Here is a 115,343-nt window from a genome sequence, read left to right as displayed (position 1 = left end):
CAATACCTGCAGCTTCAGAGAAACCAATTCCATAATAGCTTGGTACTGCTGATGCAGCAAACTTCATTTTGCCAGGATTAGCTTTAATAGCAGCAACTAAATCTTCTACCGTTTTATATTCTGATTTTCCAGAAACAACTAGTACAGCTGGGTCAATATTAATATTGCTAACAAATTTAAAATCTAATGTTTCGAATGGAGCTGTTCCTAATAACGGAAGAGATGTTACTTCACGAGTAACGACTGTTAATGTATAACCGTCAGGCTTGGATGAAAGCCCCTCTTGCATACCATTTGCTCCAGAGCCGCCTTCACGGTTTACAACAACAACATCTTGTCCTAGTATTTCTTTTAAAGATTCAGCAATAACACGTCCTACTGCATCCGTTCCTCCGCCGGCTGCAAATGGAACGATAATTTCAATTTGCTTTTCTGGGTAGCTTACTTTAGTTTCCTCTTCTTGGTTCCCCTCTTTTTCAGCTGGAGTTGATGTTTCCTCGTTTGCTGTGTTTTGTGAACATCCAACTAATAAACTAAACACTGCGAGTACAATACTTAACAATACAATCAGCTTTTTCTTCATACTTTCTACCTCCTCTTTTAAACGCTTTCATTTTTGGGATATTATCATTTCACAAGCATAAGCCAGTGAAGGATTGATAGTTTACAAGTTTCTTTCTATTAAATCATAAATCTTATAGCAAAGCCATGCCCCGCCATCAATATTATCTTTCGCACGTTCGCCAAGCCAGCTAGATCTGCCAATTTTAGAAACTAATCCTGCTGTCGACTCTGCCGATTCTTTAGCAACAACAGTCGCTTTAGCAAGTGCTTCCTTCAAGCTGCCACCTTCATTAATTATAGAAGCGAACGCATCGGAAGCAGGGATGAACGCATCTAAAATGGTCTTATCACCTAATTGCGCTCCACCTCTTCGTTGGATTTCATTAATCATTGTTTCTTGAACTTTAATCCAATCGTTTGGAGTAAGCTGACCTTGCTTTTCGTCAAGAGATTTACTAACAGCAATTAAAGCAGATGCAATAAGGATTCCCATTGTTGATGGCGCTTCCTTACGAACAGTTTTGCCTCCTACATTGAACCATTGCTGTAAATTCTCGGTTTCATTTGCCGCTTTTGCTAGGGCTTGGCCACAACAAACAACAGTTATCCCTAAATCTCCATCACCTTGAGCACCATCAAGCTCATTAAATTGTTCTTTATGATCTTTCGCAAACTGATCTAGAAGTAATCCAAATTCCTTAAACGTTTCCATATTTATTATCCTCCCATACTTATATAAACGGGGATTCAGCCGGGGCATCTAAATACTCTTTTAATTCATTATCTAATTTGAGAAAAGATAACGAAAATCCACCCATATCCAGAGATGTTGCATACTCACCGACATATGTTTTATAGATGTTAATATTCTTTTCTGCTAATAAGTGATGTACCTCACGATTAACAATATATAATTCCTCTAGCGGCGTTGTACCGGAACCGTTTACAAGAATGGCAATGTTGTCTCCCGCTTTAATTTGCAAATCTTCAAGCAGATACGGAACAAGCTCATTTACAATTTCATTGGCTGTTGTTAACTTGGCTCTTCTAATACCAGGCTCGCCATGAATGCCCATGCCGACTTCCATTTCATCTTCACCAATCTCAAAGGTTGGCTTACCAGATGAAGGAATTGTGCAAGATGAGATAGCTACTCCCATTGTCGCGATATTCTCTACAGCTTTTTCCGCCACCGCTTTAACCTTTTCAAGCGGCAACAACTTTTCTGCGCAAGCTCCTGCAATTTTATAAGCAAAAAAGATTCCCGCAACACCTCGGCGTTTTGTCCAATCTTCTCGCGGAGCTGATGCAACATCATCAGAAACACGTACCGTTTCAACACGAATGTCCTCATCGTCCTCAAGCATTTCAGCAGCTAAATCAAAATTCATTTTATCTCCAAAATAATTACCGTACAAAAATAATACTCCATTTCCGCTATGTATTTCCTTTGCAACATTTACCATAGCGTCCGCACTTGGCGATGTAAAAACATTACCGACAGATGCGCCGTCAGCCAACCCTTTACCTACATAACCTAAAAAAACCGGTAAATGTCCCGCACCACCGCCAGTAGCTATTGCAACTTTTCCTGCTACAGGGGCATCAGCACGAAGGATTCCATTGCGATCTTCTTTAGCAAATTTCACTTGATCTGAGTGAGCTAAGACGATTCCTTCCAGCGACTCTTTTACAAAATTCATAGGCTCATTGATGAATTTTTTCATTTATACGGAGCTCCCTTTCATTTTTAATAAGGTTAAAAAACATCTATTTTTGTTTAGAGGGGGATTCCTACAAATCCCCCTCTGTGAAAAATTAATTTAACACTTCATCCTTAATAACTTGTGCACTTACTAATGCTTGACGAATTGCTTCTCTATCAGCATCGCTAAGTACATTTAATGGTCCACGTGGTACTCCTACGTTAAATCCTCGTTGTCTTAAGCATTCTTTTGTTCTAGCAGGCATATTTGTTTTATCCATTTCAAGCCATACAGGCAGCATTTGATAGTGGATTTCTTTCGCTCTTTCATAATCTCCTCTTTCACATGCTTCCCATTGTTCCACGCACAGCTCTGGAAGTACTGTTAATAATGCTGCGATTGCTCCTTCAGCTCCAAGCGCATAAGTTGGATATAATAATGCATCAACCGCACTCCAAACTGTTTGCTCTTTAGGCAGTGTTAACACCATTTTATTTAAAGCATGAATATCGCCGCCACTTTGCTTAATACCTACTACATTCTTAATTTCAGCAAGTCTTGCCATACACTCTGGTGTAATAACAGCCGTTGCAACTACGTTATAAATGATAATTGGTAAATCCACAGCATCGCTAATTGCACTGTAGAAAGCAACATGTGCTTCATCATCAGGTCTAAAGTAATGAATTGGTGTAATCATTAAGTAATCCGCACCAGCATCTTTCGCTGCGTGTGCATATTCAATAACTTCTTTCGTAGAATCACGAATGATACCTGCGATGATCGGTACTCGGCCATCAATTACTTCTTTACCAATTTGAATTAGGCGGCGTGTTTCTTCTGCAGTTAGCGCATGACCTTCCCCCGTACTTCCGCCAATACTAATACCAGCGATATTGCTTTGCAGCAACCATTCTAAATGTTCTCTGAAAAGCTCCTCATTAATTGTCTCATCACTATTAAATGTTGTTACCGCTGGTGGAATAATTCCTCTAAGTTTATTTACCATTATAAAACCTCTCCTCTTTATGTTTATATTTTTATATCTTATATGTTATCCGTTGTCTGACATCCGTTGTATGGTTAGTATACTTTAGGTTATCGCCTATTGTCAATATTTTTTTAGAATTTTCACTCTTTTGTCACAACTTTAGGATGAACTTGATTTTGTACTAAATTACTTTTTCAAAATCAATCTTGAAACCCTAAATAATCAACATTGTTTGTTTTGATTGGCAATAGTTTAAACCTAAAAGCATCCGCAATTCCAAACATACTCTTACCGTCTCATTAGTGAAGTATGTTATCTGTTGTCCGACAACTGATAAATGGATTATACATCAGGTTAAAATTGTTTGTCAACAAATTGTTTGAATTTTTCAAAACCTTAAGTTTTGTCCTATTACTAATAATAAACATCTGTTATGTTGAGTAAAAGGCTGCTATTAGCTGATATACGAACCAATTTTATGCCTATCTTACCCATAGACTTGGCAAATAAATTTTTAATTAATAGAACGCTAGTATAAATTTCCTAAATAAAAAAGCTCCCAAATGAGAGCTTTTTCATTATGCACTTCTTTTCCATTTGTTTTTACATTGACTCTTTTTCAGCAGCGATTGCATCAGTTTTCGTTTGATGAATTGTTCCAAATGGATGTTCCGGTGGAGCATAAATGGTGTAAAGTTTAAGCGGTTTACTACCAGTATTAATTAAATTATGCCATTTACCAGCTGGTACCATTATTGCGTAATCATCCTGCACTCTTTTCTTAAAATATAAATTATCTTTAGTATCCCCCATCTGAACCATCCCTTGCCCTTCTTCAATACGCAAGAATTGGTCAACATCAGGATGGACTTCTAACCCAATATCTTCACCAACACCAATACTCATCAAGGTAACCTGTAAGTGACTTCCTGTCCATAAGGCAGTCCGAAATGTTGTGTTTTGCTTAGTAGCCTTATTAATATTCACCACATAAGGTTCTCCACCATAATCTTTTAAATTAATAGTACCTTTATCCTTCTTTAACGAAGGCATCATACCAAAACGGTTATCATGATTGATTCCATCAGGATTAGGAACAGTCCAATAAATAGGTTGTACTCCATAATGATTCGTCGGAATATTCACGTAATATGGATATAGATGTGGATAAGGTGCATAGTACATTTTACACAATCCCTTCACTAATTTATAGAAATATCCTATGCTATTTAATTAGGGAAGGTACTTTTTAATGCATCCGTATGTACAAAAATTATGTTTTTAAAATGTCTACCCTCCTATTTACACTTATCAATACACGCGACTAAGCGCTTTTCAATATCTTCGGCGATCTCTTTAAGCTTTTCATCCTTAACCATTGTGATAAGTGCTGTAGGCTTAGGCATACCAATTTTTGTCGAACCCTCATCTTCAAACACAACTATCTTACAAGGCAAAAAATATCCTACCATCTTATTTTGAGCGAGAACACGTCCCGCTTCATGTGGATTACAAACTTCTAGAATTTTAAATGGTTGGTTAAAGTCCACTCCTTTTTCCTGAAGCTTATCTTTCACATCAAATTGCCAAAGAACACCGAATTTTTCTTCTTTTAAATTTTCCTCAATACTTTGTACCGCTTCATCGATAGACTTACTTGTCATTATCGTGTAATCAAAATCAAACATTATAAATACCTCCACATTTAGAATTGAACAACAATCAAATAAACGCCTTTTTCCGAAAAACTTAATTGCCTTTCAAATCCATTATCTTCGAGAATTTTGAGCATCGTATCTGAAGAAATCCTCTCATTTAATGGGGGCCCCTGCTCCATTTCGATGGCTTCCCAATCCAATACTACTAATTTCCCACCGGGTTTGATAAGCCTTCTGAATTCACTCAGTGCCTTATCAAGATCTGGGATTTCGTGAGTCACGAAAGCTACAAGACCCTTTTCGGCACTATTATCATCAAGTTGAATTTCCTCTAAATTACTTTCAACATAAGTGATATTTTTAACCTGTAGTTGCGCTGCTCGTTCCTGCAGCAAATCCAACATTTTCCTCTCAATATCAACAGCAATTACTTTCTCTTTCGTGCTGTTAGCAAGCGGGATTGTATAGTAGCCATTTCCAGCACCTAAATCTAAAATAGTGTCTGATTCTTTTAGCTCTAGAGCTTCAATTACTTGGTTGGGATGTATACGTTCCTGTCGTTTTGGATCTAATAACTTTTCTGCTTTCTCTGGATTAAATCGATGTCCGGCCATTTTCTACCTCCAATTATCAATATACGCATTAGGGTATATTAGGTTTACCAATAGTAAGATAAATTACTAATTTATTATCATTATAATAGTCAACTTTTTAATCTAGTATCTCTTAACAAGTTTGCTCGATTAAATAAATAAACATGTATTACCTTTTCCATATATTAACCTTAGCTTACTTAAATTCAAAAGCTAGCAAGTGTAAAATATATATACATGATTAAAAGAGGTTATTTATCTTCAGAGAACAACAATGCCACATCTTTAATTCCAAATGTCGCTAACGTTTTAAGTAACAGTATTTCCATGCTTGCAACATCTACAGAACTACATGGCTTTTGCGTTTTAATCGTTATTTTTGCTAATGCCCCATCAAACCCGATCGATTCTAGTTTCGATTTAACTGGGAAAGGATTTTGATAACCTTCGATACTGGTACTTAGTAAAATGTTAAGCACCGTAATGCGCGGAGCTTTTATAGATGTTTCATTTTTATATTGAATGTCTACCGAAGTAGGTACTCCATTTCTGAACAAATAGATCGTGTAATTCTCGATCGTTGCTCGATTTCCCTCGATTTCGTCTGATGAAACAAGCCTATTTTCACTTAATTCATTAATAATATGGTTGATTTCTGCTGTCTCACGAAAGCCCTCAAGACGGTATAATTCTTTTTCATTAACATTTAAGAACAAAACTGTTGGGTTTGTTTTTATTTTATATCGGTTGGTTGTCTGTACATCAATTTCTATGTAAATAGTCTGAAGTTCAATCGATGGATGTGTTTGCGCAATTTCCCTTAGGACAGTTCCCATATTCCTTCCGGTAGGACAGGCTGTTAATGTAAATAAAAAAATTTTAGAAACCGATTGATTCATGAAATATCACTTCCTTATGCGTAGTAATTGAAATAGGTTTATTTCTATTATTGAGGAGTTTTGTTAAAGTTTGATGAAGATTTAACTATTTTTATAATTAAGTTGTGCTATGGCCAATTATTATTTTTTATCTCATGTTAATTGCAGGGGAATAAACAAGATAAGTTAAATACAGCCTTAAATTTAAGAGCTTGATATTAATGATATGAATGCAAACGTTAATAAAAAAAGAGCTGCTTAATTCTTAAACAGCCCCTTTTTTGTAAATTCAATGTTGTGATAGATTTAGATTATTTTTGATCGCTCACTGGATAGGCAGACTAAACCAAAACGTATAATAATTGCCTTCCGATTTCAAACCGATTTTACCTTGATGATGTTCAATGATTTCTTTTGAAATAGCCAGGCCTAAACCAGTACCACCCGTATCTCGAGTTCTCGAAGGATCGACACGATAAAAGCGGTCAAAGATACGATCCCGGTCTGCTGCTGGTATCATTTGTCCTGGACCACTGACTCCAAGCCAATAGTCTGAATCTGCTTTTTTTCCAACAATTCGAATAGAGTCAGATCCTTCATAGTAACGGATCGCATTATGGACTAAATTGCTAATAACTTGAGAAATCCCATCACCATTCACGTTCATATGTCCAGAATCAACTTGAAGATCTACAGAAATCCCTTTTTTCGTCATTTCCCAGCGGAACATCTCAACTGTTTGCAACACAATAAACTTTATATCTTCTTCCCCTTTTGCAGTAAAAGTTTGTGTGGTTAAATAATCCCACTCTTTTAGAAGTTCAAGTTGTTCAATCATATGGGTAAGGCGTTTAGATTCTTCATAAAGTGACTCGTATAATGATGAATCACCTACAATCACACCGTCTTTCAAAGCATTTAGATACCCATTTAAATTAGACAAAGGAGTCCTGAATTCATGTGATAAGTCTGATACAAGCTTTTGTCGATGTTGCTGATTATTTTTCAGCTGTAACACCAATTCATTGAAGTGACGAATGAACAAACCCATCTCCCCCTCCGAATTCAATTCAATTGGATCGGGGTAACGCCCTTGTTTCATATCTTTTGCTGATTCAATTAGCACCTTTAAAGGCTGAATTAGCTTTCTTGTTATATAAAAATGAATCACACTTCCGATGAGGATGGCCAGTATACTGAAGATCCATAAATACTGAAATAACGTTCCATTAAACTGTTTTTGTGTTTGTACATTCATCGCTCCCATACCATCCACTAACATACAGGCCGTGTTATAAATGGCCCAACTGCTAAGCACGATAAATAAAGCAATGACAAATATGTTAACAAACGTTAGCCGCCACAAAAACTGATTAGGCAGCCATGATTTAATAAATTTACTCATTGACAAATTTATACCCCATTCCGCGAACAGTAATAATCCGTTTTGGCGATGACGGCTGCTCCTCGATTTTTTCTCGTAGCTTTTTAATATGAGCATCAATCGTACGGTCTAAAACAAATTTATCATCATAAGGATATAACTGACGTAGTAAATCTTCTCTAGATAAAACAACATTTGGATGTTCCATAAAATGATAAAGAAGATTAAATTCATGCTTTGTCAAATGCAAGGGTTTATCATACAACAAAACTTCACCTTTTCTGGGTTTAATACATAAGCCCCTGTATGTGACTTTTTGACAAAACTGGCCGGTTCTCCGTAATACAGCTTCAACATGGGCAATTAACTCCTCAGGATCAAACGGTTTTGTTAGATAATCATCAGCACCCATTTTTAGTCCAGTAATCTTATCCTCAACCCTTGCTTTCGCAGACAACATAATAATAGATACTTCATTTCGTTCTTGCTCTCTGACCCACATACAAAACTCTTCCCCACTTAGTTTGGGGAGCATCAAATCAAGAATAATAAGACATGGATGATACGTTAAAAACACTTGCTTTGCCTCTTCTCCGTCGCTTGCCACGACAACATCGTACCCTGATTTTTCTAAATAAATACGAACAAGATTGCGAATCATTTTATCATCTTCTACCACTAAAATGGTTTGTTTCAAGTGGATCACCTCAAGCCCTAGTGTACAAAAAATGCAACCTTATTTCATTTTTTCAATTTCTTGAACCATTAAATCATGGTTCATCGCACCGATCGCTATAAATTGGATTCGCCCATTCGAATCAATCATATAGGAAGTTGGATAAGCTTGAACTCGGTACATACTCGCTACTTCTGAGTTTCGATCCATTAAGATCGGAAAGGTAAGGCCGAAGTCCGCTACGAACTCCTCCACAACCTCCTCGTTTTGTTCAGAATCCGTTAAATTTACAGCTAATATCTCTACATTATCCATCTCTTTGTATACCTTTTCCATATCCGGCATTTCTGCTCTACACGGCGGACACCATGTTGCCCAAAAATTAACGAAAACACGAGTGCCACGATAATCAGATAAACGTACCGTTTCTCCTTCTAAAGTTTTCAATTCAAAGTCAGGTGCGATCTGACCTCTTTCAAGTCCAATCGTATCGGACTCCTTTACTACCTCAGTCCCTGTGGTATCCTCTTGATTTGCAGACTCCTCATTGGAATTAACTAGATCTAAAACGGCCCAACTAAACATCCCCAAAATAATAACAATAAAAATTATTTTTTTCATTAAAAGTACCTCCTACTATCCTAATTTTGATAACCACGTATCTTGAATTAACCTTAGAAGAAATTCAGTAATTCTAGGCATTTGACCAAAAAATAAAACGAGACCCATGATTATCATAATCATGCCGCCTGTTTTTACAATTACTTGCGTATGGCGAACAATAACCCTCGTAGAACTAAGGAAAAATGTTAAAATTAAAAACGGCTGAGAAAAGCCGATCACGTACATGACTGTATATAAAATACCTTGACCTGGGTTGGTGGCTGCTACTATTAAAATCGATCCAAAGATAGGACCGATACAAGGTGTCCAGCCAGCAGCAAAGCCAAGCCCTACAAAAAAGGTACCTACATACCCCGTCGGTCTTTTTGAAAAATGAATACGCTGTTCCTTCATTAATGTTGTACTATTAATCCAACCGCCGATAAACAGCCCCATAAAAATTAAAAAAATACCTGCCATCCGCTGAATAAATAAGCCTGATTCACCAATTAATAGTGATTGAATCCACCTTCCAAAAAAGGATGCACCAGCTCCTAAACTAATAAACACAAGGGAAACACCCAGCAAAAATACAATCGAATGGCTGAGTAGCTTACCACGAATTTGCGGTGATTGACTACCCTGAAGCTCTTTTACACTGATTCCCGTAATATAAGATAAATAAGCCGGAAAGATTGGAAGCACGCAAGGTGATAGAAACGATAAAGCGCCTGCTCCTATCGCCAACAACATCCCGACTAGCAAAAAAGTATTTGCATCAATACCCGACATCACAATCCCTCTTTCTTTGATTTACTAAATGAATAGCTAATGCTGCTACAAAAAAGACTGCTAAAAACCAAGGTGCCATTATATAACCAAATACTGTCACATACGGCTGAAGGATGACTAAAATGAACATTCCCACTGTCCAACTAACTAGCATGACCATGATTCCTGGTTGAAAAAGGGATAAAACAAGTAGGATAGCCAGTAATACCATCCTTCCAACCGCTAAAGCATTGTCGTCTAAAATAAATTTTAGGAATTCATATAAAAACGAGCTTGTCAAAAAGATTGGAATAAAAGCTTGAATGAAAAGTACCATATCCAGCTGGCCCCGTTTTGACTTATAAAAAAGGAACACAACACTTATTAAAATTGCTAGATAAAAGGCACTTGAATCACTTGGATAAGCTAATATAGCCAAAGGATCACTAATAAATATTGAAATATTCAAGATTACCTTGCTTATCCAAACAAAAATAATAAAATTGATCAGCTGTGATGTTATTTCTTCTATTTGCCTCTTCTTCTGTTCTTTCGGTGAATCACTCATTATATAAAACGAAAGAACGCCTGCGATTAAACTGATGATTGTTACCGATAAAGACATTAATTTAGTCAATGTTGCCATATATACACCTCCGTCCATGTCTGTCTTTTCTAACCATACAAGCTCTGTATGAAGATTTTATGAAGAAAATAGATTGGTTTTTTAATAGAAACTCTTTACAATAGTCTCATAAAAATAAAAGAAAAAAGCGATTCCTCCATGTTTCAGAGAAATCGCTTTTTTCTATTGTTAGAAACTGTCTTATGAAAATGACAAACTTTCTGTGATTTAAATCCATTCCAATATCTTTAGTACCCATACTAGTATAAGACTCATAATAATTCCTGCTACAAAAGACATATTCGCTTTAAACCAACTATTCGTTTCTCGTTTAATTAAATAAGCATATATAACAGAAATAATCGTACCAAACATTATTCCACCTAACATATTTGTTGGCAAAATCCAATCATACCAATTCACATGATCACCTCTTCCAATACCTCACTACCATTAAAACAAAATCTCCCGACTTCAATAGCCCTTATATATTTTCCCTCAATACTCTCGAAAGAACAACTGCAAGTTGATCTCCAGTTACAGGCTTATTTTAAATGTCTTATCTATTTATCATCAACTATTAATATTGATAAAGATTTAACCTTCCAAATTGGAAAACTATGCTTTGATTTCAAAAATAATAAACCACCAATTATGTATTGGTGGTGACGATGGGATGGGACGTTACTTTATTAACTAGATCTAGTTTTAATTCTGTTCCGCGGTACCTGTCCCTCTGTCCCAGTTTTAATTCTGTTCCGCTGTACCTGTCCCTCTGGCCCAGTTTTAATTCTGTTCCATGGTGCCTGTCCCTCTGGCCCGTGTCCCTCTGGCCCGTGGCCCATTTTATACAACTTAAGAACACCAAAATGAAGCTCTCTGTTGTTCAACTATAGCCCCGTTCAAAATCTAATTATTAACATTAGAAAAGATATGGCTCATTTTTTTTTCCTATCCGAAAAAGTTATTTAAGACAGGCAGGAGAGTTGTCTACACAAGCATTTTACAGCCGGCATATTCTATAGAGTAATCAGATTTTTAGAAAGGAGCTTTTTTCATTGAACTTAGAAAAGAAATTTATCGATAAGCTAGATCAGATTAGCATCTCTAAAGCCTCCGGCAGTGTTGATGTAACTAATCCAACCGGATTTAAATTATTAGGAAAAGGTCATCAAGGAGCCGTTTTTCAAATAGATGAAAACCGCTGTGTGAAAATCTACTGTAGAAATGAAGATCTTGTACGGGAGCTACATTCATTGAATCTCGGCGGTAAAGTTGGTATTACCCCTAAAGTATATTTTTCAGGTGATAACTTTATAGTAATGGAATATATGACCTCCCCCACGCTCTTCGAATATTTAGATAAGAATCCATTAAATAAGGAATTAGTATCAAGAATTATTGAGCTATTAGACATCTTTGAACAAATAGGATACAACCGATTCGATCATTCGGCTCGGCATATTTATGTCGTACCTAATAGTAAATTGAAAATAATTGATGTCGTACACATGATTAAAAAGGAGCCTGTCTATTTGGCAGAAAAGCTAATTAGTGATATGGGTGTAAATGCAAATGAATTTATCCGACTAGTAAAAGAAACTAGTCCTAAATGGTACAAAAGATGGGAAACAGACACTGGTTTTGCAGATTTGATGATGAAAGTGAATAGGAAGGCATAAACGGTAAAAAAGGTAGTCCAAGTAAATTTGGACCACCTCTTTTTATGTCTTTTTTATTTTTTCTTTTTGGATTTATCCTTTTTCGATTTTTTCTTTTTGGTGTCTTTATTTTGTCGTTGTATTTGCAATTGGGGTAATAGTTGCTGCGCATTTACTAGATGAGCAACAAGTGCTTCTCTTTCTGAAACAGTTACATCCCAGTCATCAGGAATTGACTGGATGACGTCCCTTATGATCTCTTCAGGTATATTCATGATTTCTTTAATCGCTGACTGGATCTCGTTTTCACTTTGCAATAAACCTGCAAACCACTTATGGACGTTGAGAGTAACTTCGAGCTTCGGCATTTTTTCAAGAGTTTTAACGGTCCATTTTGCATTAGAAAAACAACGCCCATGATCAATCATATAGAGAAAATACTCCCCTTGCCCATTTGGTTCAAGGAGGACATTGTTCTCTTTTCGGTCTGTATTGCCTATCCAAAGGTCAAAAACAATTATTTTGGCAAGATGGTTTTTATTGCTAACTGTTATATTTTCATTTTGTGAATCCCGCTCAAGTTGGATACAGTTATCAATAAATAAACTAGCAAACTGGCTGCCGGATGTAAACTTCCGTTGTAATAGAATCGGATGTTCGTTTATAAAATCATCATTGATCTTTACAACTTCAAAAGGAACGATAGGCAGTGATAGTATTTGACCTAATCTCCCGGCAATATACTCGTTAACTAGTATTCTCGTTCCTGATGGATTATTTTTAAACTTTACTGCGTATTGACGACCATTGCTGAAAAGAATATTCTGTGGCTTAGAATATCCTTGTTTAATAGATTCTACTAATTGAACAGGCTGTATGTTTTGTTCATACATTTTTTTCACTCCTTTTCATTTAATCCTGCATAATAGAATGATTGATGCCCAATCACAGCCTTTTATTGTGATTGTAAGTAAGTTACCCCTACATTAAATGCAGCCGAGTTTGATGTGGTTGTAAGCCCTAAGCAAAATCCATGCCCAAAAATAGGGTTACGTGGTACCCTCCAATTTAAGTTTTTTGACACTAGAGAACAATAAGATATTACGTTTCCGTTTTGAAATCCTCTCTTATCCTCATACTGGTATGGAACAATATTGGCGCGGCCTTCATGTAATAATCGCAGGTAATCCGGTGATAATCCTATATCAAGTGAAAGAGGTAAAATAACTTGAGGAATTTGGTCATATTTAATAGCAAGTTCACTTTGTCCTTTTTTCAGTATAAAATGTTTCGTCAGCCCAAAGGCAGCACTGTTCAATTGCTTGTTCGTAAGGATGAGTTCAATTTCCTCATTTTCTTTTATCGAGAGGGAATTAATCTCATAATTATCATGTTCAAAGCCATTATCGGCTAAGGCACCGGGATGGTTCACAGGAACATCCATAAAGTCATTTAATTCCTCTAACCAATTCCAGTCATCCGTCGGGTTGCCAATCATAAGTTTCCCGCCATTTTGGTCATAAGAAAATAAGTAGATAATGCGCCCGCCAAAGCGAGGTGAAATGATTGCTGTTATTCTATTGTTTCGTAATACGACTTCCTTATAGCCGTCATGATCGATATCGTCTATAAAGGCATGCACAAAGCCGGATTTGTCATGATCATCTTCCCATTTTGCTGCTTCGATCAATAAGGATGATGCACGTGCATGACTTGCAACTGCACGGGCCCATGGGGCGGGCAGTGCTACTTTTACATCGCTGTCCTGGTCGGTGTGTATACTGTTTGGGGCATCGTGCCAGGCTGTTTCATAAGTGCAGGCAAGAAAGTGTTTGCGTGCCAGCTCGAGTAATGGGGAATATTGAGTAGCAGTAGATGAGAATTTTTTTAGTTTCTCCCATGTTTCAACCAAAGTTTGCTGAAAAGGAGCCCAAGCCGGTGAGTCAGTCCAATTCAAATAATCCTCACCTGCACCAAACACTATTGCCAGTTCCCGGTAAGTACCTGTAGCGATTGAACGGGCAGCTTGAATTGTGTGACTTTTCAACCAAGATTGAAGAAGTACCGGTGTAACATCTTGTTTCCCAATCAACCATTCCAGAAAACAGCGATAATGATGAGTGGCTAAGGGGTTCCAAGGAGGTATTCCAGCAACCTTCTCCATATCATCACCATAGATGGCTAATACATCTCGACCATTTTCAATCTCTTGCTGCAGTTGTGATAGTAATGCATTCAATCTTTGTTCATGTTTATTTGTTTCAAAAGGAATAGCAAGGCGCATTTCCTGAGCAAGCGGAAGTGCAACTAAGTCTTTGCAGCCTTCTATGTGATGGGCTTCGTATAATTCGGGAATAAAGTGAGGATTAAGATCAAACTTCTCACGTGAAGAATCATCTAGTATTAACCTGTCATCCACCATAACATACTGAAACCCACCGTTAATTAAGCTTTTGTCCGTTAAAACATCTGCTAGTTTTTTAGTATTCCAGACCCGTTCAGGAACCCAAAATCCCTTTACATTTGATGTATCAGCACCAAGCCACTTTTCAATCAAGAAAAGTTCTTCTTGCACTTGATAACGATTATGCTCGCTGTCAAACAAAGGCATAATATTCTGGGCGTAGGTGGAGCCAATGATTTCTACTAACCCGGATTTTCTTAATTCTGCAATTTCTTCAAGAAAGAGCGGATCATACCAGGCACAGGCTTCAATGAATGTTCCGCTTATATGAAGGTGAAAGGGGATGTTATATTGAGAGTGAAGTTCAAATACTGCACGTAACCCAGCAGAAGCGTCGGGAGGACCAATTATTTGCTCTATGCCTGGGCGATTTTCATAACCGTTCGTAATTAAATATTGATTGGCATGATGAACGATAGCGATGGGAACAGATTTGCCGCTCATTGCAAACCTCTCCCTTGCAAATAAAGGCCGCACTTAGTAAGAAAAGGGTCTACTATACTTAATTTCCCCGTTTTGAGTACACATAGTTCATAGTGCAAACTTTCAAATAAAGAGAGAGCGCCGTATACAGAAATTCGCTCAAGAAATGAATTCCGGTTGTAGGATAGGTGTTGATCAAGATAGGTATTTACGAATTTCTCAATCATTGGCTGAAAATAGTCAAAATCTCCTTTTTTGAAAAAGCTGCTTACTTGAATCTGACATGTTAAATAAGCTACATCCCATGCTGGGTCACCGACAAAGTGGTGATCAAAATCAATGGCAATGATTTTCTGCTCGTGCATAAACACATTTTTTGTATGAAAATCCCCATGCAGCAAAACTTCTTCTTCTGTTTTTAGTTTAGGTGATTTTTGAACAAAATCATCAAACATAGATTTTAATTTTGCCTTTTCCCCCGGCAAAAGTTCTGCCAGTTCTTTGTAAAATCGTTCTACATCAGCATTGGCTCTTGTTCTTGTTGTTTTCCGGACCTCTGTCAAAGGTATCGCATGCATACTCGTCAGCCAGTTTGATATAAGAACAGCTAATTGCATGTTATCCGCATTGGGAGCATGGATCCAATCGTCAAACGTTTTCCCTGGCGATTTAGACATAATCATCATTCTCCATTGCTGTAAATAAGCAATCGGACGAACAATTGTATATTGTAGGTCTGAACTAAACCCATTGTTCCACAAATATTGCAAAAACTGAAAACTGGCGAGTCCTTTTTCTTGATCAGAATATACTTTTCCAATCAAATATTCGTCTCTTAACTTCCCGTCTTGATTATGATAGGTTACAAGATATTCGACGATCATTTTACGAATTTTAGGTACAGTAGAAATAACCTTAACCTGTAGCACTTTCCGACTATTCCCATAACAATTTTCATAAGCTGAAATAATCGCATCTGTTGATGGAAGCTGTGTTTTTTCTCTCATGATTCTATATACTCCTTTCTTTAAAAAATTCAAAAGCATATTACTTTGTTTGTAAAAGTTCTAAATACAATTGCCGAGTCTCATCCGCTGCCTTTCTCCAAGACCATGTTTCTGCTTCTTCAGCGCCCTTTTGCCCCAGAGTTTGTCTCAGTGTTGGGTTGTCCAGAATTTTAATAATTGCCTTTGCTAATTCCCTTGGCTTACCCGGCTCAATAACTAAAACATTTTTGACAATTTCGCCCACACCTGTTGTGGTCGAGATAATAGTAGGAATTCCTGATGCCATAGCTTCCAGAACAGTTATTCCAAAAGGTTCTGATTTTGCCGGCAGAGCAAATATAACAGCATTTTTATAACATTCAAGCAAATCCTGACCAGTGACATTGCCCTTAAATTCCACACGGTCATGGATTTTTTGGCGGCGTGCTTTAAGTCGCAGTTTATTTAGTAAGTCACCATCTCCCGCAAACATAAAGCGAATATCATCCCGTTCTGAAAGAACAAGATTAGCTGCCTCCAAAAAATCATCCGGAGCTTTTTGTCCAGTTAATCTTCCTAGAAATAACACATATCCGTCGATTGTTTGATAATCTCTAGACCTCATTTGTTCAAACGCGGTGACATCTATGCCATTGTAAATTGTCGTTATTTGATCTGGATTTGCTCTATAATTATCTACCAAAATTTGTTTTGTCCTTTTCGAGACAGCTATCGTATGTTGTGCAGTACGAACAGCTTCTTGTTCAATTGAAAAAATGATTGGATTTAGCGGTTTTCCTGCAGCACGGTCAAATTCCGTAGAATGTACAGTCCAGATTAAAGGAATATTGCATTTTTGAGCAATTCCCGATGCTGCATATACACCCATCCAATCATGTGCATGGATAATATCAATACCTTCCGGGTTAAAAGTTTCTTCAAGTTGTTTTTGGAATTCCATTACAGAATCCCATATTATATTCCCTGAGTAAGAATAATGGGAGAACGCTTGCTTCATCTGCACATGCTGCAATGTCATCTTCTCAGGAATAGTAAATTTTTGTTCCAAAAACTGAGGAAGATAAAAATCTATATCAACTCCGATGCCTGTTAATTCCTTGACAATGGCTTGACAGTGGATACCCAACCCCCCTGAAAATTGTGGTGGGTATTCCCAACTAATCATCGCTACTTTCATGAAGGTTAACAACTCCCCTTAGTTAATTTTCTGCTAGTTTTGCCTTCTCTACTGTTGCAGCAAACTTAGGATTCTTCGTCCAATTATCATACAGAGAACTATCTAATTCTTTTACGTAGTTTAGAAATTCTGTAACTTGTTTGCCCATACCCCTGATCATCCGCTGTGGAAATTGTTTTTCCGGTAATTTATTATGGCGGTGGAGGTTTACCACTTTTAAACTGCCATTAGACATTAAATAAATATAGTCAGGACTTTGATCAAGACGGGTAAAACCGATTGCTTTAAAATCATCGAGTAGACTTAGCAATTTTTTCGTTAACTCTTTCGTTACTTTATTGTTTTCTAAATATTTAGCTAAAGTAGGTGCATTAATAGTACTCATCACTACATAAGTCCCTCTTCTTCCATAAACAACTGGAGTAATTCCACGTTTTGCTCCCATTTGTAGAGCTTGAAATTCCTTTTCAGCTTTTTCCTCCTTTTCAAAAAATACAGCACAACGTATATTATCAATACTAATGACAACACGCTTTTCTTCTTGACTGATAATCCGCAAGTCTGTAGGATTATGAACAATCATTCCTTCAATATCAGGCTTCGTTACTATAATTTTCTTTATCTCATCCACTATCATTTTTTCATCAGAATTTTGTGCCAACTGCATCTCTTCCTTTCAAGTTTAATTCCTGTTAAACTATTATTTTTAACTTATTGTCATGATATGTGAAAATAATCTGATCGTCTCAACACTTGTCTTACTTGCTTTAAATTTGGCGAATACACTAATGGAGTTGAAGGATGAAGATAGGAGTTGTGAATGAAGTAGATGTAATGTATTTTGTAAGTTACTAATAAAAAAACGCGCAGATCTTCTTAACCCGTTCGTAACAGGCAGAAATAACAGTAAATAACATACGTGCTACAACGAGGACAAAAGAACGAAAACAAGTAGAGGAATTAAAGCATTCTAATATATATAGCATTATTTTTTGTAGTAAGAAATAGATTGATATGTTTACTACGGAGGTCGCAAAGACTTCATAGATCAATATTATAAACGTCATTTCCTTTACTTTGTATTCTTCTAACAGAAGTGTAAGCAGCACCATTAATAAATGTGGAATTATCAGAAGACAAGAAGAATGGAAAACAACCTCTTTCTTTTATTAAAGTAAAAAGATCAGATGGAATAACCACCTAATCAAGGATAATCTTTATAAAAATTAAGCAATATCAGAACTTAAATGATAGATTAGAGCATAAGTTTGTCACATGAAATTTAAAGCACAAAGATGTAATGGTGACATTTTTATGCTTATTCACTTGTGTTTACCACATAAGGTGACGTCCTGAAATAACGGCACTTAAGCTTCTGCGAGAGTAGTCGACATATTCTCATTTCGCTGAGCCATATGCCTGCCGACAGGCGTCCGGTCAGCTAGTCTGGTTGTTCTCTTCCTCTTCCTACATCCTTAGACGGTGGTGTCCGGCATTTTTCCTATACAAAAAAAGCTCCCAAATGAGAGCTATTTCATTATAATTGATATTTACAATGACAAACTTTCTGTGATTTAAATCCATTCCAATATCTTTAAAATCCAGACTAGTATAAGACTCATAATAATTCCTGCTACAAAAGACATATTCGCTTTAAACCAACTATTCGTTTCTCGTTTAATTAAATAAGCATATATAACAGAAATAATCGTCCCAAACATCATTCCACCTAACATATTTGTTGGCAAAATCCAATCATACCAATTCACATGATCACCTCTTCCAATACCTCACTACCATTAAAACAAAATCTCCCGACTTCAATAGCCCTTATATATTTTCCCTCAATACTCTCGAAAGAACAACTGCAAGTTNTTCGCTTTAAACCAACTATTCGTTTCTCGTTTAATTAAATAAGCATATATAACAGAAATAATCGTCCCAAACATCATTCCACCTAACATATTTGTTGGCAAAATCCAATCATACCAATTCACATGATCACCTCTTCCAATACCTCACTACCATTAAAACAAAATCTCCCGACTTCAATAGCCCTTATATATTTTCCCTCAATACTCTCGAAAGAACAACTGCAAGTTCATTTCCAGTTAAAGGCTTATGCATTTTAAATGTCTTATCTATTTATCATCAACTATTAATATTGATAAAGATTTAACCATCCAAATTGGAAAACTTTCCTTTGATTTCAAAATTAAAAAACCACCAATTATGTATTGGTGGTGACGATGGGATGGGACGTTACTTTATTAACTAGATCCAGTTTTAATTCTGTTCCACGGTGCCTGTCCCTCTGTCCCAAACATACTGCTTTGACTGTTGCTTTTGCACCCTTACAAAAATATTATTAGACAATAATGAAAAAATAATTAAGACAGTGCCAAGAAGGTCAAAGATCGTTACATGATAACCTTGAAAAATCGAAACTAAGAGTGTTGTCACTGGAACAAAGTTGATAAACAACAGCCCATTTAATGGTGATAAAATACTGACACCGATGTTCCAACCAAGCAACGCAATAACGCCAGGGAACACAATCATAAACAGTAAATGTGGGCTTGTTGCTATAAGGTCTTCTGATGACGGAATAGATATGTACCCAAATAGTGTTGCCCCAATTACAATAACAAGTGCCGTAAATGTGCCAAGTAAACAACTTAACGTAGAATACCGTAGAGCTGACCAATCTCTAAACTCACTACCACCCATCGTGTAAATAACCCATCCAATTACTGCAATAAATATGAGCATAGAAGGAATTAAATGATCTGTCGCCCCAAGAAATGCTTTAATATCACCTTTAGTGATAACTAACATCGCACCGATAAATGACACAAGCACACAAATTAATGTGAAAAAATGAGTGCTTTTTTTAAAAATCATCCATCCAATCACAATAGAAATCATAGGCATTAATGATTCCATAATGGATGCGACCATCACTCCTGGTTCACCTAATAAATCCTCACCCCAAAAGATAAATAGATTATAAACTGTAAAGGCCATTGTACCGAAAAACCATAAGTGAAGGCCTCTACCTTCAAATCGAAAAGCTTGCTTTCCTTCTTTCCATAATAAAATCGCTACTAAAATGATCGTAACAGATACATATCGAATGATTGTAAAATAGAAAGGATCTATATGATTGAAAGCCGAATGTGCTACAGGAAACATCGCTCCCCATGATGCTGCAGCAATAAAACATAAAATAGCTCCTACTATTACGTTATTTCTCAAATGCACTCTACCTCCTTCACTTAATTGACATATTCATTATCTATGCTTTTGGGTATCTCGTAAAATGAATAATAATAATGGTTTACTATCATTTTTAGAGATACCAGGTAGTATGTTAATGGGAAAATAATATTATATAGAAGGATTAATCCCTTTTCAGACTGGCGCGGAAAAGGAAAAGCTTACTTAGCGCTATCATTATATATTTGGATCATTTCTTTTCGCTTAATAAGTAGAATTGTAATCATAAGCACTTCACTTATGACAAGTAAACCAAAGCCTAAAACTATCCCATTCACCAATATAAATTCGTTAGTGCTCCAAGATACGTAAGCCCAGCCTATTATTGCTATTACGTCAATGACTATGATAATGGCCACAGCAATAAATGTTTGAGAAAGAAATAATCCTGTTTTTCTGATCATGTAGGAACCATATTTATAACTGATCAAACTGCCTAAAACAATACTCATGATATATAGAATAAAAGCCATATATAGGTCGTCCATATTTCCGCCTCCTTCATACAAATATGGCAGGTTCTTTCTTAGCGAAACAGTTCTCAAGAATACATAAAACGATACTATACTGAAGATTAGTGATCATACCGGAACAACAAATTACCATCACAAATCCCGTAAGAAATTCAATAAAAACATCCATGAAACTCACTTTCTCGCCATCACAAACACATATATCAATTATCTATTCATTTCACCATCTCGTAAAATGAATAATATTAATACTTTGCTATCACTTTTTGTGATACCATGAAGGTATGAGAATATAAAAGGGGAGAATACTAGTTGGAATTTAAGGACCTAGAGATCTTTCAGATGGTGGCGGAAAAAGGAACCATCACAGAAGCGGCAAAAGAGTTGAATTATGTACAATCGAATCTTACATCTAGAATTCATAAGTTAGAAGCTGAAATGAAAACTCCTTTATTTAATCGACATCGACGTGGTATGAGTTTGACACCAGAAGGAAAAAAACTATTAACTTATAGTAATAAAATATTACAATTAACTGAAGAAATGAAAAAAGCAGTTCAAACTAATAGTGAGCCATCTGGAAAATTAGAAATTGGCACAGTAGAAACCGTCATTCATTTACCCCAAATTTTGTCTAGCTATATTAAGAAATATAAAGATGTCGATTTATCAATTTTTACTGGTGTAACAGAAACATTAGAAAAAGATGTATTAAATCATAAGCCGGATGGAGCTTTTGTTACAGAATCGGATATTCATCCCGATCTTGTAGCGCATGAAGTGTTTCAAGAGGAACTTGTTTTAATTTCCGATATGCACATTACCTCCCTAGAAGAGGTAAAAGAGGTACCCGTATTATGTTTTAGCAAAGGTTGTGGATACCGAGCACGCTTAGCACAATGGTATAAAGACCAAGACATCATACCTCAAAAGGTAATGGAATTCGGTACATTAGAAACGATCTTGCGTAGTGTTGTGATGGGGCTCGGTGTTACATTTGTTCCAAGGTCGTCAGTTGATCAATTGAAAAAAAACGGACTAATTCAATGTCATGAACTTCCAGAGCAATACAGTAAGATTAAAACAGTATTTATTAGAAGAAAAGATACATTCTTAACCTCAACAATCGAAAAATTTATTGAAACCATCGAATCAAATAAACAAGTAGATATCCGAACCCCTGAGTTAATCACAGGTTGCTGTTCATGCTGAATCATCAAATGATGGTACTCCTCTAGGGAAAGTACTGAAAAGAATATGGGAATAGCCAAAACAAAACCCTTGGCAAACGCATTTTGGCGTTACCAAGGGTTGAAAGTTTAACTGCAATATAGAAATTCTACGAATGACATAATTTAAAACCGCTGTATACGAATTTGCACATACGGTGGTATGGGGGAAGTGAAGGTAAACCCACATAATATTAAGTGCAAAAGCGATCACTTATGTATAAAGAGATCGCTAAATTATCAAATATTTAATAAAGCCAAATAAAAAACCACCAATTATGTATTGGTGGAGACGGTGGGAGTCGAACCCACGTCCAGAAATAACGGCACTTAAGCTTCTACGAGTGTAGTCGACATATTCGCATTTCGCTGAGCCATATGCCTGTCGACAGGCGTCCGGTCAGCTAGTCTGGTTGTTCTCTTCCTTCATCCTCAGACGGTGGAATCCGGCGTAGCCCACTAAGAGTGAGTCCCTTACCCTACCACATGGGCTATGGAGGGAGGAACCGCTAAGCGCTTATTAAGCAGCTAAAGCGAAGTTGTTTTGTTGTTTGCCAGTTATAGGCTTTGACGTTTTAACGAGGCCGATCCCCTCGACTCGCAACCTAAGCTCGAACTATCCCTGTCGAATCCGTAGCGTCCCCATTATTATAGGTCACGTCGAATCTTATTCTGCACGTTGACGTCCGGAAAAACTTGTTAAGCTGAGCTAAGATTGTGTCACATGTTGTGACATTTATTATTATAACATACTGTATGTTAATTTCAAATTGTAAGTTTCTGTATACTCTGTACTAATTTGAGTTTTATTTATGTGTCACTCGCGGTGACATAAGTTATTATAACATGCTAAACGCTAATTTCAATTGTAAGTTTTTGTAAGCTACATCTTTTGTCTTTCTCTGAAGGCACGCTCGATGTCACGTTTGGCTTCTTTCTTTTTGAGTGTCTCACGCTTATCGTAATTCTTTTTACCTTTTGCAAGACCAATTAATAATTTTGCATACCCATTTTTTAAATAAATCTTTAATGGTACAAGTGAATAACCAATCTCTTTTGTTTCACCAAGTAGTTTGTTAATTTCTTTCCGATGTAGCAGTAGCTTTCTTTCACGTAATGGATCATGATTATATCGATTTCCTTGTTCATAGGGGCTAATATGCATCCCAATAATGTAAACTTCCCCATTATGAACCCTTGCATATGATTCTTTTAAGTTCACACGTCCTGCACGGATGGCTTTAATCTCCGTTCCTTGGAGCACAATTCCCGCTTCGTATGTTTCTTCAATAAAATAATCATGGTATGCTTTTTTATTTTGCGCAATAACCTTGCCTGCACCTTTAGGCATCTTCCACCCCTCCTACTAACAACCGTATTCCTACTATACCAAATTTTTCACATTAACAGCAAATAATTATCCAAGCAGAGCTCTGTTTACTAGCGTTCAGCAGTTTATTTGCAGCAACTTCCTAAAATTAATATCAATCTTGCGTTTGAATCGTACTTTTGCAGCACTATACTGCGATTATAAAATGATTAATATCAATCTTGCAGTCCATTCACTTCTATCGAGAGTTTTTATCAGCCACTTCGTCGTATATATCTGCCACTTTTATTGGATATCACCCAACTTCACTACATATATCTGCCACTTTAGAATTATATCAGCAACTAATAACGATTCTCACAGCCCAGCCCATCACCCTTTTCAACAGCAGAAACGGCCTAGCACTAAAAAAACAGGCATGAAACATAAAAGTTCCATACCTGGTAATCGCTCACTATTATTTTTTCTTCTTCTTTTTCTTTTTACCTACATTCTGATAATACGGTTTATTGTTTTTCTTCTTATCATCCTTTTTAGGGCCTTTACCAGGACGTTCCTGACTGTCTCTAGTTTTGGTTGGTGATTTTCCGCGACCGCCGCTCTTAATAACCTTAGGGGCATCTTTACTTGTTGGCCTTCTTGTTCCTTTCATGCCGACAATTTCGAAATCAACAACGCGCTCTTCCTTATTAACATTGACAACCCGAACGGTAATTTCATCACCAATTCTAAAGATATTGCCTGTGCGCTCACCGATCATTGCATAATGAGCTTCGTCATAACGATAGTAATCATCCGTTAAATAGCTAACATGTACAAGCCCTTCTACCGTGTTTGGCAATTCAACAAATAGTCCAAAGTTAGTAACCGAGCTAATCATGCCGTCAAATTCCTCGCCAATTTTATCTAACATATATTCAGCTTTCTTCAGATCATCCGTTTCACGCTCTGCATCAACAGCACGACGTTCCATGTTTGAAGAATGCTCAGCAATATTTGCAAGGTCTTCCTGCCATTTTTTCTGCGTTTGTTCATCTAATTTTTTCTCAATTAAATACGTACGAATCAAGCGATGGACGATTAAGTCAGGGTAACGGCGGATTGGCGATGTAAAATGCGTGTAAAACTCAGCCGATAACCCAAAGTGTCCTAAGCTTTCCGGGTCATATTTCGCTTGTTTCATCGAGCGGAGCATAACGGTTGAAATAACGGTTTCTTCTGGTGTACCTTGAACTTCTTCTAGAATTTGCTGCAATGCTCGTGGATGAATGTCATTTGCAGTACCCTTTACTACATAGCCAAAGTTCGTGATAAACTCGAAAAAGCGGTTCAGTTTTTCAGCTTTCGGATCTTCATGGATACGATAAATAAACGGTACGTTCATCCAATGGAAATGCTCGGCAACTGTTTCGTTTGCTGCTAACATAAATTCTTCTATGAGACGTTCGGCTACAGATCGCTCACGAATCACAACATCGGTTGGGTGACCTTCCTCATCGACCAGAACTTTCGCTTCTTTAAAATCAAAATCAATCGCGCCACGTTCAAATCGTTTTTTTCGTAAAATTTCAGCAAGCTCGCCCATTAGCTTAAACATCGGCACTAGCGATTCATATCTTGACAGCACCTCTGGGTCTGCATCCACTAAAATTTTATTTACATCTGAATACGTCATGCGCTCTGTTGTTTTAATCACACTTTGGAAAATTTCATGGCTCACTACAGCTCCGTTAGGATCGATCTCCATTTCGCATGACATGGTCAGCCGGTCAACTTGCGGATTTAAACTACAAATGCCATTTGATAAGCGATGCGGAATCATCGGAATTACGCGGTCAACTAAATACACACTTGTACCACGATCAGCGGCTTCCACATCAATTGGTGAATCTTCTGTTACATAATAAGATACGTCAGCAATGTGAACACCTAGCTTATAGTTACCATTATCAAGCTTTGTCACGGTAACAGCATCATCCAAGTCCTTCGCATCTGCACCGTCGATTGTGACAATCACTTGATCACGCAAATCGCGGCGGTTTTTAATTTCATCTGGATCGATTTCATCTGGTGTAGAATTGGCTTGTTCTAGCACTTCAGGTGGAAACTCACCCGGCAAGCCATGTTTATGAATAATCGAGAGAATATCAATTCCCGGGTCATTTTTGTGTCCTAATATTGTTTTAACTTCCCCTTCAGCGCTCATGCGGCCTTCAGGATATTTCACAATCGTAGCGACAACCTTATGGCCATCGACCGCACCATTTTTCGCTTCCTTTGGGATGAATATATCATTGCCGATTCGCTTATCATCCGGGATGACGAAACCAAAATATCGGTTATCTACATATGTACCTACCACTTCTGTTATACTGCGTTGAATAATTCGTACAATCGACCCTTCAGGACGGCCATTTGCAGGATGACGGTCAATCCGGGCTAAAACTATATCACCATGCATCGCACTTCTCATTTCTGAAGGCGGCACAAAAATATCATCTAAGCTTTTATCTTCCTGCTCGACAAATGCAAACCCTTTGGAATGGGCAATGACTTTACCGCGAACCAAGTTCATTTTTTCTGGAATGCCATAGCGATTACTTCTTGTTCGAACAACTAACCCCTGCTCTTCCATAATTACTAGAGCCTTCACGAACTCTTTAAATTCCGTTGAGTCCTCAATTCCAAATGCTTCTTCTAATTCTTTAACCGTTAATGGTTTATAAGATTCTTCCTTCATAAACGATAATAAACGATCAATATGTTCTTGACTCATATTTCAACCTCCTTTTACCAATTAAGATTATGTAAAAATTCATATATATCCTCATGCAGCTGATCTCGCTCTTTATCAAAAGTTATGGCATGTCCGGACTCTTCATACCATTTTATTTTCTTTTGATCTGTTTGAACCTCTTCATAAATAACATTGGCACTGTCAGTGTTAATCATGTCATCCAGACGACCTTGTACAACAAATGTTGGTGCATAAATAAGATCTATCTGTTTTCTAACATCGACAATTAAATTTTGCAAAGCATGTATCGTTTTCATTGGTGCTTGTTGCAGTTCTTCCATTTCAGCTGCAATTTGTTCATCTGATTTGCCTTCACGGCGCTTATACTCCTTGGCATATGAAAGTACACCTTGGAGCATTATTTCTTCTTTATTCATATACATCGGGGCACACATAGGAATAATAGCCTTTATAGGTTCAGTGTATCCCAGTTTTAAAGAAAATACCCCTCCAAGCGAGATTCCACACACCGCAATCTTTTCATAGCCTTTATCTTTCAAAAACTGATAGCCATTCCGTACATCCTCCCACCAGTCATCCGGGCCATATTCCACCAATTCCTCTAGTGAAACGCCGTGCCCTTTATAAACAGGAGCATGACAGGTATATCCTTTACTTTCTAAAAACCGGCCCAGCATCCGTACATCTGCCGAATTCCCTGTAAATCCGTGAAGTAGTAGTACAGCTCGGTCACCATCGGTTTCAAAAGTAAACGGCTTTGGCGGCATTAATTTCATATTTCAATATCCCCTTTTCCCACATACTTAATTTATATTAGTTTTTACCAAAATTGATTTAAATACACAAAAAGCAGCAGGCGAATCTCACCTGCTGCTTGTATCATTGATTGATTATACTTCGAAATATGTTACAGCAATTGCTAAAACGAAAAATAAAACAGCTAAAACAATCGTGACTTTGTGTAAAACCGCATCCATACCACGCGCTTTTTGTTTACCAAAAAGCTGCTCCGCACCACCAGAAATGGCACCTGATAAACCCGCACTTTTTCCTGATTGTAGTAATACTACAACAATTAATCCAATAGAAACTATAATTAAAAGCGTTACAGCTACTGCATGCATTGCTATACCTCCTACATACCCACTTTGCAATAATCCTACTTTACCATATCTTATCAGAAATAACAAGTTTGTATTATGTACTGCCATTTATGTATTTCAACTAATGCATTTAGCCTCTATCGCGCCAACTTGATACCAAAGTATCTATTTACGCAAATTAAATAAACTAGCCTAATTCACAAATATATTGCCTTAACCTACAAATTCGCTACCCTATTGAATGAAAAGATCAACTAGTTGATATAGTGAAATGCCCGGTTTAACAGCTAGTTACATTATTATACAGCTCAACTGTTATTGCTAAACGATCCATAATCTATAGCAAGTTACCATCTAATAACCGGCATTTTATTCATTTAAAGAGCATCTTTACGATATGTTTGTATTTTGAATAAAGTAGTATGTATGTAATGGCCAATTTGAGGAATCAAGGCTTTCGCTTATAAAGTCTCAATTTCCGCTTACATTTTCTATAATCCGCTTATAAATCAAAAATTTCGCTTATAACCCATCCAATTCCGCTTATAAACTCCTCAAATCCGCTTACAAATTGTAATTCCGCTATTAACTAGCCAACTTTCTCGCTTAAATCAATTACCTTCGCTCTTTACCACCCACATCAGGCAAAATAAAAAGACCGAGCACCCAATATAGAGTGCTCGATCTTCAACTAATTCTTACTTCTTTAAATTATAAAATGCTTTTTCGCCAGCATATTGGCTCATTTCACCTAATTGATCTTCAATTCGTAGTAATTGATTGTACTTCGCAACGCGGTCTGTACGTGATGGAGCACCTGTTTTAATTTGACCAGCATTAGTAGCAACTGCAATGTCAGCAATTGTGCTGTCTTCTGTTTCACCAGAGCGATGAGAAATTACAGCCGTATAGCCTGCACGTTTTGCCATTTCAATTGCATCAAATGTTTCTGTTAATGTACCAATTTGGTTCACTTTAATAAGGATTGAGTTACCTACGCCTTGCTCAATACCTTGAGAAAGTTTTTTCGTATTTGTAACGAATAGATCGTCACCTACTAATTGTACGCGGCCGCCTAGGCGCTCTGTTAACATTTTGTGGCCTTCCCAGTCGTTTTCATCTAGGCCGTCTTCAATTGAAACGATTGGGTACTTGTTGCAAAGTTGCTCGTAGAAATCAACCATTTCTGCAGAAGTTTTAACAACACCTTCACCCTTAAGATGATACTTGCCATCTTCTTTATTGTAAAACTCAGAAGATGCAGCATCCATTGCAAGTTTAACTTGCTCACCTGGCTTGTAGCCTGCTTTTTCAATCGCTTCGATAATCGTTTGAAGCGCTTCTTCGTTTGATCCAAGGTTTGGTGCGAAACCACCTTCATCACCTACAGCTGTGTTTAAGCCTTTTGCTTTCAGAACAGCTTTTAAGTTATGGAAAATTTCTGCGCCCATGCGTAATGCCTCACGGAAGTTTTCCGCACCGACTGGCATAATCATAAATTCTTGAATATCCACGTTGTTATCGGCATGTTCTCCACCGTTAATGATGTTCATCATCGGCGTTGGTAATGTTTTCGCATTGAACCCACCAAGGTATGCATAAAGTGGAACTTCTAAGAAGTCTGCTGCAGCACGTGCTACGGCCATGGAAACACCTAGAATTGCGTTAGCACCTAATTTCCCTTTGTTTTCAGTGCCATCTAATTCCATTAAATATTGGTCAATCGCAACTTGATCTGTTACGTCAAAACCGATAATTTCTGGCGCAATTTTTTCATTTACATTTTCAACAGCTTTTAAAACACCTTTTCCTAGGTAACGATCTTTGTCACCATCGCGTAATTCAACTGCTTCATATTCACCAGTAGATGCACCACTTGGAACTAACGCACGCCCCATTGCACCTGATTCTGTATAAACTTCTACTTCCACTGTTGGATTACCACGTGAATCCAGTACTTCGCGAGCATAAACATCAACAATAATTGACATAGTTAATCTCTCCTTTTTCTTAGAAAATTCGATCCGAGTTTTTATAATCAACTTAAACTATTTAATAATTAATGAATTCCCTGTCATTTCTTTTGGCTTTTCAACGCCTAATACATCTAATAGTGTGGGCGATAAATCGCCTAAAATACCATCATTTCGCAAATTCAAGCCATTTTTTGTGATGATCACTGGCACTGGATTTGTTGTATGTGCCGTCATTGGGGTATCCTCCAATGTAATCACTTCATCTGCATTTCCATGGTCTGCCGTAATGATAGCCACACCATCTTTTGCGATAATCGCGTCCACGATTTTGCCAAGGCATTCATCAACGGTCTCAATCGCTTTAACAGTTGGCTCCAGCATTCCAGAATGTCCAACCATATCAGGATTTGCAAAGTTTAAGATAATCACATCATGATTATCATTTTCGATTTCTGCTAAAAGAGCGTCAGTCACTTCATAAGCGCTCATTTCCGGTTTCAAATCATATGTAGCAACCTTTGGTGAATTAATTAGAATTCGTTTTTCACCTGGGAATTCTTCTTCACGACCACCGCTGAAGAAAAACGTAACATGCGGATACTTCTCCGTTTCAGCAATGCGCAGCTGCTTTAAGCCATGCTGCGAAAGCACTTCGCCGCATGTATTATCTAAGTTCACACTCTTAAATGCGACGTAGCCATCAACTGTTTCACTAAAATGCGTTAAACATACAAAGTATAAGTCCTTCGGAGCACTTGGTCCGCGGTCAAATTCTCTGAAGTCTTCGTTTGTAAACGCGCGTGAAATTTGAATCGCACGATCTGGTCTAAAGTTATAAAAAATAACAGCATCATTATCAGACATTTTCGCAATCGGTTCACCATCATTTTTTAAAATGACTGATGGCAGTACGAACTCATCAAAAATACCATTATTATAAGAGTCTTCAATACATTCTTGTGCAGATTGATAGCTTGGGCCCTTGCCATACACCATCGCATCATAACATTTCTGAACACGATCCCAGCGCTTATCACGGTCCATCGCATAATAACGTCCAGAAATGGTTGCAAATTGGCCAACACCAATTTCTTTCATCTTCGCTTCGGCTTGAAGAATAAATTCCTTCGCAGTTTGTGGACCAACATCTCGTCCATCTAAAAAGCCATGGACGTATACCTTTTCAACACCGTCCTCTTTGGCCATTTTTAATAACGCATACATATGATTAATGTGACTATGTACACCGCCATCAGATAATAATCCAAAGATATGTAGAGCTGTATTATTTTGTTTTGCATGCTGAATGGCCGCCTGGAAGGTTTCATTTTGGAAAAACTCGCCTTCACGAATGGCGACATTCACACGAGTTAGACTTTGGTAGACAACACGCCCTGCGCCAATATTTAAATGTCCAACCTCTGAGTTTCCCATTTGACCCTCGGGTAACCCAACGGCTTCTCCAGACGCGGTTAACGTGGAATGCGGATACTGTTCCCAGTAGCGATCAAAGTTCGGCTTTTTTGCATGTGCAACAGCATTACCTTTGACTTCATCACGCAACCCAAATCCGTCTAAAATAATTAAAGCATGTGGTTTTCTAGCCATTATTAACTGCCTCCAAAAGCTGTAAGAACGAGCTTGGTTCAAGACTCGCACCACCGACTAACGCACCATCAATATTAGGCTGCGCCATATATTCCCCAATATTTGTTGGCTTTACACTGCCACCATATTGAATGCGAACGGTATCAGCCACTTCTTTTGAATATAATTTTCCCACCACTTGGCGAATATAGCCGCATACCTCATCAGCATCTGCTGCAGATGATGATTTACCCGTACCAATCGCCCAAATTGGCTCATACGCAATCACAACATTCTTGACTTGTGCCTCTGTTAATCCAGCTAACCCCTTTTCAACTTGAGCGCCCACAATGTCATTCGTTGTGCCCGATTCACGCTGCTCTAGAGTTTCACCAACACAAACAATTGGAATTAACCCATGAAGAAAAGCAGCATGTGCTTTCTTATTAACCGTTTCATCTGTTTCCGCAAACATTTCGCGGCGCTCTGAATGACCAATAATGACGTAATCAACATTGAGATCTTTAAGAGCAACTGGACTTACTTCACCTGTAAAAGCACCGCTATCTTCAAAATGCATATTTTGCGCACCGATTTTCAAGTTGGTGCCTTGTGATGCGTGTACGAGTCGATCTAAAAATAAAAACGGCGAACAAACAACCGAATCGACGACATCCGGTGAAGGAATATTATTCTTTACTTCTTCAACGAAGCTTGTTGCTTCAGAAAGGACCTTATGCATTTTCCAGTTTCCTGCGATGATTGGTTTTCTCATGTTTAAATGCACCTCCAATATTTTTACACATTATGTGTCATTCCGCAAACCATTATTTTAATTTTCAAAAAACATTTCTATAATAGCTAAACGCTTGTTAATCTTTACCGGACATTAGATTCCTTATCTCTGTTAAAAAGGGCCTTTTTAAAATGTTAACGGACATTTATTCCGCTATTACAAGGTAATTCGCCTATTATCTACTGATTTTATGTAAATAACGAATTATTTGTCCGGAAAAGCCTGTCAATCACCCGTTTTTATGCAAATAAGGCACTATTTGTCCGCAAAACCTTCCAAACAGCATTTTCCAAGATAATCTTAAGCTACCTATTTATCATTCAATGCCGCAACACCTGGAAGCTCTTTTCCTTCCATGAACTCAAGTGAAGCACCACCGCCAGTAGAAATATGATCCATTTGGTCTGCGTATCCAAATTTCTCAACAGCAGCTGCAGAATCTCCACCGCCAATGACTGTATATGTATTATTAGCATCTGCTAAAGCCTGCGCCACACCCTTTGTGCCGCCTGCAAATTTTTCAAACTCAAATACTCCCATCGGGCCATTCCAAATTACAAGCTTCGAGTTTTGAATCACTTCACGATACTTTTCAGTTGTTTTTGGACCAATATCAAGCGATTGCCAGTCAGCTGGAATCGAGTCAATATCTACAACTTTTGTTTCAGCATCAGCTGAAAATTCATTGGCAACGACAGCATCAATTGGCATATAGAAGTTTACGCCTTTTTCTTTTGCTTTTTCCATAAAGGATTTAGCCAAATCAATCTTGTCTTCTTCTAACAAAGATTGTCCAATTTCAAGACCTTGGGCTTTAACAAACGTGTAAGCTAAGCCACCGCCAATAATTAAGTTGTCTACTTTTTCTAGCAAGTTTTCGATAACACCAATTTTATCTTTAACCTTTGCACCACCAATAATCGCTGTAAACGGACGATCTGGATTAGACAATGCCTTACCTAAAACCTCAAGCTCTTTTTCCATTAAAAAGCCTGCAACCGCTGGTAAATGGTTTGCAATCCCTTCCGTTGATGCATGCGCACGGTGTGCAGCTCCGAATGCATCATTCACATAGATGTCTGCTAAGCTTGCAAATGCTTGCGCTAGCTCAGGATCATTCTTTTCTTCGCCAGGATAAAAGCGGACGTTTTCTAATAGAAGGACATCGCCATCATTCATCGTTGCAATCTCTTGTTCCACCTCTGGTCCATATGCTTCAGCTGTTTTCTTAACAGCTTGTCCAGACAACTCTTGTAGACGCTTTGCAACCGCATCTAAACGCATCTCTTCGACCACTTGACCTTTTGGACGACCTAGGTGGCTTGCAAGAATAACCTTTGCTCCTTGCTCACTTAGATATTGAATCGTTGGTAATGCAGCACGAATACGAGTATCATCCGTTACTGCTCCGTCTTGCATGGGAACATTAAAGTCTACGCGGCAAAATACTTTTTTACCTTTGACATCAATGTCTCGAATCGACTTCTTATTCATAGATTGCGCCTCCTTCAATTAATTTTGTTCATAAAATTGAACAGAGGTAGTATTTCCCTCTGTTTCCTATATTTGATTATAAACTGTAACAGCCAACTGTCCACTAAAGTTGTTTATTTTTTTAGAAAAACTTGTTTACAAACTTCTAGCCATTATGTCGGATCTTGTCATTAAAACTCGTTATCCATTCGAGTTTTAGAAAAACACGTTATTTGGCAAATTAGTGTCGTGCCATATTTTTTAGAGGAAACTTTTATAAAGTATGATAAAAACTTGGCTCCCACTACTATATAGCGGAAGCCTGAGAATTTTTTTATCATTGAGCTAAGACCTTCAAGTGAAGGATACTAATTAAAGTCCTTGCTTAGCAATGTAATCAATTAAGTCAACAACACGGTGTGAATATCCACTTTCGTTATCATACCAAGAAATAACTTTTACCATGTTTCCTTCTAATACCATTGTTGATAAAGCATCAATTGATGATGAAAATGGTGATCCATTATAGTCTCTTGAAACAAGTGGTTCTTCGCTATAATGTAAAATTCCTTTTAATGGACCTTCCGCTGCTGCTTTAAATGCTGCATTTATTTCATCAGCCGTTACTTCTCTATCTAATTCTGCAACAAGGTCTACTAATGATACGTTTGGTGTTGGAACACGCATTGCCATACCATTTAGTTTTCCTTTTAACTCAGGAAGAACTAATGAAACAGCCTTTGCAGCACCTGTTGTTGTAGGAATAATATTTTCAGCTGCTGCACGTGCACGACGATAATCTTTATGTGGTAAATCCAGAATTTGTTGATCATTTGTATATGAGTGTACAGTTGTCATCATACCGCGCTTTAAACCGAATTGGTCATTTAAAACCTTAGCAAATGGAGCAAGGCAGTTTGTTGTACAAGATGCATTTGAAATAACATGGTGGCTGCCAGCATCATATTTATCATCATTAACGCCCATAACGATCGTGATATCTTCATCACTTGCAGGAGCAGAGATGATCACTTTCTTCGCACCAGCTTCAAGATGTTTTGCTGCATCTGCGCGTTTCGTAAAACGTCCAGTTGATTCAACAACAACATCTACACCAAGATCGCCCCAGCCAAGTGCAGCTGGATCACGTTCAGCTTTAACAGTAATTTCTTGTCCATTCACAATAAGGTTATTTCCACTAACTTCAACCTTTGCTTCAAACGTTCCATGAACTGTGTCATATTGAAGAAGGTGCGCTAGCATATTAGCATCTGTTAAGTCGTTAATTGCTACAATATCTACATTGGGATTTTTTAATGCTGCTCTGAATACGTTACGTCCAATTCTACCAAATCCATTAATACCAACTTTAACTGCCATGTGTATTCCTCCTTAAAATGAAAACCTATCTTTTTTATATTTGTGGCTGGTTAAACTTTCCTGTTGATTTACGCTCCAATCAACACCATTCAACAATAAGTTTTAACATAGCCATATTTTAAAGGGATGAATCCCTAATTAATACTTGAGCTGCCCCCTCATCTGTTATGAGAGTTGTATTTTGTCCTTGTTTCATAAATGCTGAAATTGCATTCGCTTTTGAAGCGCCGCCTGCCACCGCTATTACAAATGGAATATTCTTAATATCTTCAAGTTGAATACCGATTGTACGAACCTTATGAATAATATCTCCCTTAGCGTTAAAATAATACCCAAACGCCTCGCCTACTGCGTCTCCATCCATAATATGCTGAAAAATATCAGCGGGTGTTTTGCGACGATTTGCCATTGTCATAGCGTCCCCAACTCCATGGACAACCATGCTTGAAGATTTGATTAAATCTAGAACTTCTTTAATTGAGGGCTCTGAAGTTAGTGTTGTGTATGCCTCTTCACTTACTTGATCAGGTACATGTAATAACCGATAGTGTCCAAGTGTTTTTTCAGCCATTTTTGCACAAATTGTATTAGCTTGATTTTCTACTTGTTCTCCTAAGCCGCCTCTAGCAGGTACAAATAAAAGTTCGCGATTTTTTGGATCTGGTTGCATCATTTCTGCTACGTTCGCCATGGTCGAGCCGCCTGTAACTGCAATTATATTGTTCGCAACATAGCTTTCCTTCATTCGAATTGCACATGCTCGACCTAATTCTTTTTTCACTAATTCATCTTGGTCGCTATCACCAGCAACGATAATTACCTCTTGCAGATTCAATTTTCTTTTTAATGTATCCTCTAAATCCTTAATCCCTGATACTTCTTTCATAATTTGTTCGAGCTGTCGTACTAATTGAGCTCCTTCAATTGTGAGACTCATTCCACTTACAGAGATATCAAGAATACCTTGATCTTTTAGAAAATTAACCTCACTTCGCAAAACTCGCTCAGTTATTCCTAAATGTGTAGCCAGAATTCGCCTGCCAATCGGCTGCATCAATCTCACATATCTAAGAATTTGATAACGTTTTTGCATGACTTCGAGTAAATCGGGTAACAATTTTTGTTGAATCTTTAAAATTGAATCCATCTGATAGCGTCCCCTTTATTGCACTTTTTACCAATACGGACGTATAACGTCCCACCTAGACATATTGTGTCCCAGTTAAGGTAAAAAAAATCGCTCCTGCTATTTACATATTGTAACAGGAATGATTTTACTGTTCAAGTAAAATAAAGTGAAACTTCCATCAATGGTTTTTCCACTGATGGTTAGTACCTAAAGGTATGACCTAAAGGCCCTTAAACTAATCGGAGTTTACGGGCAGTTCCCCCCACCATCTTCTAGGATACACAGAATCTTATGGTGGGGGGCTTACTGCCCGTTATAGGTGGGATATATTTTTTTTAGAAAGAAAATAATCTTCAACGATCTCTTTACTAATAATCCCATAATCAACTTCATCGCCATCAATTTCTACAACTGGAATCATAATTTGATATTTTTCTAGCAATACATCATCTTTATATATATCAATATCCTCAATTTTAAGGTTGTATGTTTCGCTTAATTCAAGCAACACTGCTTTTCCTTTGTCACATAATGGACAGCCTATTTTCGTATAAAAATTAACGTGAACTTCTTTGCTCATAGCTATCTCCTAACTAGAAGGTCTACAATATCATTCATAGCGCTTTCTACCTGCTGATGAAAGAATGCCTAGTTGGTCACGGTATTTCGCAATCGTACGCCTAGACACATTAAATTGATATTGCTCTTTTAGTATAGTAGCTATTTTTTGATCGGACAATGGCTTCTGTTTATTTTCCTGATCAACGATTTCTCTAATCGCCTCTTTTACTGCCGCTGATGATGTATCATCCTCGTCATTTGTTTGAATGCTCGATGTAAAAAAGTACTTCAGTTCAAACACGCCCTGTGGTGTTTGAACATACTTTCCATTCACGGTCCTGCTGACAGTTGATTCATGCATATCAATTTTAGCAGCAATATCTTTTAACGTAAGTGGTTTTAAATAGGCTCTACCTTTCGTAAAAAATTCACGCTGTACCTCAATAATTGCAGCCATTACTTTTTCCATCGTCATAAAGCGCTGCTCGATTGCTTTTTTGATAAAATTAAATTGATCCCAGTGGCCTTTTATATAAGAGTCGATTTCTGAATGACCAGAAATACGCTGTTCATAACCCTGTTCGAGCCGTATTGTTGGGATTACCTTATTATTTATAATAATCTTAAAGGTACCGTTCACTTCTTTAATCGTCATGTCAGGGATGATGTACTGTGAATGATTATTACTAAATAATGCTCCAGGTCGTGGATTTAATGTCTGAATAAAATCAAAAATTCCCTGGATCTTTGTAATAGGTACATCTAACTCCTGACTGATTTTTTTCCACTTACGATTTGCCATCTCATTCAAGTAGTCACTAACTATTTTTTCAGCCAGTTCATTTCGTTCAGGTAAATCTCTCAATTGTATCAGTAAGCATTCTTGCAAATTCCTGGCCCCAACTCCAAGCGGCTCACATTGCTGCATACGGTATAGAAGCATTTCAACTACCGGTTCAGGTGTGTGAAATTTGTCTGCTACATCCTGCAAGTTTCCTGTAAAATAGCCATTATCATCAACGGATAGCACAAGATGCTCTAACACTTCTTTTTCATGCACACTAAAGCGCATTATCGCTATTTGGTTTAATAAATGTTCATGTAGTGAGTTACTAGTTTGATCTGCAATATTTAGGATCATTTTCTGTTTCTCATCGCTGTCTGTACTTTTAAAATTAGGCGATTTACCTAGTAGGCTTACCGTTGGGTTAGAAATAGATTCCATATCAAGGAGCGGATTTTCAACGGCTTGCTGCTGTAAAAATTGATTTAGTTCAGCGGAGGAATATTGAAGTAAAGATATAGCTTGTCGCAGCTCTGTTGTCATTACAAGTTTAGTAGTCTGGTGTTGAATAAGCTCTTGTTTCATTTACTTTCTCCTTCCTGAACAGTTTCTAATAATATTTTATCATTCGTTTATAATTTTGTGAACATTCAGAATGAAAACGTTTTCCTTTTTGAGTGATATGTTTACACTTAATCTTGGAGTATCACATCCTGTATGACTTTGAATCTGGAGGACTGGGCGCTGGAGATGGATTTCTATAACTTTATAAAGTTAACCACATAATAGCTAAAAAAAGGCACTGAAAACGTTGAAGCAGCAACGTTTCAGTGCCTTTTTCTTCTAAAATTTACGCCCTCGGAGGGAATCGAACCCCCAGTACAAGAACCGGAATCTTGTGTGTTATCCATTACACCACGAGGGCAAAACAGTTTTAACCGTGCGAATTTTATTATAAGGAAGATCTTAAACTTTTGCAAGTAAAAACGAAAAAAGGATGGCAAACCACAATGAATACGCATCTTGAGATAAACCAACGTCTTTATCCAACAAAAAAGGATTTTTGTACTCAAATCTCGAAATATACAGTATATGCAAATTAGCATATGTTGCTAACATCGCCTTATTCGGGTAAAGTAATTTGGTGTACCAACTGGCTACATAAAATTTTTAGTATAAACTGTACAACCAGCACATAAGCATAGGTATAGCAAGGATTTCGCACACTGTGTTAACTGCTATAAGTGTTTATCGATGCTACTAAAAATTTAATGAAAACTGCAAGTAAAGACATAGCCATAGGTTTAAATCCCGTTAAATAAGGCTATGCTGAAAAAATGTGAAATAGTATAAAATCGGCAAAGCTTACTGTTTGACCTTTTTTGACCTTATATGTATTATAAGTACATAAGAGACTATTGGATACAAGGAGGAACTTATTATGAACATGCATTTAATTCCAACTGTTATTGAGCAAACAAACCGCGGAGAAAGAGCATACGATATTTACTCTCGACTTTTAAAAGACCGCATCATCATGCTTGGAACTGCAATCGACGACACAGTAGCAAACTCAGTTGTTGCACAATTACTATTCTTGGCTGCAGAAGATCCAGATAAAGACATTTCTCTATATATTAACAGCCCAGGTGGTTCGATTACAGCTGGTATGGCTATTTACGATACAATGCAGTTTATTAAGCCTGATGTTTCTACAATTTGTATTGGTATGGCTGCATCAATGGGTGCTTTCCTATTAACTGCTGGTGCAAAAGGCAAGCGTTTCGCTTTACCTAATAGTGAAGTTATGATTCACCAACCACTAGGCGGTACGCAAGGACAAGCAACAGACATCCAAATCCATGCAAAACGCATTATCCAAATGCGCGAAAAATTAAACGAAATCATGGCTGAACGCTCTGGTCAACCGATCGAAGTAATCAACCGCGATACAGAACGCGATAACTTCATGAGCGCTGAACAAGCAAGAGAATATGGTTTAATTGACAAAGTAATTACTACAAGCGCTGCAACTGAAACTAAAAAGTAATCAATGTAATTGGCTCCTGTTGTTAAAACAGGAGCTATTTTATTTGAGTTCTGTTTTTGGATTCGCGATGAAGAGGTTTCGTGCTACTTTTTTAGTGCTGTTTCCTCTTCATCCTCACTATGAAGAGGTTTTAAGCTACTTTTTCCATGCTATTTCCTCTTCATCAGCGCTATGAAGAGGTATTCGGCTATTTTTTCCATGCTGCTTCCTCTTCATACGCACTATGAAGAGGTTTTTGGCTACTTTTTTCTTGCCGTTTCCTCTTCATCCGCGCTATGAAGAGGTTTTCGGCTACTTTTTTAGTGCTGTTTCCTCTTCATCCACACTATGAAGAGGTTTCGTGCTACTTTTTTGATGCTATTTCCTCTTCATCCGCACTATGAAGAGGTTTTCAGCTATTTTTTCCATGCTGCTTCCCCTTCATCAGCCTTATGAAGAGGTTTCATGCTACTTTTTCGATGCTTTTTCCTCTTCATCCGCACTATGAAGAGGTTTTAAGCTACTTTTTCCATGCTATTTCCTCTTCATACGCACTATGAAGAGGTTTCATGCTACTTTTTCGTTGCTATTTCCTCTTCATACGCACTATGAAGAGGTTTCCGGCTACTTTTTTGATGCTGGTTCCTCTTCATACGCACTATGAAGAGGTTTCGTGCTACTTTTTCGATGCTTTTTCCTCTTCATCTGCACTATGAAGAGGTTTCGTGCTACTTTTTCAATGCTATTTCCTCTTCATCCGCACTATGAAGAGGTTTTCGGCTACTTTTTCAATGCTGGTTCCTCTTCATCAGCCTTATGAAGAGGTTTTAAGCTACTTTTTTGATGACTTTTCCTCTTCATCCGCACTATGAAGAGGTTTTCGGCTATTTTTTCCATGCTATTTCCTCTTCATCAGCGCTATGAAGAGGTTTTAAGCTACTTTTTCGTTGCTTTTTCCTCTTCATCCGCACTATGAAGAGGTTTCATGCTACTTTTTTAGTGCTGTTTCCTCTTCATACGCACTATGAAGAGGTTTCGTGCTATTTTTTCGATGCTATTTCCTCTTCATACGCGCTATGAAGAGGTTTCCAGCTGCTTTTTCAATGCTATTTCCTCTTCATCAGCGCTATGAAGAGGTTTCATGCTACTTTTTCGTTGCTTTTTCCTCTTCATCCGCACTATGAAGAGGTTTTCGATAACTTTTATCAATACCGTTTCCTTTCATCAGCCATAATAATAAAGTAACAGGCCTTGAACATACTTGATTGAACTCTTTGACTCATTAATTTATCAGCAAAACAAAAATAGGCCCCCGATTTTATCGAGGGCACTGAAAAAGTCCTTAAAATTTTAAAAAGGTATAATTCTCATATATTTGAGGAATTATACCTTTTTTCTTGTATAATTATAGTATCAATTTCAAGTGGGTGGATTGGATGATACAAAAACAAGAGATGATGAATTTAAGTCCATATATGCAAATTTATGATTTGGTTGTTCCAAAGGATAACCTTCTACGCAGAATAAACGATCTAATCGATTTTTCATTTGTTTATGAAGAACTTGAAGATAAATATTGTCATGATAATGGACGCAATGCGATCCACCCTATTCGTATGTTTAAATATCTATTGTTAAAATCCATTTACAATATATCCGATGTTGATATTGTTGAACGTTCAAAGTATGATATGTCGTTTAAATATTTTCTTGATATGGCACCAGAAGACCCAGTGATTGAACCAAGTTCTTTAACGAAGTTTCGGAAATTACGTTTAAAAGATATTAATCTTTTAGATTTACTGATAAATAAAACTGTTGAAATTGCAATTGCTAAAGGCATTCTAAAAAGTAAATCTCTCATTGTGGACGCCACACATACAGGAGCTCGTTATAATCAAAAATCAGCAAAAGAAGTTTTGATGGACCGATCGAAATTACTTAGAAAGACGATTTACCAAATAGATGTAAATATGAAATGTAAATTTCCAAGCAAAACCAATTCTGATGTATTAGAAGATCAGATAGAATACTGTCAAAAACTAGTTAAGGTAGTTGAAAAGGAAGAAATACTTTGTGAGTATCCAAAAGTTAAAGAAAAATTAAATCTTTTAAAAGAGACATTGGATGATGATATAGAACATTTACAACTTTCACAAGATGAAGACGCGAAGATTGGGCATAAGTCGGCGGACTCTTCCTTTTTTGGTTATAAGACACATATAGGTATGAGTGAAGAAAGAATTATTACTGCAGCAACGGTAACAACTGGTGAAAAAAATGATGGAAAACAATTAGAGACTATAGTGGAAAAAACGGTACGTGCAGGAATGAAAGTTAAGACTATAATTGGAGATGCAGCTTATTCAGAAAAAGGAAATATTGAGTATACCAAAAACAATGGAATAAAGTTAGTAGCTAAGTTGAATCCAGCAGTTACGCAGGGCTGCCGAAAAAAAGAAGATGAATTTGAATTTAACAAAGATGCAGGAATGTATGTCTGCAAGGCTGGGCATATGGCAATTAGAAAAGCACGTCAAGGGAAAAAGTGTGTATCAACTAATCAAGTTGACACTTATTATTTTGATGTGGAAAAATGTAAGATATGTCCTTTGAAGGAAAGTTGTTACAAAGAGGGCGCTAAGAGTAAGAGTTATTCTGTATCGATTAAATCCGATGTACATACAGAACAAATGAACTTTCAAGAAAGTGAATATTTTAAAGAAAAGTCGAAAGAGCGCTACAAAATAGAAGCTAAAAATAGTGAATTGAAAAACAGACACGGGTATAATGTTGCAAAATCCTCGGGTCTAATTGGCATGGAGATGCAAGGAGCAATGGCAATATTCGCAGTAAATTTAAAAAGAATACTGAAGTTAATGGATTAAGTAAAAGAATCATACAGTCAAAATATCAAAAAAAGACGACTCAATAAATTCAGTTTTTGAATTTGAGTCGTCTTTTTCTGTCTGTTATCCTTGATACTTTGAAAAACCGTCAGGTTTTTCAGTGCCCCCGATTTTATCAGCGCCTATTTTTCACTACTTTGTTCAGTTTAACACAAACACAGTTACTATTATTCTTTTTCAACAAACTGACTTAATGCATTAACTGCTTCTTTTTCATCGTTTCCATCAGCGATTAACTTAACTTCTACTCCAGATCCAACCGCTAAACTCATTAACCCCATAATGCTTTTAGCGTTTACTTTCTTTCCGTCTTTCTCTAAAAAAACATCCGCAGAAAAACGATTGGCCTCCTGTACAAATAATGCAGCTGGTCTTGCTTGTAAACCAGTTTTCAACTTTACTGTAATATTTTTCTCTATCACTGGATTCTCCTCCTACTAATAGCCCTTATTTATTTTATTCTCATCTGACAAAGCTTATATTCGTTTTGTTAGAAAATAATTATTTTGCCGCTTATTATCTAAATTACGATCAAGCTTTAGGAAATGTTTCACCTAATCGTAATTTATCTGCAATTTCATCAATTTTTCTGAGACGATGATTAATTCCAGACTTACTAATAGTGCCACCAGATACCATTTCACCTAACTCTTTAAGCGTTACATCCTGATATGTTATTCTTAACTCTGCGATTTCCCTAAGCTTGTCAGGAAGTGTTTCTAGCCCCACCGTATCTTTAATAAATCGAATATTTTCAACTTGACGAATGGCTGCACCAATCGTTTTGTTTAAATTAGCAGTTTCACAGTTCACTAACCGATTCACTGAATTTCTCATATCGCGGACAATCCGGACATCTTCAAAATGAAGTAATGCTTGATGTGCTCCAACTATATTTAAGAGCTCACTAATTTTTTCGCCTTCTTTTAAATAACAGATATACCCTTTTTTGCGTTCTAATGTTTTCGCGTTCAAGTCGAAAGAGTTCATTAAATCACAAAGTGAGTCATTATGCTCTTCATATAACGAAAAGATCTCTAGATGATAGGATGATGTCTCTGGATTGTTTACTGATCCTCCCGCAAGAAAGGCCCCTCTCAAATAAGAACGCTTGCAGCACTTCTTTTTTGTAACCGTTTTAGATATTGAATGGATAATAGAAAAAGGCTCTTCAAGGATGCCTAAATCTGTCAATATATCCTTCGCTTTCTCTATCAAGCGCACAATATATACATTATTTTTCTTCAATCTCATTTTCTTTCGGACTAACAGCTCTACTGAAACATCATATTCTCTTTTAATAAGCGTATAGATTCTCCGGGCAATAGCCGCATTCTCTGTTTGAACATCGACAACAACATTTCGATTCATAAATGACATGGACCCATTCATTCGAATAAGAGCGGAAAGCTCAGCTTTTGCACAACAATCATGAATGTCTAAGTTGGTTAGTTCTTTTTTAGTCTCTGAAGCAAAAGACAAGTCTCCACCCCCCCCTGTGTATATGTTGTTTCAAGGATCGTTTCTCTATATACCTAGTTATCCCTTTTTATATGAATAAATAAACGCCACTTACTAATTTTAAGTGTTCCTAAGGAGAAAGGCAATGCTGTTCTTCACTTCTATCTCAGCCCATTTTAAACAACTTAAAAGGAGTAAACAACTAATATGCTTACAATAAAGAGAATATTAACTTTGCTATTTTAGAAGTATCATGACGGATAACACCTTGCTCAATATGAATTAAATCTTGATTAATAATTTTTACCCCAAACTGCTTTAATCGATCTAGATCATACAGCACAGGTTGTGCATTTTCTTCTTTATAACGCTGTAAAATATGAACAGGTATTTCGGCATCATTTACAATAACCATATCTAAAAAAGCACATTTTAAATGTTCGTATAGCACTTTAATATGATCACTAGCAGAAAAACCTGTTGTTTCTCCTGCTTGTGTCATAACATTGCAAACATAAACCTTTTTTGCATTAGAATGACAAAGCTCCTGCCCAATTTTCGTTACAAGCAAATTAGGCAAAATGCTTGTATATAAGCTACCAGGTCCAATGATGATAACATCAGCGTGATGTATTTCCTCCAATGTTTCAGGTAATGGCTCTACATCTTTCGGAGATAAGTATACTCTTTTAATTTTTTTATCTGTATCCGGAATTTTCGATTCACCAGTTACAATCGACCCGTCTTCCATTTCTGCACTTAGAATGATGCCCCGATTCGCTGCCGGAAGAACTTTTCCTTTAACATTTAAAACTTTACTCATTTCGCGAATGGCCGTAACAAAATCACCGGTAATATTGGTCATGGCAGCAAGCAAGAGATTTCCTAATGCATGACCCGACAATTCATTCCCATTTTTAAAGCGATGCTGAAACAGACTTTCAATTAATGGTTCCACTTCCGAAAGTGCTGCCAACACATTGCGGATATCACCAGGAGGCGGAATTTGCAAGTCACTTCGCAGGCGACCAGAGCTGCCACCATCATCAGCTACAGTCACAATCGCTGTAATATCGATTGGATATTGCTTTAATCCGCGCAGCAGGACTGGCAAGCCGGTACCACCGCCAATCACCACAACTTTAGGTAGTCTTCTCCATTCCATTAACTTTTGCCCTTTCGCTTGTTTATATCCCGATGTCCTCGAGTTGTATAATAGTCCTTTTCAAAATGCTTGCCGATATATTCTGCTAATGTTACAGAGCGGTGTTGCCCCCCTGTACAACCAATGGCAATAATTAATTGACTTTTGCCTTCGCGTTTATATTGTGGCAACATAAATTCAAGTAAATCAATAAGTTTTTCCATAAATTTTTGTGTCTCCGGCTGCTTTAACACATAGGACGAAACTTCTTCTTCAAGACCGGTTTTTGGACGAAGTGCATCAATATAATGCGGATTCGGTAAAAACCGAACATCAAAAACTAAATCAGCATCAATTGGGATTCCATATTTAAATCCAAACGAAATCACATTTACATTAAAAATTTGCTGTTTTTCCTTCGAAAAGCCTGTAATAATTCTTTCACGGAGCTTGCGCGGGCTTAACTCAGATGTATCAATAATAAATTGAGCACGCCCCTTTAATTCATCGAGCATCTCTCTTTCAAGCTGTATTCCTTCAAGAGGCATGCCACTTGGCGCTAACGGATGTGCTCTTCTCGTTTCCTTATAACGACTAACTAAAGCTGAATCACTCGCATCTAAGAAAACAATTTGTGGAATAACCCACCTCTTATCATTCATATCGTCAATAGCGTCTAATAATGACTCAAAAAATTCGCGGCCGCGTAAATCCATTACCAAAGCCACTTTATTCATTTTAACGCCTGATTCTTTAACTAACTCTAAAAATTTAGGAAGTAACGTCGGGGGTAAATTATCTACACAAAAAAAGCCTAAATCCTCAAAGCTTTGGACAGCAACAGTTTTCCCTGCTCCACTCATCCCTGTAATAATAACCATTTGAACATCATGATTTGCTGTAACCATTGTATAGTTGCGCCCCTTTCAAATATATTAAGATGGATCTAACCGATAAGAAATGAGTTCAAAATTCGGCGTATACGTAAAAGTACCGTACATAATCCCATTTCCATTAATGCAATAATCAATTATATGATAATCACCAGGTGCCATTGGCAGCTTATTAACATCTGTAAGCGGCTGCCATTGTACTAGGCCTTCATCAGATTCATCGACATTTACACCATCAAATTGCTCTGCAAAAAATGTAAACATCATCCACTCTGCAATAACTTCATCTTCCTCTTTAATGACAATTGTAAAAATCCCTTTAATCGTTGGGTCCTTCAAATATATACCCGTTTCTTCACGGTATTCACGAATGACAGAATCTCTAATAGATTCACCTAGCTCCATTTTTCCACCAGGTGCTACCCACCAACCTCGACGGGGCTTTTTCAGAAGAAGTATTTGGTCTCCTTTTTTTAAAACGCAATTAGTCACACGCTGCAAATCGTTCACCTCAACAGTATAGCTACTTGTCCTATACAAATATTAACTTAGCCTTATTATACTATTATTGTGAGTAGGTCACAATTAACACGTGATATTGTGTTACATTGAAATAGTAAAGTATAGTAGCTAGGTATTTTTTTAAATGAAAACGACAAATATACAGCAAAAAAAGAGGCAGCAGCTACGAACTGTGCCTTTGTTTCTTATATAATTAAAGGGGGGTCATTTCTTACTTCTATCATACCCCCTAAATGTTTCAACACGGTTACAATCGGGTTAAAGATTTGTTAAAAATTTCAAATATTCGCCTTTAGCTCTTCTTCTAAGGCTTCAATATAATGTTGAGCACTTTGTGCAGCAATACTTCCATCACCTGTTGCTGTAACGATTTGTCGCAATGTTTTTTCACGAATATCACCAGCAGCAAAAATACCAGGCACTTTCGTTTCCATTTGATCATTTGTTTCGATATAACCAGCTTCGTTTGTAATACCTAAGCTTTTGAATGGTTCACTTAATGGTACTAGACCTACGTATATGAAAACACCATCTGCTTTGAAGTCCGTTTGTTCGCCACTGTTTACATCTTCAATCACAACACTAGATACTTTGTTATCTGTACCTTTAATTTCTTTAACAGTGTGATTCCAGATAAACTCAACCTTTTCATTTTCAAACGCACGTTTTTGTAAGATCTTTTGAGCACGTAATTCTTCACGGCGATGAATAACAGTTACTTTAGATGCAAAACGTGTTAAATATACGCCTTCCTCAACAGCAGAGTCACCACCGCCTACAACAACAAGCTCTTTACCTTTAAAGAATGCCCCGTCACATACCGCACAATAGGATACGCCACGTCCGCTCAATTCTTTTTCTCCAGGTACATTAAGATTTTTATGTTGTGCACCAGTCGTAATAATAACAGCTTTCGCTTTAAACTCCTTGCTGCCACACTTAACTGTTTTGTATTCTTTACCATCAACAATTTCTTTTATATCGCCATAAGCATATTCAGCGCCAAATTTCTTAGCATGCTCAAACATTTTCGTTGATAAATCTGGACCTAATATATGATCATAACCAGGATAGTTTTCTACTTCTTCAGTATTTGCCATTTGCCCACCAGGCACACCACGCTCAAGCATCAATGTACTTAGATTAGCACGAGATGTATAAACAGCAGCAGTCATCCCCGCTGGTCCTGCACCTGCTATGATAACATCATAAATTTTATCTTCACTCATCATTCCCACTCCTTGAACTTCGATCTTTATACCATCTATCGTATAGTTTAAAAGAGTATTCGTCTATAAAAATGCTCAATGAAGTATGAACTTTTTTTAACTTATCCTTAAATTAAATCCATCACAAGCTGCGTATATTTTCTTAGTGTTGAAGTTGATATTGAGTATTTTTGAGCAATCTCCTTTTGACTAATCGGATACTCTTCTGCTCTTACAAAGCAATATTCAACTGCTGCCGCCCATGCTTGGTTATTTTTAAAGTTAATTGACGGGTCATTTACACCATTCTGCAGAACCCGAAACCATAGTATATATATTTTTTGTTGAATTATTTGTGACCAACCATTTTGATCTTCTAATGTGTCGATTACATTATAGCCATCAACAAATCGCGGTGATACTTTATGGTTATCATATGTTAGTTTGTTCAACATATGGTTCGTAAATTCTTCTAAATAATGCAAGGAGTCGCTTGAAACGATGCGTTTAATTTCTTCTAATGACTCAACATTTCCCGCTTCCATTAAAAGAAACAACAGCAAGCATTTCTTTTCCTCATTATCGGTTTCCTTAAACTGCTCTAATAATGAAGACGTTAATGGCTCCTCATTGATCGCCATATTTGAGTTTAACCATGGCTCAGCATTTCTTTTTTCAGGATTCATCCGGACGACTTTATTCCACGCATCATTTGCGATCTCATTATGATCGGTATAAAATGCGGAAATTGATAACCAATAGTAGAATGAAACATCGCCCTCATAACCAAACTTTTGCAACCAGCGCAACCAACGATAAGCAAATTCATATTTCCCTAACAACGCAAAGGTTACACCTAGTTTCGAACGTTGGTCAAAGTCAATAGGATGAACAATATTAAGCTGTGCAACAATATGTTCAACAGCCTTCTCTCGTCCTAAGTAATGGAAAAAGACGGCCAAATTACACATTGCATGAAGATTGCCTTCATTTTTCTGTAGAACGTCCTCTGTAAGCTTAATTGCTTTTTTTACATTACCTAAATAAAACTGCGCTAGCGCCAAATTATTATAGGCAGACCAAAATTCAGGGTAATCAGAAATAAGCTGTTGAAGGATTTCACTTGCTTCTTCCAGCTTTCCATTTTCAAGCAGTTCACGTGCATTTTCCTGCTGTAAAATTAAATTTTCTTCATCCGTTTCTTCTAAGTGAATGTTCATTTCACTTGATTCAATTGATAATAAATCAATAAGGTCCTCAGTATCCTCATAAAATTCGCCATCTGGTGCAAACTTTAAATACTGATTCGCATATTTTTTAGCCTCTTGAAACAATCCTAAATATGCATAATTATTTGCTAAAAAGTAATAGCATTCATACATTTCAGAGTCTAGTTTATCGATAATTCTCTTTAAAATTGTATTAGACTCTTCAAACTCACTCAATTCAGCAAGCACTGCAGCTTGTTGACATAAAAATATAGGTTCATTTGGATCGTACTGAATTGCCCGTTGAAAATACTTTTTTGCTTTATACAATTCTCGACGACGGTAGTATTTAAGCCCTTTTTTGAAAAAGTATTCTCCATTTTGAGCAAATGGAACGATCTGTCCGATTAAATTTTCCGCTTTTTGTTGTTGTCTTCCCATAAAACCTCCAAATTGTAGTAGTTGAACAATTCTTTACTTTAAGAACCATTCAAGCCTTTACGAACATTTTCCGTTACTTTTTCAGTTACAGGTTGCACATATTTTCATACATGCGGGATTTATTTAAAATTTTATAATATCGAACAATAAGAAATAGATAGCCGAAAATAGTATATCATATTTTACTTTTCAACATCAAAGTCTCTTATAAAAAATTAGGTATAGCGCAATAGTTAATTTTTTTTCGTTTGACAACTACCTTACAATAGAGTTTGCTGCATTGGTTGAATCTTGCCCCTTTAGTAGCTTACGGCCATTTATTGGCGATTTTTATTTGTAACATTTAGCTATAGATTGGCAGATTGACAGCTACTGCAAATTTATTTGCAGCTTACAGCCTTAAATTTGCGACCTTCAATTTTGATAGAGTTTTCTATTATAGTACGATGCTTTAAGCAAATCTACGGTAAATAGTGCCTTATAGTAGACTAAGTTAAGTTGCATTTCATTTACCCTGTTCTTTATTAGCTAAAATCGCACTATTTCCATAACAATAATCGGAATAATGCATATAATTATCCAAAATGTCGAGTTTAAAAATCTTCTAAATCAATGATAATCACTCTCAATTATATACTAAGTAAATCATTTTTAATAGTACATTCATCCGTTTTATGTATATTTGGAAAAAATTACTCCAGGAATGGCCCTACATTAGAAATTAATCTTTCTTAAAGTACAAAAAGCCACCACCCATTAAGATGATAGCCTTTTATGAATTATTTTCCGCTATGTCTTTCCACTAAAACATTTAATACATCATCTAAAGGAAGTTTTTGCTCGCGTAATAACACTAGCAAGTGATAAAGAAGATCCGCAACTTCCCACTTCAATTCTTCCGGATCGCGATTTTTTGAAGCGATAATAACTTCTGATGCTTCTTCGCCGACTTTTTTAAGAATTTTATCGACACCTTTATCGAATAGATATGTAGTATATGCACCTTCAGGACGCTCTGCCTCACGCTCTGCAATTACGCGTTCTAGCTCATTAATAATCGCAAAACGATTGCTTTGCAGCTGTGGAACTGGCTCATTCTCAAATAGTGATGTCGAGAAACAGCTATACGTACCTTCATGGCAAGCAGGTCCAGCTGGATCAACTAGTACAACCAACGCATCTTGATCGCAGTCATAGCGAATGTCATGAATCTTTTGTGTGTTTCCAGAAGTTTCGCCTTTATGCCATAGCTCTTGGCGCGAGCGGCTCCAAAACCATGTTTCCTTTGTTTCAAGTGATTTTCTTAATGACTCTTCATTCATATAAGCTAGAGTCAAAACTTCCTTACTTGCAACATCTTGTACAATGGCTGGAATTAACCCGTTATCATCAAATTTAATATTTGAGAGGCTCATCGCACATTCACCCCTTCTTTACGAATATAGTCCTTCACTTCTTTTACAGACGTTTCTTTATAGTGAAAAATAGATGCTGCCAACGCGGCATCTGCTTTAGCATCTTTAAATGCATCCACAAAGTGCTGAGCGTTACCTGCTCCACCTGACGCAATAACAGGAACCGTGACTGCCTCACTAACCGCTTTCGTTAAAGCGATATCGAAACCAGATTTTTCACCGTCTTGATCCATGCTCGTTAATAAAATTTCACCTGCACCGCGCTCAACAACTTCCTGTGCCCACTCAATGACATCACGCTGTGTTGCATTGCGGCCGCCATGTGTGTAAACGCGCCATGAACCTAAAGACTCATCATATTTTGCATCAATCGCCACTACGATACATTGCGATCCAAAAAAGCCTGCACCTTCTGTAATTAACTCTGGATTTCTAACGGCTGCTGTATTTAATGATACCTTATCCGCACCAGCACGTAAAATCCGTTTCATATCTTCAAGCGAGTTGATGCCGCCCCCAACTGTAAACGGAATGGCCAATTTCGCAGCTACACGCTCAACGACATCAACCATCGTTTCACGGCCTTCATGTGATGCCGAAATATCTAAGAACACAAGCTCATCGGCACCCTCATGATCATAAAACTCAGCTAACTCAACCGGATCACCAGCATCGCGAAGCTCAACGAATTGAACGCCTTTTACAACGCGGCCTTCTTTTACATCTAAACAAGGTATGATACGTTTCGTAATCATGCTTGTCCCACCTCGCTTAGCGCCTCTTTCACTGTAAATTGTTTTGTATACAGCGCTTTACCTACAATCGCACCGCCTACACCTTTGGCTGCGTACTTTTTCAATTCAATTAAATCCTGAAGTGAACTCACACCACCAGATGCAATCACTTGTTTACCAGTTGCATCAGCAAGCTCTGCGTTTGCATGGATATTTGGTCCTGATAGCATTCCATCTGTTGCGATATCGGTAAAAATAAACACTTCCGCGCCTGCAGCAGCTAACTCTTTTCCAAGGTCTGTCGCTTTTACATTCGATGTATTTAACCAGCCTTCTGTTGCAACATAGCCATTTTTCGCATCGATGCCGATCGCAATTTTTTCACCGTATTTTTTAAGCATTGCTTTTACAAAATCAGGATCTGAAATCGCAGCACTTCCTAAAATCACGCGGCTCACGCCATTTTCTAAATAATATGCAACATCTTCTTCCGTACGAATACCGCCGCCAATTTGCACTTTTACATTTAAATTATTCGCCACTTGAAGCACGTATTCATCATTGACACGCTTACCAGCTTTGGCACCGTCTAAATCAACCATATGGATCCATTCTGCACCTTCATCGGCAAACACCTTTGCCATATCAAAAGGAGAATCGCCATACACTGTTTCTTTATCGTAATCACCTTGCAACAACCGTACACATTTTCCACCGCGCATATCGATCGCCGGATATATTGTAAAACTCATATTACGCTCTCCCTTCAACAACACTTGCAAAATTCTTTAAAATTGAAAGTCCGATATCGCTGCTTTTTTCCGGATGGAATTGTGTGCCAAACACATTTCCTTTTCCAACTACAGCAGGCACTTCAACATCATATGTGCTGCTTGCTAACACAACATCATGATCCTCAGGCGCCGCATAATAGGAATGCACGAAATAAACATGACCCTGCTCCACATTTTGTAGAAGCGGCGATTCTGGATGATTAAAGTTTAGCTTATTCCAGCCCATGTGCGGAACTTTGTATTTCTCACCATTTGCTGTCGTTCCGGGGAACTTGACAATTTTTCCACTTAAAAATTGGAAACCTGTCGTGATGCCATTTTCTTCACTTTCATCAAATAATAGCTGCATGCCAAGGCAAATTCCTAATAACGGCTTGCCAGCTGCCACTTCACTTTTTATAAAAGCAGTTAAGCCTGTTTCATTTAAAATCGCCATTGCATCTTTAAATGAGCCAACACCAGGCAGGATAAGACCTTTACAGCTGCTCAGTTTTTCCGTATCATCTGTAACAATGTATTCATAGTTCATTCGCTCCAGCGCCTTGCTGACGCTGTATAAATTCCCCATGCCATAATCGATAATGCCTATCATTTTTTACAACATCCCTTTCGTTGACGGAACCCCTTTAACTCGAGGATCGATCATCGTTGCTTCGTCTAATGCACGTCCTAATGCTTTAAATACAGCTTCAATCATGTGATGTGTATTGTGACCATAATGAACAATGACATGAAGATTCATGCGCGCTTCTAATGCAAGTTTCCATAAAAATTCATGAACTAACTCAACATCAAACGTACCTACGCGAGAATTTGGGAATTCACCTTTAATCTCGAAATGCGGGCGATTGCTTAAATCAATGACAACCTGCGCCAATGCCTCATCCATCGGTACAAATGCATTGCCATAACGCTTAATGCCTTTTTTATCACCTAGCGCCTCGCGCAACGCTTGTCCAAGACAAATGCCGATATCTTCAGTTGTATGATGATCATCCACTTCGATGTCACCTTTTGCATCGATCATTAAATCAAACTGGCCATGTTTTGTAAAAAGATCTAGCATATGTGTTAAAAATGGAACTCCTGTTTCTAATTCAGTTCTTCCTTCACCATCAACTGAAAAAGTAAGCTGAATAGCTGTTTCATTTGTTTTACGATCTATACTTGCATGACGTCCATCTAAAACCATTTAAGTTCCTCCTTAAGTTTGGCTTTTATTCTAGTTATCATTATAAACTAAAATTTATTATTGGAATTATTCAACATTCTGATAATCGTGTTTTACCAACTTAGTTACCTTTATTCAAACGTTGCTCTACTGCACGGGCATGCGCTTCTAGGCCTTCTAAGCGGGCTAGGGCTGCAATTTTTTGGCCATTGCTTTGAATAGCAGTTCGGCTGTACGAAATAATGCTCGATTTTTTTACAAAATCATCAACGTTTAATGGACTTGAAAAACGAGCAGTACCATTTGTAGGCAATACATGGTTCGGTCCAGCAAAATAGTCACCCACAGGCTCTGAGCTATTTTCACCAAGGAAAATCGCGCCAGCATGGCGGATTTTACCCATGATCGCCATTGGATCCTCGGTCATGATTTCAAGATGTTCTGGCGCTAATTCGTTAACAGCATCGATTGCTGCCTCTAAAGAGTCTGCTACATAAATCGCACCATAATTGTCAATGGATGCACCGGCAATTTCTCGGCGCGGCAGCGTTGCTAATTGATTTTCGACTTCAAGTGCCACCTTTTCAGCTAATTCCATTGACGACGTTACAAGCACGCTTGACGCTCTAACATCATGCTCTGCTTGCGATAAAAGATCAGCTGCTATGTAAGCAGGATTTGCATGTTCATCCGCTAGCACAACGATTTCACTAGGTCCAGCAATCATATCAATATCAACATCGCCAAACACTTCACGTTTCGCTAATGCCACAAAAATATTCCCCGGGCCCGTGATTTTATCAACTGCAGCAATGGTTTCAGTTCCATATGCAAGCGCGGCAATACCTTGTGCACCGCCAACTTTGTAAATTTCTGTTACGCCACATTCATTTGCAGCGACAATAACACCAGCTGGAAGTTTTCCATCTTTACCTGGCGGCGTCACCATTGCAATCCGCTTTACACCAGCAACTTGTGCTGGAACAACATTCATAAGCACAGATGACGGATATGCAGCCGTACCACCTGGTACATAAACGCCGACTGCATCAAGCGGTGTAATTTTTTGACCTAAAATCGTACCATCTTCTTGCGTTGTAATCCATGATTGACGAACTTGACGGCTGTGGTAGTCTCTAATATTAGCAGCTGCTTCTTTAAGGTAGCCAACAATTTCTTCATCGATTTGTTCGTAGGCCTCTTGAATTTCCTGTTCTGTTATATTTAGTGACTGCAATCTAACTCCATCAAATTTTTCAGTGTAATTAAATAGTGCGGCGTCGCCAGTTTGTTTAACGTTATCAAGGATTTCTAACACGGCGTGACGTTGCTCGTCTGTTCCAGAATCTAAATCGCGTTTTAATGTTAAAGCATCAGTCACTTTAATAATTTTCATGCTAGTTTCCTCCTTCAATAACGGTAGATAGCCTTTCAACCATATCATCGATATACTGATCTTTCATGCGGTAGCTCACTGGGTTAACGATCAAGCGCGATGTAATATCAACAATTCGTTCAAGCTCCACTAAGCCGTTTTCTTTAAGAGTTTGCCCTGTTGAAACAATATCAACAATCCGTTCTGCTAAACCAATTAACGGCGCAAGTTCAATCGAACCGTTCAATTTAATAATTTCAACTTGCTCGCCTTGTTCACGGAAGTATGAGGACGCCACCTTTGGATACTTTGTCGCAACTTTAGGAGCGACCGAGCCAAGCTTTGTATTAGGTAATCCCGCAACCGCTAAATGGCAAGCACTAATTTTTAAATCTAGCACTTCATATACATCGCGGTCTTCTTCGAGCATTGTATCTTTACCTGCGATGCCAAGATCAGCAACGCCATGTTCCACATATGTGACAACATCCATAGGTTTTGCTAGGATGAAACGCATATTTTCTTCTGGTACATCGATAATTAATTTGCGATTATCATCAAATTCAGGGGGAAGGTTATAATTTGCTTTTCGTAACAGCTCTGCTGCTTCTTCAAAAATCCGTCCCTTTGGCATTGCAATTGTTAACGTAGAACTCATACCCCATTCTCCTTTCCAGCTTTACCGATACAATATGAAACGTCTGCATATCTTTTTGTAAATAAGTCAACATCATCTACACCTGAAATATCTTGCAGCACGACTTTTTCACCTGCTTTTCGTTTTTCAGATGCAAGTTGAATGGCTTCTTGTCTTCTTTCTTGACTGAATAAAATAACTGAGAGCGGTGTTGAATCCTCCGCTGCTACCCCTAATGCCTCAACAAAGCGATCTAGGCGAATTCCAAAGCCAGTTGCAGGTGTCGGACGATTGAATTTCTCAAGCAATTGATCATAACGACCACCATTGCATAATGAAAATCCTAAGTTTGCTGCGTAGCCTTCAAACACAATGCCTGTATAGTAGCTCATATGACTGACAATGTTTAAATCAATTTTAATATGATCTGTGACACCATAGCTTTCTAATTGCGTCCATAATTGATCAAGCTCTTCAATCGCTTTTCGAGCCGTACTATTTTGTGTAACCTCACGTGCTTCAGCAATCTTCTTTTGATCACCGCGGAGCTGCAATAAGTTCAACAGCAATTGGCGGTCAATGGAAGAAAGCGGTAAGCTTTTAACATGCTCGCGATAGCCTACATAATTTTTTTCATATAAAAAGCGGCGCAGTGTATTAGCACGCTCTTCATTTCCTAATATTTCAACAAACAGTGCGTTGACGAAACCAACATGGCCAATCGCCACTGTGAAGTCTTTTAAGCCTGCATTCTTTAATACCGCTACCATTAAGGCAATTACTTCTGCATCTGCACTGCATGTCGGATCACCGATTAATTCAATCCCAACTTGTTCAAACTCAGCAGGACGTCCGCCTTCACGCTGCTGGGCGCGGAATACCTTAGTGTCGTATGCTAATCTTAATGGAAAACCTTCGTTCTTCATTCGAGATGCTGCAACCCGTGCGATCGGAGCAGTCATGTCCGGTCGTAGCACAAGCGTATGTCCTTGTTGATCTAATAATTTAAATAATTGTTGATCTTGGATAGCCGATGCTGATCCTACTGTTTCGTAATATTCTAATGTTGGTGTTTCAATCGACTGATAACCCCAAGCTTGGATTTCTTCAGCCATTTTCATTGAAACCTTTTTCTTAGTTTCATACAGCTCTGGCAACGTATCGCGCATTCCTAGTGGCTTTTCAAACATAAATAGCTTTGACATCGTAATCGGACCCACCTTTTCGTTTCTGTTATATGTTAGTTTACATTATTTAAGCCTTTTGCATTTACCTTTGTTTAGGTTAATTTTGGATTTTGTGTATTGTGTTTTGGTTTGTGTATTGCGTATTGGTTTGTGTTTTGGTTTGTGTTTTGGTTTGTGTTTTGGTTTGTGTTTTGGTTTGTGTTTTGGTTTGTGTTTTGGTTTGTGTTTTGGTTTGTGTTTTGGTTTGTGTTTTGGTTTGTGTTTTGGTTTGTGTTTTGGTTTGTGTTTTGCATTTTCGCGTTCCGTATTTTGCTTTAGTTCGCTAATATGCTAATGAAATGAAGTATACTATGTAGTCTACTCCTGATTAGCTTATCAGTCAATTAAAAAATCAAAATTTTTAGTTAAAATTAGATAATTGATAGATTAATGAGCAATTACTTGAGGTTAGTCGAAAAAATTAGGGGCAAATTTGCATGATCATAACCGGCTCTTTATTCTATAAAGAGATATCATGCAAGGTGGAGAGCTTTTATAGAGGATAGCAACTGTTGCCTTTCTAAGCTACCGTTACCACCTTGGCTTAGAATTATCAATTTTGGATTAAAAATTCGACATATTGGATTAGAAACTAGTGAATTTGGACTAGAAATTGCTCAAGTTGGATTAGAAACTTGAGGATTTGGATTGAAAAACGCAGTAGTTAAATTCGAAGTCACGGAAAGCCGTTTAACCGTAATAAAAGTGAATGAAAAGACCATCGTATTCGTTACCGTCTAGCATGAAATAGACACTTACAAGGCACAATTGGGGGCTATTCGTTACCGCTATAAACAGAACCTACCGCTAGCGGGCACGAATAGGGTAATTAACCCCAAATAGAAACCCATTTTCTCGCTATTCGTTACCGTTACGAACGAAAAATTCCTCTAGCGGGCACGATTACGCTCTATTCGTTACCGTTGCAAACAAAAAATTCCTCTAGCGGGCACGATTACGCTCTATTCGTTACCGCTGCAAACAAAAAATTCCTCTAGCGGGCACGATTACGCTCTATTCGTTACCGCTGCAAACAAAAAATTCCTCTAGCGGGCACGATTACGCTCTATTCGTTACCGTTGCAAACAAAAAATTCCTCTAGCGGGCACGATTACGCTCTATTCGTTACCGCTGCAAACAAAAAATTCCTCTAGCGGGCACGATTACTGCCTATTCGTTACCGTAATGACCAAAAACTACCGCTTACGGGCACAATTACTGCCTATTCGTTACCGCTACGAACAGAAACTTCCGCTTCCGGGCACGATTACTACCTATTCGTTACCGCTACGACCTGAAACTTCCTCTTTCGGGCACGATTACGACCTTTTCATTACCGTTACGTGCAAAAACTTCCTCTTTCGGGCACGATTACGACCTTTTCATTACCGTTACGTGCAAAAACTTCCTCTTTCGGGCACGATTACGCTCTATTCGTTACCGTTACGAACAGAAACTTCCTCTTACGGGCACGATTACTGCCTATTCGTTACCGCTACAAACAGAAACTTCCTCTTTCGGGCACGATTACGACCTTATCATTACCGTTACAAACAAAAACTAACGTTTCCAGGCACGATTACGGCCTATTCGTTACCCTACCAATCAAATTTCACCGCTTACGGGTACGAATAGGGCACTATCCCCCTAATTAATTCCAAATACAAACCCGTTTCCCCGCTATTCGTTACCACTACTAACAAAAACCCCTGCTGTCGGTAACGATTAGTTCATTACCCCACTACCACAAATATCCCAATACAAAACAAAAAAGCCCGGAGGTTTATCATGTAAAACACGTCAAAACGATGACATCTGTTTTACATTCTATCGTCATTCTGCTGAATTCCGATAGCCTAAACATCTCCGAGCTTATATAAAAAACACTTAAACCCCTACTTCAACTTCACCCTTACGCTCTTGTTGCATTTCACGTTCTTCCATCTCTTCTTTTGTGTAAATAATTCGCATTGGATTGCCCCCGACAAAGGCACCCGCTGGAACATCTTTATGTACTAATGTTCCGGCAGATACGATTGCCCCATCGCCGATTTCAACGCCAGGAAGTATCGTAGAATTGGCACCGATCATCACATCGCTGCCAATCACCACATCACCTAAACGATATTCTTTTATTAAATACTCATGTGCCAAAATCGTCGTGTTATAGCCGATTACCGTGTTGTTCCCCACTTTTATATTTTCCGGAAACATCACATCAAGCATAACCATTAACGCAAACGATGTGCTTTTGCCGACATCCATGCGCAAAAAAGTACGATAAAGCCAATTTTTCATTGGCAAAAAAGGAGTGTAACGTGCCACTTGAATGACGATGAAATTTTTAACAACCTTCCAGAACGGAACGGTTTTATACACATGCCATAATGAATTTGCTTCCGTTACACTATACCTTTTCGTCCGCCTCACTTTTGGTCTCCTCCAACAATCTCAATTAAATCTGACATTTTTTCTAGCATAAAATCAGGATTGTAGCTTTTCAGATACTCAGGTCCTTTGGCAGACCAAGCAACACCGGCCGTGTACGTACCTGCATTTTTTCCACCTTCAATATCATGATGATTATCACCAACCATGATCGTATGCTCTGGCACAGCGTTTAATTGTTTCATAGCAAGCTGAATAGGTTCTGGATCTGGTTTGGCACGTTTTACATCATCTAGCGTTACGATGACATCAAAAAACTGATCAAGTTTAGTGAGCCGCAGTCCCATCTCAACTGTTGTTCTAATTTTTGTTGTTACAATTCCAAGCTTATAGCCTTTTTCATGAAAATATTGAATCGTATCATACACCGTTTCAAATTCAGTTACTAATTCATCATGCTTTTCATGGTTAAATTTACGATAAACTTGCATCATTTCTTCTGCTTTTTCAGGATTTAAAGTTGAAAAAGTCTCATAAAGCGTTGGTCCAATAAATTGGAGAACATCTTCACGCGTATATTGACCAGGAAAATAATGCTCTAATGTGTGTACAAACGATGTAATAATTAAATTATTTGTATCAATTAATGTTCCATCTAAATCAAATAATAGTGTATCAACCTTCATATGCCGCTTCCTTTCTACTACTTTGCTCCACTCGATTCCATACAAACGCAACAGCAACGGTTAACAGCACTGCCGTAACTAAACGAATGACCAGCAATGGCAGCACTGGAATTCCAAGTGGAATAAAAATTAATGTATCTTCTATTACTGCATGACAGGATACTAAGAAAATAAACGCTAAATACAGATCCTTCTTAGACACGCCATCGTCCTTAACTGCTTGAATCATGACGCCCGCTCCAAACGCTAGACCGATCACAAAGCCCGATACTAACGTTGTCGATGTATTTTCTTTCATTCCTAAGGCTCTCGTAACAGGAGACATCTTTTTTGAAAATTTATCAATCCATTTTAAATCCTTCATCACTTGAATCAGCATCATGAGTGGAATCACAATAAGTGCAATTTGGACAATGCCCAACGTCGCTTTTTCAAGTCCTTGTAGTAATATCGATAAAAATCCTGAAACTTCCTCTGTTTGATTTGAAATGAAGCCATATTGCGCTAACTCTTTCCCACCATGCCATACCAGATTGATGACAAAAGCAGAGAGTATGGCTAAGAATAAGCGGACCACAAGGACAACCCACATTTTCACGCCTACTTTGGCAGCTACTGCCGATTCAATGATAAGAGAATGCGAAAACGATAGCATTACTGCTAGTATAAACACTTCTTTTACCGTTAAATCTAACGTTAAAAGGGCACCTATTCCTGCGTACAAGTTTAAAAGATTCCCCAAAACTAACGGAATTGCTGCATCACCTGAAAGCCCAAACCAGCTCATGAACGGCTCAATTATTTTAACGATCCAAGGTAAAACCGGTGTATATTGTAAAAACGTCACTAACAACGTGACCGGAAATATAATTTTCCCTAACGTCCACGTCGTTTGCAAGCCAACTCTCAAACCTTGTTTAACAGTGTCCAAGCTCGCTCCCCCTCTAACAACACATATGTTTTTTGTCTAGCTTTCAGATAAATGTTAGATAACGATTATTGCTCCAAATAACGGCCGCTCGCATATCCTTTTGAACGACGAACCCACCATGTAACAAGTGCAAGTACAATCAATACAATGGAAATAAACTGAGCTACCCTTAACGTTTCCGTTAACATTAAGCTATCGGTACGCATGCCTTCGATAAAAAATCGACCAATTGAGTACCAAATAACATAGCTTAAAAAGATTTCCCCACGCTTTAAATTAACTTTTCGAAGGCCTAGTAAAATAGCGACTCCGACAAAATTCCATAAAGATTCATATAAAAAAGTCGGTTGATAATACACACCATCAATATACATTTGGTTAATAATAAATGTTGGCAAATGCAAGCCTTCTAAATAAGCTCGGGTAACCTCGGCGCCATGTGCTTCTTGATTCATAAAATTTCCCCAGCGACCAATTGCTTGCCCTAAGAGAATACTAGGTGCCCCGATATCCGCCAGTTTCCAGAACGATATTCCGCGTTTTTTTGCAAACACATACCCAGTTAGAATCGCCCCAATGAGCCCACCATGGATGGCAATACCGCCTTCCCAAATCTTAATAATATCCCCTGGATTTTGAGAATAATAATCCCATTGGAAAATAACATAATATGCTCTTGCTGATAAAATGGCAATTGGTATTGCATACAGCACTAAATCAACAAAAGTTTCTTTTGGTAAACCTCTGCGTACACTTTCGCGCGTCGCTAACCATAAGCCAAGAATAGCACCAAAGGCAATAATGACACCATACCAATAGATCGTTAATGGACCTAATTCTAAAAAGACACGATCCAACTGTTGAATTTCAGTTTCCATATATTCACTTCCTTTTTTCGTAGTGATAACTATAAAACAGGGCCAAGTTTCGTATCCGATATTTTTTTCAAAATCACCGTTATGCATGAGTAGTGGTGCCTAACTTCGCTCGACAGACAACGCAATGCTTTCAAACAAGGCAACACAACACTAGTTTCTGCAAGGTAAAGCACACGAGTTCCTGCCAGGCAACACAACATTTCTTGCAATAAGTATTCTTGCCAATCTGCGTGCGCCCCCTCCCATGCCGTTACGAGACAGCGAGCTTTAAGCGGACATATAAGGCCTTATTTGATTAAAAAGAGGGTTTTGTTGATTTTACCGGACATTGAATACCTTATTTGGCCAAAATCACCAGGTAAAACCCTCAAATTGAGCAAATAGAGAATCATTTGTACTCTAAATTCAAAAAACAAGCCGTTTTGAGCGAAATAACAAATTCATTGTCCGGTATTTTTTCCTTAAAAAAAACGCCCGCCCAAAGCAAAGAACTTCAATCCCCGTAATCCTTTGAACTAACACTTTATTTTGCCAGAATACATCGAAGAGAGAACGGTGAAACAGTACGCCAATGATCAAACTCCCATCTGCCTAGAGCATGAAAACCTTTTACCAAACAATACGTTAAAACAAAAGCGCATACCTCAATCTATGTATATACCAACCCTTACAACCGCAAGCTTAAAATTCTTCATGCTCGCGATCTTCAATCACATCTGTTAAGCGATTGGAAAATTGCTCCGCTGCATTAACACCCATTCGTTTTAGTCTAAAATTCATGGCTGCCACTTCGATAATAACAGCAAGGTTACGTCCAGGTCTTACCGGAACAGTCAGCTTCGGAATATCGCAATCAATAATCCTCATTGTTTCTTCCTCAAGCCCTAGGCGGTCGTATACTTTCATTTGGTCCCATAACTCTAGGTTAACGACTAAGCCAATTCTTTTATAATTACGCACAGCTCCTGCACCAAATAAAGTCATCACATTAATGATTCCTAACCCACGGATCTCCAATAAATGTTGAATTAATTCAGGTGCATTCCCAACTAATGTATCTAAATCTTCCTGACGAATCTCCACACAATCGTCTGCTACAAGGCGATGGCCACGCCGAACAAGATCCAATGCTGTTTCACTTTTACCAACACCACTTTTACCTGTTATCAATACCCCTATACCATAGATATCAACGAGTACACCATGAATGGCGGTTGTTGGCGCGAGAATACTTTCCAAGTAGTTTGTAAGGCGGCTCGATAACCGCGTCGTTTTAAATTTAGAACGCAATATTGGTACATCATTAAGCTTTGATGCTTCAATTAACTCTGAGGGAATATCCAAGTCACGCGATATAATGACCCCAGGTGTAATATCCGTACATAACATTTCAGCACGTTCTTGGCGTTTTTCAGAACTAAGCTGATTAAAAAATGAAAGTTCTGTTTTTCCTAACAACTGAATGCGCTCTGATGGATAAAATTCAAAGTAACCTGCCATTTCGATACCAGGTCGTGAAATGTCACTCGTTGTGATCGGGCGATTGAGTCCATCTTCACCGCAAATTAGTTCTAATTTAAATTTATCAATTATGTCCTTCGTTCGAACCTTCACCATTCCATAAATTCCTCCAAACATGAGAGATACTGCCCTTTATTTTACCATTATTTTTTTGAAACACGAAATAATCCTTTCTATTATCAACTGAAGAATATTTATTTTTTAGTACGATAATGTTATTTATCCTTGAAATAACAGTTGCATTTGCCATTTAGTTTTTTAGAAAAAGCACCACTTTTAACTAAATATACTGAACTATTTTAATATTTATGGATTTAATTCTTTTTAGTTGATAATATAAAGAGTATATTGTTGTATTTGCAGTTTTACAAACTTAGAATGAATTAATGTTTAACAGAAAAGGTGAAATAATGGTTTATAAATTTATTGTGTTTACGGTGTATTGGATTACTCATTTTCGTTTTCGTCTGACGATTAAAGGTCAAGAGAATATCCCAGAGGGTGGCGTTATTATTGCGATGAATCATCAAAGCAATTGGGATTCGTTACTTGTTGGGACGCACACACCTCGGAAACTATATATTATGGCGAAAGAAAGCTTGTTTAAGAACAAGGGATTTGCTTGGCTTATTACCGAAATGGGCGCTTTTCCTGTTAGCCGTGATAAAGCTGACGTAAAATCACTAAAGCATTCGTTAAAGCTATTAAAAGATGGAAAAATTTTCTCGCTGTTTATAGAAGGAACCAGAAGTAAAACGGGCGAAATGCAACAACCTAAAAAAGGTGTGGGTTTTATAGTTTCTAAAAGCGGTGCACCTGTTGTTCCCACATACATACATGGTACAACAAGTAAAAAGTGGTTTAGCAAAGCGACTGTTATTTTTGGAAAGCCGATTACGTTTGCCGATGAAAAAGATTATGAAGTTATTAGTCAAACAATAGCAGAGCATATCAGCAAATTGAAAGAACAAGTTTAATGCAATGATAGAATCGTCAGGAATTTAATAGCAAAGCGGACAGTAAACAGCACTGTCCGCTTTTTATATATATAAAACAAATCATAAACAAAATAACGCCATCTTATCTACTGTCTTTTTTACTTAAAGGTTCGATAATTACTTTTTGAATCAACATATTTAAAAGAGAAATCACGATTGCCGCGAGTACAGCCGCACCAAAGCCTTCAATCTCGAACGCTGACCCCATAATGCCATCTGCCATCATTAACGTGATCGCATTGATCACAATTAAAAACAGCCCGAAAGATAAAATCGTTACTGGCAGTGTTAACAAAATTAAAAATGGCTTAACAAAGACATTTAACACTGAAATAAGTAAACTAGTGATAATAGCTGAGTTTAAATCCTCCAAGTAAAACGATTCAAAATAACCTGCGACAACAATGAGAACAATCGTGTTTATTAGGATATGAATGAGCCATCTCATCCATCAATCACACCATCATCATATGGAATTACAAAAGTTAGAACAAAGTATGCCAATGCCAGCGGTAAAAACGCTGTAAAAATTAACAGCAATACAAAAATAACTCGAAGTAGTGCTGCATCCACACCTAAATATTGGGCCAACCCACCAAGAATACCTGCTACCTTTTTATTGTTACGAGTTCTATACAGCTTTTTCTTCATACTCTCAAACACCACCTTTTTTCATAGTTTATATACTTCTTTACTGATTACTTTTTATTGAAATTGAACCAGCTCTTGATTCTGCTTCAACATCAAGCTTACGCAGTCGACCACGATTCGCCGCAAAGCGCATTTCCTTCTGCACGACCTCTCTTTTTTCCTCAAATACCTCTAATTGATTTAATTCACAACTAAAACCGCCGATATTCGATCTAATAATACCATTAACCTCAACTTCAGTTGGAACGAACAGCTTGATGCTGCCGGTTTTTGTTTTTAACAACACGGTTTCACAGTTTGGATCTTCCAAGTGACAAATAATACTGCTGCTAAAGCTTTGAAGATCTGTTTTTCCAAATGAGCCTTTGGCTGTAATCGTTCCATTTAAAGTTTCTGCCTCGATGGCCTGCGCATAACTATTTTCCACTTTAATATGCCCATTAGCTGTTTCAAATTCTAGATCTTCGGCGCTGACATGATTAACCGTAATATTGCCGTTTGCAGTCGTCGCCTTTAATACTTTTACATTTAACTCATCAAGAGCGATTTGACCATTAAACATTCGAATTAATATATTTTCATAACTTGATCTAGGAACGTAAAAAATCGTGTTAAGCTTGATATTCTTGGGCTCGACTTCAAATTTTAAAGAATTTTCATTTATCGCAAATTGGACTTGCTTGAGAAATTCATTTTTCGCCTCTTCATGGGATTCAGCTTTGTAAACTTTAGCTCGACATTCAATCCGAACCTCCTGTTCATCCCACGGCTTTAATTCGATTTCACCATTTGAAATGTCCACATTCAGATTGGATAAAATAATATCCCGATGTTGAAAAATATGATTTACTTCATGATGTGGTCCAAAATTAAAATCCAAATCAACTTCTTTAATCTTTTTAAATGCACTTTCAAAAAATCCTGAAAATTTTTCTTTAAATCCTGAGTTTTTATAACTTTGTTTATAGTCCTTGTAATTCGAGTCGTATTTTACAAAAGTTGAAGGATTTGTAGCTGTTTGTTTCGATTCTGTTTTTGGACTCTCTAATTTTTCTAGCAGCATAATTGCTTCTTCTGCAGTCAGCTTGCCTTCCTCTACCATTTTTAATATACGTTTACGCTCTTCAATCATTTTACATTCCCCTTTAATTATTTTTCTCGTTTATGACGGGCAGTTTGTAATTCTTTTGATATCACATATAAGTAAATTTAAACAAACGTTTGATTAATCAATTAACACTTTAACACCTTTATAAACATTCCAAATCAGAACAATTAAATTAATAGCCCCAATTAGTAAGAAAGCAGCGATCCCACTTATTGCAAACAATGTAGGCTCAACACCCGTAAACAACCATGGAATCACAATAAACGGAATTGTAATTAGCGGTATTAAATGGGATAAAAATGCTTTCTTCGCATGCTCTTTAATTTCTGAACTATCAACGATAAAATAAATCACTACCGGTAAAATAAACCCCGCAAAGAAAATACTAAAATAACATAATGAAGAAATTAACCGATCGGTATTCACACCAACCCACTCCTTATATATATGATCGAATACTAAACTACATTTATGGTAGCTTGATGATTTCTGTATATAAACAACCATCTTTAGTATCTTAACTTCTCTATATACTTATATACGAGTAAATGCACAAGACGTTTCACACAAACTTCAAAATACGTCTCAAGACGTAGAGCATGGTTAACCAAGTGCCAGGTGACAGGCACTTCCCGAATTTTGTCGAATTCGACAAGTGACAGGCACTTGGCAATACAGGCACTTGGCGCTTTGTACTTGAAACTGTACTTGGAACTTTGCTCTTGCCACTTGCCGAAAATTCCATATACACAACAAAAGCATGATAATGCATTGAAAATCATGCAATACCATGCTTTGGTTATCCGCCTTTTTGACGCTTATTAGTTTGAAATGGATTCAATTTCGCGAAGTTTAGTTTCCATTCTATTCCGATCTCGTTCAATAACAGGCTTTAAGTATTTACCTGTATAAGATTCCTCAACCTCACATATTTCCTCCGGTGTCCCAACGGCAACAATTGTACCGCCCTTGTCCCCACCTTCAGGACCTAAATCGATAATATGATCGGCAGCTTTGATCACGTCTAAGTTGTGCTCGATGACCAATACGGTGTCGCCATTTTCAACTAACCGCTGCAGCACCTTTAATAATCTTGAAATATCATCGACGTGTAAGCCGGTTGTTGGTTCATCTAAAATATAAAGCGAGCGGCCGGTTGAGCGACGATGCAGTTCAGATGCAAGCTTCACCCGCTGCGCTTCACCGCCAGATAATGTGGTTGCTGGCTGTCCAAGCTGAACATAACCTAAGCCCACATCAGCGATTGTTTGCAGCTTGCGTTTAATTTTCGGGATATTTGCGAAAAATTCAACGCCAGCTTCGACCGTCATATCTAAAATGTCCGAAATATTTTTATCTTTATACTTAACCTCTAATGTTTCACGGTTGTAACGCTTGCCATGACATACTTCACATGGCACATATACATCCGGTAGGAAATGCATTTCAATTTTTATAATGCCATCGCCACGGCAGGCCTCGCAGCGGCCGCCTTTCACATTAAAGCTAAAGCGCCCTTTTTGATAACCGCGGACCTTCGCTTCATTTGTTTGCGCAAATACATCACGAATATCATCAAATACCCCTGTATAGGTAGCAGGATTTGAACGCGGTGTTCGGCCAATCGGGGATTGATCAATATCAATCACTTTATCTAATTCCTCGATGCCTTTAATTTCTTTATGCTCACCAGGCTTCGCTTTCGCTCCATGTAGCTTTTGCGCAACTGTTTTATGTAAAACTTCATTAACGAGCGTACTTTTTCCAGAACCAGATACACCTGTAACACAAACGAACGTCCCTAACGGAATTTTTACACTCACATTTTTTAAGTTATTTTCGTTAGCTTTAATAATTTCTAGAATACGACCTTCACTTTTACGGCGTTCAGTTGGCAATGGAATGAACTTTTTACCAGACAAATATTGACCTGTCAATGAATTCGGGTCATTCATCACTTCTTCAGGCGTACCTTGGGAAGTAATCACACCTCCATGAACACCTGCACCAGGACCAATATCAATCAAATAATCTGCAGCCATCATTGTATCTTCATCATGCTCAACAACAATTAGCGTATTGCCGATATCACGCATATTTTTTAACGTATCAATCAAACGATCATTGTCACGCTGATGCAAACCAATTGAAGGTTCATCTAGAATATAAAGCACACCCGTTAATCGTGAACCAATTTGCGTAGCCAAGCGAATTCGTTGGGCCTCGCCACCTGACAATGTTCCAGCTGAACGAGCTAATGTTAAATAGTCCAAACCTACATTCACTAAAAAGCCTATGCGCTCCAGAATTTCTCTAAAAATAAGACGTCCGATCTGCATTTCTTTTTCCGTTAAACTGATCTGTGAAAAAAATTCATGCGCTTCTTGAATCGATAGCTTTGTAATTTCACCAATATGCTTACCATCAATTCGCACAGCTAATGATTCTTTTTTCAAGCGATGGCCTTTACATGTCGGACAATCTTTTTGTCCCATGTACTTCTCCATTTGTTCCCGAATATAATCTGAAGATGTTTCGCGATAACGACGCTCCACATTGCGAAGTACGCCCTCAAACTCCACTTCATTTTCACGAACCTGTCCAAAATCATTTTCATAACGGAAGTAAACTTTTTCACTGTCGCTACCATATAAAACTTTATCAAGCAGCTGTTTCGGTATGTCTTTGACCGGAGTTTCCATATCGACTCCGAAATGATCACAGACGCATTTTAACAACTGAGGATAATACTGTGAGCTTGTCGGTTCCCATGGTGCAAGCGCATGTTCATGCAACGTTTTATCCCAATCGGGAATCACTAAATCTAAATCAACTTCAAGTTTCGTTCCTAAACCGTCGCAGCTTGGACATGCACCAAACGGACTATTAAACGAAAACATCCGCGGTTCTAGTTCACCTATCGAAAATCCACATTGCGGGCAGGCATGATGCTCGCTAAAGAGCAATTCTTCTTCGCCAATGACATCGATAATAACCGTACCTTCTGCTAAACGTAATGCTGTTTCTAATGAATCCGCCAGACGAGATGCAACGCCCTCTTTAATCACAATCCGGTCAATCACAACCTCGATCGAATGTTTCTTATTTTTTTCAAGCTTAATTTCATCACTCACTTCATGCATTTCGCCGTCAACGCGGACACGCACATAACCTTGCTTTTTAATATCCTCAAAAACCTTAACATGCTCACCTTTTTTACCACGAACAATCGGCGCTAATACTTGTAGTTTCGTACGTTCCGGAAGTTCCATAATGCGGTCAATCATCTGCTCAATCGTTTGCGAGCTTATTTCAATGCCATGCACAGGACAAACAGGACGGCCAATACGCGCATAAAGCAGCCGCAAATAATCGTACACTTCCGTTACCGTGCCAACTGTCGAGCGCGGATTACGGCTCGTTGTTTTTTGATCAATCGAAATGGCAGGTGATAGCCCCTCTATTGCATCAACATCCGGCTTATCCATTTGCCCTAAAAACTGACGAGCATATGCGGACAGCGATTCGACATAACGTCGTTGGCCTTCTGCATAAATCGTATCGAATGCGAGCGATGACTTCCCGGAACCTGACAAACCTGTTAGAACAACAAGCTTGTCTCTAGGAATGACCACATCTATATTTTTTAAATTATGTGCCCGAGCACCTTTTACAACGATATTCTTAACTGACATAACTGTCTCCTTTCCACCGAAAAAAGCACAAGCGCCTTGCTGGGCGCGAAATCTATTTTAAACAAAACACGCTAATCATTTTTATCCTTCAGCCTTCAATTCTAAAATTAAATCACGCAGCTCGGCAGCACGCTCGAAGTTTAAAGCTCTTGCTGCTTCCTTCATTTCTGTTTCGAACTGAGCAATTAACTTCACACGTTCATCCTTCGTTAGCTTAGCAGCTTTTGTTGGCGTATCATACGTTTCTTCCGTTTCAGCTGCCATCGTCGCGCGAATGACATCACGAATTTCTTTTTGAATGGTTTTAGGTGTAATATGATGTTTCTCATTAAATTCTTCTTGAATTGTCCGGCGACGTTTCGTTTCATCCATTGCAATTCGCATTGAATTTGTAATTTTATCTGCGTACATAATAACATGGCCATTCGCATTACGCGCTGCCCGGCCAATCGTTTGAATTAATGAACGCTCCGAACGTAAGAAACCTTCTTTATCTGCATCCAAAATGGCGACAAGCGACACTTCCGGAATATCTAAGCCTTCACGCAATAAGTTAATCCCTATGAGCACATCATACTTTCCTAAACGTAAATCGCGGATAATTTCAATCCGCTCTAATGTTTTAATTTCTGAGTGTAAGTACGAAACCTTAATGCCAAGCTCTTTTAAATAATCGGTTAAATCCTCTGACATTTTTTTCGTTAGAGTCGTTACGAGGACCCGCTCATTTCGTTCAACTCTAGCATTGATTTCGCCAATTAAGTCATCAATTTGGCCTTGAATTGGACGAACATCAATATTAGGATCAAGCAACCCTGTTGGACGAATAATTTGCTCAATTACTTCTGGAGCATGCTCCATTTCGTAAGGTCCGGGTGTAGCTGAAACAAAAATCGCTTGCTTTACAACTTTTTCAAATTCATCAAACATTAATGGACGGTTATCTAATGCGGACGGTAACCGAAAGCCATGATCCACAAGCACTTGCTTTCGAGCGCGGTCGCCGTTATACATGCCGCGAACCTGAGGGAGCGTCACATGTGACTCATCGACAATTAACAAAAAGTCTTCTGGAAAATAATCAAAAAGTGTGTAAGGCGTTGCACCCGCTGGTCGCAGCGTTAAATGACGAGAGTAGTTTTCAATTCCTGAGCAAAAACCCATTTCTCTCATCATTTCTAAGTCATAGCGAGTTCGCTGCTCAAGTCGTTGTGCCTCCAACAATTTGCCGTTTTCATGCATTTCTTTTAAACGTTCTTCTAACTCTGTTTCAATATTTTCAATCGCAATTTTCATTTTCTCTTCACGTGTAACGAAGTGGGATGCCGGAAAGATTGACACATGTTCACGATCGCCTAAAATTTCTCCAGTCAGTGCGTCAACCTCACGAATTCGATCAATTTCATCACCAAAAAATTCAACACGAATACAATGCTCATCACGTGATGCCGGAAAAATTTCCACTACATCCCCGCGAACACGGAACGTCCCACGCTGAAAATCAATGTCATTTCTATTATATTGGATATCCACTAAATCACGTAATAACTGGTTGCGTTCTATTTCCTTACCGACGCGAAGTGAAACAACCATTTCTCGATATTCCTCCGGCGAACCTAAACCGTATATGCAAGATACACTAGCCACAATAATGACATCATTCCGTTCAAATAAAGATGATGTCGCAGAGTGGCGGAGTTTATCAATTTCATCATTAATGCTTGCATCTTTTTCAATAAACGTATCTGTTTGCGGCACATATGCCTCAGGCTGATAGTAATCATAGTAACTGACAAAATATTCAACTGCATTGTTAGGAAAAAACTCTTTAAACTCACTATACAGCTGTCCTGCTAACGTTTTATTATGAGCTAATATTAGTGTAGGTTTATTAATTTGTTGAATCACATTTGAAACCGTAAATGTTTTACCTGTCCCCGTTGCACCAAGCAACGTTTGATATCGTTTACCTTCCTTAAGGCCGTTCACAAGCTTTTCAATCGCTTTAGGCTGATCCCCACCTGGCTCATACTTTGATTTAAGATCAAATTGTTGGTCCACAAAACTACCTCCGTTCATCACCAAATTCTGTAATTCATTGTATCACATCTACTTCACAAACTGCTAATATGAACGAACGGGTATTCGTTTATTTTTAAAAAAACACGCCATTTGCCTACAATGGCAATTGACGATGTCCAAGGAGATGACCTAAAGGCCTTCTCTTCTTATGCTTTAATCCTCTAAAAAATAATGCTATCTACTCTTACCGGTTGAGAAACAGAAAAAACATGCGGCTAGATCCACATGCTTGTTCATTAGTACTTTTTATTAAATTTCTTATTCATCCGATTGGATACAAAAAAGCCGACAACAAGTGATAAAACCCACGCTATGATCACTAAATTAGGCTGCTCGTAGCCTTTAAATATCGCTAAAATAATTCCTAGCGTTAAAATTGCACTAACATATTGATTAAACGTAATCCGTGTTAAAAAAATAACCATTAAAAATGGAGCCAAAACCGCAAGGATCACCTCTGACATTAATATGAATCCCCTTCCAAGTACCAAAAGCACTGTAAATAATTACAAAAAAATCCTTTATATAATTTGCTGCAATAAAGATCTTTTTAAACATTAACATGTCAATAAAGCCTATTATAAAGCAAATCTCAATAAAAGACATTATTATCGCTCTTTCTTGATTAGTTGATAAGAAAACACAACTCTCCTGCGCTTTTTTAAGGAGATAGTATATTTTTAATTAAACGTTTGTTTAATAGAATGCATTTTCTTTGCATGAAAAACCAGCTGCTTAGAGCAAACTAATATATGAAGTCTACTATAAAAGATAGCTGAACATTACCATTAACTTCAAAAGCATATGTTCAAAGCTTTTTACAAATCCTTACTATATATACTATAAATTTCTCAAGGTGGCTAAGGCACCATTTTAAAGTAGAGGAAGTGGTATGGCTTGAATGTTTATAAAGTGACTTACTCTAAAGAACCTGCTTTGCATAAATTTTATAATTATCTTGATAAACCTGGTCACCTTCGCTATTGTTTTTTTATCCTTTGGATGCTAAGTGTGATTTTAAATAGTATTTTTTTTCAAAATAACAGCAATATATTTATTTTGTATGTGATCGCCGTGATCTTTTTAGGAGCAGGGTTTTATAACAAATCGCCGCTATTTTTAATGTTTTTTACAACTCTCATTGTGCTGTGCAGATTTTTACTTGTTCAGAACCCAAACATGTTAACTGGTTCGTTTTTTATCTTGTTATTAACTTATTCAATCATAACGTTTATCTCTGCGGGGCTAATGAAAAACATCCAAAAAGTAAAAAATGATACGCTTGAATTAACAACAGCCCTCGTGAATGCTCTAGATTCAAGAGATCCGCATACATTGCATCATTCAGAAAACGTGGCAAAATATGCGTTCGAAATTGCAAAAGAAATGAATTTAAAAGAAGACATATGCAACAATATTCGGATTGGCGGGCTGCTGCATGATATCGGTAAAATCGGCATACCCGAGCCTATTCTAACAAAGCCCGGAAGATTAACAACGGAAGAATACGATTTTATAAAAGCACATCCTACCATCGGCTATAAAATGATTAAACATGTGGCTAATTTCTCTAGCAGAGGTATATTAGACATTATTCTCTATCACCACGAACGATATGATGGTAAAGGCTATCCAAAAGGATTAAAAGGGCAGCAAATTCCGCTGTTAGCACGAATTGTTGCAGTTGCGGATACCTTTGATGCGATGACTTCCAAACGCGTTTACCGTCAGCAACTTGATTATAAATGTGCACTTGAGGAAATTCGAAAAAATAAAGGAACTCAATTTGACCCCGTCGTTGCAGATGCATTTTTAAATTTATATGAGGAAAAAAGCTTGAACTCCACAAACGAAAACTATTTAATTGAAAATACATAAAAGGCTGTCCACCTTCGACGAGATGGACAGCCTTTTTATTAATTATTGTACAGCTTGAATTCTTTCGATGTATGAACCATACTTCTCAGCATGCTTTTCATATACAGGTTGAACTTTATCACGGAATGCTTGAATATCAAGGTCTTCCGCATTAATGATTTCTACTCCGTTATCTAGTAAAAGTTGCTTTTGTTCTGCCTCTAAATCTTGTGAAATTTGACGTTGCTTTTGAGCGTATTCTTTTCCAAGATCAACGATCACTTTTTGAATATCTTCAGGCATTGATTTTAAAAGATCATCATTGATAACTAATACCGCAGATGCATAGTAAAGTCCTACTTCAGAGAAGTATTTTGATTGTTCCCAAACTTTTGTACTCCAGTATACACCAGTTGAAAAGTCTGATCCATCAATTACGCCTTGTTGTAAACCGCCATATACTTCTGGGAATGCCATTGGCGTTGCATTAGTTCCTAATGCAGCATATGTGTCTAATAGTAGCTCACTTTCAATTGTACGCATCTTTAAACCATCTAAATCTTCAGGAGTTTTAATTGGATGCTTGCTATTTGATAAATGACGCTGACCATTTTCCCAGAATGCGATTGCTTTTAATCCTTGCTCAGATACTTTATCTAAAAGTTCTTGTCCAACTTCACCGTCTAATGTTTTGTAGACATGGTCTAAATCTCTAAATAAAAACGGAAATTCAATAACAGAAATTTCAGGTACAAAGTTTGTTACAACACCAGTTGTGATAACACTCATATCTAATGTTCCTAATTGTACACCTTCTAAAAGTTCTCTTTCGCCACCTAATGTTCCATTACCAAAAATTTCAAATTGAACTTGTCCATTTGTAGCTTCTTCTACCGCCGCTGCATATTCTTTAAAGCCGATCGCATATGCTTGGTCATCTGGTGAAATATGACCTACCTTTAATTTATAAACTTCTTTTGTTTCCTCTGCTTGTTCATTCGTTGCAGTTTCTGATTTCACTTCAGCATTAGAATCTTCTGCTACTTCCTCTTTTCCCCCGCATGCTGCTAGCATTAATAGACCAACAACAGCAACAAGGATCAAAATTAACTTGTTCCCCTTCATTTTAACTGCCTCCCCTATTTCTATATACTTTTGTAAAATAATATCATTTGTTACTTTAACGCTTAAAAGCGAGTAAGTGATTAAGATGTTACTTAGTATAAACTATATTTTCTAGAATTGCATCAAATATTTTGTTTTTTTTATATTTTTTAATAATTAAATAGAATTTTATAAGTAATTTTAGAAAAAGAATAATTTTTTGAAATGGACAGTTAATTTGGAAAAACTTTTGACAAATAATAATTTCAATAAAATTCCAGCTAATTATTTTTACTGGATCAATATGATTATTAAGCGGACATAGAGTATCTTATTCACATCAAAACTGCTATTTTTGGGAATTTACCTGACATATAGTACGTTATTTTCATTAAATTCAATGAAAAACGTGGTTAATAGTTGCTATAAGGGATCAAATGTCCGGCAATAGTCGCTTGGGGGGAGTAAGCGGACATATAGTCCCTTATTCACCCCAAAACTGCTGTTTCTGGCGATTTGCCGGACATATAGTACGTTATTTTTATTAAACTCAATAAAAAACGTGGTTAATTGTTGCTATAAAGGATCAAATGTCCGGTAAACGTGTGAAACGTGCTGTTTTTAGTTGAATAACGGCCGGGATGTCCGGATAATAGTCGCTACGAGTATTAAGCGGACATATAGTCCCCTATTCACACCAAAACTGCTGTTTCTGGCGATTTGCCGGACATATAGTACGTTATTTTCATTAAACTCAATAAAAAACGTGGTTAATTGTTGCTATAAAGGATCAAATGTCCGGTAACCGCGTGAAACAAGCTGCTTTTAGTTGAATAACGGCCTTTATGTCCGAAAAAAAACTCCGGAAGAATTGTGCGGACATATAGTCCCTTATTCACCCCAAAACTGCTATTCTTGGTGATTTACCGGACATATAGTACGTTATTTTCATTAATTTCAACGAAAACTGGGGCTAAAAGCTGGAATAACGGATCATATGTCCGGTAAACGCGTGAAACATGCTGTTTTTAGCTGAATAACGGTCTAAATGTCCGGAAAAAAACGCCGGAGGAATTGTGCGGACATATAGTCCCCTATTCACCCCAAAACTGCTATTCTTGGCGATTTACCGGACATATAGTGCGTTATTTTCATTAATTTCATCGAAAACTGGGGCTAATAGTTGAAATAACGGATTCAATGTCCGGCAAACTTGTGAAACATGCTGTTTTTAGATGAATAACGGCCTGGATGTCCGGATAAAGTCACCGGAAGTATTTAGCGGACATATGGTCCCTTATTCACCCCAAAACTGCTGTTTCTGGCGATTTGCCGGACATATAGTACGTTATTTTCATTAATTTCAACGAAAACTGGGGCTAAAAGCTCAAATAACGGATTCAATGTCAGGCAAACTTGTGAAACATGCTGTTTTTAGATGAATAACGGCCTATATGTCCGGCAATTGTCGCCGCGAGGGTTAAGCGGACATAGGGGCCCTTATTCACACCAAATCTGCTGTTTCTGGCGATTTACCGGACATATAGTACGTTATTTTCATTGATTTCAACGAAAACTGGGGCTAAAAGCTGGAATAACGGATCATATGTCCGGTAAACGCGTGAAACATGCTGTTTTTAGTTGAATAACGGTCTAAATGTCCGGAAAAAAACGCCGGAGGAATTGTGCGGACATATAGTCCCCTATTCACACCAAAACTGCTGTTTCTGGTGATTTGCCGGACATATAGTACGTTATTTTCATTAATTTCAATGAAAACTGAGGCTAATAGTTGAAATAACGGATTCAATGTCCGGCAAACTTGTGAATCATACTGTTTTAGATGAATAACGGCCTGGATGTCCGGGTAAAGTCACCGGAAGTATTTAGCGGACATATGGTCCCTTATTCACACCAATACTGTATTCGTTTTGACCTCTGAAATTATGTACATACATTCGCACCCTACGCAATGTCGGTACAATCTAAGCTTTATTTATTAATTTCTATTGCAGTATCCAAAGGTTCGATTATACTAGAATTAGAAGCTAAGTTATCATATATAGCCGTCTCATACACTTATTACCATGGTTATTCATTTGCACTGGGATTTGTTGTATTGGGACGTTTTTTATATCAAAAAATAACAATTTAGAAAGGAAAGAACACAATGGCGCAGCTTTTTGAGCAAAGGTTTGAAGAATGGATTCAAGAGCAAATTATTGAAGAAAAGAATCGAAGAAGACGTGAATTACTTGAAAAAGGTCTAGGTCATGGTACATATGAATTTCTCCGAACGATTTGGTACCCTTCTGTAGGAAACTTTGATCATTTATATCCGGAATGGGAGGTTCTTGATTTCAACAATGGTTTTCGCTATCTCGATCTTGCCTATAAACCTGGAGAAGCTAAAGGATGCATTGAAATTCAAGGATACGGTCCTCATGCGAGAGATCTGGATGTAAGAAGGTTTAAGGATTTATGCTGGCGCCATTCTTTATTAGCTTTAGATGGTTGGACTCTATTGCCTATAGCCTATTTATCGATTAAAGAGCAGCCTAAACAATGTCAACAGCTTATTCTTGCTTTTATAGGCAAATTCACCTCAATTGAAACACCTTCAAAATTATCTTGGACTGAAGCAGAAGTTATACGCTTTGCACGTCGTCTACTTCGTCCAATTACTCCTTCAGAGATTGCAAATCACCTAAATATTGGTGAACGTCAAGCAAGACGCATCTTACATAATCTTGTGGATTTAGAAATACTAGTCGTCTCAAGTGGAAATAAGCGCGCTCGAACATATATGCTAAGATGACTCTGGTTCAACACAAAAATCCCCATGCGTGAAGATTAACCTAGATTTAACCTAGACAGCAATTCAATTAATTATTTCAATCCAAAATTAAGAAATAACCCGGAAACGGATGTTTGCAATCTAAAATTCATAATATGAACTAAAGGTTGTACGGTGAATTTTGAAATAGACAAAACAAAGATGCCCTACTTCGCTTAGCAGGGCACCTTTTTTCAAACAGCTTACTGCTGTGGGCTAGACGGCGTAGAAATACTTGATAATGCTTGTTCGGCTTCATTATCAAATTTATTGTCCACCGCAAGATCCCCTAAAGCAACCATACCTACCACTTGGCCGTTTTCAACAACCGGTAAACGGCGAATTTGTTGTTGCGCCATTAATTGAGCTGCCTCATGAACATCCATGTCTGGTGTTGCTTGAACAATCTTTTGCGCTGTCATTACTTGTGATACTGGTGTTTGCGCGTTTTCACCTTGTGCAGTTGTACGTAACGTAATATCACGGTCAGTAATCATCCCGATAACTTCACCGCTATTATTCACAACAGGGAGCGCACCAATATTGTGCTCACTCATAATAGACGCTGCTTTTTGACAAGTATCGTTTTCAGACACAGTAAAAACTTGTGATGACATGATATTTCGTAGTTGTTGCATATTTAAAACCTCCCTTTCATTTTCATGAGTTAGTTTGGTTATATAAGCTAGTTTTTATCAGAAGTTTTTGAAGTATTTTTTTAGATATATGAGTTTAAAGTTGTGGCAATTGGAGAGATAATGTAATCCGATGGGGACAAATGTTGCACATTTAAGAAATAAAAAATGGTTCCAGTTACTTTTAAAACCAGAACCATCCGTAAATTTATTAATCTGTCTAAACAGCCTCTGTCGTCCATTGATTATCATCATGAACAAATAATAACCCTAATTCATGATGCTCGCCATCATAAAGCGATCGATTGGCAAATCGTACTTCGCCATTATAATCAAGTACCTCTAACTTACAAAAAGCTCGATTAACCTGAAGGGCCTCGTAAAATTCCTTTTCACTACGCACAACTTGTCCATTCACCTTCGTAACGACTTCCCCAATTTGCAGTGACATCCTATCCGCAGGTGAACCTGGTATTACGCCTAAAATCACCATTCCTGTATCACGATTTGCAAAGAATGAAACTTGATCTTCATCTGCACTTCGCTGCCTGATCGTAATCCATTCACGGCCAATTAATGCTACCACTGCAGCACCAACCGCCAAGATCGGGTACCAGTACGCCGCAACAGTTAAAGTTAAAACAATCATACTTAAGCCAAGTACTCTTCGACCGGTTGCTTGAATAGCCATTTTAGGAAGAGAGGATTGAATTTGTTGATAAAACCCAATTCCAAACGGTACAAGCATAACCGTATACGATTGATTCGATGTGGCTATTACCGGCCACCATTCCCAAATGGATGTAATCGCATCACCTGGAATAAGAAAGAATACTGGAGCCATCCACAGCTTTTGCGTTTCATGGATGCCGACCAATTTGCCGCGCTTACTTTTCTTCAACCTTGGTGTTGTAAGGTTTGAGCCTCTTTTTAAAATTAACAACCCTTCAGCTACTAATAAAAGAGACATGATGATTGCCATAACAAGAAATGACGTGTTCCCTATATCTTCAAGCCATTGTACAAAGATTGGTTGATTGACGTCCACCATTGGTAAAAATAAAGAAACTAAAATAGCAAAACCTAGTACATATGCAGGTGAAAGCAATCGTGGCCGCAGCAAACATAAAAATAAAACCGAAATTGCTCCAGTTAACACTGTAAATCCGTATGGCAGTAACAAACCAAGTCCGAGCGTTATAACCGATATGACCAAACCTGTTACAATACTCGGCCAAATGAGCTCACGCCAGCCAATAAATGCATGGAATATCCGAATATTAAAATCCTTGCGTTCCCGTTTTACACGCCGATAGCCAAGAATAAAGGAAAACAGGAAAACAATATAAACTAGAGGGTTTAAAAAATACCTCCCAACACCCACTAGCACATCCAAAATCCATGTATACGTCATTTCATCACCATCCTTCGTCAACCGATACTTATATCCTAAATTGTTATCCATTCAATTTCATTCAACTCTTCTATTATACTACTTCTTACATTTTTTTGAACGGCATAAGGTTGTTTTAGGTGCAAGCAAATTTCTACAAGCCCATATTCCCGACTATTTAGATGTACTTCTTACGAGCATTCTTGCCAATAATTGTCTGATTACCTTTTATGTAGAGCTTTCCGCCCTTCTTTTAAACGCCATTTACTCTGCATAAAGCTCTATCCAAAACTTCCAAATAAAATTTTAATGAAAAAAAAACTATACCCGTACTTACATACGGATATAGTTCGACATGTTTACAGAGACTCCTGCCAGTAATTTCAAATATAGTATTGGTAATTTAATGCTATCTATCCAATCTAAGGAGACTGGCAGTCATCCAACATTACTTATTGAAACAGCACCTTAACCGCTGTTTGTAACTGGAAGTCATTTTCTTCTGCTCGAACTTGCTCGATAATTTTTTCTTCAAGTTTGCCGGCAGTTGTTTTATCCACTTCACCTGTATTAGGAAGGTTATTTGCTTTTTGGAATGCTGTTACTGCAATTTCAGTTTGCTTACTAAAATAGCCATCGATACGACCTGGCTCAAAACCGAGTCCTTTAAGCATAATTTGTACATTTTTAACTTGATCATTATTTACATCATATTTCAAAGGCTCTTCGAGTTGAACTGGACTTGCATAGAAATAGTCAGGTTGTTTCACTTTAACAGTTGGTTCAATTCCCTGTTTATGAATCAAGTTTCCATCAGGAGTTAACCACTTAAATAATGTAAGCTTGATATTGCTGCCATCGCCTAATGGAATTGCTTGTTGCACAGTTCCTTTTCCGAATGATTTTTCCCCAACGATTTCATAGCCGCCCGCTTCTTTCATAGCGCCTGCCAAGATTTCAGACGCTGATGCACTGCCGTTATCAATTAACACTGTAATTGGGTAAGGCTTTTTCTCTTCTAAAGTAGAGAAGAAACGTTCTTTCTCACCATTACGATTTTCGATTTGAACATATGGCTTTTCTTTCGTTACTAACAGTTTCAATATATCTTCAACGCTTTGTAAGTAACCGCCTGGATTTCCACGAACATCAATCACTAAGCCATTAATTTTTTGATCTTCAAGTTCTTTTAACTGCTTTTTAAAATCTTGTGCAGTATCTTCAGAGAAACTTGTGATCTCGATATAGCCTACTTTTTTATCTTGATAATCCTTAATCGAGCTATACACTGTTTCTAGTGGAATTTCATCGCGAGTTACATCAATTTTTAACGTATCAGCTGTTCCTGAACGCTCAACCTCAAGCGTAGCAACTGATCCTTTTTCACCGCGAATTTTTAATACGGCTTCATAAAGGTCTAAGCCCTCTAGCGATTCACCGTCTACACTTAAAATATGATCCTTTGGCTTTAAACCTGCTTTTTCAGCTGGTGAGTCTTTAAATGGCGCAACAATAGTTACTTTTCCATCTTCCATACTCACTTCTGCACCAATACCTTCAAACGAAGAATCTAGCGACTGATTGAATTGATGGGCCGTTTCTTGATCCATATAAACAGAATATGGATCTTCTAAAACACCTACCATCCCATTAATTGCACCTTCAATCAGCTTATTACGCTCTGTTTCTTCCACATAACTAGTGGAAATCAGGTCTAACACTTGATTAATTTTTTCAACATCGCCTTCATTTTTCGAATTATTACTTAACAAAGACTCAGCCAACGGTGAAGATTCTGCAGCCTTTGTAAGAACGCCATTATTATACAAAATAAAAGATATCCCCGCGCCGGCTATAAGCGATAATGCCATTAAAACTAAAACAATATTCCCGCGAATTCTCAACCCTATCACCCCAATAATCGATCTATTATCGTACCCTATACTTCTACAAAAGACTATGATATACCTCTATAATACCATATAAGATCCTTTGCAGGAAAAGGCATCACACTCCGATTGTGCGATGCCTTCAACTTGTCTATAGTACTATATGAAATGCTTGTACGATTTATGTTGTTAAAAATTAATTAATTTGCGAGGATCAACTGCATTGGACTTGCTTGCATTCCAAGGACCTTTATGAATTTCAAAATGTAAGTGCGGACCTGTGGAGCGACCTGTATTCCCCATATAACCTACCAATTGTCCTTTTTTTACACTATCGCCCTCTGAAACTTTACGACTTTCCATGTGCGCATATAGCGTTGTATACATCGTACCACCAATGTTATGCGATACAAATACCACATTACCGTAAGATGACGAATAATAAGATCGGAACACAATTCCATCTGCTGCTGCTACGATCGGAACACTGCTGCCACGTTTACCAATATCGATTCCCGCGTGCAGCTTGCCCCATCTTTTACCGTAATTGGACGTTACCGGACCATTGGATGGTCTCATAAATGTACCATCTGTAACTGGTGGCGTCTCGCCACGTGCCTTGGCTTCAGCTATTCTGCGTTGCTCTTCCTGCCATTGCTTATAAAGTCTTTCATAAGAAGCTTGCTGTTTTGCTAAAATTTCATCCTGCTCTTGCAGATCTAATAATTCACCTTCAAGCTCTTCTTCTTTTTGCTTAAGCTGCGCCATTAGTTTTTCTTTTTCAACAGTTTGAGCCTCATACGTTGCTTTTTCTTTTTCTAATTGAACTTTAGCGGCTTCAAGTTGAACTAATTTATTTTCAACTTCTATTTTAATTTCTTCTAGTGTTTCTTGTTCGGTTACATGTGTTTGTAAAATTTCCTTGTCTTGCTGAACAATGATTGAAACGGAATTAACGCGATTTAGAAAATCGCCAAAGCTTTTAGCACCTAACAATACATCTAGATAACTAACTACTCCGCCGTTTTCTTGAACAGAGCGGACGCGCGTTTTTAACATTTCATCACGCTTATCAATACGAATTTGCAACTCTTCAATTTGCAACCGTAATTGTTCAATCTCGGCTGTTGTTTGCTCAATTTCACCCTGCTTTTGACGGACACGTTCTGCTGTTTCAGCAACAGCCATATCTAAACGTTTAATTTCAGCTCTAACTTTCTCTTCTTCTTGCTTTATTTCATTAATCTCGCTTTTCGTTTCTTGCGAGTCATCTTTTATGTCTGCACGTTTACCTTGGACTTCGTTGATTTTATTCTTAAGTTGTTGGTTGGCAGATGCGTGATTGCTATGCAAAAAAAGTCCACTGAAAGCAATCAACGATGACAAAGTTATGAGTAGTAGTCTTCGCACTTTGTTCCACCTCTTCCAAAATTAGTCTGAAATCTAGCTTTTTTTGTAAAAAAATTAAATCTATCAATCTACGCTTTTAAAAACTTGCGAATAGACATTAAACTTCCCCATGATCCGATAAAAGCACCAATTGCTAATAAAATCCCAGCTACTTGCCAAACAAAAGGATTAACTGTTAACAATGTAATAAACGTTCCTTCTAATTGCGGTTGAACCGCGTCGTATAAATAATCATAGCCAAAGTAAATTAACACGATCGGTACAATTGATCCTAGAACACCTAGGAACAGCCCCTCAAGGAAGAATGGCCAACGAATAAAACTATTCGTTGCTCCCACAAGTCTCATAATCTCTATTTCTCTTTTTCTAGCAATAATCGTAATTTTAATCGTATTCGATATTAGGAACATCGCTGTAAAAATAAGTCCAATAATTAAAGCGAGACCGATATTTCTAGAGATGTTAACTACTTTAAACAGCTTCTCAACTGTGCCTTGTCCATAGTTAATACGGTCCACATTTTCAAATTTCTCAATTTGCTTCGCCACTTTTGGCGTTTGTTGCGGATCCGTTGTTTTTACAATAAAAACATCATGAAGTGGATTTTCTTCACGCAATGATTCGAATGCCTTACCTTCTTCACCAAAACTCTCGATGACGGAATTTAGTTCCTTTTCTTTGGAGGAAAACGTAACACTTTCGACTTCACTTATACCTTTGATTTTCTCTTCTAGTATTTTTTGCTGCGATTCGTCTGCTACTAAGTCAACATGAACGCGAATTTCCACGTCTTTCTCAACTGATGTTGCAAAATTATTTAAATTCATCATAATGACTAGAAAAATTCCGACTAGTAATAGTGTTACAGTTACCGCACTAATCGATGCGAATGTCATCCAGCCATTCCGGCCAATGTTCTTTGAGCCTTCTCTAAAATGTCTAACTAACGTATTAATAGTCATAGCCGTAATCACCTCGATTTTCATCTCTAGCAATGCGGCCGTTTTCAATCGCAATAACCCGTTTTCTAACCTTGTTTACAATTTCACGATTATGTGTAGCCATAAGAACAGTTGTTCCACGATTGTTGATTTCTTCCAAAATATCCATGATAACCCATGATGAATCAGGATCTAAATTTCCAGTCGGTTCGTCGGCGATTAATATCTTCGGGTAATTCACAATTGCTCGCGCGATCGATATACGCTGCTGCTCTCCCCCAGATAGTTCCGACGGAAGAAAACGCGCTTTATGCTTTAGTTTTACAAGATCAAGAACCTCCATCACACGGCGTTTAATATTTTTCGGATGTTCTTCAATTACTTCTAATGCAAAAGCTACATTTTCAAATACAGTTAAATTCGGCAGCAACTTAAAATCCTGAAAGACTACCCCGATGTTTCGTCTCAAAAGCGGTACCTTACTATTTCTTAGCTTTGATAGATTGATACCGTTTATTAAAATTGTGCCTTTAGTAGGCTTTTCTTCACGGTACATCATCTTGATAAACGTTGATTTACCAGCTCCACTGGGACCAACAACATATACAAATTCACCTTGCTTGATTTCTACGTCAATGCCATTAACGGCTAAAATTCCATTCGGATATTGTTTATATACATCTTGCATTTCTATCATTACTATCACACCTAAGCTTTTTTTTAACTTGCGAACTAGGTTGGACTTTTTTTATTAGAAGAATTGAATTTAACCAAATCTATCAGCGTTCTAGTTACTTTTTACTATTCAAATAGGACAAAATTACAACTAGTGCTATAGAAACACTAGTTGGATGTATAGCGTTAGCTGCATTTTATATTAAATGGTAAATCGCCATAAAGCGATATGAATTGACACACTTCTCTATTATAACATCACTATCCATCAATTTCAGGCAAAATAATATTAAAATTGTGCTTCAATCCAACTATCGTTCGACAAATCCGTAAAAAAATGAACATTGAGCTGTGTTTTTAAAGTGAAGTGCTACATGAGGAAATTTAATAGGAATTAAGTACGAGGAAACGCTTTTTTATAAACACCATTAAAAAAGAGTATCCTGATTATATCCCAGAACACTCTTTTACATGTATTTACTTATGTTCAGCTAACCATGCAGCAACAGCCGCTGCATCGTCACCTTTAAGTAGACCTGGAGGCATTGCACCTTGACCATTCTCAATTACATTTTGAATGCCAGCAGCGTCTAGTTTTCCACCAACTGCTGTTAAGTTAGGACCTACGCCACCTTCAAGATTTTGACCATGACAGCTTGCACAGCTTTGCTTATATAACTCTTCGCCTGCACCTGCATCAGCAGTTGCACCGCCAGTTTCGCCGCCTTCAGCAGTTTCTCCGCCACCTTCAGCTGGCTGCTCCTCTGTAGCTTCACCTGCTGGTTGTTCTGTAGTGTCTTCTGCAGGTTCTGCTGCATCGTCGCCGCCACCACAGGCTCCAAGAACAAGTGCTGTACCCATGAATAATGCTAGTAACTGTTTTTTCACTAGTTACTCCTCCTTAAGTTGTTAAATATTACTAAGTGTGCCAAATCCTTGTACACGACCCTAGTATATACAATCTTAAATCTTTTTAAAACCCTCGCCCACAACCTCTGAAGCGTCCATAACGACCACAAATGCAGATGCATCAATGCTTCGGACCAATTGCTTCAATTTTGTGAACTCCCGTTGTTGGACTACACACATTAGTATTGGCTGTTTTCGATCAGTATATCCACCAAAACCTGAAATTTTTGTCACACCACGATCAATTATTTTAAAGATCTGCTGACGTACTTCTTCTTCTTTATTTGTAATAATCATCGCCATTTTTGACGTACCGATCCCCACTTGAACAAGGTCAATAGTTTTACTAGTCACATACAAGGAAATAAGTGCATATAAACCACGTTCAAGATCAAATACAAAAGCTGCTATAATAACGATAAGACCATCAATCAACGCAATACACTTTCCTAACGATATGCCCGTATACTTATGAAAAATTTGCGCCGCTAAATCCGTACCGCCCGTTGATGCCTTACCACGAAATACAATGCCTAAACCAAGCCCCACCACAATCCCACCAAATAAAGCACCTAGCAATGCATCATTTGTTGCAGGAGCCACATTTCGAGTTAAATAAACGATAAATGGAACAAACAACGTGCCCACTAATGTCTTAACCCCAAACTGCTTGCCTAATAAAATAACACCAGATAGAAACAGCGGAATATTCAATGACCACTGTACAATCGCCGGCTCCCATCCAAGAATAGCGTTTAATAGGATACTGATTCCGCTAACTCCACCTGATGCAATTTGATTTGGTAGTAGAAATAAATTAAATGCGATCGCAATTAGTGCGGACCCTAGTAAGGTAAAGCCATATTCAATTGCTATTCTTTTTATTGGATGGCTTTCATCATAATCAACCCTTTTTATAGCCATTCCTCATCCCCCCATGTATTTAAGAATTTGACGATTGGGGCAAAAATTAAGTACAAGTTCCATAATAGATTTTGTTGCAAAGGTATTTTTATACTAGGCGACAGGAAAAAGAGGATTTAGTAATAGGAATGTTTCGGTAGAATTTATGAAAATGTAATTTGCCAACAAATATTGATGCATTTCTGAACTATACAAAAAGGCCTTTCATCAACCCTATTAATAATATGTCCCACAGTTTCATAAAATTTATCAATGATTTTGTGAAAAGAGGTGCAACGTGTTAAAAAAGAGACGTTCCTTCGCAACAGGTAAGTTGATCCTTTTTATTCCGGTCATTATTATTATTTTGATTATATTGTATTCTCTATTTACATGGATGAGCCCAGGAAACCAAGCTAAGAAAACTGTTGCCACGTTTTATACATATGAGCAAGCAGGAGCTTTCTCTGATTCTTGGGAGATGTTTCATCCATTAATGAAACAACGCTTTTCAAGAGGTCATTATATTCAAGATCGTGCCCACGTTTTTATGAATCACTTCGGTGTAGACACTTTCTCTTATTCGCTAGGCAATGCTAGCAAAGAGGAAAATTGGGCAATAACAGAAGGTGACGAAGCAGCAATTTTAGAAACGGTATATAAAATTAAAGTCACCCAAACGTATCGAGGCAAATATGGTCATTTTGATATTCACCAAAATGTGTTCGTGGCAAAAGACGATGAAGGGGATAGGAGTATTTTGTGGGATTATAAAAAATAATGATCACCACAATATATAAGTCGATTACAAGAAACAAGCCTAAGAATAAACTCTTAGGCTTAGTATAGCTTCCCAATGCCTTAAAGATCTAAGCAAAAAATTTTATAGAAAGCTTATCTTGCTTGTACAAATTGGAATCCATTCATATTTAATTCTTTATTTACATCTATATTTACGAAAATCTTTTGATAATATTCAACCAGATTTTCGAATAACTCCTTCGAACTGATCGAGCTGTTGGTATAATTATCTCTTTCTAAACACCAAAAGGCCTTACTGTCCATGATATCGGCTTTTAAAGCAGCGGAATAGTATTGTTGATTATTAATTTGAATAGTAGGAGCATTTTGTATAAGCGGGTTAACACTATATATGTATAAATCTTCGATTCTTGTTCTGTTATAAGAATTTGTCACGTTATTTAGCATGTATTCATACGGAGCATTCATATCATTCACTGATCTTGTTCTAAACTTTAAGTGTAATATGCCTGATAACCCATTTATGTAAGCATTAACTTCATAATGACCTCCCATCGGAACATCATCTTCATAGTATGGTGGGATAAACGCAAGATGTAATAAACTTCTTTTTAATTTACTTTGCGTAACTGGATGAACGGTAAACTTCGTCAAACATTTATCACATTGATAATTAATATGATCCTTTGAAATGACTTCATCTAAGTATGCTGATTCACTTTTGCATTTAGGACAAACAACTTCCATTTGAACTCTCCCTTTCCGGTAAACTCCGGTTTCTCTATTTTATTTACTCTTTTAATACTATCTTACTCTTACATATTCAACAAAGACAAAAACCCAAGACTTTTATAATAACAACAAAAAAACTCGAGTACTATTTTCACACTCGAGTTTTTATAAAATTTAATTTCTGGCATACATGCTCAATAAAATTGAAAATCTATCTAAAACTTAATTAATCTTCGAACGCAGATACGCATCGATAAACGGATCTAATTCGCCATCCATCACAGCTTGAGTATTCCCAATTTCAACATTTGTACGATGGTCTTTAACCAATGAATAAGGGTGGAAAACATAGGAGCGAATTTGACTGCCCCATGCGATTTCATTTTTCTCCCCACGAATTTCATCAAGCTCAGCTTGTTGCGCTTCGATTCGTTGTTGGTAAAGTTTAGCTTTTAACATTTTCATCGCTTGTTCACGGTTTTTAATTTGCGAACGTTCTGATTGACATGTAACAACAACACCCGTTGGAATATGAGTAATCCGCACTGCAGAGTCAGTTGTATTAATATGCTGACCACCAGCACCACTTGCACGGTACGTATCAATTTTTAAATCCACTTCGCGCACTTCAATTTCAATCTCATCATTAAACTCTGGCATAACGTCACAAGAAACGAACGACGTATGACGACGACCTGACGCATCAAACGGTGAAATTCGAACTAGGCGATGTACACCTTTTTCCGCTTTTAAATAGCCGTACGCATTATGTCCTTTGATTAACAGCGTGACGCTTTTAATCCCGGCTTCATCACCAGCTAAATAATCTAATGTTTCAACCTTAAAGCCCTTGCGTTCAGCCCAACGAGTATACATGCGTAAAAGCATCGAACCCCAATCTTGTGATTCCGTTCCACCCGCACCAGGGTGCAGCTCTAAGATTGCATTGTTTTTATCATATGGTTCACTCAACAATAGCTGAAGTTCAAAATCGGCTCCCTCTTTTGAAAGTGATTTAAGCTCTGTCTCCAACTCTTTTTGAAGTTCATCATCTGGTTCTTCTTTTAACAATTCCAATGTAAGCTCCAAATTTTCATGGCTTTCATTTAAAGCATTGAATTGATTAACGATATCCTTTAGCGCATTTGCCTCGTTAATGACTTGCTGTGCGCCCTGCTGATCATCCCAAAAGCTAGGATCGACCATTTGCTCATCAAGTTCAGTGATCCGTGCTTGTTTCGCTTCTAAGTCAAAGAGACCCCCTAAAGCCTGCTAATTTCTTAGCCATTTTATCTAGTTCTTGTCTTATTTCAACTAAATCCATTTCTTCTTCCACCTCAAGTTGTAATTTTTCTTTTCTTAGTTAAATTTAACTGTATTTATTTACAGTGTGATGATAAAAAGCCCTCTCTATCATGTCAATAGAGAGAGCAAGAAACAATCGGTCATTTTAATCAAAAATGGTGTGCAGCTATTGCAGTACCATTGTTCTAACTCATTTGACCATGACATTGCTTAAACTTTTTACCACTTCCGCATGGACAAGGATCATTACGGCCAATTTCTTGACGTTTAACATATGGCTTTTTCTTCTGCTGTTCACCTTCACCTTGTTTCGGATTTACAGCCTGGCCTTCTGCAACCTTTTGACGCTCAAGATTGTTGCGAATTTGTGCTTTCATCACATATTTTGCAACATCTTCCTCAATGGACGCAATCATTGCTTCAAACATTGCAAAGCCTTCCATTTGGTATTCACGCAATGGATCTGTTTGACCATATGCACGTAAATGGATACCTTGACGTAATTGATCCATCGCATCAATATGATCCATCCATTTAGAGTCAACAGCTCGTAGAACAATAACCTTTTCAAATTCGCGCATTTGTTCAGGAGTTAATTCTGCTTCTTTTTCATCGTATTTTACTTTTACAGCATCAACAATGATATCGACAACTTCTTCAGGCTCTTTACCTTTAATAGCCGATTCTGTTACTTCGCCTTCATCTAGTAAATTCCCTTCCACATACGAAACAATACCTTTGTAATCCCACTCTTCAGGCAATGCCTCTTTTGGCATATGGGCGTTTACATTGCGCTCGATAGATGAACGAATCATGCGCTCAACTACTTCACGAAGGTTTTCAGCATCCAGTACTTCAAAACGTTGCTTATAAATAACATCACGCTGTTGACGTAATACATCATCATATTGCAGCAATGTTTTACGAGCATCAAAGTTATTACCTTCTACACGTTTTTGCGCTGATTCAACCGCTCTTGTAACAAGCTTACTTTCAAGTGGTTGATCATCATCCATGCCGAGACGATCCATCATCGATTTCATATTATCTGAACCGAAACGACGCATTAATTCATCTTCCATTGATAAGTAAAATTGCGTAATCCCCGGATCACCTTGACGACCTGAACGTCCACGGAGCTGATTATCAATCCGGCGACTTTCATGACGCTCAGTACCAATAACAGATAACCCGCCAAGTTCGATAACACCTTCGCCCAGTTTAATATCTGTACCACGACCGGCCATGTTGGTCGCGATCGTTACAGCACCCGGCTGGCCAGCTTGTTCAATAATTTCCGCTTCTTTTTCATGGTTTTTCGCATTTAAAACATGATGGCGGATGCCTTTTTTCTTTAACATTTGTGACACTAGTTCTGATGTATCCACATTAACGGTACCAACCAGAACAGGTTGTCCTTTTTCATGGCGTACAGCGATATCCTCAACTACAGCCTTGAATTTACCTTCCATCGTTTTATAAATTAAATCCGGACGGTCTTCACGAGCAATCGGACGATTTGTTGGAATAGCGATTACCTGCATATTATATATGTTGCGGAATTCCTCTTCCTCAGTTTTCGCTGTACCTGTCATACCAGACAATTTTTCATACATACGGAAATAGTTTTGGAACGTTGTTGTAGCAAGTGTCATGCTTTCATTTTGAATCTTTAAACCTTCTTTTGCTTCAATCGCTTGATGTAAGCCATCGCTATAGCGACGTCCCTTCATCAAACGCCCTGTGAATGAGTCGACAATGACAACTTCTTCATCTTGAACAACATAATCAGCATCGCGATGCATGCTTGCATGTGCTCTTAAAGCCTGATTTATATGATGCACAAGTGTAACGTTTCCAATATCAAAAAGGTTTTCAATACGGAACGCTTTTTCAGCTTTTTCAATACCTTCTTCTGTTAACTGAACACCTTTTGTTTTTTCGTCATACGTATAATCTTGATCTTTTGTTAAAGTACGTACAAATGTATCAGCTGTTTGATAAAGTGATGCTGATTTTTTCGCTGTACCCGAAATAATAAGTGGTGTACGGGCCTCATCAATTAAAATCGAGTCAACCTCGTCAATGATTGCATAATGAAGCGGACGTTGTACCATTTGCTCTTTATAAAGAACCATGTTGTCTCGCAAATAATCGAAACCGAATTCGTTATTTGTACCATATGTAATATCAGCGCTATACGCTTCCTGCTTTTCCTCTTGTGAAAGACTATTTAAATTAAGGCCAACTGTGAGACCAAGAAAACGATGAAGTTTGCCCATTTCATCAGCATCACGGCGTGCTAAATATTCGTTTACAGTTACAATATGAACACCTTTACCAGTAAGCGCATTTAAATATGCAGGCATTGTAGAAACGAGTGTTTTACCTTCCCCTGTCTTCATTTCGGAAATATTTCCTTCATGTAGTGAAATACCACCTAGAAGTTGGACAGGATAAGGACGCATACCCAAGACACGAACAGACCCTTCACGGACAACAGCAAACGCTTCAGGCAAAATTTGATCAATCGACTCACCCTTTGCAAGACGCGCTTTAAATTCTTCAGTCTTCTCACGAAGTTGATCGTCCGACAGCTTTTGCATGTCTGGCTCAAGTGCTTCAATTTGGTCTACAATTTTTTGGTACTTGTTCAAATGACGCTGGGTTCCATCCCCAAAAACCTTCTTTAAAATCCCTAGCATGTTCAAACGCTCCTCTATGTAATTTCATTTATAGTGTTTAGAAAACATGTAATTTGCCCACAACGGCAAATTATGATGTCTTGTCTTATACTTTAATCCTTAAAGAAGAAACACTTAAAGTATAAAATAAAGCTTGTCTATCATGATGCACTAGAGTGCCGAAAGATTATAAAAGTCCTATATTATATATTAACATTTAATTGAAAAGTATTACAACTAGTGTAGTTTGTAGAATTAGGAGTTGTTTTGTTGAATTCGTAGAATTTGATAAAAAAATTTATGTCATAAGATTTAAAATGCTAGATTGATTAGGCATCTAAGCAGGAAATTATGAATACTCGAAAGGAACATCCGTTCTATTTTTGTTTTTTATAAAAGCGCAGCCATTGAGACTGCGCCTATTATATTTTAATTAACGAAATTATTCAGCTTCGATTAAACCATATTTGCCATCTTTACGACGGTATACTACGTTTGTTGAATTTGTATCAGCGTTAACGAATACGAAGAAGTTATGACCTAACATATTCATTTGTAAAATCGCTTCTTCAGAATCCATTGGTTTTAGATCAAAGCGTTTATTACGAACAACTTCGAATTCCTCATCCGTTTCATGTTGCTCATCCTTTTCAACTTCAGCAAACACATATTTAGGTGCTTCCTCTTGTTGACGGAATTTGCGATTAACTTTTGTTTTATGCTTGCGAATTTGACGTTCTAGCTTATTCACAACTAAATCCACTGCAGCATACATGTCTAAATGAGACTCTTCTGCACGTAATAATAGTTCTGTCATCGGAATGGTTACTTCAATTCTTTGTTCAGAATTATATACACTTAGATTAACGTTTACATCAGTTGTTGGTGTATCGTTGAAATAGCGCTCTAGTTTACCGATTTTCTTCTCGATATACTCTCTTAACGCTGGAGTAACTGTGATGTTTTCACCACGAATGTTATATTTCATTTGGGTACCCCTCCTTGAAAAGTGCTATGTATTACTAATTCTATTTTACCCTACTAAAATCCTCTAGAACCAGAAAAAATATTCATTTTAGACTGCTTTTGTGAACGTTGTGTGACACCCCCTTCTGTTATAGTGAGTAAATTACGAGAATCAATTATATAGTATGGATTGTTGATTACCGGGAATTTTTTCCTTTTCCAAAAAAGTAGCATCCAGCTATAATGTGGATTTTGAGAAACAGAAGGACCATGTAATATAATATGTGTTAGTTTTGGAATTATTCGTTTTTTATTTAAAATAGTTATTTAGAATCATTAAACCCTATTAAGATTATGCGCTGTTAAATTAAAGTTTGTTCTTTGATTTAGTAGCCGGACATGTGAGCCGTTATTTTAACCAAAATCACTGTTTTAGAAAGTTATGAGGACATATAATCCTTTATTCAAAGGAAATGCGGGTATTTTTTGATGAATTTGGTTAAATAACGGATTCTATGTCCGCAAAGATCAGCAAAAGAGCCTTTTTTAGGGGAATAAGAGATTCTATGTCCGTGAAAAACCTTATTATCAAGTCAAGTCATGCACTCTCATATTTTGAGGAGGAAATGAGAATGAGCTTATGTAATTCGTCAACCTCGAAGAATTAAATTTGACTTTAAAAAAGAGTAACCTTAATGGCTACTCCTTTCTACTTCTATCCTTTTATATCAATATTCCCGCCAAGATGGGGTTGAGCAGCGCGTTGAATCAATGAAGCATCTGCTGTACTCATTAACTTTTGAATGGCTTCCCCTTGCTGTTCGGCATTCCCCATGGCCTTTTTCATAACAGAAATTGATGCCTGTTGATGAACTTGCCCTTGACTAAGAGCCATTGACATAAGTGCGATATCCAAGTAAACACCTCCCTAGTTTCGAACTACTAGGAATTTAAATATTTTCAAAAAAATAATATCATAAATATTTTTAGTAGCCATATATTAAAAGACAATTTTCACCTTAGCGAATTATTAATTATTTAGTTAAAAAGTTTATTGTTATATTAATTGGTCTATATTGTTATAATAATAGGAACATAATAAAATAGATTTAATCTAATGGCATAGGAGGAATATAATTGAGCCATTCAATTGGAGGTATACAGATTCCAGGTGCTACAGCAAGTTTCGTACAAATTACTAAACAAGCAAATGAACAAATAGTAACAGCCATGATTAAAGAGGTTATTAAAGCCTTCGAAAAATATTAAAGAGCTACAACAACCCTCACCTTACTCACAATTTCTAGATATTAAAATCTAATAATATAGTTGCGTACATCAATTGTTCATATACAATTGATGTACTTTTTATTTGTATAGGAAGTTTAGATTTTATAAGACTTTCAATTCTTAATCTAAATATACCAAAAATAGTAACTTAGTGGAAAGTGAGTTCTATTGTCTAAAATTAACATCCCAATATACTCTGATCAAAACAAGTATTAAATTTCTATTTTCTCTTATCAAGAAATACGCCATCGGTTGGATATAATTCATATGGGTTATTATAACCTTTAGATTGAACTTTTTTCTGGTTTAGAACTATAATTTCTTTTTTAAGTAGCATCTTGTTCTTATTTAATATTTCCTCAATCTTATTATGATAATCAAGTATTGTTGCAACTAATCGCTGTTCATCTTCGGTAATAGGCTGTGTTAGCTTTGGTAGAACCTGGCTCCTTTTATTCAAAAAAGTAAATATCTTATCAATTTGTTCATCTCTATTCTCATCCTCTGGAAAACCCTTGTTCAAGAATTCATAAAATTCTACATTTATCTTTAATAGTTCTACTAAAATGTCCACTTCACTTCACTTCACTTCACCTTTTACTGTGCAGACCATGCTCCTAACTGCTGCATTAAATAATTCATCTGTTCATTTGATTGCTGCATTGCCCTTTCCATCGCAGTATATTGTTTCCAGTAACGATCTTCTTTTTGTTTAAGGATTCGATCGAAGTTATTTATACGGTCTTCAATTTCAGTCAACTCACGACCAATTGCAAATTGGCTATTTGTCCTCATTTCATTACCAGCAGTACTTGTAATTCTTTCTATGGTAGATGTCAATGTATCACGTAAACGGCGGGAGATCCCTTTTTCATTATAAGTATCTCCGTCAGCACCAAATAAATTAAATACTGATTCAGGGTCAGTCTCTATCGCTTTTTTTAACTTGTCCTCATTAATAACAAGTTTACCACCATCCAAGTAATTATTAGAGGTTGTAATTCCAATGTTACTAAGTTGGCTGTATTCACCTGTATTGTTGCCTACGGTTGAATAAAAATCAATACGCATTTGGTTTAGTACTGATCTTAAGATAGGGTCGTTTCGAATAGAACCACTTTTTGCGAGATTTTCCCATTTTTCAATTTCTTTCTCAGAAAGGGACTCCTTTTGTTCATCAGTAAGTGGCAAATAATCACGATGCTTTTCTTCCTTTAATTTCTCAGATATTTTAGCAATTGTCTCATTATATAATTCAACAAAGCTTTTTATACTTTCAAAAACCTTATCGGTATCATTCTTCGAAGTTACTGTAACTGGAGTAGTTCCGATATTCTCTTTAAGCGTGAAAGTAAAATCGTTAATTGTAAACGTATTAGAGTGACGAAAAGTCTTTAAACCATTAATCTCAAACTCAGCATTTGTGCCACCATCTTCATTTATTGTATCAATTTTAAATGCATCAGTAAAAAAGTCTCCATAAAAGCCCATCTCTTTCCCACCGATTTTATTTAAATCATTATTAAAATTCCCAGTTTCTTTACGAGAAACTGACAGTACATCTGTAAATTCATCATAATAAACATTTACACCGATCATAGAAGTGTTGATTTTATAGAAAAAGTCATTTAATGATTCAGATCCATCAAACGAAAAGGATTGTTTCATCTCCTTACCATCTTCATTAAATGTTGATATTGCAGTATTAACAACTTTATGTGTATAGTTCAATGAAATTGAACTATCTTTACTAATATTGTTACTAAATGTTAATTCACCATTTTCATCTACAAAGAATGTATTTTGGCCTTCAATCAATAGATTCTTATTATTAACTTGTGTATATATTGTTTCCTCAGTTACTGACTCACCATCAATAGTTCTTGTTGTTTTTATGATGGCTTGATTATCTTTAATATCAGCGAAATTGTTATTATCTATAATTAAACCGGGAGTAGATAACTGAAAGACCTTACCTTCGTTTGAACTTGAAACAGATATCAAGTCCTCTTTATAAGAGCTGTAGTTCACTTCAATTTTACTGTCTTTTGAAAGATTTTCACCAAAAGTCATTTGTCCAGTTTCTTTATTGACATAAACTTGATCAGTAGTTAACCTAACTGTTGCATCATAAACCACTGCATAATCCTTTACCGAATTACCATCTGCTGAAGTTACTTTGATCTTGTCGGATTCTCCACCATTCAGATCAATACCAGAACTTAAAGAATCAGTTTTTATATTTTGACGAGATAAATGAAAGTTCTTCCCCTCTTGGAATACATTCACCGTATCTGTTACCTTTGTATCCCAAGTAAAATTATTAGTAAAGTCTCCATCCCTAAATACTTCCCACAGCTTTTTAGATTGATTTAGTTTGCCAGTAGTGGTATTACTGATTTTCTCATTTCCGTTAATAAGACCATTTCCATCAATATCAACTAACTTACTTGAATTATATGCAGCCGTTGCTAACGTCGCGTTGGATATTTGATAGGAAACATTGCCAGCACGTGGCGAGGCCGTTGCTGTTAGTTTTTCCTCAGAAGTAGATGCTGTCTTTTTAGATAAAAATGTTGACTGTAAACGTAAATTTAGAGTCTCATCCCTTAGTTTGGACATAAGGGTATTCATCTCGCGATATGCATCCCGCTTCCATTGAAGAAGTTGTTTCTTTTGTTTTGTTTTATCAAGCGGAATTCTCTCTGCGCGCATTAAATCCGAAATAATTTGTTGCGTATCCATCCCAGAGGCTAGACCGCTGATTCTCATATCCGCCATCAATCTTTCCCCCTTCCAATGTTATTTTGTTTTCTTCATCTACTTATATCTTTTTATCAAATAAAAGACCAACATAATCCATAACCCTACCAATTAAATCCAAAAAATCTTTTGTAGGAATCTCTTTTATTACTTTTTGCGTGTTTTGGTCTCTAATTTGAACATAATATCTGTCTGTTTCTTCATGTAAATTAAATTTCATTGAAGTATTATTTATCTCAAACAACTTATTCATTGAATCTATCTTTTTTTGTACAGTTTCTGTAGTAGCTAGTTTATTGCTTTGTTGGTCTTCCGTTTTTTCATTTTTAACGTTTTGATCTACGATGTCGAATTTAAGTTGCGGTTTACTATTAAATACTTTCTGATCTTGGGATGAATTTTCTAACAAAGGAATGCTTTTAGAAGTTGGTAGATTAATCTCCATTTCCATTCTTCCCCTTTCGACATTTAACTCTTTAACTAAAAACATATCAGCAAAGGAAAATTACTTTATATCCATTTTAAATATGTTTTACAGAATTAAACTTGTTTTGATTGACCGTAACGTTGTTTTACATCTAATACCATTACCTCTTTCCAAGTATCACGTAATTCTTTTACAAATCCTTCAACTTCATCTAATATTTGTGGGTCGTTCTGAATATTAGCTGCAATTAAGCGATTTAATAAATAATCATACATACGTAGCAAGTTGGTTCCTATTTCATTATCGGTTTTTAAAGTAATCATTAATTCTTTAATGATCGCCTGCGCCTTCATACTATTCAAATTTCGGGCAGTAATGTCATTTTGGCCAATTGCCTTTTTTGCTAGAGTAATATTTTTCAAGCAACCATTATATAACATAAGTGTTAATTCACCTGGGGAAGCTGTTGTAACTGAAGTTTGTTTATAATTAGCATAAGGATTACGAGTTGCCATTTTTATTCCACCTTATTATTCATTTTATTCCACTCCACTATTTATATCGGTTAATGTTTTTGAACATTTAGTTCAAACTAAATTTTAATAGTTGTTAGTATAGAAAAGTTATTTTTTACATATTTAAAGTTATACCAACATTAGTATGTATTTTCTACACAGAACTTATTTACTAAGTTGCTAGTTATAGACGCTAACATATCATTTCCTTTTAATTTTCCTCACAAAAGGAGACCCTAAAAATTAAGGTCTCCTATAAAGCAGAATTACATATTAGATATTAAGAAACGGTAATATTTACAGTTGCTGTATAGCCTTGATAATTTACTGATACCGTTGCAGACCCACTTGAAGCTGTAGTGGGAATACTGATCATACCATAGTTCGTTACAGTCGCTCTATATGATCGATTTACACTATAACCTGATTGCATTGTGACAATTTCTTCCCTTCCATCACTCCAAATGGCTTTTACAGTAAGTTGATGTTTCTCACCTTTTCTTAACGTAAGATATTTACTATCTAGTTTAAGTCCAGTTATACTTGGTGGCTTTGGAATTGTTACAATTACATATTTTATTTGGCCGCCATAACTCACCATTAAATTAGCAGTTCCTGGAGTTGCATTGCTAGGAACAGTAATTTTCCCATTTTGATCAACAGTTGCTCGGTATGTTCTGTATGATTTATAGTCAACTTTTGATGTTACCGTTTCTTGGCGGCCATCACTCCAGTTGGCCTTTACAAATAGTTGATGACTTTCTCCTGGTTTTAATGTAACTGATGTTGAATTTAAAGTTAGACTTGTAACAGTAGGCTCTTCAACTGTAAACGTTACATCATATGTCTTACCACCATAACTCACAGTAACTGTCGCTACTCCTGATGCAGCATCTGATGGAACACTAATTAGCCCCGTTTCATTAACTGATGCACGGTATGCTCGATCTATACTATAACTTGCCTCATTAGTTACGTTGCCTATCACACCACTGTTCCATGTAGCTACTGTAAGTAATTGTTGGGTTTCACCTGGTTTTATAACAAAATCCCCTGGCTCAGCATATAAATCAACTACTTCCGGTGACGGTGGGTCAGTTACTGTTAAGTTTACATATTGGATTTGTCCTCCATATTGAACAGTAGCTGTTACGTTTCCTGGAGTTACACCTTCTGGTATTGTAATAAGTCCTTGTTCACTTACGATTGCTCTATAAGCACGATCAATACTATATGTCGACCTGTATGTTACATCTTCTTGTTCTCCGTTTTCCATTAACGCTGTCACTCTTAATTGTATGGATGAGTTTGGTTCAACAGTACTTTCTTTTGGTGTCACATTAAGTCCAATTACGGGTTGAATAACCGAAACCTCTATTTTACTTTTTAGGACTGTAATAGTTTTATCCTCATATTCTGCAGTAATATATACATTTTGAGATTCCGCATCATTAGATACGGAAACTTTACCCTGACTATCCACTTGAACGATTGAAGGATTTGAGCTGGTATATTTTACTTTACTCGTAACATCCTCTACAACTTCATTTGACCAATGAGCCTGAATAGTTAATTGTTTGTTATCGCCAGACTCAATTTTTAATTGGGCTGGGTTAGACGTTATATGTGTAATGGTAGGATTTGCTGGCGCTGTATATACACTGTTAATCTTTTTTAAAGAGACATTTTCTAAATGATCTGCATTTCGTGTAATAAGCCATACCTCATACTCTGTACCAGCAGTCAAACCAGTGATCAATCTAGCATCTGTAACAGAACTAAAGTCAGATACTCCTTCATTAGCGCCATTCACTCCAGCTCCTGGTCGTTTTACTTCAATCCTATGTTCTGGTAATTTCCCCTGTGGTAAACCATTCCTGATGTCAAAACTCAATTCCTGAGTATCTCGGTGGTTTACATTAATTGATGGTTCCAACGCTCTTGTATGAATACTCTCTATCATTTTAACTGGTGTATTTTTTACTTGTTCTACATTTCGAGTAATAACCCATAATTCATATTCTGTATTTGCAATTAAACCCTCTATTCTGCGTTCAAGTTCTACGCTAAAGTCAGAGGCACTGACAACGGGGCCATTTATTCCTGCACCTTTTTCTTTAATTTCAACTCGATGTTCCGGTAACTCACCAAAAGGGGTGTTGTTAGTTAAGACAATATCCATTAAATCAGTACTAATATAAGTTATTTGTACATCCAGAACATCTAAAGCTTTTGTATATCTAGGAATACTGGTAGAAGGATTACTTTCATTAACAGGATTCGAGGCATCACGAGCTTTATATGTATAAGTATACTGGGTATTAGAAACTAATCCTACATCAACTAAGCTACCTGTTCTCCATCCAGACAATTCTTCCCCGTCACGATTATATAAATATGCACCACCAACATTTAATCCAGCTCCGTTTACATTATCCATTGCATTGGGATTAACCGTAATTTGAGTCGCACTATCAGCAACTACTGAAGGTATATTGGCAGTTGGCTTAGTTCGATCTAATCTTACTACACTATATTCAGTTGTACTTATATTACCAGCCTTATCCGTCGTCCTAGATTGTATACTCGTAGTTCCTTCATTACTAATTGTAAATGGTCCACTATAGGTAATCCAACCTGTTGAAGTTGCTCCGGTTAACTGATATTCTGTTTTAGCTATACCCGAACCTCCTGAATCAGTTCCTCCAGTTATCGTCACTTCACTTGAACTTTGATTTAACCATGCATTATTAGCTGTAATAGTTGGCTTTTGTGGCAAAGTTTTATCTACAACTAATTGGTATGGCAATGACTCGGTAGCCGATGCATCCACAGTATCAGAAACCACTATTTCAATATTTTCATAGATCCCTTCTGCTAATTCACTCCAAGCCCATAATAAAGAGAAATTTGAACTTAGAGGTTCAGTTTGTGGTACATCAGTTAAATTAACAGTTTTTGTAATATTATTTATTGTAGCTTTTACAGTAAGATCTTCTCCCTCTGCATCCCAAACCTTACCTGTAATGATAAAGTTTTGATTCTTTGGATGAATCAAATTATCATTTGGTGAACTTACAATTACTTCTGGTATTGAATTAGTAGCTCCTTGAGCAGTTTCTAAAGTGAAAAATATTTGGACTACTAATAATAAAAACAAACCTAGTGAAAAATACTTTTTCATAATTAAACCTCCTATCTTATTATTTTGATGACTAGTTATATCTAACTATATTAATTTGGAAATTTAAGATAACTATCAAACCATATCAAACCATATTCCAGTCTTTGTTAATTATCTTTTAATACAAACTGCCTAAGGTGGATATAACTAAAGTAATATTTATTATCTTATAAATTTAGTTCAAACTAAAGGATTTTAGGAATCTTATGTTATTAATGTAGTTGCTGTAATAACATAAATAAAAAATAGGTATAACAAAGAGGACTCTAGTAATACTAGAGACCCTCTTTTTATGATTATCCTAATAGTTGAAGTACTGATTGCGGCTTTTGGTTAGCTTGAGCAAGCATTGCTTGAGAAGCTTGAGCAAGGATATTATCCTTAGTCATTTTCATAACTTCACGCGCCATATCAACATCACGAATACGTGATTCTGCAGCTTGTAGATTTTCAGATGCATTGTTTAAGTTACTAATAGTATGTTCTAAACGGTTTTGATTAGCTCCAAGTTTAGAACGTTCTCCAGATACTTTTTCAATTGCATTATTAATAACAGTGATAGCTTTTGATGCATTTTCATGAGTAGAGACATCTAATGCACGCTCGACACCTGCAGCATTTGTTCCGTCAGTTACATCTTTTGATGATGTTAGGTTAACAGTTTCTGGATCACCATCACGATTAGTGAATGTTAGTGTGTTAGATGTGCCACTAATACCTAATGCATCCGCGCGCATATCAGAAATACTTAAGTTTAGTGCTTGATTTTGGTTGGCACCAATTTGGAAGTTAAGAGAATTGTCTTCTCCACTTTCACTATAGTTTTCTTCTACTGTAAATGTATGTGTACCAGCTTGCAATTCACCAGTTTGAGATAAAGTTAAGCCGTCTAGAGAACCTGTAATCGCATTTGATGTTGCACCTTTATAGTCAGTTGCAAGATCTACGTCAGCAACAGCTTCACCATCTTTACGTAGTTCTGCATTTACCGTAAACTTGTCTTCAACAGTAAATGAGAAGGCTGCAGCTGTTGAATCATTACCACTGAACTCGAAACTGATTCCATGATTGTCATACGTAGTTGTGCTTGTTCCATCATAAGCAATCGTGTCCATGACTGTTGAAACCCCGTCATCACCAGTAAATGAAAGAGTTAAGTTTGCACCATCATAGGTACCAGACCATGTACCTGCTAATGCATCTGCTGAAACATTCACTTCCCCACCAACAAATGATGCCGGCGTGTCACCAGCAGCTGTTGTATGTGAAGTAAAGCCTAATTGTTCAGTTCCAATTTCTCCTGCTCCAATGTTAGCTGTTGATAAATTTGCTGTAATCGAATCTCCAGTTACTAAACCATCTTTTTTCAGTGTAAATGATACTCCGTGATTATCAAATACAAAGTTTCCATTTTCGTCTGCTGTGATAGTGTCATCTGATGAGTCTGTAGCTGTACCGCCCCCGATTTGAACTCGTAGATTTGTACCATCAAAATCTAATTGAATAGTACCAGTATCGGCCAAATAGCTACTTGTAGGATCCGTAATTGAAATTTTTCCACCTTCAAAATTCTGACCCGCTGTACTATCAGCATCAACTGTATAACTCATATCAGCAGCAGTCTTCATCGCTGCAGTAGTATCTTCATTTGTTTTAGTCTTTGTAATAACTACTTCATAATTTCCAGCTTCTAATGTTGTTCCGTCAAGAGAAGTAGTAACTCCACCAGCAGTAACCGATGCACCAGTTGCCATATTAGTAGAAGCTAGTTCTTTACTATAAGTATTCTCTCTATCACCATTGATAAGCTTTTGAGTGTTGAATTCAGTTGTGTTACCAATACGATTGATTTCAGAAGTAAGCTGATTCATTTCTTTTTGAATCTCGTTACGGTCAACTTCTACGTTTGTATCGTTCGCTGCTTGTGTTGCAAGCTCACGCATACGTTGTAGAATGTTTTGAGTTTCTTGAAGTGCACCCTCAGCTGTTTGGATCATTGAAATACCGTCTTGAGAGTTGCGGCTAGCTTGATCTAAACCACGTACTTGTGCACGCATTTTTTCCGAGATAGCAAGACCAGCAGCGTCGTCTCCAGCTTTGTTAATTCGAAGGCCTGAAGATAATTTCTCCATTGACTTTTGTGCATTGTTGTTGTTGATTCCCATCTGACGATACGTGTTTAATGCAGGAATATTGTTATTAATAATCATTTCCTTTTCCTCCTTGAAATCTGTTTTTTTCCACATCCATGTGGTTGTTTTTATAAGTTCAAAATAAGAGTAAAGTCGGCCGCCAATATTCTTATTTTGTTTACATGCTTTATATCGACAGATGGTTACAAATTTTAATAGTTTTTTACTATTTTTTTATTTTATTTGTGAAATTTTTTAAAACATCTAAAGACATGTTTGCTGCTTTACTATTTTCTTGTTGAATTGCAAGATAAACCTCTTTGCGATGAATATCCACATGTTTGGGAGCATCTATTCCGATCTTAATTTGCTCCCCATCAATAGCCAGAATTTTAATTTCAATATCATCACCGATTTGAATGGTTTCATTTAATTTACGAGTAAGTACTAACATGCTTTAACCCTCCTGTCCTACGGAGGCTTTTTGGTTAAGTATTAAATGTTTTGTTCTGTAGTTCGTATCATTCAAAATAATTTGTTTACCAAGATTCTTTTTAGAATTAATGACGATTGGACCTTGTAAGTTGGCAGTTGTTTTTTCGAACGGTTCTTGAACGGTTAAGATCACATAAAGGGCAACGTCTTCTTGTTCCTCAATTTGTAGCTGTTCCACAACTTGGTCGGATAGTTTTGCTGAGTAATCATCAAAGAAATTAAATGGACTAACAACCACGAAAGCTAGCCCTGGTGTTTGTATGGATTGCATAATAAGAAAAGGCGTGTCATCTGAAAACGGCAGGATATAAAACTGTTTTTCTTCTACAAAGCTAGGAATTCCTTGATTAAAATGAATAATATTAGCTGCATCAACTTCTACTTCACCGTGATACTTTGTTTGAATCTTCATATAATCACCATTTTCATTAGTTTTTTCTAAGCAAGAAGGTCATATTGGGAACCTTCTACTTTAATGTCTATCATTTGCTTTTGCTTTATATAAATTTCCAAATTCCATGGATGGTGGATAATCGTTGGACTTTTTATATGAGCTTTAATTTCAGGCTTGCTTTCTTCTATCTCTATGTCTATTTCAGAAGGTTTATAATCAAATTTTACTTTTTCGGGTGTTTCCGGAATGAATTTAATAGTTGAATATTTTTGTGGTGGCTGACTTTGTTCTTTAGCAATGTTCGGTATGACAGTCTTAGCTTGCTTTTCGATTTTCATTAATCGTCTGCCTTCGCTTATTTCGCTCGCTATATCCTGTAATACAGTGTTTTTAGCAGTTTGTGTTGATTCTTTTGCTACTCTTAATGGCGGTTTTAGATTTGCATCTGCAAATGCTGCAGATTGATCGATTGTTAGTTTTCCTTTTGATTTTGTAATTTTCATCTCTGGTTGTGGTTGATTAATCTCAATTGTTGCTAAGTGTTGGTTAACCTCTAGGTTAGGTCGTTGCTGTTTTATGCCAAGCTGCGCAAATTGACTTGATATATTCAATCGCGGAAACTCAAGCATATCACCTCTATCATTATCCATATATTTTATTTTAACGGATAAGGAGCGATTATAAAACAATCAATAACCTTGAACTATAAAAGCTGAGATAAAGCATATTTTCATAAGAAACTAAAAAGACCATCTCTTAAAGTAAAGCTACCACATGCCAATACATCCTTCGAATTTGCAAATGGGAACTAACATTATCGAGATAGCCTTATCCATTAACGTAAAAAGTCCATTAATGTTGGTTGAATAATTCGTGCGCCTGCTGCTAGCGAAGCACGATGAATACTTTCCTGGATCGTTAAATCTATAATTGCTTTTTCGAAATCAATATCTTCATTATCTGAAACGGTTTTTTCAGCTACTATTTGCTGCTTTAGTAAACGATTTTCTACCATGTCTGCGCGATTTTGGCGTGATCCTAATTCCGCTCTTGTAGCAACTACATCGTTTAAGAAGGTATCAAACGAATCTAGTGATTTTGTTATGTCTTTCCCCTCTATTACAGGGTTTGTAAGCATCTTTTTAATAGATTCGATACCGCTAAATAAATCAATAGAAAAAGCATCTTGCGCTCGTACATTGATCGGGATGGTAACACCCTTCATGACCTCAATTTCAACATCCTGTGTATTTGTCGATACAGCAAAATTATTAGAAATCACAAGATCTTTACTATTGATACTCTGTCCAAATGTAGCCTCTTCACCATCTTTGTATTTTAACTCGTCAATATATTGATAGTTCACTTCATCATTTGATGTATCAATTGTAATAGAGTTACCTGAGGCGGATTTAAATTCAAATTTAGCACCATTTACATTGTCATATTTAAATGTTTGTCCTTGAAAGCTGACTACGTAATTTTCAGGCTCAATAGTCCCAGCAGCTAGATCGGTGCTAAATTTATTGAATTCAAGATTAAATTGATTTTCATTCATCGGAACCGATGCAGTATCTGTTCCGTTAAAAATATAGTTATCCCCAACCTTTGTGTTGGCCATTGCAACTAAATGCTGCTGAAGCTGTTCTATTTCTTTAGCAATATTGCCACGAGAAACAGGATCATAACTATCATTGGATGCTTGGACAATGAGCTCCCTCATACGATTTAGCACTTGAGTTGTCTCATCTAAAGCAGCATCAGCATTTTCCATCCATGTAAAGCCTTCAGTAAGGTTGCGATGAAATTGATTGACTTCTTCCAACTGGCTGCGATAACGCATTCCTTTCATAGCAACGACAGGATCATCAGATGGTTTCGTTATTTTTTTACCAGTATTAATTTGATCTTGGATTTGACCTAAGCGATCATAGTTTTTACTTATATAGCTAAGATTACTATTTGCTAACATCATTTGTGTAACACGCACTATTTTTCACCTACCTTATCTGCCAGATAACCCCATGCCGTTAATAATTTTATCTAGCATTTCATCAACTATTGTAATCATCCGCGCTGCTCCATTATAGGCATGTTGGAACTTAATCATATTCGTCATTTCCTCATCTAATGAAACATTGCTGATTGACATTCTTCTTTGTTCAACCGATGTTTTTAAGGTTGTTGCCGTTTCTGTCATTCTCGCTGCCTCAGATGCACTATCGCCCAATGTACCAATCATCCCTTGGTAGAAGGAGTGAACATTTGTCAAGTTGCCGCCATAATTTATAAGAGCATCCTTAACCTTTGAAAGCTCTAATGCATTCGAGCCATTTCCAATAAAAGCTTCATTATTTGACACTACGCCTTGAGCGGAAAAAGTATATGTCCAATTTTGCGTACCACTGCCATCATTCGCTGGAGTAACTAACGTTGTGTCTAACTCAACTCCATAAATGGATACCTTTCCGCTTTCACCTACAGGACCTGTTACTGTATCAGCAATTGTGCCATCGCTTTTATAGGATGTTAAACTGTAGTTCCATGAACTTGATGTTTCATCAAAAGTTAAATCTACTTTTATTTCATTGGCATCAGCTGATAGATTTGGAGTGCTCCCTGTTCGGTCGTATACTCCCTTGATACTTGGATTACCAACAGTAGCGCTTTCCACATTTACTCGCTCCATCGCACCTGCAAGAACATTTCCTTCTGAAGCTGCAGCGATATTATCGACATCATTTATGATTTCTTGAGATACTTTTAAAATTGAAGCTGCACCGCTAGGATTATCCGCTGTTAAACCACTTAAATCAAAGAAATCATAATTATTTTTTGTTCCGTTTCTAATCTCATTTAAACTCCATCCAGAACTATGCACAAGATTGAAGTGTTCGGCAAAAGTAAATGCCATTTCATCCAAATCTGCTAGCATTTCATTATAAAGTCCTTTTACACTAGCGCCATCTGTATAGCCATAGCCCTCTATTAACCCTGTTAATCTACCATTTGAAGAGAATGTTGAATACTCATTAAGTTGATAAACTACATTGGTCGTATCACTATCGGCATCCGTATTATTTGCAGGACCTACAAATCCCTCTTCTGTTTCTTTTAATTTAAAAAACTTAACTTCGGCAACAGGACTGTCCAAAACAGTTCGATCACCATATTTAATATGAATACCATTTGCAGTACCTGTTACAGAATCAATAAGTTTAATAGGTAGTCCATTACTATCTGATAAAATATCCCCTTGTGGTGTCGCTAAGTAAACATCATATAACCCTTCTGCATTTGCCGATGACAATCCGCCACTAGATTTTACTTCAGTTTTAATATTTACAAAGCTAGATAATTCATCAACTAATCGATCACGCTCATCATATAAATCATTAGGTAAATAGCCATGCGGTTCAATTGCACCTATCTGCTTGTTTACCTGATTGATTTGTCTTACCAATGAATTTATTCTATTTTGAGAAATATCAATTTCGTTACGATAATCCTTTTGAATGGATTTTAGCGAGTCATGCATGTAATTAAACGTATTGGCTAACGCGATTCCACGCTGACGAACAACTCGTCTAGCACCATTGTTTTGCGGTTGAACAGCTAAGTCCTGCAATGAATTCCAAAATTCATCAATAGAAGTTGCTAGTCCGGTCTCAGAAGGTTCATTCATAATGTCTTCCATTTGTGAAAGCATTTCAGCCTTCGCTTCCCAGTAACCTAACTTACTACTTTCACCTCTAAATTGCATATCAACAAATGAATCACGAATCCGTTGAATATCTCCTGCTTGCACACCCGTGCCCATTTGTCCCGGTATATGCGGGCTATTTCTCGCAGCTGGTGGGTAAGGTTCGGTTTGTTCAAAATTAACACGCTGTCTTGTGTAGCCAGGTGTATTTGCATTCGCGATATTATGCCCGGTTGTATATAGTGCAGCTTGTTGTGTCATCATGCCTCTTCGAGCTGTTTCCAATCCATGAAACGTAGAAACCATTTAATTGTTCACCTCCATTAAGCTTTTGAATTAAAAATAGAACGACCTTCTTCATATTGATGAGCTTTACCTGGCCGCCCGTAATTGTAAGTATCAATATCCGGTCTTAGAATATCTAATGACATATTAACGAACTGCAATGACTGTTGCAGTAGTTGTTGATTTAGCTCGTTTCTTTCAGATAAAAATTTAACTTGAGTTTGTAGGTCTTCCTTAATTTGAGATAACTTTTGTTTTTCAGTTACATTTGCAAACTGCATACAATCTGAAATGGTAGGATTGGCTACTTCACAATCAAAAGTAGACAAATAGTCCTTTGATAATTTCTGCCGCTCATTTTCAAACTTTTGAATAGCTTGAATATGCTTTCTCTCTTCTTTTATAAGTGCATTTAGGGCATCAGTGTCCCCAGCTTTAATTACTTCCGTCTTTTGTTTTGCAATCTTATTGAAACTTTTATGCAAAAGCAGTATTTTATTGAGCGTTTGAATTAATGGTTCTGCAGCCACTGAATAGCCCTCCTTCTTTTTTAATTCCAGAATTCATACATTTTCTTTGCGACTTCTCGTGGATTCACTTGGTATTCCCCTGATTGGATCTTTGCCTTTAATGCTGCCACTTTTTCCTGTCGTTCTGTCTCAATGCGGCTTCCTTTTTGAAGCTCCATAGCTTCAGACGAGATCTCAATTTTATCCTTAGCAGCTGCTTTTTGAGCTTTTTCCATTTTCTCAATTTGTTTCATATAAGGATTGTGTATCGAACCTATATTATTTATTTTCATACGAGTCACCTCTTTCATCGAGACTTTTTGCCATTTTCATAAATGTCGCTCAGAACTTTCTAGTTATATCGGCAACTTTTTACGAAAGTTTACTTTTCACCATTCTTATTTAACTTTGCATCAAGAGAATAGTATGTGTGTGCCTTCTTTTCATCGGCCAATCTTTTTCTTTTATTTTCTTCCTCAAGATCATGCAATCTCAAATCTGATTGAATGCTGTTGGTGCAGTCATCACATATTTTACCTTTTTTAATTAGTGTACCGCATCGCTCACATCGATATCCCAAGTTAGGGAATTGTGTTGTTCGAATTCGTCCTTCTTTTACAAAACGCATAATAACTTCTTCAGGTACTCCAGTATCCTTGGTAATTTGCGCAGTTGTAGCCGTTCGATTTTCACGTTTTCTAATATATTGATAAACTGTATCGAATAATTTGTCTTCTTCTTTTCTACATACATCACAAATACCATGCAAATTTTGAATATATAAACGCCCGCATTTAGAGCAATTAGCTAAGTCTGCCATTCGTAGTACCTCCTAAATCTCCACTAGTATCTATACTTATTATATCGTCAATTAAGATAGAAGGTTTAGGAATATATAAAGGTGATTTTTGCACAAATTAGCTTCGTGCAATTGTTAATGAATATACTGATTGTGGATTTAATGGTTGTAGTGCTTGAGCTGCTTTTCTTATAGTTGTACCAGTCGTATAAACATCGTCAATTAACACGATAGTTTTATTATGGTATTGTGGAATGTCCTGCATGTTTTTGATGGAAAAAAGTGCACTTGAATGTAGGCGTTGTGAACGTGTTTTTTTACTTTGCTTTTCAGAGTGATTACGTGAGAGAATTTCAGTTATCGGGCTACCTAGTAAAGCTGCAATCGAATGGGCCTGATTAAAACCTCTCTCGTATAGTCTTTGATCACTTAATGGAATTGGGATTATAAGTAGTTTAGCTTTTGAGCTGAAAGTTTGCTTGAACTTTTCTTGCAAAAACGACTTAAACACATTGACGAGTTCATGATCACCACGAAATTTAAACCGAGCTATTAATTCTTTGAGGAAATCATTGTAGTAATATATCGAAGTATTTTTAGTTAACAATCCTTTATATTCGGGATCTTGCTCCCAACGCAGACAATCATTACAAGTGTTTCCAATTTTATACCTTTCTTCTAGTTTCGAAAAAGGCCGACTACACAAATTACAATGCTCTTCATTAATTAATTCAAACTTTTCATTACAAATTATACAAACTGAGTTTGGCAAACTAATATGTAAAAATTGCGTCCAGCTAGGTTTTAATGCTATAATCTGATGGCAAATTAAGCAATACAAGTTAATCCCTACCTTCCTAATTTAGTTGATCTCTAATCAATTAACCCTAAACCTTTTCCAAGTTTATTCATGCTTAAAATTTGAGTTTTGGCCTTATTCATCGCATATGTTTTACCAAAGTGAAAGAAGATAACTTCTCCTGAAGGATATTTCGGGCTACGGCCTACCCTTCCTGCAATTTGTACAAGTGCACTTTCTGTAAAAATAGAATCTTCCGTACCTATTACGGCAACATCTGTGTTAGGAACGGTGACACCCCGTTCAAGTATCGTCGTTGTGACAATGATTGGAATTTTCGAATCGCGAAATGCTTGGACTTTTTCTTTTCGCTTGAGATCTTCGGCGTGTACTCCGTCGATAGTTGGTTCTATTTGTTGGAGTATCATTACGATTTCATCTAAAATTTCAATTTTAGGAACAAATAAAAAGGCCTGCTTTTGGTTTTCGAGGTGTTCGAGAATCCAATTTTCAACATTTTTAGGTAGCATGTGCTTAGTCTTCAAAAGTTTTTGCCAATTGCCACACCATCTAAAAGTCGGAACTGGTAATGGATGTCGATGATATCGGGCCGGAATCGTTGCTGTTTGGAGTATTCCTTTTTTACTTTGTTTCTGAAATTGTTTATTTGGGGTTGCAGTTAAGTAGATGGTAGAGGACTGTGGTTTTTTCGAATTATGTACTGCATATTGCAGCATTTCATCTGCCGAATATGGAAAAGCATCAACTTCATCAATGATGACTACATCAAAGTTTTTATGGTAACGGAGCAACTGATGAGTTGTAGCAATTGTTAGCTGTGCCGTTTTCCCCCGATCCTCACTGCCACCATATAACGAAATAAGTTCAGTGTTTGGAAATGCTTGTCGTATCCGTGGTGTTAACTCTAGTACAACATCGGTTCTTGGTGTCGTAATGCACACTCGTTTACCATTCGTTAAAGCAGTCAATATACCTTGAAACAACACTTCGGTTTTTCCAGATCCACAAACAGCCCAAACAAGAAGGTTTTCATTTTGAGAGATTGCATGTACAACTTCATCTGACGCGGTTTGCTGACCAGGTGAAAGCTGCCCTTTCCAATCAAGGGTAGCCCGTTTCAAAGTTGGTATAGAGGTAGAATATGGGCCTGTCCATGTTAGCAAAGGTGTACATTCACTGACCCTTCCCATTGTGATGCACTTGCGACAATACGTACAGTTGAGTTCATGACAGCGCGCACAATGAAAGCTTGCAAATAAATATTGATCCTCGTTTCCACAGCGATTGCATGTGTAGATAATACCTTTTTTAGTAACACCATGATGGTATTGAAGGTAACCTTGTTGGTAATGGCAATGAATCATGTCAATTGGAAAAGGAATCTCATCAAGCAGGAGTTTCTTACCTTGAAGATGTTGTTGAAGTTCTTGGGAGTAGGTAAATTGTGAATTTAACATTTGTTGTGGGAGATTATCAATTTTGCTGATTGATTGAAATGTAAACCGCGGATTACCTTTTGTGTCTGAAATTTCGGGAACTAAGAGCGACATATTTTCTTGATTTTGCAGAGCAAATCGCAAGTTTTTCAACACCTTTCATACCTGATAAAAATAAGAACACGCATTCTGCTTTTATCTTGTTTTTATTAAAAGACATGTTATAATAAGCTTATAGGAGGTGGGAAGAATGGACACTGAAATGAAAGAAATACTTTCCGCAGTCTTAAACAAACTCGATACAATGGATGCAAAAATTGATGGAGTTGAAAATGAGACCACAACAATAAGAAAAGACATAAATGAATTTAAAAGTGAGATGTACGAGTTTAAGAGAGAAATGAATGAGTTTAGAGCAGAAACAAACGAACGTTTTGACCATGTTGACCGGCAACTCCGATACTTTGATTCTGATTTAGTCCTATTCTAAGGAACTCGTTAAAAATAACCGAGAAATACATCGAGTATTAAACAAAGATTAAAAACAAGCACCAACAGAAAGATTGTCAGTGCTTATTTTTTATACCACCCTAATCCTAATGCACCTTCACCTAAATGTGTTCCGGTAACTGCCCCGAAGTAGCTAATATCTATTTCAACATTTGGGTATTCTGATTGAATTTGGGCTTTTAACTCCTTTACTATTTCTAATCGATTAGCATGAATAAGCGACGCTTTAATAGGCACGCCTGTTTTTGCATCTTCGACAAATAGCTCTAATAACCGTTTAATTGCTTTTTTATGTGTTCGAATTTTTTCAAAAGGAACAATCTTTTTATCTTCAAAATGTAAAATCGGCTTCACCTGAAGCAAGCTTCCAATTAAAGCTTGTGCACCATTTAATCGGCCACCGCGCTGTAAATGGGCTAAGTCATCTACTAAAAAGTAAGCACGCATCGATTGTTTCATTTCATTAAGGCGCTCTAAAATTTCTTCGGTTCCTTTTCCTTGAACGGCCATTTCTGCAGCTTCTAAAACGTAAAATCCTAGTGGCATTGCACTAACTTCGGAATCAAACGGAAACACGGTAATATTCTTGACCATATCACCAGCTGAAATCGCTGCTTGGTATGTGCCACTTATTCCACTTGATAAGTGGATGGAAATCACTGCATCATAACCATCTGCTACCAATTGTTCAAATGTCTTAACAAATAAACCAATTGCAGGCTGTGATGTTTTAGGTAATTCTGAAACTGTTTTTACTTTTTCATAAAAATCATCTGCCGTTAGTTCGGTTTCTTCTTGATAGGACTCTAAACCAAATATCACATTAAGCGGACACATTTTAATATTATATTGCTCACGGATGTTCTCAGGTATGTAGGCTGTGCTATCCGTTACAATCGCTGTTTTCATCTATAATTATACCACCCTTTAGCTTTATACTTATGCTATTAATTCGCTATCAAAGTTCATTCTCCTTTAACCTTTTATATTCTACACGAACTAATTCATGTTTTCATCTTCTACACTTCTACATAGCTTTTTAAAAGGATATTGAGCTACCTTCGACATGCAACCAAAACAAAAAAACTACCAGTCCTTCCTGACTAGTAGTAGCTTATGTGTATATGTTTATTAATAAACCTTTAATTTCGCCTACCATGCTCAAAATGTCTAAACCTTTTTTCTCTTTATCTAATACAGCGTTAGTCAGATCAATCAACTTTTTGTCTACTTCTTTTACTATTTTATATATCTTGGTTCGTCCACGGCGGTTAAAACCACGGTGCTCTTCAATCTGTAAACCGTTTTGAACAGCTTCATCCATAAACTCTTTTACCATTTTTTTGTATTTACGAAGATCATCAACAGTTCTTGATTCAGCTAGCACTTTTCCTTGATCTTCAATTTCTTCAACCAACTTTGATAATTTTTCATAAACCATTTGTTGACGATTCTTTCCCATTACTTCTTGAAAAGAAATACTTTCAGTAGGGCCAGTTTTTTTAGATTTTATATTATTTAAACCGGTTTTCCCTATTTTTTGAACATCCATTAAACTTCCCGCTTTCTTTGTTAATGAATTTTATTATACCATAAATCGAGATCCCTATTCTTATATTAAAAAGAGGCCAATCTAAATGCTGCTAGACTGACCCCTGCTGTTGAAATTAACCTTGTAATAATTGAAGAACGCCTTGCGGTAATTGGTTTGCTTGGGCAAGCATTGCCTGAGCAGATTGATTAAGAATATTATTCTTCGTGAACTCCGTCATTTCTAACGCCATATCGGCATCCCGAATGCGTGATTCGGAGGCTGTTAAGTTTTCATTAGTTGTTTGCAAGTTGTTAATTGTATGCTCTAAACGGTTTTGAGTTGCTCCAAGCTTAGATCGTACAGATGATATCTGGTTAATAGCTTTATCTAGTAAGAAAATTGCATCACTAGCAGAATCGTGCGATAGAACATCAATTTCATCTATACCCAATTTTACAGTACTTAATTGTGGAATATCGATATTAACACTTTGATTTGTATTTGCACCAATTTGGAAAGCTAATGCTTTATTAGTTATAGTAAAATCTGAATCACCGGCAGCCATACCTGTTCCAAAAAGAAGTTCTAATCCTCCATGATTGATTAAACCTTTTTCAGTAGTTATAGTCTTTTTAAATGTAATATCTTGATATGTTCCGGTAGCATCTTTCTTTTGAACAGAGAAATCCGCTTCATACTCTAGTGTTATTTTAGCAGTACCAGCTTGAGTTATTTTTGTATTGTCAATTTTAATTTCAGAAGTACCCGTTCCAATTGTGATTGTACTAGGAGTAGCCCCTGTACCAATTTCACTCGCCATTTTACCTAATGAGAATCCATCCGGATCAAAAACTTCGATAGTAGCACTAGGTGTAGTTGAACTTGTATCTACGTTTGTTACAACAATAGAGTACTCACCTAATTTAAGGTTTTCTGCCTGTAGCTCAGTTAAACTACTAGCAATAACAGTCGCATCATTTATACCTGCTCCAGGCTGTGTAATATTCATTTTAGTTGCAATAGAACTATTATCGATTTTAACACGATAATCCCCAGTTTCCAATGAAGGATCAATTACAGTTGGTACATTATTTAATTTAGTATTATTAGCGGTAAATTGAGTATCCACCGCACTAGATCCATCTAATAATTTACGAGTGTTAAACTCTGTTTTAGAAGCAATGCTATCAATCTCTAGTTTTAACTGGTCAATTTCCCTTTGGATGGCTTCACGGTCGTTTGTTGTATTTGTATCATTTGCAGCTTGAACTGCTAATTCACGCATACGTTGCAGCATAGAGTGAACTTCTGTCATTGCCCCTTCTGCCGTTTGCATTAACGAAATACCGTCCATTGAATTTCTTTCAGCTTGCTTTAAGCCACGAATTTGTGAACGCATTTTTTCAGAAATTGCTAGACCTGCTGCATCATCAGCTGCACGGTTGATACGTAAACCTGATGATAATCTTTCTAGATTTTTAGAAGTAGCCGACTGATTTGAATAAAGGTTACGATATGCATTTAATGCTTGGATATTATGATTAATTCTCATAGTTATTTTCTCTCCTCAATCTTCCATTTATATTACTTACCTTCAGTTAAGACGCTTTTTTCATAAGCCATCGCTTGTCTTCTTGGAGCAACTGGTACGGTTTTTTTCTTCATGGCCTGGTTCCATGCTTGGGCAATTGGTTCTACACCTTTAATTACCTCTTTAATTAGCTGTATATCTTTTTTATAATTTGCCTCGACTACTTTATCTGCCATAAAGTTATACAACGCATCTAGTTGATCTGCAATAATTCCCGCTTCATAATTGATACCTCCACCTAATCGGTGTAGGATGTCATTGGCTTTTTGCAGTTTTTTGTTCGCATCGATGAATTCTTTATTATTTATATGTTGAATTGACTCTTCAAGATTGGTTAACAATGCTTCATATAATAATGCAGTAATTTCTTGAGGTGATTTTTTATATAAAGCTTCCTCTGTAAATAAACCGGTCACGTAACGTGCACCTCCAGTTTTTATTATCTGTTCTTTTTATCGACATGAACCTACAATATTTTAATAGTTTTGATTAATAGTTTTTTTCCATTTCCTCAATTAATAGTAAAATTTCAGCCATAACTGAATAAAGCTGCGGGGGGATATTGTCCCCCAAGTCCATATCTAGCAGATTTTCAACTAGGTTTGAGTCTTCTTGCATATGCACATTGTTCTTTTTTGCTAGTTCAATGATTTGTCGAGCAACTTGTCCTTTTCCATGGGCAACAACAACCGGTGCCTTCCCAGAGTCTTCATCATATTTAATAACAGCAGCGGATGGACCATTGAGCTCTTTACGTTTCTTTTGATTGTAATATTTTGAAACTCTCATATTTTATAATCCATTCCCTTCT

The 115,343-nt window shown here is 37.1% G+C and carries 107 protein-coding genes, 1 tRNA gene and 1 other RNA gene (2 of these 109 running past the window's edge); 10 read left to right on the top strand and 99 right to left on the bottom strand.

Annotated elements, in window-relative coordinates:
- The 14 genes from C1724_RS01300 to C1724_RS01235 all read right to left on the bottom strand — a co-directional run.
- On the bottom strand, positions 1-583 hold the 5' portion of the coding sequence (locus tag C1724_RS01300) for a tripartite tricarboxylate transporter substrate binding protein (RefSeq protein WP_102344952.1). Its footprint begins 440 nt before the window's first position; 583 of the gene's 1,023 nt are visible here — the first part of the coding sequence; its start codon is at positions 581-583; the stop codon falls past the left edge of the window.
- A gap of 81 nt (positions 584-664) precedes the next feature.
- Positions 665-1,276, bottom strand: coding sequence for a dihydroxyacetone kinase subunit L (locus C1724_RS01295; protein WP_180994084.1), 612 nt, complete (start codon positions 1,274-1,276; stop codon positions 665-667).
- Between the two features lie 19 nt (positions 1,277-1,295).
- Complete coding sequence (locus C1724_RS01290; RefSeq protein ID WP_102344950.1) at positions 1,296-2,291, bottom strand: dihydroxyacetone kinase subunit DhaK; 996 nt, start codon at positions 2,289-2,291, stop codon at positions 1,296-1,298.
- A gap of 91 nt (positions 2,292-2,382) precedes the next feature.
- Positions 2,383-3,279: a dihydrodipicolinate synthase family protein gene (locus C1724_RS01285; protein WP_102344949.1), complete on the bottom strand. Its 897-nt coding sequence runs from the start codon at positions 3,277-3,279 to the stop codon at positions 2,383-2,385.
- A gap of 585 nt (positions 3,280-3,864) precedes the next feature.
- The gene (locus C1724_RS01280) at positions 3,865-4,446 is read right to left on the bottom strand and encodes a cupin domain-containing protein (RefSeq protein WP_102344948.1); all 582 of its coding nucleotides are present in this window, start codon (positions 4,444-4,446) and stop codon (positions 3,865-3,867) included.
- Positions 4,447-4,559: 113 nt separating this feature from the next.
- Entirely contained in the window at positions 4,560-4,949 is a 390-nt protein-coding gene (locus tag C1724_RS01275) for a DUF302 domain-containing protein (RefSeq protein WP_102344947.1), read from the bottom strand.
- Between the two features lie 17 nt (positions 4,950-4,966).
- Positions 4,967-5,533 carry a class I SAM-dependent methyltransferase gene (locus C1724_RS01270; protein WP_102344946.1) on the bottom strand — a complete coding sequence of 189 codons (567 nt, stop codon included), beginning with the start codon at positions 5,531-5,533 and terminating at the stop codon, positions 4,967-4,969.
- Between the two features lie 230 nt (positions 5,534-5,763).
- Positions 5,764-6,411, bottom strand: coding sequence for a thioredoxin family protein (locus C1724_RS01265; protein WP_102344945.1), 648 nt, complete (start codon positions 6,409-6,411; stop codon positions 5,764-5,766).
- A gap of 304 nt (positions 6,412-6,715) precedes the next feature.
- Complete coding sequence (locus C1724_RS01260) at positions 6,716-7,795, bottom strand: sensor histidine kinase (protein ID WP_102344944.1); 1,080 nt, start codon at positions 7,793-7,795, stop codon at positions 6,716-6,718.
- Complete coding sequence (locus C1724_RS01255; protein WP_102344943.1) at positions 7,788-8,471, bottom strand: response regulator transcription factor; 684 nt, start codon at positions 8,469-8,471, stop codon at positions 7,788-7,790. Before C1724_RS01255 ends, C1724_RS01260 begins: the two co-directional genes overlap by 8 nt.
- 39 nt (positions 8,472-8,510) lie before the next feature.
- The gene (locus tag C1724_RS01250) at positions 8,511-9,071 is read right to left on the bottom strand and encodes a TlpA family protein disulfide reductase (protein ID WP_102344942.1); all 561 of its coding nucleotides are present in this window, start codon (positions 9,069-9,071) and stop codon (positions 8,511-8,513) included.
- 15 nt (positions 9,072-9,086) lie between these two features.
- Positions 9,087-9,845 carry a cytochrome c biogenesis CcdA family protein gene (locus tag C1724_RS01245; RefSeq protein ID WP_102344941.1) on the bottom strand — a complete coding sequence of 253 codons (759 nt, stop codon included), beginning with the start codon at positions 9,843-9,845 and terminating at the stop codon, positions 9,087-9,089.
- Positions 9,832-10,470, bottom strand: a complete 639-nt coding sequence (locus C1724_RS01240) for a hypothetical protein (RefSeq protein WP_102344940.1) — start codon at positions 10,468-10,470, stop codon at positions 9,832-9,834. Before C1724_RS01240 ends, C1724_RS01245 begins: the two co-directional genes overlap by 14 nt.
- A 207-nt stretch (positions 10,471-10,677) precedes the next feature.
- Positions 10,678-10,872 (bottom strand): hypothetical protein, encoded by a 195-nt coding sequence (locus tag C1724_RS01235; RefSeq protein WP_102344939.1) that lies wholly within the window; start codon positions 10,870-10,872, stop codon positions 10,678-10,680.
- A gap of 635 nt (positions 10,873-11,507) precedes the next feature.
- Between C1724_RS01235 and C1724_RS01230 the strand changes: the two genes are divergently transcribed.
- Positions 11,508-12,131 (top strand): hypothetical protein, encoded by a 624-nt coding sequence (locus tag C1724_RS01230; RefSeq protein ID WP_102344938.1) that lies wholly within the window; start codon positions 11,508-11,510, stop codon positions 12,129-12,131.
- A gap of 53 nt (positions 12,132-12,184) precedes the next feature.
- On the opposite strand, the gene C1724_RS01225 is transcribed toward C1724_RS01230, so the two are convergent.
- The 8 genes from C1724_RS01225 to C1724_RS01190 form a co-directional block, all read right to left on the bottom strand.
- The gene (locus C1724_RS01225; RefSeq protein ID WP_102344937.1) at positions 12,185-13,003 is read right to left on the bottom strand and encodes a HipA family kinase; all 819 of its coding nucleotides are present in this window, start codon (positions 13,001-13,003) and stop codon (positions 12,185-12,187) included.
- 62 nt (positions 13,004-13,065) lie between these two features.
- Complete coding sequence (locus C1724_RS01220; RefSeq protein ID WP_102344936.1) at positions 13,066-15,018, bottom strand: DUF1926 domain-containing protein; 1,953 nt, start codon at positions 15,016-15,018, stop codon at positions 13,066-13,068.
- Entirely contained in the window at positions 15,015-16,004 is a 990-nt protein-coding gene (locus C1724_RS01215) for an aminoglycoside phosphotransferase family protein (RefSeq protein ID WP_180994083.1), read from the bottom strand. Before C1724_RS01215 ends, C1724_RS01220 begins: the two co-directional genes overlap by 4 nt.
- Before the next feature lie 40 nt (positions 16,005-16,044).
- Complete coding sequence (locus C1724_RS01210; RefSeq protein WP_102344934.1) at positions 16,045-17,181, bottom strand: glycosyltransferase family 4 protein; 1,137 nt, start codon at positions 17,179-17,181, stop codon at positions 16,045-16,047.
- A gap of 22 nt (positions 17,182-17,203) precedes the next feature.
- A complete protein-coding gene (locus C1724_RS01205; protein WP_102344933.1) occupies positions 17,204-17,842 on the bottom strand; it encodes a hypothetical protein in 639 nt (212 codons plus the stop codon).
- 913 nt (positions 17,843-18,755) lie between these two features.
- A complete protein-coding gene (locus C1724_RS01200; RefSeq protein WP_102344932.1) occupies positions 18,756-18,950 on the bottom strand; it encodes a hypothetical protein in 195 nt (64 codons plus the stop codon).
- A gap of 517 nt (positions 18,951-19,467) precedes the next feature.
- On the bottom strand, positions 19,468-20,439 hold the full coding sequence (locus tag C1724_RS01195) for a DMT family transporter (RefSeq protein ID WP_102344931.1): 972 nt from the start codon (positions 20,437-20,439) through the stop codon (positions 19,468-19,470).
- 182 nt (positions 20,440-20,621) lie between these two features.
- Positions 20,622-20,948: a hypothetical protein gene (locus tag C1724_RS01190; protein WP_102344930.1), complete on the bottom strand. Its 327-nt coding sequence runs from the start codon at positions 20,946-20,948 to the stop codon at positions 20,622-20,624.
- A gap of 297 nt (positions 20,949-21,245) precedes the next feature.
- Here C1724_RS01190 and C1724_RS01185 point away from each other — a divergent pair, with 297 nt between their 5' ends.
- Positions 21,246-22,145 carry a LysR family transcriptional regulator gene (locus C1724_RS01185; RefSeq protein WP_102344929.1) on the top strand — a complete coding sequence of 300 codons (900 nt, stop codon included), beginning with the start codon at positions 21,246-21,248 and terminating at the stop codon, positions 22,143-22,145.
- 301 nt (positions 22,146-22,446) lie between these two features.
- Here C1724_RS01185 and ssrA read toward each other — a convergent pair.
- The 14 genes from ssrA to C1724_RS01115 all read right to left on the bottom strand — a co-directional run bounded on the left by ssrA (position 22,447) and on the right by C1724_RS01115 (position 37,964).
- Positions 22,447-22,806: a transfer-messenger RNA gene (gene ssrA, locus C1724_RS01180) on the bottom strand.
- 239 nt (positions 22,807-23,045) lie between these two features.
- A complete protein-coding gene (gene smpB / locus C1724_RS01175) occupies positions 23,046-23,513 on the bottom strand; it encodes an SsrA-binding protein SmpB (RefSeq protein ID WP_102344928.1) in 468 nt (155 codons plus the stop codon).
- Positions 23,514-23,949: 436 nt separating this feature from the next.
- The gene (rnr, locus tag C1724_RS01170) at positions 23,950-26,268 is read right to left on the bottom strand and encodes a ribonuclease R (protein WP_102344927.1); all 2,319 of its coding nucleotides are present in this window, start codon (positions 26,266-26,268) and stop codon (positions 23,950-23,952) included.
- Between the two features lie 14 nt (positions 26,269-26,282).
- The gene (locus C1724_RS01165) at positions 26,283-27,026 is read right to left on the bottom strand and encodes an alpha/beta hydrolase (protein ID WP_102344926.1); all 744 of its coding nucleotides are present in this window, start codon (positions 27,024-27,026) and stop codon (positions 26,283-26,285) included.
- A gap of 114 nt (positions 27,027-27,140) precedes the next feature.
- Positions 27,141-27,374: a preprotein translocase subunit SecG gene (secG, locus tag C1724_RS01160; protein WP_102344925.1), complete on the bottom strand. Its 234-nt coding sequence runs from the start codon at positions 27,372-27,374 to the stop codon at positions 27,141-27,143.
- 677 nt (positions 27,375-28,051) lie between these two features.
- Positions 28,052-29,344: a phosphopyruvate hydratase gene (gene eno, locus C1724_RS01155; RefSeq protein WP_102344924.1), complete on the bottom strand. Its 1,293-nt coding sequence runs from the start codon at positions 29,342-29,344 to the stop codon at positions 28,052-28,054.
- A gap of 57 nt (positions 29,345-29,401) precedes the next feature.
- Positions 29,402-30,937 carry a 2,3-bisphosphoglycerate-independent phosphoglycerate mutase gene (gene gpmI / locus C1724_RS01150; RefSeq protein WP_102344923.1) on the bottom strand — a complete coding sequence of 512 codons (1,536 nt, stop codon included), beginning with the start codon at positions 30,935-30,937 and terminating at the stop codon, positions 29,402-29,404.
- Complete coding sequence (tpiA, locus tag C1724_RS01145) at positions 30,930-31,691, bottom strand: triose-phosphate isomerase (protein WP_102344922.1); 762 nt, start codon at positions 31,689-31,691, stop codon at positions 30,930-30,932. The genes gpmI and tpiA overlap by 8 nt, the downstream gene beginning before the upstream one ends.
- A 330-nt stretch (positions 31,692-32,021) precedes the next feature.
- Complete coding sequence (locus C1724_RS01140; protein ID WP_102344921.1) at positions 32,022-33,206, bottom strand: phosphoglycerate kinase; 1,185 nt, start codon at positions 33,204-33,206, stop codon at positions 32,022-32,024.
- A 351-nt stretch (positions 33,207-33,557) separates the two neighbouring features.
- The gene (gap, locus tag C1724_RS01135; protein WP_102344920.1) at positions 33,558-34,565 is read right to left on the bottom strand and encodes a type I glyceraldehyde-3-phosphate dehydrogenase; all 1,008 of its coding nucleotides are present in this window, start codon (positions 34,563-34,565) and stop codon (positions 33,558-33,560) included.
- A gap of 118 nt (positions 34,566-34,683) precedes the next feature.
- Positions 34,684-35,712: a sugar-binding transcriptional regulator gene (locus C1724_RS01130; RefSeq protein ID WP_102344919.1), complete on the bottom strand. Its 1,029-nt coding sequence runs from the start codon at positions 35,710-35,712 to the stop codon at positions 34,684-34,686.
- Between the two features lie 295 nt (positions 35,713-36,007).
- Positions 36,008-36,274 (bottom strand): glutaredoxin family protein, encoded by a 267-nt coding sequence (locus C1724_RS01125; protein WP_102344918.1) that lies wholly within the window; start codon positions 36,272-36,274, stop codon positions 36,008-36,010.
- Positions 36,275-36,304: 30 nt separating this feature from the next.
- Positions 36,305-37,624, bottom strand: a complete 1,320-nt coding sequence (gene rpoN, locus C1724_RS01120; protein WP_102344917.1) for an RNA polymerase factor sigma-54 — start codon at positions 37,622-37,624, stop codon at positions 36,305-36,307.
- 268 nt (positions 37,625-37,892) lie between these two features.
- Positions 37,893-37,964, bottom strand: a tRNA-Arg gene (locus tag C1724_RS01115).
- 522 nt (positions 37,965-38,486) lie between these two features.
- On the opposite strand from C1724_RS01115, the gene clpP reads away from it, so the two are divergent.
- Both clpP and C1724_RS01105 read left to right on the top strand, forming a co-directional pair.
- Complete coding sequence (gene clpP / locus C1724_RS01110) at positions 38,487-39,089, top strand: ATP-dependent Clp endopeptidase proteolytic subunit ClpP (protein ID WP_102346684.1); 603 nt, start codon at positions 38,487-38,489, stop codon at positions 39,087-39,089.
- A gap of 1,415 nt (positions 39,090-40,504) precedes the next feature.
- Positions 40,505-41,956, top strand: a complete 1,452-nt coding sequence (locus C1724_RS01105; protein ID WP_102344916.1) for an IS1182 family transposase — start codon at positions 40,505-40,507, stop codon at positions 41,954-41,956.
- Between the two features lie 188 nt (positions 41,957-42,144).
- On the opposite strand, the gene C1724_RS01100 is transcribed toward C1724_RS01105, so the two are convergent.
- The 20 genes from C1724_RS01100 to hprK all read right to left on the bottom strand — a co-directional run bounded on the left by C1724_RS01100 (position 42,145) and on the right by hprK (position 62,706).
- Positions 42,145-42,399 carry an HPr family phosphocarrier protein gene (locus C1724_RS01100; protein WP_102344915.1) on the bottom strand — a complete coding sequence of 85 codons (255 nt, stop codon included), beginning with the start codon at positions 42,397-42,399 and terminating at the stop codon, positions 42,145-42,147.
- A gap of 109 nt (positions 42,400-42,508) precedes the next feature.
- Entirely contained in the window at positions 42,509-43,459 is a 951-nt protein-coding gene (gene whiA, locus C1724_RS01095) for a DNA-binding protein WhiA (protein ID WP_102344914.1), read from the bottom strand.
- A gap of 190 nt (positions 43,460-43,649) precedes the next feature.
- Complete coding sequence (locus C1724_RS01090; protein ID WP_102344913.1) at positions 43,650-44,603, bottom strand: gluconeogenesis factor YvcK family protein; 954 nt, start codon at positions 44,601-44,603, stop codon at positions 43,650-43,652.
- The gene (gene rapZ / locus C1724_RS01085; RefSeq protein WP_102344912.1) at positions 44,603-45,490 is read right to left on the bottom strand and encodes an RNase adapter RapZ; all 888 of its coding nucleotides are present in this window, start codon (positions 45,488-45,490) and stop codon (positions 44,603-44,605) included. The genes C1724_RS01090 and rapZ overlap by 1 nt, the downstream gene beginning before the upstream one ends.
- Positions 45,491-45,517: 27 nt before the next feature.
- Positions 45,518-45,976 carry an NUDIX hydrolase gene (locus C1724_RS01080; protein ID WP_102344911.1) on the bottom strand — a complete coding sequence of 153 codons (459 nt, stop codon included), beginning with the start codon at positions 45,974-45,976 and terminating at the stop codon, positions 45,518-45,520.
- A 299-nt stretch (positions 45,977-46,275) separates the two neighbouring features.
- On the bottom strand, positions 46,276-47,226 hold the full coding sequence (gene trxB, locus C1724_RS01075; protein ID WP_102344910.1) for a thioredoxin-disulfide reductase: 951 nt from the start codon (positions 47,224-47,226) through the stop codon (positions 46,276-46,278).
- A gap of 107 nt (positions 47,227-47,333) precedes the next feature.
- Complete coding sequence (locus C1724_RS01070; protein WP_102344909.1) at positions 47,334-48,854, bottom strand: tetratricopeptide repeat protein; 1,521 nt, start codon at positions 48,852-48,854, stop codon at positions 47,334-47,336.
- A gap of 779 nt (positions 48,855-49,633) precedes the next feature.
- Positions 49,634-50,269, bottom strand: coding sequence for a bifunctional phosphoribosyl-AMP cyclohydrolase/phosphoribosyl-ATP diphosphatase HisIE (hisIE, locus tag C1724_RS01065; protein WP_102344908.1), 636 nt, complete (start codon positions 50,267-50,269; stop codon positions 49,634-49,636).
- Positions 50,266-51,024: an imidazole glycerol phosphate synthase subunit HisF gene (gene hisF, locus C1724_RS01060; RefSeq protein ID WP_102344907.1), complete on the bottom strand. Its 759-nt coding sequence runs from the start codon at positions 51,022-51,024 to the stop codon at positions 50,266-50,268. Before hisF ends, hisIE begins: the two co-directional genes overlap by 4 nt.
- On the bottom strand, positions 51,021-51,755 hold the full coding sequence (hisA, locus tag C1724_RS01055) for a 1-(5-phosphoribosyl)-5-[(5-phosphoribosylamino)methylideneamino]imidazole-4-carboxamide isomerase (RefSeq protein ID WP_102344906.1): 735 nt from the start codon (positions 51,753-51,755) through the stop codon (positions 51,021-51,023). Before hisA ends, hisF begins: the two co-directional genes overlap by 4 nt.
- 1 nt (position 51,756) lies before the next feature.
- Positions 51,757-52,389: an imidazole glycerol phosphate synthase subunit HisH gene (hisH, locus tag C1724_RS01050; protein WP_102344905.1), complete on the bottom strand. Its 633-nt coding sequence runs from the start codon at positions 52,387-52,389 to the stop codon at positions 51,757-51,759.
- A gap of 3 nt (positions 52,390-52,392) precedes the next feature.
- A complete protein-coding gene (gene hisB, locus C1724_RS01045; RefSeq protein WP_102344904.1) occupies positions 52,393-52,989 on the bottom strand; it encodes an imidazoleglycerol-phosphate dehydratase HisB in 597 nt (198 codons plus the stop codon).
- Between the two features lie 100 nt (positions 52,990-53,089).
- Complete coding sequence (hisD, locus tag C1724_RS01040) at positions 53,090-54,364, bottom strand: histidinol dehydrogenase (RefSeq protein ID WP_102344903.1); 1,275 nt, start codon at positions 54,362-54,364, stop codon at positions 53,090-53,092.
- A gap of 1 nt (position 54,365) precedes the next feature.
- Positions 54,366-55,001 carry an ATP phosphoribosyltransferase gene (hisG, locus tag C1724_RS01035; RefSeq protein ID WP_102344902.1) on the bottom strand — a complete coding sequence of 212 codons (636 nt, stop codon included), beginning with the start codon at positions 54,999-55,001 and terminating at the stop codon, positions 54,366-54,368.
- Entirely contained in the window at positions 54,998-56,185 is a 1,188-nt protein-coding gene (locus tag C1724_RS01030; protein WP_102344901.1) for an ATP phosphoribosyltransferase regulatory subunit, read from the bottom strand. The genes hisG and C1724_RS01030 overlap by 4 nt, the downstream gene beginning before the upstream one ends.
- 1,908 nt (positions 56,186-58,093) lie before the next feature.
- Positions 58,094-58,636, bottom strand: a complete 543-nt coding sequence (locus C1724_RS01020; protein WP_102344900.1) for an acyltransferase — start codon at positions 58,634-58,636, stop codon at positions 58,094-58,096.
- The gene (gene ppaX / locus C1724_RS01015) at positions 58,633-59,280 is read right to left on the bottom strand and encodes a pyrophosphatase PpaX (RefSeq protein WP_102344899.1); all 648 of its coding nucleotides are present in this window, start codon (positions 59,278-59,280) and stop codon (positions 58,633-58,635) included. The genes C1724_RS01020 and ppaX overlap by 4 nt, the downstream gene beginning before the upstream one ends.
- Positions 59,270-60,211, bottom strand: a complete 942-nt coding sequence (locus tag C1724_RS01010; protein WP_102344898.1) for a nucleoside recognition domain-containing protein — start codon at positions 60,209-60,211, stop codon at positions 59,270-59,272. Before C1724_RS01010 ends, ppaX begins: the two co-directional genes overlap by 11 nt.
- 65 nt (positions 60,212-60,276) lie before the next feature.
- Complete coding sequence (lgt, locus tag C1724_RS01005; protein WP_102344897.1) at positions 60,277-61,089, bottom strand: prolipoprotein diacylglyceryl transferase; 813 nt, start codon at positions 61,087-61,089, stop codon at positions 60,277-60,279.
- A 681-nt stretch (positions 61,090-61,770) separates the two neighbouring features.
- Positions 61,771-62,706, bottom strand: coding sequence for an HPr(Ser) kinase/phosphatase (gene hprK, locus C1724_RS01000; protein WP_102344896.1), 936 nt, complete (start codon positions 62,704-62,706; stop codon positions 61,771-61,773).
- 314 nt (positions 62,707-63,020) lie between these two features.
- Between hprK and C1724_RS00995 the strand changes: the two genes are divergently transcribed.
- On the top strand, positions 63,021-63,587 hold the full coding sequence (locus C1724_RS00995; protein ID WP_102344895.1) for a lysophospholipid acyltransferase family protein: 567 nt from the start codon (positions 63,021-63,023) through the stop codon (positions 63,585-63,587).
- 103 nt (positions 63,588-63,690) lie between these two features.
- On the opposite strand, the gene C1724_RS00990 is transcribed toward C1724_RS00995, so the two are convergent.
- The 7 genes from C1724_RS00990 to C1724_RS00960 form a co-directional block, all read right to left on the bottom strand.
- Entirely contained in the window at positions 63,691-64,056 is a 366-nt protein-coding gene (locus C1724_RS00990; protein WP_102344894.1) for a phage holin family protein, read from the bottom strand.
- Positions 64,053-64,259, bottom strand: coding sequence for a PspC domain-containing protein (locus C1724_RS00985; RefSeq protein WP_102344893.1), 207 nt, complete (start codon positions 64,257-64,259; stop codon positions 64,053-64,055). Before C1724_RS00985 ends, C1724_RS00990 begins: the two co-directional genes overlap by 4 nt.
- 40 nt (positions 64,260-64,299) lie before the next feature.
- On the bottom strand, positions 64,300-65,391 hold the full coding sequence (locus C1724_RS00980; protein WP_102344892.1) for a DUF4097 family beta strand repeat-containing protein: 1,092 nt from the start codon (positions 65,389-65,391) through the stop codon (positions 64,300-64,302).
- Between the two features lie 93 nt (positions 65,392-65,484).
- A complete protein-coding gene (locus C1724_RS00975) occupies positions 65,485-65,793 on the bottom strand; it encodes a DUF4870 domain-containing protein (protein ID WP_102344891.1) in 309 nt (102 codons plus the stop codon).
- A 395-nt stretch (positions 65,794-66,188) separates the two neighbouring features.
- The gene (gene uvrA, locus C1724_RS00970) at positions 66,189-69,062 is read right to left on the bottom strand and encodes an excinuclease ABC subunit UvrA (protein WP_102344890.1); all 2,874 of its coding nucleotides are present in this window, start codon (positions 69,060-69,062) and stop codon (positions 66,189-66,191) included.
- Between the two features lie 81 nt (positions 69,063-69,143).
- Entirely contained in the window at positions 69,144-71,141 is a 1,998-nt protein-coding gene (gene uvrB / locus C1724_RS00965; protein ID WP_374703436.1) for an excinuclease ABC subunit UvrB, read from the bottom strand.
- A gap of 239 nt (positions 71,142-71,380) precedes the next feature.
- Positions 71,381-71,608: a DUF2198 family protein gene (locus C1724_RS00960; protein WP_102344888.1), complete on the bottom strand. Its 228-nt coding sequence runs from the start codon at positions 71,606-71,608 to the stop codon at positions 71,381-71,383.
- A gap of 433 nt (positions 71,609-72,041) precedes the next feature.
- On the opposite strand from C1724_RS00960, the gene C1724_RS00955 reads away from it, so the two are divergent.
- A complete protein-coding gene (locus C1724_RS00955; protein ID WP_258000251.1) occupies positions 72,042-73,022 on the top strand; it encodes an HD-GYP domain-containing protein in 981 nt (326 codons plus the stop codon).
- Between the two features lie 42 nt (positions 73,023-73,064).
- Here C1724_RS00955 and dctP read toward each other — a convergent pair whose 3' ends face one another.
- Complete coding sequence (dctP, locus tag C1724_RS00950; RefSeq protein ID WP_102344887.1) at positions 73,065-74,126, bottom strand: TRAP transporter substrate-binding protein DctP; 1,062 nt, start codon at positions 74,124-74,126, stop codon at positions 73,065-73,067.
- Positions 74,127-76,275: 2,149 nt separating this feature from the next.
- On the opposite strand from dctP, the gene C1724_RS00945 reads away from it, so the two are divergent.
- Positions 76,276-76,923, top strand: coding sequence for a transcriptional regulator (locus tag C1724_RS00945; protein WP_102344886.1), 648 nt, complete (start codon positions 76,276-76,278; stop codon positions 76,921-76,923).
- A 221-nt stretch (positions 76,924-77,144) separates the two neighbouring features.
- On the opposite strand, the gene C1724_RS00940 is transcribed toward C1724_RS00945, so the two are convergent.
- The 8 genes from C1724_RS00940 to C1724_RS00905 all read right to left on the bottom strand — a co-directional run bounded on the left by C1724_RS00940 (position 77,145) and on the right by C1724_RS00905 (position 85,717).
- Positions 77,145-77,579: a CBS domain-containing protein gene (locus C1724_RS00940; RefSeq protein WP_102344885.1), complete on the bottom strand. Its 435-nt coding sequence runs from the start codon at positions 77,577-77,579 to the stop codon at positions 77,145-77,147.
- Positions 77,580-77,796: 217 nt separating this feature from the next.
- On the bottom strand, positions 77,797-79,041 hold the full coding sequence (locus C1724_RS00935) for a PDZ domain-containing protein (protein ID WP_258000250.1): 1,245 nt from the start codon (positions 79,039-79,041) through the stop codon (positions 77,797-77,799).
- Between the two features lie 380 nt (positions 79,042-79,421).
- Complete coding sequence (locus C1724_RS00930) at positions 79,422-80,867, bottom strand: S41 family peptidase (RefSeq protein WP_374703435.1); 1,446 nt, start codon at positions 80,865-80,867, stop codon at positions 79,422-79,424.
- Positions 80,868-81,047: 180 nt separating this feature from the next.
- Entirely contained in the window at positions 81,048-82,268 is a 1,221-nt protein-coding gene (locus C1724_RS00925) for a murein hydrolase activator EnvC family protein (RefSeq protein ID WP_102344884.1), read from the bottom strand.
- 68 nt (positions 82,269-82,336) lie between these two features.
- The gene (gene ftsX, locus C1724_RS00920; protein ID WP_102344883.1) at positions 82,337-83,230 is read right to left on the bottom strand and encodes a permease-like cell division protein FtsX; all 894 of its coding nucleotides are present in this window, start codon (positions 83,228-83,230) and stop codon (positions 82,337-82,339) included.
- The gene (gene ftsE / locus C1724_RS00915) at positions 83,220-83,906 is read right to left on the bottom strand and encodes a cell division ATP-binding protein FtsE (RefSeq protein WP_102344882.1); all 687 of its coding nucleotides are present in this window, start codon (positions 83,904-83,906) and stop codon (positions 83,220-83,222) included. The genes ftsX and ftsE overlap by 11 nt, the downstream gene beginning before the upstream one ends.
- A gap of 455 nt (positions 83,907-84,361) precedes the next feature.
- Positions 84,362-84,772 (bottom strand): cytochrome c551, encoded by a 411-nt coding sequence (gene cccB / locus C1724_RS00910; protein WP_102344881.1) that lies wholly within the window; start codon positions 84,770-84,772, stop codon positions 84,362-84,364.
- Between the two features lie 75 nt (positions 84,773-84,847).
- Positions 84,848-85,717: a YitT family protein gene (locus C1724_RS00905; protein WP_102344880.1), complete on the bottom strand. Its 870-nt coding sequence runs from the start codon at positions 85,715-85,717 to the stop codon at positions 84,848-84,850.
- 277 nt (positions 85,718-85,994) lie between these two features.
- Here C1724_RS00905 and C1724_RS00900 point away from each other — a divergent pair, with 277 nt between their 5' ends.
- Positions 85,995-86,477, top strand: coding sequence for a hypothetical protein (locus C1724_RS00900; RefSeq protein WP_258000249.1), 483 nt, complete (start codon positions 85,995-85,997; stop codon positions 86,475-86,477).
- A gap of 113 nt (positions 86,478-86,590) precedes the next feature.
- Here the strand turns inward: C1724_RS00900 and C1724_RS00895 are convergent, their stop codons facing one another.
- From C1724_RS00895 to C1724_RS00875, 5 genes are all read right to left on the bottom strand, one after another.
- Complete coding sequence (locus C1724_RS00895; RefSeq protein WP_102344879.1) at positions 86,591-87,205, bottom strand: hypothetical protein; 615 nt, start codon at positions 87,203-87,205, stop codon at positions 86,591-86,593.
- 207 nt (positions 87,206-87,412) lie between these two features.
- Positions 87,413-88,514, bottom strand: a protein-coding gene (prfB, locus tag C1724_RS00890; RefSeq protein ID WP_102344878.1) for a peptide chain release factor 2 whose coding sequence is annotated in 2 segments (ribosomal slippage) — positions 87,413-88,441 and positions 88,443-88,514 — 1,101 coding nt in all. Because the reading frame shifts where the segments join, the coding sequence is not laid out codon by codon here.
- Between the two features lie 166 nt (positions 88,515-88,680).
- A complete protein-coding gene (gene secA, locus C1724_RS00885; protein WP_102344877.1) occupies positions 88,681-91,200 on the bottom strand; it encodes a preprotein translocase subunit SecA in 2,520 nt (839 codons plus the stop codon).
- A 421-nt stretch (positions 91,201-91,621) separates the two neighbouring features.
- Positions 91,622-92,167 (bottom strand): ribosome hibernation-promoting factor, HPF/YfiA family, encoded by a 546-nt coding sequence (gene hpf / locus C1724_RS00880; RefSeq protein WP_102344876.1) that lies wholly within the window; start codon positions 92,165-92,167, stop codon positions 91,622-91,624.
- A 693-nt stretch (positions 92,168-92,860) separates the two neighbouring features.
- Complete coding sequence (locus tag C1724_RS00875; RefSeq protein WP_102344875.1) at positions 92,861-93,061, bottom strand: YjfB family protein; 201 nt, start codon at positions 93,059-93,061, stop codon at positions 92,861-92,863.
- A 221-nt stretch (positions 93,062-93,282) separates the two neighbouring features.
- Between C1724_RS00875 and C1724_RS00870 the strand changes: the two genes are divergently transcribed.
- Positions 93,283-93,414, top strand: coding sequence for a hypothetical protein (locus tag C1724_RS00870; RefSeq protein ID WP_258000248.1), 132 nt, complete (start codon positions 93,283-93,285; stop codon positions 93,412-93,414).
- Between the two features lie 241 nt (positions 93,415-93,655).
- Here C1724_RS00870 and C1724_RS00865 read toward each other — a convergent pair whose 3' ends face one another.
- The 16 genes from C1724_RS00865 to C1724_RS00790 all read right to left on the bottom strand — a co-directional run bounded on the left by C1724_RS00865 (position 93,656) and on the right by C1724_RS00790 (position 111,011).
- Positions 93,656-94,009: a hypothetical protein gene (locus C1724_RS00865; RefSeq protein ID WP_102344874.1), complete on the bottom strand. Its 354-nt coding sequence runs from the start codon at positions 94,007-94,009 to the stop codon at positions 93,656-93,658.
- 23 nt (positions 94,010-94,032) lie between these two features.
- Positions 94,033-96,216 carry a flagellar filament capping protein FliD gene (gene fliD / locus C1724_RS00860; RefSeq protein ID WP_102344873.1) on the bottom strand — a complete coding sequence of 728 codons (2,184 nt, stop codon included), beginning with the start codon at positions 96,214-96,216 and terminating at the stop codon, positions 94,033-94,035.
- Positions 96,217-96,259: 43 nt separating this feature from the next.
- Positions 96,260-96,643 carry a flagellar protein FlaG gene (locus C1724_RS00855; RefSeq protein ID WP_180994081.1) on the bottom strand — a complete coding sequence of 128 codons (384 nt, stop codon included), beginning with the start codon at positions 96,641-96,643 and terminating at the stop codon, positions 96,260-96,262.
- Between the two features lie 95 nt (positions 96,644-96,738).
- The gene (gene fliS / locus C1724_RS00850; protein WP_102344871.1) at positions 96,739-97,140 is read right to left on the bottom strand and encodes a flagellar export chaperone FliS; all 402 of its coding nucleotides are present in this window, start codon (positions 97,138-97,140) and stop codon (positions 96,739-96,741) included.
- Positions 97,141-97,420: 280 nt separating this feature from the next.
- Positions 97,421-100,324 (bottom strand): OmpL47-type beta-barrel domain-containing protein, encoded by a 2,904-nt coding sequence (locus C1724_RS00845; protein ID WP_102344870.1) that lies wholly within the window; start codon positions 100,322-100,324, stop codon positions 97,421-97,423.
- Between the two features lie 296 nt (positions 100,325-100,620).
- On the bottom strand, positions 100,621-102,534 hold the full coding sequence (locus tag C1724_RS26245) for a flagellin N-terminal helical domain-containing protein (protein ID WP_102344869.1): 1,914 nt from the start codon (positions 102,532-102,534) through the stop codon (positions 100,621-100,623).
- 148 nt (positions 102,535-102,682) lie between these two features.
- Positions 102,683-102,910 (bottom strand): carbon storage regulator CsrA, encoded by a 228-nt coding sequence (gene csrA, locus C1724_RS00835; protein ID WP_102344868.1) that lies wholly within the window; start codon positions 102,908-102,910, stop codon positions 102,683-102,685.
- 3 nt (positions 102,911-102,913) lie between these two features.
- Positions 102,914-103,363, bottom strand: coding sequence for a flagellar assembly protein FliW (fliW, locus tag C1724_RS00830; RefSeq protein ID WP_102344867.1), 450 nt, complete (start codon positions 103,361-103,363; stop codon positions 102,914-102,916).
- A 26-nt stretch (positions 103,364-103,389) separates the two neighbouring features.
- A complete protein-coding gene (locus C1724_RS00825; RefSeq protein WP_142386512.1) occupies positions 103,390-103,956 on the bottom strand; it encodes a DUF6470 family protein in 567 nt (188 codons plus the stop codon).
- A 224-nt stretch (positions 103,957-104,180) separates the two neighbouring features.
- Positions 104,181-105,335, bottom strand: a complete 1,155-nt coding sequence (gene flgL, locus C1724_RS00820; protein WP_102344865.1) for a flagellar hook-associated protein FlgL — start codon at positions 105,333-105,335, stop codon at positions 104,181-104,183.
- Positions 105,336-105,350: 15 nt separating this feature from the next.
- The gene (gene flgK, locus C1724_RS00815; RefSeq protein WP_102344864.1) at positions 105,351-107,354 is read right to left on the bottom strand and encodes a flagellar hook-associated protein FlgK; all 2,004 of its coding nucleotides are present in this window, start codon (positions 107,352-107,354) and stop codon (positions 105,351-105,353) included.
- Between the two features lie 17 nt (positions 107,355-107,371).
- Positions 107,372-107,863: a flagellar protein FlgN gene (locus C1724_RS00810; protein WP_102344863.1), complete on the bottom strand. Its 492-nt coding sequence runs from the start codon at positions 107,861-107,863 to the stop codon at positions 107,372-107,374.
- A 20-nt stretch (positions 107,864-107,883) separates the two neighbouring features.
- Positions 107,884-108,135, bottom strand: coding sequence for a flagellar biosynthesis anti-sigma factor FlgM (gene flgM, locus C1724_RS00805; RefSeq protein WP_102344862.1), 252 nt, complete (start codon positions 108,133-108,135; stop codon positions 107,884-107,886).
- A gap of 89 nt (positions 108,136-108,224) precedes the next feature.
- Positions 108,225-108,662 carry a TIGR03826 family flagellar region protein gene (locus tag C1724_RS00800; RefSeq protein WP_102344861.1) on the bottom strand — a complete coding sequence of 146 codons (438 nt, stop codon included), beginning with the start codon at positions 108,660-108,662 and terminating at the stop codon, positions 108,225-108,227.
- 97 nt (positions 108,663-108,759) lie between these two features.
- Positions 108,760-109,482, bottom strand: a complete 723-nt coding sequence (locus C1724_RS00795; RefSeq protein WP_102344860.1) for a ComF family protein — start codon at positions 109,480-109,482, stop codon at positions 108,760-108,762.
- Positions 109,483-109,514: 32 nt separating this feature from the next.
- A complete protein-coding gene (locus C1724_RS00790; RefSeq protein ID WP_102346679.1) occupies positions 109,515-111,011 on the bottom strand; it encodes a DEAD/DEAH box helicase in 1,497 nt (498 codons plus the stop codon).
- Between the two features lie 136 nt (positions 111,012-111,147).
- On the opposite strand from C1724_RS00790, the gene C1724_RS00785 reads away from it, so the two are divergent.
- Positions 111,148-111,387, top strand: a complete 240-nt coding sequence (locus tag C1724_RS00785) for a hypothetical protein (RefSeq protein ID WP_102344859.1) — start codon at positions 111,148-111,150, stop codon at positions 111,385-111,387.
- 83 nt (positions 111,388-111,470) lie between these two features.
- Here C1724_RS00785 and C1724_RS00780 read toward each other — a convergent pair whose 3' ends face one another.
- From C1724_RS00780 to C1724_RS00755, 6 genes are all read right to left on the bottom strand, one after another.
- Positions 111,471-112,316, bottom strand: a complete 846-nt coding sequence (locus tag C1724_RS00780; protein WP_102344858.1) for a DegV family protein — start codon at positions 112,314-112,316, stop codon at positions 111,471-111,473.
- A gap of 205 nt (positions 112,317-112,521) precedes the next feature.
- Positions 112,522-112,959 (bottom strand): YaaR family protein, encoded by a 438-nt coding sequence (locus C1724_RS00775; RefSeq protein ID WP_102344857.1) that lies wholly within the window; start codon positions 112,957-112,959, stop codon positions 112,522-112,524.
- A 115-nt stretch (positions 112,960-113,074) separates the two neighbouring features.
- On the bottom strand, positions 113,075-114,493 hold the full coding sequence (locus C1724_RS00770; protein ID WP_102344856.1) for a flagellin N-terminal helical domain-containing protein: 1,419 nt from the start codon (positions 114,491-114,493) through the stop codon (positions 113,075-113,077).
- Positions 114,494-114,525: 32 nt separating this feature from the next.
- A complete protein-coding gene (gene fliS / locus C1724_RS00765; RefSeq protein WP_102344855.1) occupies positions 114,526-114,948 on the bottom strand; it encodes a flagellar export chaperone FliS in 423 nt (140 codons plus the stop codon).
- Positions 114,949-115,021: 73 nt separating this feature from the next.
- On the bottom strand, positions 115,022-115,321 hold the full coding sequence (locus C1724_RS00760) for an EscU/YscU/HrcU family type III secretion system export apparatus switch protein (RefSeq protein WP_102344854.1): 300 nt from the start codon (positions 115,319-115,321) through the stop codon (positions 115,022-115,024).
- Positions 115,318-115,343, bottom strand: partial view of a hypothetical protein gene (locus C1724_RS00755; protein ID WP_102344853.1) — the end only. The gene runs 3,418 nt beyond the window's last position; the window shows 26 of its 3,444 coding nt (coding positions 3,419-3,444); the start codon falls outside the window, past its right edge; its stop codon occupies positions 115,318-115,320. The genes C1724_RS00760 and C1724_RS00755 overlap by 4 nt, the downstream gene beginning before the upstream one ends.

The sequence above is a fragment of the Bacillus sp. Marseille-P3661 genome (assembly GCF_900240995.1).
Classification (GTDB): domain Bacteria; phylum Bacillota; class Bacilli; order Bacillales; family Bacillaceae_J; genus OESV01.
Note: the sequence above shows the minus strand (reverse complement) of the source record. Positions and strands in the feature narration are given on the sequence as shown.

Coding starts and splice junctions, on each gene's coding strand:
- gpmI (WP_102344923.1), bottom strand. CDS start 30,937: ATGGCTAGAAAACCACATGCTTTAATTATTTTAGACGGATTTGGGTTG.
- C1724_RS01090 (WP_102344913.1), bottom strand. CDS start 44,603: ATGGAATGGAGAAGACTACCTAAAGTTGTGGTGATTGGCGGTGGTACC.
- dctP (WP_102344887.1), bottom strand. CDS start 74,126: ATGAAGGGGAACAAGTTAATTTTGATCCTTGTTGCTGTTGTTGGTCTA.
- C1724_RS01270 (WP_102344946.1), bottom strand. CDS start 5,533: ATGGCCGGACATCGATTTAATCCAGAGAAAGCAGAAAAGTTATTAGAT.
- eno (WP_102344924.1), bottom strand. CDS start 29,344: ATGTCAATTATTGTTGATGTTTATGCTCGCGAAGTACTGGATTCACGT.
- tpiA (WP_102344922.1), bottom strand. CDS start 31,691: ATGAGAAAACCAATCATCGCAGGAAACTGGAAAATGCATAAGGTCCTT.
- C1724_RS01125 (WP_102344918.1), bottom strand. CDS start 36,274: ATGAGCAAAGAAGTTCACGTTAATTTTTATACGAAAATAGGCTGTCCA.
- C1724_RS01070 (WP_102344909.1), bottom strand. CDS start 48,854: ATGGGAAGACAACAACAAAAAGCGGAAAATTTAATCGGACAGATCGTT.
- C1724_RS00905 (WP_102344880.1), bottom strand. CDS start 85,717: ATGGCTATAAAAAGGGTTGATTATGATGAAAGCCATCCAATAAAAAGA.
- C1724_RS01240 (WP_102344940.1), bottom strand. CDS start 10,470: ATGGCAACATTGACTAAATTAATGTCTTTATCGGTAACAATCATCAGT.
- ftsX (WP_102344883.1), bottom strand. CDS start 83,230: ATGACTATTAATACGTTAGTTAGACATTTTAGAGAAGGCTCAAAGAAC.
- C1724_RS01290 (WP_102344950.1), bottom strand. CDS start 2,291: ATGAAAAAATTCATCAATGAGCCTATGAATTTTGTAAAAGAGTCGCTG.
- C1724_RS01245 (WP_102344941.1), bottom strand. CDS start 9,845: ATGTCGGGTATTGATGCAAATACTTTTTTGCTAGTCGGGATGTTGTTG.
- C1724_RS01260 (WP_102344944.1), bottom strand. CDS start 7,795: ATGAGTAAATTTATTAAATCATGGCTGCCTAATCAGTTTTTGTGGCGG.
- C1724_RS00800 (WP_102344861.1), bottom strand. CDS start 108,662: ATGGCAGACTTAGCTAATTGCTCTAAATGCGGGCGTTTATATATTCAA.
- lgt (WP_102344897.1), bottom strand. CDS start 61,089: ATGGAAACTGAAATTCAACAGTTGGATCGTGTCTTTTTAGAATTAGGT.
- flgK (WP_102344864.1), bottom strand. CDS start 107,354: ATGGTTTCTACGTTTCATGGATTGGAAACAGCTCGAAGAGGCATGATG.
- ftsE (WP_102344882.1), bottom strand. CDS start 83,906: ATGATAGAAATGCAAGATGTATATAAACAATATCCGAATGGAATTTTA.
- smpB (WP_102344928.1), bottom strand. CDS start 23,513: ATGCCTAAAGGTGCAGGCAAGGTTATTGCGCAAAATAAAAAAGCATAC.
- C1724_RS00770 (WP_102344856.1), bottom strand. CDS start 114,493: ATGAGAATTAATCATAATATCCAAGCATTAAATGCATATCGTAACCTT.
- clpP (WP_102346684.1), top strand. CDS start 38,487: ATGCATTTAATTCCAACTGTTATTGAGCAAACAAACCGCGGAGAAAGA.
- trxB (WP_102344910.1), bottom strand. CDS start 47,226: ATGAGTGAAGATAAAATTTATGATGTTATCATAGCAGGTGCAGGACCA.
- fliS (WP_102344871.1), bottom strand. CDS start 97,140: ATGGCAACTCGTAATCCTTATGCTAATTATAAACAAACTTCAGTTACA.
- fliW (WP_102344867.1), bottom strand. CDS start 103,363: ATGAAGATTCAAACAAAGTATCACGGTGAAGTAGAAGTTGATGCAGCT.
- C1724_RS01250 (WP_102344942.1), bottom strand. CDS start 9,071: ATGAAAAAAATAATTTTTATTGTTATTATTTTGGGGATGTTTAGTTGG.
- C1724_RS01190 (WP_102344930.1), bottom strand. CDS start 20,948: ATGGACGACCTATATATGGCTTTTATTCTATATATCATGAGTATTGTT.
- gap (WP_102344920.1), bottom strand. CDS start 34,565: ATGGCAGTTAAAGTTGGTATTAATGGATTTGGTAGAATTGGACGTAAC.
- hisG (WP_102344902.1), bottom strand. CDS start 55,001: ATGAGTTCTACGTTAACAATTGCAATGCCAAAGGGACGGATTTTTGAA.
- C1724_RS00895 (WP_102344879.1), bottom strand. CDS start 87,205: ATGGAAGTTGTTTGTCCTAAATGCAAAAGTGAATCAGCATACTTAGAT.
- C1724_RS00780 (WP_102344858.1), bottom strand. CDS start 112,316: ATGAAAACAGCGATTGTAACGGATAGCACAGCCTACATACCTGAGAAC.
- hisD (WP_102344903.1), bottom strand. CDS start 54,364: ATGAAAATTATTAAAGTGACTGATGCTTTAACATTAAAACGCGATTTA.
- C1724_RS00995 (WP_102344895.1), top strand. CDS start 63,021: ATGGTTTATAAATTTATTGTGTTTACGGTGTATTGGATTACTCATTTT.
- C1724_RS00960 (WP_102344888.1), bottom strand. CDS start 71,608: ATGTCAGAGGTGATCCTTGCGGTTTTGGCTCCATTTTTAATGGTTATT.
- secG (WP_102344925.1), bottom strand. CDS start 27,374: ATGCATGCAGTAGCTGTAACGCTTTTAATTATAGTTTCTATTGGATTA.
- C1724_RS01105 (WP_102344916.1), top strand. CDS start 40,505: ATGATACAAAAACAAGAGATGATGAATTTAAGTCCATATATGCAAATT.
- secA (WP_102344877.1), bottom strand. CDS start 91,200: ATGCTAGGGATTTTAAAGAAGGTTTTTGGGGATGGAACCCAGCGTCAT.
- C1724_RS00785 (WP_102344859.1), top strand. CDS start 111,148: ATGGACACTGAAATGAAAGAAATACTTTCCGCAGTCTTAAACAAACTC.
- C1724_RS01285 (WP_102344949.1), bottom strand. CDS start 3,279: ATGGTAAATAAACTTAGAGGAATTATTCCACCAGCGGTAACAACATTT.
- flgM (WP_102344862.1), bottom strand. CDS start 108,135: ATGAAAATAAATAATATAGGTTCGATACACAATCCTTATATGAAACAA.
- C1724_RS01215 (WP_180994083.1), bottom strand. CDS start 16,004: ATGAGAGAAAAAACACAGCTTCCATCAACAGATGCGATTATTTCAGCT.
- C1724_RS01140 (WP_102344921.1), bottom strand. CDS start 33,206: ATGAATAAGAAGTCGATTCGAGACATTGATGTCAAAGGTAAAAAAGTA.
- C1724_RS00760 (WP_102344854.1), bottom strand. CDS start 115,321: ATGAGAGTTTCAAAATATTACAATCAAAAGAAACGTAAAGAGCTCAAT.
- C1724_RS00935 (WP_258000250.1), bottom strand. CDS start 79,041: ATGGATAACAATTTAGGATATAAGTATCGGTTGACGAAGGATGGTGAT.
- hprK (WP_102344896.1), bottom strand. CDS start 62,706: ATGGTGAAGGTTCGAACGAAGGACATAATTGATAAATTTAAATTAGAA.
- C1724_RS00940 (WP_102344885.1), bottom strand. CDS start 77,579: ATGCAACAACTACGAAATATCATGTCATCACAAGTTTTTACTGTGTCT.
- C1724_RS01225 (WP_102344937.1), bottom strand. CDS start 13,003: ATGTATGAACAAAACATACAGCCTGTTCAATTAGTAGAATCTATTAAA.
- C1724_RS01130 (WP_102344919.1), bottom strand. CDS start 35,712: ATGGATTCAATTTTAAAGATTCAACAAAAATTGTTACCCGATTTACTC.
- C1724_RS26245 (WP_102344869.1), bottom strand. CDS start 102,534: ATGATTATTAATAACAATATTCCTGCATTAAACACGTATCGTCAGATG.
- csrA (WP_102344868.1), bottom strand. CDS start 102,910: ATGTTAGTACTTACTCGTAAATTAAATGAAACCATTCAAATCGGTGAT.
- C1724_RS01030 (WP_102344901.1), bottom strand. CDS start 56,185: ATGTCAAAGCTATTTATGTTTGAAAAGCCACTAGGAATGCGCGATACG.
- C1724_RS01295 (WP_180994084.1), bottom strand. CDS start 1,276: ATGGAAACGTTTAAGGAATTTGGATTACTTCTAGATCAGTTTGCGAAA.
- uvrB (WP_374703436.1), bottom strand. CDS start 71,141: ATGAACGGAGGTAGTTTTGTGGACCAACAATTTGATCTTAAATCAAAG.
- C1724_RS01280 (WP_102344948.1), bottom strand. CDS start 4,446: ATGTACTATGCACCTTATCCACATCTATATCCATATTACGTGAATATT.
- C1724_RS00775 (WP_102344857.1), bottom strand. CDS start 112,959: ATGGATGTTCAAAAAATAGGGAAAACCGGTTTAAATAATATAAAATCT.
- C1724_RS00980 (WP_102344892.1), bottom strand. CDS start 65,391: ATGATTGAAGAGCGTAAACGTATATTAAAAATGGTAGAGGAAGGCAAG.
- fliD (WP_102344873.1), bottom strand. CDS start 96,216: ATGGCGGATATGAGAATCAGCGGTCTAGCCTCTGGGATGGATACGCAA.
- rnr (WP_102344927.1), bottom strand. CDS start 26,268: ATGAGTCAAGAACATATTGATCGTTTATTATCGTTTATGAAGGAAGAA.
- C1724_RS00845 (WP_102344870.1), bottom strand. CDS start 100,324: ATGAAAAAGTATTTTTCACTAGGTTTGTTTTTATTATTAGTAGTCCAA.
- C1724_RS00990 (WP_102344894.1), bottom strand. CDS start 64,056: ATGAGATGGCTCATTCATATCCTAATAAACACGATTGTTCTCATTGTT.
- ppaX (WP_102344899.1), bottom strand. CDS start 59,280: ATGAAGGTTGATACACTATTATTTGATTTAGATGGAACATTAATTGAT.
- hisIE (WP_102344908.1), bottom strand. CDS start 50,269: ATGAGCCTCTCAAATATTAAATTTGATGATAACGGGTTAATTCCAGCC.
- hisB (WP_102344904.1), bottom strand. CDS start 52,989: ATGGTTTTAGATGGACGTCATGCAAGTATAGATCGTAAAACAAATGAA.
- hisF (WP_102344907.1), bottom strand. CDS start 51,024: ATGATTACGAAACGTATCATACCTTGTTTAGATGTAAAAGAAGGCCGC.
- uvrA (WP_102344890.1), bottom strand. CDS start 69,062: ATGTCAGTTAAGAATATCGTTGTAAAAGGTGCTCGGGCACATAATTTA.
- C1724_RS00855 (WP_180994081.1), bottom strand. CDS start 96,643: ATGGAGATTAATCTACCAACTTCTAAAAGCATTCCTTTGTTAGAAAAT.
- C1724_RS01265 (WP_102344945.1), bottom strand. CDS start 6,411: ATGAATCAATCGGTTTCTAAAATTTTTTTATTTACATTAACAGCCTGT.
- rpoN (WP_102344917.1), bottom strand. CDS start 37,624: ATGAAACAAGAGCTTATTCAACACCAGACTACTAAACTTGTAATGACA.
- C1724_RS01220 (WP_102344936.1), bottom strand. CDS start 15,018: ATGAGCGGCAAATCTGTTCCCATCGCTATCGTTCATCATGCCAATCAA.
- C1724_RS00790 (WP_102346679.1), bottom strand. CDS start 111,011: ATGTCGCTCTTAGTTCCCGAAATTTCAGACACAAAAGGTAATCCGCGG.
- C1724_RS00985 (WP_102344893.1), bottom strand. CDS start 64,259: ATGAAGAAAAAGCTGTATAGAACTCGTAACAATAAAAAGGTAGCAGGT.
- C1724_RS01210 (WP_102344934.1), bottom strand. CDS start 17,181: ATGAAAGTAGCGATGATTAGTTGGGAATACCCACCACAATTTTCAGGG.
- C1724_RS00945 (WP_102344886.1), top strand. CDS start 76,276: ATGGCGCAGCTTTTTGAGCAAAGGTTTGAAGAATGGATTCAAGAGCAA.
- hpf (WP_102344876.1), bottom strand. CDS start 92,167: ATGAAATATAACATTCGTGGTGAAAACATCACAGTTACTCCAGCGTTA.
- rapZ (WP_102344912.1), bottom strand. CDS start 45,490: ATGGTTACAGCAAATCATGATGTTCAAATGGTTATTATTACAGGGATG.
- hisH (WP_102344905.1), bottom strand. CDS start 52,389: ATGATAGGCATTATCGATTATGGCATGGGGAATTTATACAGCGTCAGC.
- C1724_RS01165 (WP_102344926.1), bottom strand. CDS start 27,026: ATGAAATTAATGCCGCCAAAGCCGTTTACTTTTGAAACCGATGGTGAC.
- C1724_RS01275 (WP_102344947.1), bottom strand. CDS start 4,949: ATGTTTGATTTTGATTACACGATAATGACAAGTAAGTCTATCGATGAA.
- hisA (WP_102344906.1), bottom strand. CDS start 51,755: ATGAGTTTTACAATATATCCGGCGATCGATATGCGCGGTGGAAAATGT.